Source organism: Shewanella holmiensis (genome assembly GCF_025370255.1).
GTDB classification, from domain to species: domain Bacteria; phylum Pseudomonadota; class Gammaproteobacteria; order Enterobacterales; family Shewanellaceae; genus Shewanella; species Shewanella holmiensis.
The window spans coordinates 1-115343 of the sequence record NZ_JAMTCD010000003.1; the positions used below are offsets into that span (position 1 = coordinate 1).

General features: G+C 41.2%; 88 protein-coding genes and 6 tRNA genes (1 of these 94 running past the window's edge). 24 read left to right on the forward strand and 70 right to left on the reverse strand.

The genetic code is table 11. The features are described 5' to 3' along the window. The 7 genes from NE535_RS03115 to NE535_RS03145 form a co-directional block, all read right to left on the reverse strand. On the reverse strand, positions 1–317 hold a 317-nt coding region (locus NE535_RS03115), incomplete at its 3' end, for a transposase domain-containing protein (RefSeq protein WP_261297241.1). A 140-nt stretch (positions 318–457) separates the two neighbouring features. Next, positions 458–3718: a S41 family peptidase gene (locus NE535_RS03120; protein ID WP_261297242.1), complete on the reverse strand. Its 3261-nt coding sequence runs from the start codon at positions 3716–3718 to the stop codon at positions 458–460. A 192-nt stretch (positions 3719–3910) separates the two neighbouring features. Beyond that, positions 3911–4711, reverse strand: a complete 801-nt coding sequence (locus NE535_RS03125; RefSeq protein ID WP_261297243.1) for a hypothetical protein — start codon at positions 4709–4711, stop codon at positions 3911–3913. A gap of 2 nt (positions 4712–4713) precedes the next feature. Further along, positions 4714–5256, reverse strand: a complete 543-nt coding sequence (locus NE535_RS03130; protein WP_261297424.1) for a sigma-70 family RNA polymerase sigma factor — start codon at positions 5254–5256, stop codon at positions 4714–4716. A 118-nt stretch (positions 5257–5374) separates the two neighbouring features. Continuing rightward, positions 5375–7228 (reverse strand): vWA domain-containing protein, encoded by a 1854-nt coding sequence (locus NE535_RS03135; protein WP_261297244.1) that lies wholly within the window; start codon positions 7226–7228, stop codon positions 5375–5377. A 74-nt stretch (positions 7229–7302) separates the two neighbouring features. After that, a complete protein-coding gene (locus NE535_RS03140; protein WP_261297245.1) occupies positions 7303–8196 on the reverse strand; it encodes a hypothetical protein in 894 nt (297 codons plus the stop codon). An 83-nt stretch (positions 8197–8279) separates the two neighbouring features. Beyond that, the gene (locus tag NE535_RS03145; RefSeq protein ID WP_261297246.1) at positions 8280–9113 is read right to left on the reverse strand and encodes a hypothetical protein; all 834 of its coding nucleotides are present in this window, start codon (positions 9111–9113) and stop codon (positions 8280–8282) included. A 402-nt stretch (positions 9114–9515) separates the two neighbouring features. On the opposite strand from NE535_RS03145, the gene purE reads away from it, so the two are divergent. After that, the gene (gene purE, locus NE535_RS03150; protein WP_261297247.1) at positions 9516–10007 is read left to right on the forward strand and encodes a 5-(carboxyamino)imidazole ribonucleotide mutase; all 492 of its coding nucleotides are present in this window, start codon (positions 9516–9518) and stop codon (positions 10005–10007) included. Further along, positions 10007–11089 (forward strand): 5-(carboxyamino)imidazole ribonucleotide synthase, encoded by a 1083-nt coding sequence (gene purK / locus NE535_RS03155; protein WP_261297248.1) that lies wholly within the window; start codon positions 10007–10009, stop codon positions 11087–11089. The genes purE and purK overlap by 1 nt, the downstream gene beginning before the upstream one ends. Positions 11090–11172: 83 nt before the next feature. Here purK and NE535_RS03160 read toward each other — a convergent pair whose 3' ends face one another. The 6 genes from NE535_RS03160 to NE535_RS03185 all read right to left on the reverse strand — a co-directional run bounded on the left by NE535_RS03160 (position 11173) and on the right by NE535_RS03185 (position 18817). Continuing rightward, complete coding sequence (locus tag NE535_RS03160) at positions 11173–12351, reverse strand: methyl-accepting chemotaxis protein (protein WP_261297249.1); 1179 nt, start codon at positions 12349–12351, stop codon at positions 11173–11175. Between the two features lie 180 nt (positions 12352–12531). Then, entirely contained in the window at positions 12532–13149 is a 618-nt protein-coding gene (locus NE535_RS03165; protein WP_261297250.1) for a transglycosylase SLT domain-containing protein, read from the reverse strand. A gap of 62 nt (positions 13150–13211) precedes the next feature. Then, positions 13212–13667, reverse strand: coding sequence for a hypothetical protein (locus NE535_RS03170; RefSeq protein WP_261297251.1), 456 nt, complete (start codon positions 13665–13667; stop codon positions 13212–13214). An 18-nt stretch (positions 13668–13685) separates the two neighbouring features. Next, entirely contained in the window at positions 13686–15311 is a 1626-nt protein-coding gene (gene gshA, locus NE535_RS03175) for a glutamate--cysteine ligase (RefSeq protein WP_261297252.1), read from the reverse strand. Between the two features lie 186 nt (positions 15312–15497). Further along, on the reverse strand, positions 15498–18356 hold the full coding sequence (locus tag NE535_RS03180) for a M16 family metallopeptidase (protein WP_261297253.1): 2859 nt from the start codon (positions 18354–18356) through the stop codon (positions 15498–15500). 38 nt (positions 18357–18394) lie between these two features. After that, on the reverse strand, positions 18395–18817 hold the full coding sequence (locus tag NE535_RS03185) for a YqaA family protein (RefSeq protein WP_261297254.1): 423 nt from the start codon (positions 18815–18817) through the stop codon (positions 18395–18397). A gap of 288 nt (positions 18818–19105) precedes the next feature. Between NE535_RS03185 and NE535_RS03190 the strand changes: the two genes are divergently transcribed. Next, on the forward strand, positions 19106–20356 hold the full coding sequence (locus NE535_RS03190) for a dicarboxylate/amino acid:cation symporter (protein WP_261297255.1): 1251 nt from the start codon (positions 19106–19108) through the stop codon (positions 20354–20356). 503 nt (positions 20357–20859) lie between these two features. Here NE535_RS03190 and NE535_RS03195 read toward each other — a convergent pair. The 12 genes from NE535_RS03195 to recA form a co-directional block, all read right to left on the reverse strand. Continuing rightward, positions 20860–21990 carry a sodium ion-translocating decarboxylase subunit beta gene (locus NE535_RS03195; RefSeq protein ID WP_188840635.1) on the reverse strand — a complete coding sequence of 377 codons (1131 nt, stop codon included), beginning with the start codon at positions 21988–21990 and terminating at the stop codon, positions 20860–20862. 8 nt (positions 21991–21998) lie between these two features. Beyond that, complete coding sequence (oadA, locus tag NE535_RS03200) at positions 21999–23777, reverse strand: sodium-extruding oxaloacetate decarboxylase subunit alpha (protein ID WP_261297256.1); 1779 nt, start codon at positions 23775–23777, stop codon at positions 21999–22001. A gap of 21 nt (positions 23778–23798) precedes the next feature. Beyond that, complete coding sequence (locus NE535_RS03205) at positions 23799–24035, reverse strand: OadG family protein (RefSeq protein ID WP_261297257.1); 237 nt, start codon at positions 24033–24035, stop codon at positions 23799–23801. A gap of 800 nt (positions 24036–24835) precedes the next feature. Further along, positions 24836–24912: transfer RNA gene (locus NE535_RS03210), tRNA-Arg, on the reverse strand. 64 nt (positions 24913–24976) lie between these two features. Continuing rightward, positions 24977–25068, reverse strand: a tRNA-Ser gene (locus NE535_RS03215). Between the two features lie 9 nt (positions 25069–25077). Continuing rightward, positions 25078–25154: transfer RNA gene (locus NE535_RS03220), tRNA-Arg, on the reverse strand. Positions 25155–25187: 33 nt separating this feature from the next. After that, positions 25188–25264 (reverse strand) — tRNA-Arg (locus tag NE535_RS03225). Between the two features lie 33 nt (positions 25265–25297). Further along, positions 25298–25374 (reverse strand) — tRNA-Arg (locus tag NE535_RS03230). A 19-nt stretch (positions 25375–25393) separates the two neighbouring features. After that, positions 25394–25485, reverse strand: a tRNA-Ser gene (locus NE535_RS03235). 233 nt (positions 25486–25718) lie between these two features. Further along, the gene (gene csrA / locus NE535_RS03240; protein WP_188840632.1) at positions 25719–25913 is read right to left on the reverse strand and encodes a carbon storage regulator CsrA; all 195 of its coding nucleotides are present in this window, start codon (positions 25911–25913) and stop codon (positions 25719–25721) included. A gap of 419 nt (positions 25914–26332) precedes the next feature. Next, positions 26333–28957, reverse strand: a complete 2625-nt coding sequence (alaS, locus tag NE535_RS03245; protein ID WP_261297258.1) for an alanine--tRNA ligase — start codon at positions 28955–28957, stop codon at positions 26333–26335. 415 nt (positions 28958–29372) lie between these two features. After that, a complete protein-coding gene (gene recA / locus NE535_RS03250) occupies positions 29373–30434 on the reverse strand; it encodes a recombinase RecA (RefSeq protein ID WP_261297259.1) in 1062 nt (353 codons plus the stop codon). Positions 30435–30763: 329 nt separating this feature from the next. On the opposite strand from recA, the gene mutS reads away from it, so the two are divergent. Next, positions 30764–33346, forward strand: coding sequence for a DNA mismatch repair protein MutS (gene mutS / locus NE535_RS03255; protein WP_261297260.1), 2583 nt, complete (start codon positions 30764–30766; stop codon positions 33344–33346). Positions 33347–33627: 281 nt separating this feature from the next. Here the strand turns inward: mutS and rpoS are convergent, their stop codons facing one another. The 13 genes from rpoS to rlmD all read right to left on the reverse strand — a co-directional run bounded on the left by rpoS (position 33628) and on the right by rlmD (position 47768). Continuing rightward, positions 33628–34590, reverse strand: a complete 963-nt coding sequence (gene rpoS / locus NE535_RS03260) for an RNA polymerase sigma factor RpoS (RefSeq protein WP_261297261.1) — start codon at positions 34588–34590, stop codon at positions 33628–33630. A 77-nt stretch (positions 34591–34667) separates the two neighbouring features. Further along, positions 34668–35591 (reverse strand): peptidoglycan DD-metalloendopeptidase family protein, encoded by a 924-nt coding sequence (locus NE535_RS03265; RefSeq protein WP_261297262.1) that lies wholly within the window; start codon positions 35589–35591, stop codon positions 34668–34670. Positions 35592–35624: 33 nt separating this feature from the next. Further along, complete coding sequence (locus tag NE535_RS03270) at positions 35625–36260, reverse strand: protein-L-isoaspartate(D-aspartate) O-methyltransferase (RefSeq protein WP_261297263.1); 636 nt, start codon at positions 36258–36260, stop codon at positions 35625–35627. After that, positions 36257–37006 carry a 5'/3'-nucleotidase SurE gene (gene surE / locus NE535_RS03275; protein WP_261297264.1) on the reverse strand — a complete coding sequence of 250 codons (750 nt, stop codon included), beginning with the start codon at positions 37004–37006 and terminating at the stop codon, positions 36257–36259. Before surE ends, NE535_RS03270 begins: the two co-directional genes overlap by 4 nt. 31 nt (positions 37007–37037) lie before the next feature. After that, on the reverse strand, positions 37038–38105 hold the full coding sequence (truD, locus tag NE535_RS03280; protein WP_261297425.1) for a tRNA pseudouridine(13) synthase TruD: 1068 nt from the start codon (positions 38103–38105) through the stop codon (positions 37038–37040). Positions 38106–38119: 14 nt separating this feature from the next. Continuing rightward, entirely contained in the window at positions 38120–38599 is a 480-nt protein-coding gene (gene ispF / locus NE535_RS03285; protein WP_261297265.1) for a 2-C-methyl-D-erythritol 2,4-cyclodiphosphate synthase, read from the reverse strand. Between the two features lie 13 nt (positions 38600–38612). Next, positions 38613–39314, reverse strand: coding sequence for a 2-C-methyl-D-erythritol 4-phosphate cytidylyltransferase (gene ispD / locus NE535_RS03290; protein WP_261297266.1), 702 nt, complete (start codon positions 39312–39314; stop codon positions 38613–38615). Positions 39315–39318: 4 nt separating this feature from the next. After that, on the reverse strand, positions 39319–39621 hold the full coding sequence (gene ftsB, locus NE535_RS03295) for a cell division protein FtsB (protein WP_261297267.1): 303 nt from the start codon (positions 39619–39621) through the stop codon (positions 39319–39321). 95 nt (positions 39622–39716) lie between these two features. Continuing rightward, positions 39717–41018, reverse strand: a complete 1302-nt coding sequence (eno, locus tag NE535_RS03300; protein ID WP_261297268.1) for a phosphopyruvate hydratase — start codon at positions 41016–41018, stop codon at positions 39717–39719. 274 nt (positions 41019–41292) lie between these two features. Beyond that, entirely contained in the window at positions 41293–42930 is a 1638-nt protein-coding gene (locus NE535_RS03305; protein ID WP_261297269.1) for a CTP synthase, read from the reverse strand. 149 nt (positions 42931–43079) lie between these two features. Then, positions 43080–43919 carry a nucleoside triphosphate pyrophosphohydrolase gene (mazG, locus tag NE535_RS03310; RefSeq protein WP_261297270.1) on the reverse strand — a complete coding sequence of 280 codons (840 nt, stop codon included), beginning with the start codon at positions 43917–43919 and terminating at the stop codon, positions 43080–43082. A gap of 41 nt (positions 43920–43960) precedes the next feature. Next, entirely contained in the window at positions 43961–46165 is a 2205-nt protein-coding gene (relA, locus tag NE535_RS03315; protein ID WP_261297271.1) for a GTP diphosphokinase, read from the reverse strand. A 214-nt stretch (positions 46166–46379) separates the two neighbouring features. Continuing rightward, the gene (gene rlmD / locus NE535_RS03320) at positions 46380–47768 is read right to left on the reverse strand and encodes a 23S rRNA (uracil(1939)-C(5))-methyltransferase RlmD (RefSeq protein ID WP_261297272.1); all 1389 of its coding nucleotides are present in this window, start codon (positions 47766–47768) and stop codon (positions 46380–46382) included. A gap of 101 nt (positions 47769–47869) precedes the next feature. On the opposite strand from rlmD, the gene barA reads away from it, so the two are divergent. The 5 genes from barA (at position 47870) to NE535_RS03350 (ending at position 56115) form a co-directional block, all read left to right on the forward strand. After that, positions 47870–50737 carry a two-component sensor histidine kinase BarA gene (gene barA, locus NE535_RS03325; protein WP_261297273.1) on the forward strand — a complete coding sequence of 956 codons (2868 nt, stop codon included), beginning with the start codon at positions 47870–47872 and terminating at the stop codon, positions 50735–50737. Then, positions 50730–51329, forward strand: coding sequence for a YjaG family protein (locus tag NE535_RS03330; RefSeq protein WP_261297274.1), 600 nt, complete (start codon positions 50730–50732; stop codon positions 51327–51329). Before barA ends, NE535_RS03330 begins: the two co-directional genes overlap by 8 nt. Positions 51330–52099: 770 nt before the next feature. After that, positions 52100–53068, forward strand: coding sequence for an AEC family transporter (locus NE535_RS03340; RefSeq protein WP_261297275.1), 969 nt, complete (start codon positions 52100–52102; stop codon positions 53066–53068). 128 nt (positions 53069–53196) lie between these two features. Next, on the forward strand, positions 53197–54855 hold the full coding sequence (recN, locus tag NE535_RS03345) for a DNA repair protein RecN (protein ID WP_261297276.1): 1659 nt from the start codon (positions 53197–53199) through the stop codon (positions 54853–54855). A 72-nt stretch (positions 54856–54927) separates the two neighbouring features. Further along, complete coding sequence (locus tag NE535_RS03350) at positions 54928–56115, forward strand: hypothetical protein (RefSeq protein ID WP_261297277.1); 1188 nt, start codon at positions 54928–54930, stop codon at positions 56113–56115. A 21-nt stretch (positions 56116–56136) separates the two neighbouring features. Here the strand turns inward: NE535_RS03350 and NE535_RS03355 are convergent, their stop codons facing one another. From NE535_RS03355 to glyA, 9 genes are all read right to left on the reverse strand, one after another. Further along, the gene (locus NE535_RS03355; RefSeq protein ID WP_261297278.1) at positions 56137–56631 is read right to left on the reverse strand and encodes a phosphatidylglycerophosphatase A family protein; all 495 of its coding nucleotides are present in this window, start codon (positions 56629–56631) and stop codon (positions 56137–56139) included. Next, complete coding sequence (gene thiL, locus NE535_RS03360) at positions 56631–57587, reverse strand: thiamine-phosphate kinase (protein ID WP_261297279.1); 957 nt, start codon at positions 57585–57587, stop codon at positions 56631–56633. The genes NE535_RS03355 and thiL overlap by 1 nt, the downstream gene beginning before the upstream one ends. Before the next feature lie 87 nt (positions 57588–57674). Next, on the reverse strand, positions 57675–58079 hold the full coding sequence (gene nusB / locus NE535_RS03365; RefSeq protein WP_261297280.1) for a transcription antitermination factor NusB: 405 nt from the start codon (positions 58077–58079) through the stop codon (positions 57675–57677). Positions 58080–58090: 11 nt separating this feature from the next. Next, positions 58091–58570, reverse strand: a complete 480-nt coding sequence (gene ribH, locus NE535_RS03370; protein ID WP_261297281.1) for a 6,7-dimethyl-8-ribityllumazine synthase — start codon at positions 58568–58570, stop codon at positions 58091–58093. 121 nt (positions 58571–58691) lie between these two features. After that, a complete protein-coding gene (gene ribBA / locus NE535_RS03375; protein WP_261297282.1) occupies positions 58692–59795 on the reverse strand; it encodes a bifunctional 3,4-dihydroxy-2-butanone-4-phosphate synthase/GTP cyclohydrolase II in 1104 nt (367 codons plus the stop codon). Between the two features lie 79 nt (positions 59796–59874). Next, positions 59875–60531 (reverse strand): riboflavin synthase, encoded by a 657-nt coding sequence (locus NE535_RS03380; RefSeq protein WP_261297283.1) that lies wholly within the window; start codon positions 60529–60531, stop codon positions 59875–59877. A gap of 57 nt (positions 60532–60588) precedes the next feature. Next, complete coding sequence (gene ribD, locus NE535_RS03385; RefSeq protein ID WP_261297284.1) at positions 60589–61725, reverse strand: bifunctional diaminohydroxyphosphoribosylaminopyrimidine deaminase/5-amino-6-(5-phosphoribosylamino)uracil reductase RibD; 1137 nt, start codon at positions 61723–61725, stop codon at positions 60589–60591. Between the two features lie 29 nt (positions 61726–61754). Further along, the gene (nrdR, locus tag NE535_RS03390) at positions 61755–62204 is read right to left on the reverse strand and encodes a transcriptional regulator NrdR (RefSeq protein WP_261297285.1); all 450 of its coding nucleotides are present in this window, start codon (positions 62202–62204) and stop codon (positions 61755–61757) included. 129 nt (positions 62205–62333) lie between these two features. Beyond that, the gene (glyA, locus tag NE535_RS03395) at positions 62334–63587 is read right to left on the reverse strand and encodes a serine hydroxymethyltransferase (RefSeq protein ID WP_261297286.1); all 1254 of its coding nucleotides are present in this window, start codon (positions 63585–63587) and stop codon (positions 62334–62336) included. 505 nt (positions 63588–64092) lie between these two features. Between glyA and ettA the strand changes: the two genes are divergently transcribed. The 4 genes from ettA (at position 64093) to NE535_RS03415 (ending at position 71074) form a co-directional block, all read left to right on the forward strand. Then, the gene (gene ettA / locus NE535_RS03400; protein ID WP_261297287.1) at positions 64093–65760 is read left to right on the forward strand and encodes an energy-dependent translational throttle protein EttA; all 1668 of its coding nucleotides are present in this window, start codon (positions 64093–64095) and stop codon (positions 65758–65760) included. A gap of 602 nt (positions 65761–66362) precedes the next feature. Next, complete coding sequence (locus NE535_RS03405) at positions 66363–67442, forward strand: efflux RND transporter periplasmic adaptor subunit (protein ID WP_261297288.1); 1080 nt, start codon at positions 66363–66365, stop codon at positions 67440–67442. After that, positions 67442–70564: a multidrug efflux RND transporter permease subunit gene (locus NE535_RS03410; RefSeq protein WP_261297289.1), complete on the forward strand. Its 3123-nt coding sequence runs from the start codon at positions 67442–67444 to the stop codon at positions 70562–70564. The genes NE535_RS03405 and NE535_RS03410 overlap by 1 nt, the downstream gene beginning before the upstream one ends. A 36-nt stretch (positions 70565–70600) precedes the next feature. Then, a complete protein-coding gene (locus NE535_RS03415; RefSeq protein WP_261297290.1) occupies positions 70601–71074 on the forward strand; it encodes a LabA-like NYN domain-containing protein in 474 nt (157 codons plus the stop codon). Positions 71075–71519: 445 nt separating this feature from the next. Here NE535_RS03415 and NE535_RS03420 read toward each other — a convergent pair whose 3' ends face one another. Then, entirely contained in the window at positions 71520–71945 is a 426-nt protein-coding gene (locus tag NE535_RS03420) for an OsmC family protein (protein WP_261297291.1), read from the reverse strand. 195 nt (positions 71946–72140) lie between these two features. On the opposite strand from NE535_RS03420, the gene NE535_RS03425 reads away from it, so the two are divergent. Continuing rightward, positions 72141–72584 carry a thioesterase family protein gene (locus NE535_RS03425; RefSeq protein ID WP_261297292.1) on the forward strand — a complete coding sequence of 148 codons (444 nt, stop codon included), beginning with the start codon at positions 72141–72143 and terminating at the stop codon, positions 72582–72584. A 33-nt stretch (positions 72585–72617) separates the two neighbouring features. Here NE535_RS03425 and NE535_RS03430 read toward each other — a convergent pair whose 3' ends face one another. Together NE535_RS03430 and NE535_RS03435 are read right to left on the reverse strand one after the other, a co-directional pair. After that, positions 72618–74108, reverse strand: coding sequence for a putative bifunctional diguanylate cyclase/phosphodiesterase (locus NE535_RS03430; protein ID WP_261297293.1), 1491 nt, complete (start codon positions 74106–74108; stop codon positions 72618–72620). Between the two features lie 65 nt (positions 74109–74173). Then, entirely contained in the window at positions 74174–75016 is an 843-nt protein-coding gene (locus NE535_RS03435) for an HDOD domain-containing protein (RefSeq protein WP_261297294.1), read from the reverse strand. A 288-nt stretch (positions 75017–75304) separates the two neighbouring features. On the opposite strand from NE535_RS03435, the gene trhP reads away from it, so the two are divergent. Both trhP and NE535_RS03445 read left to right on the forward strand, forming a co-directional pair. Then, complete coding sequence (gene trhP / locus NE535_RS03440; protein WP_261297295.1) at positions 75305–76672, forward strand: prephenate-dependent tRNA uridine(34) hydroxylase TrhP; 1368 nt, start codon at positions 75305–75307, stop codon at positions 76670–76672. 3 nt (positions 76673–76675) lie between these two features. Next, entirely contained in the window at positions 76676–76927 is a 252-nt protein-coding gene (locus tag NE535_RS03445; RefSeq protein WP_188840596.1) for a YfhL family 4Fe-4S dicluster ferredoxin, read from the forward strand. A 325-nt stretch (positions 76928–77252) separates the two neighbouring features. Here NE535_RS03445 and ubiT read toward each other — a convergent pair whose 3' ends face one another. Beyond that, the gene (ubiT, locus tag NE535_RS03450) at positions 77253–77747 is read right to left on the reverse strand and encodes a ubiquinone anaerobic biosynthesis accessory factor UbiT (RefSeq protein WP_261297296.1); all 495 of its coding nucleotides are present in this window, start codon (positions 77745–77747) and stop codon (positions 77253–77255) included. 140 nt (positions 77748–77887) lie between these two features. On the opposite strand from ubiT, the gene ubiU reads away from it, so the two are divergent. Next, positions 77888–78901, forward strand: a complete 1014-nt coding sequence (gene ubiU, locus NE535_RS03455; RefSeq protein ID WP_261297297.1) for a ubiquinone anaerobic biosynthesis protein UbiU — start codon at positions 77888–77890, stop codon at positions 78899–78901. Positions 78902–78910: 9 nt separating this feature from the next. Beyond that, the gene (locus NE535_RS03460) at positions 78911–79795 is read left to right on the forward strand and encodes a U32 family peptidase (protein WP_261297298.1); all 885 of its coding nucleotides are present in this window, start codon (positions 78911–78913) and stop codon (positions 79793–79795) included. Positions 79796–79993: 198 nt separating this feature from the next. Here NE535_RS03460 and NE535_RS03465 read toward each other — a convergent pair whose 3' ends face one another. Next, positions 79994–80680, reverse strand: a complete 687-nt coding sequence (locus NE535_RS03465) for a hypothetical protein (RefSeq protein WP_261297299.1) — start codon at positions 80678–80680, stop codon at positions 79994–79996. Between the two features lie 477 nt (positions 80681–81157). Between NE535_RS03465 and NE535_RS03470 the strand changes: the two genes are divergently transcribed. The 3 genes from NE535_RS03470 (at position 81158) to NE535_RS03480 (ending at position 86805) form a co-directional block, all read left to right on the forward strand. After that, on the forward strand, positions 81158–82516 hold the full coding sequence (locus NE535_RS03470) for a YjiH family protein (RefSeq protein WP_261297300.1): 1359 nt from the start codon (positions 81158–81160) through the stop codon (positions 82514–82516). Between the two features lie 151 nt (positions 82517–82667). Next, positions 82668–86363 (forward strand): two-component regulator propeller domain-containing protein, encoded by a 3696-nt coding sequence (locus tag NE535_RS03475; RefSeq protein WP_261297301.1) that lies wholly within the window; start codon positions 82668–82670, stop codon positions 86361–86363. Between the two features lie 76 nt (positions 86364–86439). Next, on the forward strand, positions 86440–86805 hold the full coding sequence (locus NE535_RS03480; RefSeq protein WP_261297302.1) for a PilZ domain-containing protein: 366 nt from the start codon (positions 86440–86442) through the stop codon (positions 86803–86805). Between the two features lie 19 nt (positions 86806–86824). Here the strand turns inward: NE535_RS03480 and radA are convergent, their stop codons facing one another. Then, a complete protein-coding gene (gene radA, locus NE535_RS03485) occupies positions 86825–88189 on the reverse strand; it encodes a DNA repair protein RadA (RefSeq protein ID WP_261297303.1) in 1365 nt (454 codons plus the stop codon). A 219-nt stretch (positions 88190–88408) separates the two neighbouring features. On the opposite strand from radA, the gene NE535_RS03490 reads away from it, so the two are divergent. After that, complete coding sequence (locus NE535_RS03490; protein WP_261297304.1) at positions 88409–90799, forward strand: PilZ domain-containing protein; 2391 nt, start codon at positions 88409–88411, stop codon at positions 90797–90799. An 18-nt stretch (positions 90800–90817) separates the two neighbouring features. Here NE535_RS03490 and NE535_RS03495 read toward each other — a convergent pair whose 3' ends face one another. Beyond that, positions 90818–91726, reverse strand: coding sequence for an alpha/beta hydrolase (locus tag NE535_RS03495; RefSeq protein WP_261297426.1), 909 nt, complete (start codon positions 91724–91726; stop codon positions 90818–90820). A 378-nt stretch (positions 91727–92104) separates the two neighbouring features. Further along, on the reverse strand, positions 92105–93142 hold the full coding sequence (gene serB / locus NE535_RS03500; RefSeq protein ID WP_261297305.1) for a phosphoserine phosphatase SerB: 1038 nt from the start codon (positions 93140–93142) through the stop codon (positions 92105–92107). Positions 93143–93281: 139 nt separating this feature from the next. On the opposite strand from serB, the gene NE535_RS03505 reads away from it, so the two are divergent. After that, positions 93282–93941, forward strand: coding sequence for an AhpA/YtjB family protein (locus tag NE535_RS03505; RefSeq protein WP_261297306.1), 660 nt, complete (start codon positions 93282–93284; stop codon positions 93939–93941). Positions 93942–93993: 52 nt separating this feature from the next. On the opposite strand, the gene deoD is transcribed toward NE535_RS03505, so the two are convergent. The 10 genes from deoD to pnp all read right to left on the reverse strand — a co-directional run bounded on the left by deoD (position 93994) and on the right by pnp (position 106899). Then, positions 93994–94704 (reverse strand): purine-nucleoside phosphorylase, encoded by a 711-nt coding sequence (gene deoD / locus NE535_RS03510; protein ID WP_261297307.1) that lies wholly within the window; start codon positions 94702–94704, stop codon positions 93994–93996. A 102-nt stretch (positions 94705–94806) separates the two neighbouring features. Then, positions 94807–96024, reverse strand: a complete 1218-nt coding sequence (locus NE535_RS03515) for a phosphopentomutase (RefSeq protein WP_261297308.1) — start codon at positions 96022–96024, stop codon at positions 94807–94809. Positions 96025–96033: 9 nt separating this feature from the next. Then, positions 96034–97365: a thymidine phosphorylase gene (gene deoA / locus NE535_RS03520; protein ID WP_261297309.1), complete on the reverse strand. Its 1332-nt coding sequence runs from the start codon at positions 97363–97365 to the stop codon at positions 96034–96036. Positions 97366–97484: 119 nt separating this feature from the next. Further along, complete coding sequence (gene deoC / locus NE535_RS03525) at positions 97485–98258, reverse strand: deoxyribose-phosphate aldolase (RefSeq protein ID WP_261297310.1); 774 nt, start codon at positions 98256–98258, stop codon at positions 97485–97487. Positions 98259–98583: 325 nt separating this feature from the next. Beyond that, positions 98584–99426: an outer membrane protein OmpK gene (locus NE535_RS03530; RefSeq protein WP_261297311.1), complete on the reverse strand. Its 843-nt coding sequence runs from the start codon at positions 99424–99426 to the stop codon at positions 98584–98586. 347 nt (positions 99427–99773) lie between these two features. Further along, entirely contained in the window at positions 99774–101048 is a 1275-nt protein-coding gene (locus NE535_RS03535) for a NupC/NupG family nucleoside CNT transporter (protein WP_261297312.1), read from the reverse strand. A 183-nt stretch (positions 101049–101231) separates the two neighbouring features. Continuing rightward, on the reverse strand, positions 101232–102005 hold the full coding sequence (locus NE535_RS03540; RefSeq protein ID WP_261297313.1) for a TatD family hydrolase: 774 nt from the start codon (positions 102003–102005) through the stop codon (positions 101232–101234). An 80-nt stretch (positions 102006–102085) separates the two neighbouring features. Then, entirely contained in the window at positions 102086–103669 is a 1584-nt protein-coding gene (prfC, locus tag NE535_RS03545) for a peptide chain release factor 3 (protein ID WP_261297314.1), read from the reverse strand. A 77-nt stretch (positions 103670–103746) separates the two neighbouring features. Beyond that, positions 103747–104646, reverse strand: a complete 900-nt coding sequence (gene nlpI / locus NE535_RS03550) for a lipoprotein NlpI (protein WP_261297315.1) — start codon at positions 104644–104646, stop codon at positions 103747–103749. A 156-nt stretch (positions 104647–104802) separates the two neighbouring features. Further along, a complete protein-coding gene (pnp, locus tag NE535_RS03555; RefSeq protein ID WP_261297316.1) occupies positions 104803–106899 on the reverse strand; it encodes a polyribonucleotide nucleotidyltransferase in 2097 nt (698 codons plus the stop codon). Between the two features lie 400 nt (positions 106900–107299). Here pnp and NE535_RS03560 point away from each other — a divergent pair, with 400 nt between their 5' ends. Then, positions 107300–109336 carry a putative bifunctional diguanylate cyclase/phosphodiesterase gene (locus tag NE535_RS03560; protein ID WP_261297317.1) on the forward strand — a complete coding sequence of 679 codons (2037 nt, stop codon included), beginning with the start codon at positions 107300–107302 and terminating at the stop codon, positions 109334–109336. A gap of 83 nt (positions 109337–109419) precedes the next feature. Here NE535_RS03560 and rpsO read toward each other — a convergent pair whose 3' ends face one another. From rpsO to nusA, 5 genes are all read right to left on the reverse strand, one after another. Next, a complete protein-coding gene (gene rpsO / locus NE535_RS03565; RefSeq protein WP_261297318.1) occupies positions 109420–109689 on the reverse strand; it encodes a 30S ribosomal protein S15 in 270 nt (89 codons plus the stop codon). A 130-nt stretch (positions 109690–109819) separates the two neighbouring features. Continuing rightward, positions 109820–110782 (reverse strand): tRNA pseudouridine(55) synthase TruB, encoded by a 963-nt coding sequence (gene truB / locus NE535_RS03570; protein WP_261297319.1) that lies wholly within the window; start codon positions 110780–110782, stop codon positions 109820–109822. Continuing rightward, entirely contained in the window at positions 110782–111204 is a 423-nt protein-coding gene (rbfA, locus tag NE535_RS03575; RefSeq protein WP_261297320.1) for a 30S ribosome-binding factor RbfA, read from the reverse strand. The genes truB and rbfA overlap by 1 nt, the downstream gene beginning before the upstream one ends. Positions 111205–111262: 58 nt before the next feature. After that, on the reverse strand, positions 111263–113911 hold the full coding sequence (infB, locus tag NE535_RS03580) for a translation initiation factor IF-2 (RefSeq protein WP_261297321.1): 2649 nt from the start codon (positions 113909–113911) through the stop codon (positions 111263–111265). Positions 113912–113937: 26 nt separating this feature from the next. Beyond that, positions 113938–115343 carry the 3' portion of a transcription termination factor NusA gene (gene nusA / locus NE535_RS03585; protein WP_261297322.1) on the reverse strand. 94 nt of this gene lie beyond the right edge of the window, so 1406 of the gene's 1500 nt are visible here — the last part of the coding sequence; its start codon lies off the right edge, out of view — the gene reads right to left on this strand; the stop codon is at positions 113938–113940.

A 115343-nucleotide genomic window follows, 5' to 3' on the forward strand; every position in this document is an offset into this window, starting at 1 on the left:
ATTGGAGCTTCACCTAAGCGTCGTCGGCAATCCGTCAATACACTCGGTGCTACGCGAGACCAGGTGGAATCTCCAGATTGAAGTGCTATATCCATAGAGCTACAGACTTCTTTGATGGACTGGTTACGTATTAATCCCATCCAAAGCACTAGCCAGACTGCCTGCTGCGCAGGCAGACGGCGATTACGGATACTCGCCTTGTTAGCTGAAAGGAGTGATTGTTCGATCCACTTTGAATCAATAGCCTCCATTACAGAACCATAAGACCCACTTTCTTCAACAGACTCATGAACTAATTCAAGCTCTTGCTCAAACATAAAAAATCCCCACCAGAATACTGGTAGGGATTATCATTCATCTTCAAGATCGGTCAAGTGCCCTTAAACGATCGGCATTGCATCTGTGATGGGGCTGTAAATGATAAAGTCGACGCTATCTAACCATATGTTTCGGCTGATTAATTAGCGTGAATATCATCTGCTTTACCGGTTTTAGGTAATGGTTGCGCTTTTAATGGTTGATAAGGACTTTGCACTAGCTGTTCTTTCAAATAGCTGATGGCTTTTTCTAATTGCGCATCGTCACCTTGATAAGTGGCATGGGGTAAGTTACTCACCTCAATATCAGGTTCAACACCATGGCCTTCAACCACCCAGCGGCCATCCATCGCATATTGTGGGAATTCTGCCACGCGTGCCATACCATTATCCGTCACACTGTTACGCCCCGATAACCACACACCTGCCCCAGCAGTTTGTTTACCTATTAATGGCGCAATACCTAGGGCTTTAATCCCTGCTGAAAAGGTTTCACCGTCTGAGTAAGTCATTTGATCGGCTAATACCACCAATTTTCCACGGAAGGTTTGCTGCATATTGGTATTGGCACTGCCATGGGTTGGTTGCCAAAATGCCCACGCTTTACGCAGCAGTTTCTCAATAATCCAGCTATCAATGTTGCCGCCGCGATTACGTCTTACGTCAATAATCAAGCCTGGCTTGTCATAGTTGGTGTAAAACTCACGGGCAAAGCTTTCAATATCGCCTGCGCCCATCGCATATAAATGTAAATACCCAAACTCCCCTTTTGACGCCTCACTCACTTTAGTTTGATTGTGATGTACCCAGTCTAAATAGCGTAACTTGGCATCGGTTGCGGTATTGGTGGGCAATACCACGGTTTGATGCTGATCACGACCACGTTCTAACGTAAGCAATACTTGCTTATTAGCTTGATTACGCAATAGCTGAGTCACATCGCCCAAGTGGCTTACGGGTTTACCATTTATCGCTTTGATTATGTCGCCCACTTTGGCATCAACATCAATACGCGCCAGTGGCGATGCTTGGCTAGGTAGCTCTGGGTCATTTTGATAAATATGTGCTATTTCAACGCCTTTGGTGGTCAGGTTTAAGCGCCCGCCTAATGAGGCTGATTTAGCGGCATCTTTGTCCTGCGGTATATCACCACCGCGCACTTGCGAATGCAGCGAGTCGAGCTCACCCATCATTTGCTCAAAGATGTCGTTAAGTTCATTTCTGTCGGTGAGTCGTTGCAATAACGGTTGATATTTAGCTTTGGTTGCTTGCCAATCAAGTCCACGCATTTGAGTATCAAAAAACTGTCCACGATGCATCAACCAGGCATCTTCAAAGATTTGTTGCCACTCTTGCATCGGTGATATCCGCAGTTGCCATTGCTCTGTTTTCACCCTAGCTTGACTCACATCAGCGGGTAATTTTTCTCCTGCAGCTACAATTAACAACTCTTTAGGATTACTTTGCTTACGCAGCATGATGGTCGCGTTATCATTGGCGAGGGTAAAGTCAGCAATATCGTCAGCAAACACCTCCGCTTTAGGGGCAATGTTATCAAACTTAATCCACTTCAATGCACTTTTATCATTAACGCTATCAACCACATACAAACCTGTGGAAGATTGTTGCAAGCGATTATAATTACCAGCCTCAACAGGTACTTGCCATAAGCGTTGCGCTAACCCCTGCCAATCAAGCTTAGTTTTAGCTTTTTCTACCTTGTCGTCTTGGTTTGCGGCGGTTAATTCTGTTGTTTTGGCAAACGGAAATTGTGCTTTGCTATTCAGTGCTAACGCAAAAATCTGCGTGCGTTTATCAAATACAGGCCCCATGTTTCTGTCGCCCCAAGGTGAGCTTGGAGTGGCTTTAAAGTCGCGGTTAGACAGAAAATATAACCAATCACCATCATGACTAAAGCTAGGCGAAAATGACTCATATTTATCAGAGGTCAAGGTTTGCGCTTTTGCCTGAGTAACTGAATACAAGACAATTTGAGGACGCTGTTTACCTATTTCGGCTTTCGTGAGAGCAATAAATTTACTGTCTGGAGACCAAACAATATCCTGATAAGGCCCTAAACCCTCGCCATCGGCGGCTATTTTTATGTTTTTATTATTCGCTAAATCAAGTAGCCACACATTGCCCATATAGTCATCATGGGCTAAATAACGGCCATTAGGTGACTGACTTAGACTGGTGCGCAGTGTTTTGCCGTCTTTTGTTAGCTGTTTAGCGCCGTCAGTGCCGTCGGCCGGAAATTGCCAAATTTCCTGCTCTCCCGATGCATCACTAATGCCGTATACCCACTGACCATCGGTGCTTAATATGGCATCCCGTACGCGTGTATCTGCTGCTGAAGCAATTTGAATCAGACGGCGATCATCTTTATTGGCAATAGCGACATGGCTACGAGCGGTGATAACCACTTGATCGCCTTTTGGGCTTAAACGGGTTGAGGTGGCAAACTCCATTGGGTCATTCACCCAATGTTCACGGCGATGTGGAAAGTCACTACTTAAATCAACATCAACAACTGATTCTTGATTGCTAGCAAGGTCGAAAAGCTTGATGTCAGCCCCTTGTTGAAACACGACTTTACCTTGATGTAATTTTGCATCCCTAATTTGCCAATCGGTATATTGACTGTGCTGCTTAATATCGTCGCCCGTTAATGAGATTGACCAGATATTGTCATTGCCCGAAGCATCACTGATAAAAAACACTCTTTGTTGCCATAACATTGGCTGACGAACTGACCCCGGGTGCTGTAAGGTTAACTGTTTGGCTTCTTTATCACTGCCTAATTGATAACGCCAAATCTCTCCTTTGGCACCACCACGATACACTTTGGCATTGTCGCCACTGGCTTGAAGACCAAATTGGGTAAAGTAAACATATTCGCCTTTGGCATCAATGGTGCCCTCTATCGCATCCGCAAGCGGTAAATCGGTCACCACTAACGTGTCTGGGTTAATGGTTTTCAGTACCCAGTAATTCGCCGGACCAAAAGCGTTATCGGTTGAATAAACAATATCCCCAGTTGCCGTCCAGCCTTGTAGGCGCACTCGGGAGTTTTCAAAACTGACTCTTTTTGCCACGCCGCCGGCCATAGGCATGACATAAACTTCTGTCGCACCTTCATAATTGGCGGTATAAGCTAAGCGCTGACCATCGTGTGAAATACTCGCCTCGGTTTCTTCTGCCGCTTGAGTCGTTAAACGGCTAGCAACTTTACTGTTGAGCTGGGTTTTCCATAAATCTCCCTCAGCGGTAAACACTAAGGTATTGTCATGTAATGCTGGGGCGCGGTAATAGCCATTATTGGCATAGGCCACCGTTGAAAATGCACTAACACAACCCAGTGCAACCATGTAGCTTAATACTGAACGACGAAGTTTCATCACGAGCCATTTTCCCTTTTATGTTGTTATTGGCAGTAAAGTTACCAGAATGTGATATTTTTGAAAGCGTCAAAGTGTAACCAATGACAACGGTTATGTTTGTCATCTTGATATCCTGACGGCACCGACAAGTTTAATGGCAAATAAAAAGACCAAGCCGAGGCTTGGTCTTTTTCAACTGAATATCCTAATTTAACGTGCGGTCAGTTGCTGTTTAATTAACTGATAATCACTATTTAACGGGTGTTTAGGATCATTAAGTTCAGGAAATCTTTGCTCCATGCTTAACAAATAACGCTCGGCTTGAGGCCATTGCTGCGAGGCTACTAACTGATTCAGTGTCTCCATCGCTTTTTCGGCCGTATCAAGCGTGATCAACTCTGCTTGTTTTGAAAATGACTGTTTCGACTCAAACGTCATGCTGTCACGGCTTGATGGCTTCAGATCTGACATCAACGATTTTGACGCTGAATTATCACTTTGTTGCTTTTGCTGCTCAGCCGCTAACTGGGTATTGTTTTGACTACTTTGTGCTGACATTACTGCGGGCTGCATTTCAGACGGATTAACCGCCTTGGCCGCGCGCAAGTTGCTATCCGCCTGAATGATGTCATCAGCACTGACATTGCTTGTAGCGGGTAATGGCGCTTGCATCAAAGACATCGGCGTGTGGGGTTCATCAGGTACCGCCATCTGAGCAGGATCAGAATGTTGTTGCATTGGCATCATCATAAACAAGCCGGCCACAATCGCAACCGATGCCGCTGTCGATAATTGCCAGCGATACTGCTGCCAACCTTTTAGCTCAACAACAGTGGTACTGCCAGCCTTAGCCTGGATATTTTCCGTTTTAGCACGCTGAAGTTCGGCTTGCGCCATTGCTAAAACAGCTTCATCTAATTGTGCCGATGGCTCTTCTTTTACACCATGATGGTATAGCGTTGAAATCTCATCCCGCAAGGCTAAGAAGGCTTCATCATTATCTTTAACCATCTTTATGCCTCCTGAGTTTTTTGGCTGACACATAACTTAATGCTTTGGTAAGCATATCGAATACGACTCTTTGTCGCTTCTAATGTCACTTTGGCAATATCGCTAATGGCTGCGGCGGTTAATCCTAACTCGACATTCAGCAAAAAAGCTTCTTTTTGCACCGCAGGTAATAAATCAATACATCCTTGCAGCATCTTGGCTTGCTGCTGTTGCTGCAATTGTTGGTCTGGCTCAACGTCACTGGCGGCATTAAAGCTGTCCATGGTTTGGTCTTCACCTAAAGCCTGAGTGTCATCTAATGGCTTTACTGCACGAATATGATCAATGATCAGGTTGTGAGCAATTTTGTATAACCAAGTGGTGAATTTTGCACTCACTTGATACGTTGCCACGGCTTTGATCACCTTGCCCCAAACCTCTTGGTATAAATCTTCGGCTAATGTGTTATCACGTAATTGACGAACAAAGTAACGATATAAAGGGCCTTTATGCTTTTTGTATAGCTGTTCAAAAGCACTGAGATCGCCCGCTTGATATGCCAGCATTAACTGCTCATCGGTTGTCGATACACCATTATCGATTTCGGTTGCAACGGCTGCACTTGTATCAGGTTGTAGTGTCATCCACTTTCTCTTTAAATCAATGTGTTGAATTAGGTGGCAATCATTGTCGCTCGCCTTTAATTATCGGTTCAGGCATAGGATAAGCTTCTGCTGCCGCTTTGTGGGGATATTGACGCTCGTCTGCATCATCATAAAAGCCACCACTTTGCGGGGTTCCTTGTGCAACTAATAACTGAGTAGAGCGCATTAATTGTAAAAACTCATGCCGATAACCAAAAGGGTCATCTGCCATTGCCCCTGCGGCTAAGCTAATTAACTTATCATAATCAATATTATGTACATAATGATTATGATTAATCAGTTGACCAAAACCGGCAACTGCAGCGGCAAACCGAAAATCATCACTCGCCTGCTGTAAATTTTTATACTCAATATTGGCTAAAATGGCCTGGCTAATAAGCTGGCTTTTCGATGCGGCTAATTGCCCACCATTGAAAGGCTTATATCGAAGCGATAAAAAAGCAATTTCATCGCTATCAAACGACTGACGATGAGATAAAGCCCCTGGGCGCTTGCCCATTTCAGTCGATTTATAACGTAATGGTGGTTGGGATAATTGTGAATTGTCGTTATACCGTAACTCATACAATGCAGTGACGCTTTGGCCTGCACCAATTTCAGCGGCATCAATTTTATCGTTATTAAAATCTTGACGCTGTAACTGGCGACTTTCATAACCAATTAAGCGATATTCCGCCACAATAGCAGGATTAAATTCGATTTGAATTTTTACATCAGCGGCAATGATATCCAACGTTTGCGATAATTGATCATAAAGCACTTTTCGAGCCTCATTCAGGGTATCAATATACGCATACTGGCCGTGGGCTTTTGCCGCCAGCTCTGCAAGAAGTCCATCATTAAATTGTGCAGTTGAAGCCCCCAGTCCAAAACCGAGTGTTGTTAACCCTATACCACTTAGCCTTTGTTGAGCTACATAGTTGACCAATTCAGTTTGATTGGTCATGCCAAGATTAAAATCACCATCGGTTGCCAACAAAACCTGATTAACCCCATGCTCAATAAAATGTTTTTGAGCTAACTCATATGCTAACGCAAGCCCTTTGCCCCCATTGGTTCCGCCACCAGCGTCGAGGCTATTTAATCCTTGCCTTATTTGCGATAAAGCATTGCCGTTCACACCATCTAATACTTGGCGAACGCCATCGGCATAAACCACTATCGATACTTTATCTTGGGCATTTAATCCTGAACTAAGCAACAATAGCGCTTGTTTTAATAATGGTAATTTGTCGGCCGATGACATAGAACCAGACACATCAATCAAAAACACCAGGTTTCGGGCCTTAATTTGATCTGGCATTAATTGGTAACCTTGCACACCAATGCGAAGCAGTTTTGTATCCTGATTATAGGGTGATGGGGCTAACTCAGTGTGAAGGCTAAAAGGGGCCTCATTGGCATTAGGGATCGGGTAATCGTAATCGAAGTAATTCACTAACTCTTCAACTCGAATGCTATTTTTTTGCGGCAAAAGACCCAGGTTTATTTGTTGCCTAAGCGTGGTATAACTTGCTGTATCCACATCAATGGAAAAAGTAGAAACGGGCGTTTCAGCCGTGACCATATTGCCATTTTGAACATAACGAATAAAACGTCCCTGGTTTTGCGTTGGCGCATCCGTTGTTATCATCGAGCGAGTTAAGCCATGCTTTGATAATGGCTCAGCGGATACCACTGCAGCATCGACTTCAAAACTGTCTTGGGTAAGTGTTTCCGTGGTTTCATTGGCAGATAAACGTGTTTTATGCGCGTCTTCGTTGGCGGTTTGATGCTTACAAGCTGTTAAAACCAGCGCCAAAATAATCAGTCCTAAACGACGATAAGCCGTGAGCAACACAGGTTGCTTCAAAGCATGAGAATGATGTTGCATAAATAACCCTTTATTGAAGACGTTTTAGCTTACAAACGATGTCAATTTAAAAAAGGGTTATAAAATGGCAATTATTATTCTGATTTAAATATTTTATCAAACGCGGGTTTAATTAAGGCTTTTTCATCCTCATCTAAATTACGATTATGCTCGTCGATAAAAGCCTGTATAAAGCTGGGCTTACTCATAACAGCATCAATACTGTCAATCAACTGTCTACCCGTTGGCGTTTTAGAACATGCCATATAACCATAGCTAGGTTGTAATACGCCTTTGATAGGAATGGCATAATGCTCAAATTCCAAACCGATTTTTTGTTTAATAAAACCCACTTCAGCTGAATATTCCAAAATTCCCACGACCCTATCTTTGGCTAACATCTCTAATAGTTTATTAGTTGAGTTCATACCACTACGAAAATAAAAGTACTCAGGATGTTCTGCAATAATCGGGTTAAGGTTATCACCATAGGAGCGGGCAGTAACCACACCAACATTACCTTTCATACTTGGCGGAAGATGTTTAAAGTCAATAATATTAGGGAATAAATGGAGATTCTTTTTTAATACGATAAATCTTAACGGTGGGTAAACAGTAATAGGTTTCTGACTAAAATATGACACCTGCTCACGTTCTGCAGATTTAAATTTATTATACATACAAGCATTGCCTAGCTTGTTTAAGTCACTCCACGAGCGGCTATAACTGGCTTGCTGCTGAGTAAAGTTAAATAAGTTATCTCTGTGGTCGAGTAGAACAGCAAACATACCTAGTGGTTGTGCTTTAGTTAAATCACTTTGGTTACTGTCGGTTTCAGCTAATAAAATGCCTTCTAATGGCGCGGCTTTTACTGGCATGCATAAGATAAAAGCACCGAGAAAGAGTGAGCACACTAAAGATGTCAATTGATTCGATTCGGCCATTTTCAAAACTGAAATAGTGGCTCTTTTCATCGCAGAATAGATCACATAATACTCCTACTAAAAACGGTAATGCTTATCCTTTTGTAAAAATTGCAGTCCTTTAACGAACAACGCCATTCAAACTTAACTTAGTTTGAATGCTCAAAAATCATTATTAACTCATCCCCTAATAATGATTTATCTTCCACTGATGCAAATTCCTGATGAATGCTAATCAACGCCTGCTGAAAAGAAGCCTGACTCATGGCTTTATCAATGGCATTTATCAATTGCAAACCATAGTCGGTTTTAGAGCAAACCATATAGCCTGGTGAAGGCTTACTCACGCCTTTAATTGGAATGCTCTTAATTTCATAGCCAACCCGATGTTCACTAATATAAGCATTCACGGTATCGGCATACTCTATGAAGCCGTCAATGCGATTAAGTGAAAGCATTTCAAGCAATTTTTCTACCGAATTGGGACCATCACGAAAAAACAGCAATTGCTTTTTATTGGCAATTTGTGCGTCGAGCACACCATAAGAGCGGTTTTTAGCGAGCGCATAACGCATTTGTTGTGACGCTTGAATGGATGAAATATCAAAATCGGTCGAATAATGCTTAGCATCTTCACTGCGTACAATTAATCTCAATGGCGGGTATAAGGTAATAGGATACTGGCTAAAATAGCCCATTTCTTCACGGGCTGGTGTTTTGACCTTGTTATACATACATGCATTTTCAAGCTTGGGCATTTCCATCCACCCGCGGGTCATACTCATTTCTTGAAAGGTAAAGGTTAAATCTTGCTGGCTATTTTGTGTCAATAAATCAAGCACGGCCATAGGCTTCATTTGCGTCACATCAATCGAATTGTTAGAAAACTCACCTAATAGAACAGCTTCAAGTTCTGCACTGTTTGCCACAAAAGGCAAAATAGAGATGACTCCTCCTATAATTAGACTGTTAAATGTCGTCATTTTCCGAAACCTTTATCAAGATATTTATTTTTTGATTATTCATGCTCTAAATAATAGTCGACTCATTCTAATCACACACATTATTGAACAAATAACTTAACCTTTCAGAATAACGTACCGTTTACAACGTAATAATGCACTAAATTTATATCTTATAACTAAATAAAATCTAAATTGGTGCACGTTAACTCTAAAAGCGGTTAATTATTATCCATCTCAGTATCCGAATATCTAAACTAAGTGTTAGCCTCACAAAACACTAAACCGCAGCGCAACCCCCTCCAACATGATATTATCTGTCACCTTTTTATCGCCTTATTATTGATGCGATTTCCCCTGTGCTATACAGCATAGAAAATACGCTAAATATACCAATTGAATAAGTACATTAAGGAGTAAACCATGCAAGCTCTTGTTGCTGTTGTTATGGGTTCTAAAAGTGATTGGCCAACAATGGAAGCCGCTGCAGAAATTATGGATAAACTGCAAGTGCCTTATCACGTTGAAGTGGTTTCAGCTCATCGCACTCCAGACAAACTAATGGACTTTGCCAGTACCGCTGCCGACAAAGGCTATAAAGTGATTATTGGTGGCGCAGGTGGCGCGGCTCATTTACCTGGCATGATTGCCTCTAAAACACGTTTACCGGTTTTAGGCGTTCCAGTGCAAAGTAAAGCGTTATCTGGCATGGATAGCTTGTTGTCGATTGTACAAATGCCTAAAGGTATTGCTGTAGGTACTTTGGCGATTGGTACTGCTGGGGCATTTAACGCCGGATTACTTGCAAGCCAAATTTTAGCAACATCAGATACTCAGTTAGCGGCCCGAATTGACGCTTTCCGTGACGAGCAAACTCGTTCAATTTTAGATAATCCAGATCCGAGAGAAGACTAATGAGCCAGCAACATACGGTTTGGGTATTAGGTAATGGCCAATTAGGTGCCATGCTGAGCCACGCAGGGCAACCTTTAGCGATTGACGTTCGTCCTGTCGATATTATGACCCCAAACGGTGATATTTTACCGATTGAAAGTTCACATGTGATCACCGCCGAACGTGAGCAATGGCCAGAATCAAGCACCAGTTTACAACTGAGCCAGCATCCTCACTTTATTAATGGTCCAGTGTTTGGCCGACTAGCCGATCGCTTTACCCAAAAAAGCCTACTGGATGAACTGTCAGTTGCGACAGCGCCTTGGCAATTGGTCAATGACTCAATCAGTGCTGATGAGCTGCACCAAGCATATGGTGATCGAGTATTGTTGAAGCGCCGCACCGGCGGTTATGACGGTAAAGGTCAGCATTGGCTAAAACAAGCGCAATCGACCAGTATCCCAAATGATTGGCGTAACCAAGCTATTGCTGAGCAAGCGATTAATTTTGACGAAGAAGTCTCATTGGTCGGTGTGCGAACTCAAGATGGCAGCTGCTTATTTTACCCGCTAACGCTTAACTTGCATCAAGATGGTATTTTAATGGCTTCTATTGCGCCATTAAGCAGATTAAATCACCTTCAAGCTGAAGCTGAAGCCATGCTTGCAACCATTATGAATGGTCTTGATTACGTTGGCGTGATGGCGATGGAATGTTTTCGCGTTGGCGAACACCTGTTGGTCAATGAATTAGCTCCGCGCGTTCATAACTCTGGCCATTGGACCCAAGCTGGATGTCATATTAATCAGTTTGAATTGCATTTACGCGCGTTATGTAATCTGCCAATCCACACACCACAAGTAAACTTTCAATGTGTCATGGTGAACTTAATTGGTGTCGAAAAAGATGACCGTTGGTTAAGCCTGCAAAATGCGGAATTATTTTGGTATAACAAAGAAGTCCGTCCTGGACGTAAAGTGGGCCATTTAAATCTATCGGTACACGATACCGACGCGTTAAATGCAACCATTAAACAATTAAAATCTTGGATGCCTAGCCAATATCAAGCGCCTCTCGATTGGGTTTTAGCTGAATTTGCTTAAACTTTTTCAGCAGATACATCATGTTTAAGCACTAATAAAAAAGGAGCCATCGGCTCCTTTTTTATTCGTGCTTAAACATGAAATTAAACACAAATTCGACCAAGCACGCGTTCTAGTTTATCTGAGGTTTTACTTTGCGCATTAGCACCTTGTGTCGCTACCCTCAAGCCATGGGAAACATCTTGGCTTAAACGAGAAATTTCATTCGCTCTTTGGTTAATGCTTTCGGTAGAAGATTGTTGCCCTTGAATGCTGTAAGTCATATTGCTAGCCACATTGTCGAGTAAACTGTACGCCTCTTCAATATCTTTAAATGCCTTTGTCACTCGCTGGCATTGTGCAACACTTTGCTGGCTAATTCGCTGACTTTCGCCGATGCCTGTTACCGCATTTTGGGCTTTATGTTGCAGTTGCTCAACAATGGTTTGGATTTCTACCGTTGATTCTTGAGTACGATGTGCCAAAGCTCTGACTTCATCTGCTACAACCGCAAAGCCTCTTCCTTGCTCTCCCGCTCTCGCCGCTTCAATTGCTGCGTTAAGTGCAAGTAAATTAGTTTGTTCGGCAATGCTTTTAATCACCTCTAACACATTACCAATTTTTAAGCTGTCATTGTTAAGCAAGCTTAAATCATTAACCATGCTCTCAATTCCGTTCGCAAAATCTGTCATCGCAGCTTGATTATCGATAGCGTCTTTATTGCCAATTTGCAGCAGTTGATGCACTTCTGCTGAGGTAGATTTTAATTCATCGGCATTACTGGATAACTCATTTGCTGTATGAGCAATCTCTTGTAGCGATAAAGTTATTTGGGCATTTTCTTGAACACTTTTATCAACTGAATTTTCAGCATGATGCATTTGTTCGGTTAGTACCTTGGCTTCTTGTTTAAAGGTTTTGGCATCGATACGAATTTCATCAAGGACCACTTTTAATCCTTCAATAAACTGACTTAATTCGTTAGTAATAGTGGCAAGCTCATCGGTTTGATGATCTTTAAGTGGCGCCTCTGGGGCTTTTTCAGTATTCACCACCAACTGCAAATATTGATGTAATCTAGCCAGGCGAGACTGTAAGTGATGCTGGATGCTCCACAGGCCCACCAGCCACTGACAAACCACTAGACCGATGATTAATCCAATAACCGTTGTTTTACTGATATTGCTATCCAACATACTGACTAACAGTAAAAAGGGAACAACAATAACTAAAATTGGGACTAACAATTTACGGTGAATCGATTTTTCGAAAGAAGTCTGCATTATAATATCCGATCGTATTGTTATTATTGTTGAATTCGACACCGTCTGTAAAAACAAGATTTTACAAATCGGTTACATTGTATCGACACATTAGCGGTAATTTAAAGTAATAAAATTCGATTCAAAAAAATACCACCTTATCTGGTGGTATTATGGCTTGTTGATCGCACTGAGGTGGCCCTAACCAAAAAATAAGCGCCACAACCAAGAAGAATCAAGGTCATCTTTACAGGTATTATATTGTTGAGCATAACGCTTAGCACGGTTATCGACTTTTTGAGCCACAGGCACTAACCACTTTTTGGCTTTATATGAGCCACGCTTATAGCCCCCCCAACCTTCGTGATAGTTCAAATACTGATTTTTCGCATCCCATTTAGACACGCCATTGACTTTATTGGTTTTATAAATAAACCACCCCATAAAATCCATTGCATCATCAAAATCACTGCGACTAGACCAGGAGTTACCCGTTTCTCTTACATAATCATCCCATGTTTGCGTTTTTGCCTGAGCATAACCATAGGCATCGCTTGCCCGTCCCGTGGGAATAAACCCTAAAAAGTATTCCATCGGTGGAGCGGCATTATGCTTAAAAGAACTTTCTTGATACATCATGGCTAAAGGCACATGAACAGGCACGCCCCATTTTTCTCGGGTATTTACCGCTGCTTTATACCAAGAGCGGTTTTCTTTGAAGATGGAGCAAAGGTTTTCGGGTTCAGCAGGTGGAGAGGTTGCACAACCGGACAATACAATGGTGCAGCATAAACTCATAATGTACAGAAACGGTTTCATAACACCTCAATAGCCAATAAAAACAAAAAGTAAGTGTCACATCAATAAACGCATAATGCAATTTAAGGTAGAGGATCTATTTCACATTGATGCGATTCTTGTTGAAATACCACTGGCTGCCAAAAGTCACTGTTACGCCCAACATAGATTTTGTCAGTAAACATTTGTGCACCAATATGGTAACGCTGATCGGCCTCGACATTGACTGTCAGTATTTTTGTGCCGCGCGCAGAAAGTGAGACTTTCAATTCTGGTGAATTAATAAGCTCAACCACTGTGAATTTATGTTCACCCACAGGCAATACATAATTAGGCCTAGAAATAACCGGAACACCATCAAGGTGAGTTACCACGATGCGATAAAGGTATTTTCCAGGATCAGGTTTAAGATAAGCTGATACTGTGCCACATTGATTAGCATTGTCCGATGATGCACAACCCGATATTAAGCCAATAATCACAATTAAGGTGAGTAACACCTTTGCAGAACAAGTATGACCTAAAGTTTTGTCATTCATTCAACAGACAACCATTAATTAGGCTTTGCAGCCGCTGTATAATTCAGGAGAAGCCACTTCGTTAAAGTATTCTTGTAAAAACACATCAAAGTTTGGCATTGATTCCATTTCAATCTGATGTTGCTTGTTAAGTGATAACTCAGCTTCATCTTTATACTGTTGTTCAGTTTCTGGACTTAAGGGGTATGTTGTTAAAAACTCATGGTAGTTATTAGCTAGCTGGCTTACCCATACTCCGTGATCAACGTCTTTGGTGATTATTTCATTCAACACACGGCCTGATAATGTCAGGCTTGGGTCATCAATAGCTGCAGCCCAATGGTTTAAAGCATTTTGATAACCATGTTCATGCTCACCATCTAACAATATCGCTAAACGTGATAAGTCAGCAAACATATGTTTAAGCCATGCCTGTAAACTAATGTCGTCGCCATTTTGCTTTAACATTAATCCCGGTCTACGTCCTTCAAGTACAACGGCTTTTAGATTAGCAGCAATTTCTTTTTCGCCGTGCTCATCGGTTAATGCCGAAGGTGATAACAAACAATAAAGTAAAAACAGATCCAAAAAGCGCACTTGAGTGGCATCAATGCCTACTGGGCTAAATGGATTAACATCTAAAGCACGCACTTCAATATATTCCACTCCGGCTCGCATCAACGCTTGTGAAGGTTTTTCACCGGCTTTAGTGACACGTTTGGCACGGATTGGTGAGTAAAACTCATTTTCAATCTGCAAAATATTGTTATTTAACTGGCGATATTCACCATCGACTTTAACGCCGATTTTTTCAAACTTTTTAGAGGGCATTCTAATTGCAGCTTGAACCCCATCAAGATACTCAGGTAAAGAGTTATAACTGATATTGAGCGTATCTTGCTCTTTATTGGTATAGCCCAAATCACTCATTCGTAGTGATGTGGCGTAAGGTAAATAAAGGGTTCCTTTGCCGGTTTTTTCAAAGTCAAAGTCAATCGTTTGATCTTTGACAAACGAAGAACATAACGCAGGTGATGAACCGAACAAATAAGGCAGCACCCAAACTAATCGGCGATAATTGCGGATCAATCCGAAGTAAGATTCTGAGATAAACTCACAACGGCTTAATGAATCTGAACGCATCTGAGGGTTGTTTGATAATTTGCTATCAAACAAACGCTGCCATAACTCAGCAGAGACAGAAAAATTAAAATGCACCCCTGAAATAATCTGCATTAACGCACCATAACGGTGAGTTAAGCCTTTTCGATAAAGGGTTTTCATCAGGCCATTGTTGGAGGTGCCATATTGTGCAAGCGGAATATTTTTCACATCGCCGACATAACAAGGCATGCTAACGGGCCAAAGTTTCTGGCCATTTAAATTACGAACGGTGTAAGCATGGGTTTGGGTTAACCCTTCCAGTAAAGTATCAATGTTGTTATTAACAGGCGTAATAAACTCAAGAAGTGCTTCGCTGTAATCGGTAGTGATCCTTGAATGTGTTAACGCAGAACCTAACGCTTGAGGATGCAAATCTTGCGCAAGCCGACCACTATCGTCAATACGCAATGCTTCACGTTCTATGCCACGTAACATACCAAGTAAGGCTGTTCGCCCTTCACTGTCGCCTAGTTGGTCGACGATTTCATTGAAAGATTTCAATATACTATTCTCTACTGATGGATTCGCATGATTAACAGCTAGACCCGATAATACCCGAGATTATTACCAAATTGGCAAAAAAACTGTAAACAAAAACGGCAACAGAGATTCTGCCACCGTTTTAACTGACTTCTTAATACTTATATTGGGTTAAATAGGTTCAATTCAACCCAATGATTTAATGAATTAATTTATTACTTGAATTGGGTAACCTAATGGAGCCAACTGCTCTTGGATAACGTCTTTATCACCCACAACCAATATCACCATAGTATTGATATCCAATAGCGATTTAGCAAGTGAGTTTAATTCAGTCGTCGTAATAGAATTAATTATCTCAGTTTGTTGCTGGGTAAATTGAGGATCTAATTGATATCGCTGAATCCGGCGAATAAACCCTGCTTTTTGATATGGCGTTTCAAAATCTAACGCTTGGCCTTGAGTGATAGAATTACGTAAAAAAGCTAACTCCTCATCATTCATTCCCGCTTGTTGATAGGCTTGAATTTCTTTAATAAATTCTGCAATTGCAGCACCAGTAACATCGGTTCTTACGCTTGCAGAGGCAATAAATTCACCCGTGTCTTCTTGGCCACTGAACTGAGTTCTTGCGCCATAGGTATAACCTTTATCTTCGCGTAAATTAAGGTTTATGCGGCTATTAAAAGCCCCCCCTAGAGGATAATTCATCAAGTTAGCCTTAAAATACTCACCCGTGCCATCATAGGACAAAGCACGTTTCCCGATATTAATTTCCGACTGCGCTGCATCCGGTTTATCAATAATGTAAATAGTCGCTGGTGCCGCATAAAGACGTTTGTTGATGGGGGATAACGCCGTTGCCTTTCCACCCCACTGACTTAATCCGCTTAGCATTGGCATCACACTATCTTTCGCTAAATCAGACACCATCACCATTTGTGCACTTCCAGCAGTATATTGTTGCTGATAAAAGGCTTTAACGTCTTCAAGGGTTATCGCTGAGAGTGATTCAACGGTTCCCAGCTGACTACTGCCCATCGCAGTGTTTTTACCGTACAACAAAGCAGAAAAACCATTACTCGCTAGATAACTCGGATTGGTCATAGCCTGCTGTAAGCTTTGTAATTGTTGCTGTTTTACCCTTTCAAAATCAGCGCTATTAAAGCCTGGGGTAAATAAACGCTCTTGTAAAATAGCCAATGTTGCAGCAAGGTTTTTAGACAAACTAGAGACTTGAACATAAGACTGTGAGCCTCCAGCACCAAAACTAATGCTAGAGCCTAACATCTCGAGTTTATGGGCTAACTCTTCTGTGCTGTGTTTCGTGCTAGATTCCCCCATCATGGCCGCGGTTAGCTGAGCTAAACCGGCTTTTTCCACTGGCACTGCACGGTGTCCACCTTCAAGGTAAATCACAAGTTCAGCGGTAGGCGTTTCTTTACTTTCTGTGCCCATTACCTCTATGCCATTACTCAATGATGACGTCCAAAGAGTGGGAACAGTTAATACAGGAGCTTTACCTGGCGGAGGCATTTTTGCCCGTTCAAAACTTGACACTACAGGCTTAATATCGGTCAAGCCTGTGACGGCCTCAGCAGCTACAGGTAAGAGTGCGGGTGAAAAGTTATCAGCCTTAGCGACAAGTTGTGATTGCCCTTCAGGCACCACACTCATCACCACTTTAGGTTTGTCTTTGATATACTGCTTAAACACTCGCATCACATCATCTTTAGTCACACTGTTATAGCGTGCTAAATCCTGTGCGACCATATTAGGGTTACCGTAAAACGTTTGATTAGCCGCTAGGGTAGACACCTTGCCTCTCACGCTTTGTAAACCAAAAATAGTGTCGGCCTCAAACTGAACTTTCACTTTTTCAAGATCCTCGTCAGTGACGCCGCGTTGTTCAAATTCAGCGATGGACTCGTCAATTTTGGCTTCAAGTAAATCTAACTTGCCGCCTGTTGCCGGGTTTGCCAGAGCATATAAAGTAAATTGACACGCCAATTCCTGACAGGGATGGCCAACTGAAGCCTGAACCGCATAGCCTTCTTTTACGAGGTTTTTATATAACAAAGACGTTGGCCCACCACCAATGATATTGGCCAGTAAATCGAGGGCTGCTTCATCAGGGTGACCGGCATAAACCGTTGGCATACCAATATATAGCAAAGGTAAATGCACTTTGTCTTCCATTGATAGATAGCGGGTTTTATCTAATGTTACTGGCGTTTTAGCGGCTGAATCAACTTGAGGACCAGATGGGATTTCCCCAAAGTACTTATTCACCCATGACAATGTTTGTGACTCATCAAAATCACCACCTATGGTTAAAGTGGCGTTATTCGGACCATACCATCGCTCGAAAAAGTGTTTCACATCATCTAACGTTGCACGATCAAGATCTTCAGGCCAACCAATCACCGGCCAAGAGTAAGGATGTCCTTCGGGATAAAGCGCCTGTGCAAAGCGTTCACCTAAACGGCCGTAAGGCCGGTTATCGATCCGTTGAGCACGTTCATTTTTAACCGTTTCACGTTGTACCTCAAATTTTTCAGACGTTAATGCAGGTAAAAAGAAGCCCATTCTGTCTGATTCTAACCACAACATTTTCTCTAACTGATTACTGGGTACAGTTTCAAAATAATTGGTTCTATCTGAGTTTGTTGTACCGTTTAATGTGCCACCAGCTTCGGTGACCACTTTAAAGTGTTGCTCATCACCAACATGTTGTGAGCCTTGAAACATCATGTGTTCAAATAAGTGAGCAAAGCCACTTCGTCCAGCGAGCTCACGAGCAGACCCTACATGATAAGTCACATCAACGTGCACTAATGGATCTGATCTATCTTGATGTAAAATGACGGTCAGCCCATTGGCTAAACGATATTTCTTATACGGAATGCCGATTTCGCTGTCACTAACTGAAACCGTTTCAATTAAACTCACACCCGCTGGCAAGCTTGCTTGTGCTGTGGTGACATCAATAGCATCATTTGCGCTTTCAATGGCGCACCCTGATATTGCCGCACTGACTGCGACAGCAAGTATCCACTTTTTCAAAACACTCTCCTTGAGTTTATAAATAAGATCATTAGGGATTAAATGGTAGCCATAAAAGCAAATACAATCAGACTATAGCGAACCGTTTTACCTAATAAAATAATCAATGTTGAAGGCACGACCGGTAATTTAAGCCAACCAGCAATTAAGCACAGAATATCGCCAACAAGGGGTAACCAAGATAATAATAATGCCCACACGCCAAATCGTTCAAACCAACGCAATGAACGTTGGTAATGTTGGTTATTAAAATCTTCAGGCGATTTAGCAAACCGTCCTATTCGACCTAAATAATAACTGGTTAAAGCGCCAAGAGTATTACCAATACTTGCTACGACCAACAAAGGTAGCCAAGGTTCACTGTTGTGTTGTAATAAACCAATAAGTAAAACTTCTGATCCACCTGGTAACAAGGTTGCAGCTAAAAAGGCTCCAGAAAACATAACCCACAATTCAGACAAAACCTATCCCCATGATTTAATTTTATTTTTATTGAATGCATCGCATTATGAACAAAGTAACTATTTAGTTAAATCTAGTTATTATATTAACATCGTTATATATAATTATAAGTTATATCAAATTAACGTTGTTTGTCTGTATTTGCCTATCTAGAATGCCATTAAATTTGCTTCATCTATCTAAATAAACTAGTTTGCACAAACCGCTGAAGACGGATAAGTTAACTGCTATTAGCATGTATATCACCCGCATACTGCTTAATCACATAATAACAATGAGATTTCCCGATGATTTTAGACACATTTAAACGTATTCCTTTCTGGCAGAAAGTATTAGCCGGCTTCATTTTAGGTACCCTTGTTGGTGTCGCGTTGGGCAGTTCTGCCGTGGTTTTGAAACCCTTAGGTGATTTATTCATCAGCGCAATAAAAATGCTGGTTGCCCCCTTAGTATTTTGTGCCATCGTCGTCAGTATTACCTCTTTAGGTGGCCAAACAAATTTAACTCGTTTAAGCATGAAAACCTTAGGTTTATTTATGTTTACCGGAACAGTAGCATCATTTATTGGGCTTGCTGTGGGCAGTTTAATCGACATGGGAGGCTCACTTGAATTAGCCACCAGCGAGGTTCGAGAACGTGATATTCCAGGCTTTACCCAAGTCTTACTGAATATGATCCCTGTTAACCCGTTTGCATCTTTGGCGGAAGGTAAAGTATTGCAAATTATTGTATTTGCAGCCTTGGTGGGAATTGCAATCAATGCCGTGGGCGAAAAAGCAGAACCACTGAAAAAAGTGATGGAGGCCAGCTCTGAAGTCATGTTCCAACTCACTCGCATGGTACTTAAACTGACCCCTATTGGTGTTTTCGGCTTAATGGCATGGGTTGTTGGCGAATATGGCTTAAGCACTTTGTTACCGCTAGGTAAATTTATCATTGCCATTTACATAGCCGCTTTAATCCATATCATTTTTGTTTATGGTGGTTTAGTGAAATTTGCCGCAGGCCTCAGTCCGATAAAATTTTTCCGTAAAGCGATGCCTGCACAACTGGTAGCATTTAGTACAGCCTCGAGTTTCGGCACCTTACCCGCCAGTACCCGTTGTAGTGAATCTATGGGAGTGTCAAAACGTTATAGTGCTTTTGTATTGCCATTAGGTGCGACAATGAATATGGATGGTTGTGGCGGAATTTACCCTGCGATTGCCGCTATCTTTATTGCACAAATCTACGGCATCCCCCTAGATATGACTGATTACATGCTGATTGCCGTAACCGCAACAGTTGCCTCAGTGGGTACAGCTGGCGTACCAGGCAGTGCCATGGTGATGTTAACCGTCACCTTAGGCGTGATTGGTTTACCATTAGAAGGAATTGCGTTTATTGCGGCAATCGATCGCATTATCGACATGATCCGCACCGCAACCAATGTTACGGGTGATATGATGACCGCGGTGGTGATAGGTAAAAGTGAAGGTCAATTAGATGTCGCCCAGTTTAATGCTGAAGACGGTATCGCTGAGCAACAGCCCAATTAAATAACAGCCAAATAATTAAGCGAGTAAGGAGCGCCTAACTCGCTTTTTTGTATCGATAAAAAATAAATGCTGATTAAAAGCTTGTAGTAACTCATTGTCAGACGTTATCGGCGTCGCAAGAGATATCATTATCTTGTTAGTCAGAAGATACTTAACATCTAATGGCTAGTGGCTAGTGGCTAGTGGCTAGTGGCTAGGTATATTGCACATCCGCTATATAATCGTAATCATTGACGATATTAACTAAGCTGAACGCTGGTTAATTATGATCTAATAACCAAGATCGTGAGACATATCTTCGTGGCAATAGAACTCATCGAAATGATAACCACCTACTGAAGTCGCTTGATTACGCGCTGAAAAAATAATACCCACAAAGATAAAGCCTTAAAATAAAGCAAGAAACAAACTTAAATTGAATAGGCAATAAAAAAGCCAATGCAATCGCATTGGCTTTTGTTGCCTGCCATATATCACTAAATGGCAGAGTGTTTATTTTAAAATTATCCTAATACCGCAAGTAATACGCCAGCGGCGACTGCACTGCCTAATACTCCTGCAACGTTAGGTCCCATTGCATGCATTAACAAGAAGTTTTGATGATTAGCTTCAAGGCCGACTTTATTGACTACTCGTGCCGCCATAGGCACTGCCGATACACCCGCCGCGCCAATAAGTGGGTTCACCTTACCACCAGATAACTTACACATTAACTTAGCCATTAATACCCCTGCTGCAGTACCAATTGAAAAGGCTACCGCACCCAGTACTAAAATCCCTAAGGTTTCGATACGTAAAAACTCGCCCGCAGACAATTTTGATCCAACGGCCAGACCTAAAAAGATGGTCACTATATTAATTAGCTCATTTTGGGCTGTTTTAGACAGGCGATCTACTACACCTGACTCACGCATTAAGTTACCTAAACAGAACATACCCACTAAAGGCGTTGCTGCAGGTAAAAACAAAATGGTTAATCCAACGACCATCAACGGGAAAATAATCTTCTCACGTTTACTCACTTCACGTAGCTGTTCCATTTTGATACTACGTTCAGCCGGTGTAGTTAACAGTTTCATAATCGGGGGCTGAATTAATGGCACTAATGCCATATATGAATATGCCGCTACCGCAATAGCACCTAAGAGATCAGGAGCTAGCTTTGAGGCTAAGAAAATAGCAGTGGGTCCATCGGCGCCACCAATAATCGCAATAGCCGCAGCATCTGTCATACTAAATTCAAAACCTGGCACCAAGTTAAGTGCAATTGCCCCTAATAACGTTGCAAAGATACCGAATTGAGCCGCTGCACCCAGTAATAAAGTTTTTGGATTTGCTATCAATGCACCAAAGTCAGTTAATGCGCCAACCCCCATGAAAATAAGCAGCGGAAAAATACCCGTTTCAATTCCCACGTGATACGCATACCAAAGTAAACCACCCTCTTCGGTAAAACCTGCATTAGGAATGTTGGCTAAAATTGCACCAAAACCGATTGGTAATAATAATAACGGCTCAAAACCACGTGCGATGGCGAGATATAACAATAAACAGCCAACCCCCATCATTAACAACTGGCCCGCTTCAAAATGTGCAATGCCTGTTTCAGCCCAAAAGGCCATTAATCCTTCCATAATGCCCTCTACGCCAAATCAAGTAATGTTGAACCTACGGTCACGCTGTCACCCTGCTTAACAGCAAGATTTGTTACAACGCCATCTTCATTGGCTCTCACTTCGGTTTCCATTTTCATCGCTTCAAGAATGATAACCACTTCACCAGCTTTAACTGCTTGGCCATTAGCAACTAACACTTTGAAAATATTGCCTGATAATGGTGCCGTCATCGTTGACTTGACCACACCAGAAGAGACTACAGCAGATTGAGTCGCTACGGGTGCTGACTGCGCAGTTGATGGAATGATTTGGGTAATATCGCCACCTTGACTGACTTCAACCACATAGCTTTTTCCTTCAACATTAACCGTGTAAGTTTCAGGACCTTTATCAGTAGCCTTGACCACTAAATCATCCGCTGAGGGTACTGGCTCAAATGCATCTGGATTACCACGGTTTTTCAAAAACTGTAGGCCAATTTGGTTGAACAAGGCGTAAGTCATAACGTCATCGTCAGTTTCGGCGGCAAGTGTAAAACCAAGCTCTTTCGCTTTATCGGCTAATTCGATTCGTAGCTTATCCAATTCTGGTTCGATGAGATCAGCAGGGCGGCAAGTAATCGCTTGTGCACCATTAAGCACTCTAGCTTGTAATTCTGCATTTACCGGCGCTGGTGTGGCACCATATTCGCCTTTTAACACCCCTTCGGTTTCTTTAGTCATCGACTTGTAACGCTCGCCCATCAGCACGTTAATTACCGATTGCGAACCAACAATTTGTGATGTGGGTGTCACTAAAGGTAAGAAACCTAAATCTTCACGAACGCGAGGGATCTCTTCAAGAACAGCATCCATCTTATCGGCAGCGCCTTGCTCTTTAAGTTGGTTTTCCATGTTAGTTAACATGCCGCCAGGTACCTGCGCACGTAGGATCCGTGAATCAATGCCTTTTAATGCTCCTTCAAAGCGAACATATTTTTTACGCACTTCACGGAAGTAGGCTGCAATTTCTTCTAACAACACCATATCGTAGTTTGTAGCACGTTCTGTGCCCTCTACCATAGCAACAAGCGTCTCTGTTGCGCTGTGACCGTAAGTTTGGCTCATGGATGAGATAGCGGTATCTAAAACATCAACACCGGCCTCAATCGCTTTTTGGTAGGTTGCTGTACTTAAACCGGTTGTCGCATGGCAATGCATTGAAATCATTAAATCGGTCTGCGATTTTAAGCGGCTGATAAGTTCAAACGCTTCCATTGGCTTGAGCAAACCCGCCATGTCTTTGATACATAATGAATCAGCACCCATATCTTCAAGGCGTTTGGCCATATCAACCCAGGTATCTAGGGTATGCACTGGGCTAGTCGTGTAAGAAATGGTCCCTTGAGCATGGCCACCGACATGCTTAACAGCCTTTACCGCAGTTTCTAGGTTGCGGACATCGTTCATTGCATCAAAAATTCGGAATACATCTACACCATTAGTGTGCGCTCGCTCAACAAAACGTGTAACGACATCATCGGCATAGTGACGGTAGCCTAATAAATTCTGGCCACGCAGCAGCATCTGTTGTGGTGTATTTGGCATGACCTTTTTAAGTTCACGGATACGATCCCATGGATCTTCACCTAAATAACGAATACATGAATCAAAAGTGGCGCCGCCCCATGACTCCAAAGACCAGTAACCGACTTTATCAAGTAATGGCGCTATGGGTAACATGTCATCAATACGTAAGCGTGTTGCAAGTAAAGATTGGTGGGCATCGCGCAGGGCGACATCGGTTAAGGCTAACGGCTTGCTCATAAAAACTCCCAAAAATAAAACTTACGCACGGTATTGGTGGATAGCTGAAGTAATAGCTGCAACTAACTTAGGATCTAATTGATTAGTGGCTATTGGACTTGGCGGTACATCAGGCTTAGCAACAACTTCTGGTGCTGGACAAAACTTTGCGACAATGGCAATTCCCACAATAAGTACACTCAAGAAAATGAATACTAAACCCATCCCCATTATCATTATGCCAAGAGCATCAACTAATTGTTCGCTGATCGATGTCATACTTCCTCACTGAAATTAAACGTTAAAAAGAGTCTCGTTATTAAAAATACTGAATGGGGTTATATCTAAAAAAGTACATTAAATCGCAGCTTCATTGAGCACCGGCCACTCAAAAGCATAAATATTCAATAAAAGTTATTTTTTATTTATGAATATTAAGACATCTAATTTAGAAGCAAAGCCGTTCAAGACTGATTTACGTTACAAAATATAAACAATGTATACCAAAAACACCATCCATTTGTAAAATGGTCTTACCAAAAATAGTTATCACAAATCAAAACAAATGATTAATTCTTACTTTTAACCCCAATAAATTATTAATTCATCACCTAATGACTCAAAAACTTAACCACAGCCAACTGTTTCGTAAATGTTAACCACACTAGAGCAGAAAATGCTTTAGTTTGATTCACGAAAAAGTTTGCTAGCAACAAGCCTGCATAAAAATTTACATTGATTCACAAAAACAGCACAAACTGGAAGTTTAAACACGCTAAAGCTCATCAGTCGCCAAGGCAATGACAAGTAAGCCACCGAATAAGACGCATTTATGAGGGAGATTGAAATGAAGTGGTTATATGGAACGACATACCACAAAGGTATTTGAATACCAGAAATAAGATATTTGAATACAAGAAATCACAAAGATATCTATATTGGCATAGTTATGTTGGCCATCAAAATCACGGTTCTGAATAACGCCTCTCATCCGCTGAGTTTAAATACACATTTTATTGGCACACATTAGATATTTAAAAAGCAAAAAAAAACCTGCATTGAATGCAGGTTTTTTAATATGGTGCGCGTGGGAGGATTCGAACCTCCGACCGCCTGGTTCGTAGCCAGGTACTCTATCCAGCTGAGCTACACGCGCAAAACTTTTTAATCCATTCAATCATAGTCTATTTATGCTAAAAAGCATGATGACATAGAATGAATGGCGGAGAAGGAGGGATTCGAACCCTCGATGGGAGTTAAAGCCCATACTCCCTTAGCAGGGGAGCGCCTTCGGCCACTCGGCCACCTCTCCACACAAATATGGTGCGCGTGGGAGGATTCGAACCTCCGACCGCCTGGTTCGTAGCCAGGTACTCTATCCAGCTGAGCTACACGCGCAAATTTGGGGGGTGTTGCAATATGAAGAGAAAATGGTGCGCGTGGGAGGATTCGAACCTCCGACCGCCTGGTTCGTAGCCAGGTACTCTATCCAGCTGAGCTACACGCGCATCTTATATTTTCATCTATCATTTTCTTAATAATGGTGCGCGTGGGAGGATTCGAACCTCCGACCGCCTGGTTCGTAGCCAGGTACTCTATCCAGCTGAGCTACACGCGCAATATTATCAAGTAAGAAATGGCGGAGAAGGAGGGATTCGAACCCTCGATGGGAGTTAAAGCCCATACTCCCTTAGCAGGGGAGCGCCTTCGGCCACTCGGCCACCTCTCCGTTTTCTTGGCGCACATATTACTGTCTGCCGGAAATAAGTCAAACCCTTTTTAGGAAACCGATTGTCATTTGAACTGTTTTTAATCACATTGTGGAGTTAAACGGCATATAAGGCTGAAAACTCTGTTCTAATAGGTGAATAAATATAGTGAATAAAACGACCTTGAAAGCTGAAAACAAAAAAGCCAGCAAAAGCTGGCTTAATCATTTTGATAAATTTAATCAACAATAGATTAGAAATTACCACCTTCAGACGAGTCTGATTTTTCAGATTGAATTCTTTGGTAGATCTCTTCACGGTGAACAGATACTTCCTTGGGTGCGTTAACACCAATACGTACTTGGTTGCCTTTAACACCTAATACAGTAACAGTGACTTCATCACCTATCATCAATGTTTCGCCGACACGGCGAGTCAAAATTAGCATTCGGTTGCTCCTTTAGTTCACACTGCATAACACGCTTTGTCCGTAATATGCGTTTATTATAAGGTCTGCTCAGTAAAAGTCATAGTACCTTCAATTCGAAGTTTGACGATTAAGCGCACACAATTCAAAAAGTAACAATTAGCTTAAAACCAAATAAAAGTCACCTAACAGCACCATTCAAAAATGATTTTGGTAACGAGTCGTTTATAAACTGGTTAAACACGATAATACTAAAAAGTAATTCGTCCAACATAAGCTAACGAAAAATGCGCTGTGAAACAGACCAGCAACAAAACTTTGTTTACTATGCCAAAAGTGCTTAACACACTCAAGCCCTAAAGCATAATAACCACTTTAAGGCCTGAATAACCAGCAACAAAAGTCAAACAGATGTAACGTTGCTCGATTATTATTTACAATTAGCTTAAACGTTGTTCTAACCAAGGTTGTACAAGCGCTAATGCCGCATCAAGATTTTCAGGTTGTGTACCGCCAGCTTGAGCCATATCTGGACGTCCACCGCCTTTACCACCAACCTGCTGAGCAACCATAGCCACTAACTCGCCGGCTTTAATTTGCTTAGTTAAATCATTGCTGACGCCAGCAATTAAATTAACTTTACCTTCACTGGCAATACCCAACACAATAACCGCAGATTTTAGCTTTTGTTTAAGCTCATCTTGCAACCCACGTAATGAGCCAGCATCAACGCCCTCAAGCTTTTTCACTAACACTTTAATGCCATTAATCTCAATAGCATCACCAGCGAGATCTGCACTGGCTGCGGCAGCCAGTTTATCTTTGATTTGCGATAAATCTTTCTCTAACTGCTTCACTTTATCCAACTGAGCTTTTAACTTTGTGATAACAGATGCACTATCAGATTTTAGCAATGAAGCCGCTTCTTCAATTTGAGCCTGTTGTTCTGCGATATAGGCCATTGCCGCAGCGCCAGTGACCGCTTCGATGCGACGAACACCTGCAGCAATACCACCTTCAGAAGTTACCTTGAACAAACCAATGTCACCTGTACGGCCAACATGTGTTCCACCACACAGCTCTATTGAGAAGTCGCCCATGGTTACAACACGTACCTGAGCGTCATACTTCTCACCAAATAACGCCATAGCGCCTTTTTCTTTGGCCTCATCAATCGCCATTTCAGCGGTTTTAAGCTCATGGTTACGACGAATTTGAACGTTTACTAATTCTTCAACTGCTTTTAACTCAGCAGGTTTAACCGCTTCAAAATGTGCGAAATCGAAACGCAGTCTTTCAGGGTTAACTAACGAGCCTTTTTGGCTAACGTGTTCACCTAGCACTTGACGCAAAGCGGCATGCAGTAGATGCGTTACAGAATGGTTTAGTTCGGTACGATGACGTAATTTTTTATCAACTTGAGCAGTAAGCACTTGGCCAACTTTAATGTCACCAGAAATAACTTCGCCTTCGTGTCCTGTGGCAGGACCAAACTTTTGCGTATCAGCCACTTTAAACACAACGCCTTCAGCAATTAATTGACCTTGGTCGCCGACTTGACCACCTGATTCGGCATAAAATGGCGTGTTGTCTAATACAACCACACCCGTTTGGCCTTGGGTTAATTGTTCAACGGCTTTACCGTCTAGGTACAGTGCTTTGACAGCTGCATTACCGACAAGCTCTGCATAACCACAGAAAGTCGTTTCGGTATCAATAATCAAGTTACTGTTATAGTCAGTGCCAAAATTACCTGCAGCTTGTGCACGCTTGCGCTGCTGAGCCATTGCCGCTTCAAAACCCGCCTCATCCACTTGAATATCACGCTCACGACAAACGTCTGCGGTTAAATCAACAGGGAAGCCATAAGTGTCGTATAGCTTAAAGGCGGTTTCTCCGTCTAATGTTTTAGCGGTTAACTCGTTTAAAGCTGAGTCTAAGATTTGTAGTCCGCGCTCAAGTGTACGAGCAAATTGCTCTTCTTCCGCTTTCAAGGCTTTTTCGACAATAGCTTGCATTTGACCAAGCTCTTTTGCTGCATCACCCATTACTGAAATCAGTGTAGGTACGAGTTTATAGAAGAAAGATTCGTTTGCTCCTAGCTTATTGCCATGACGTACAGCGCGGCGAATGATTCGACGTAAAACGTAACCTCGACCTTCATTCGATGGCATAACACCATCGGCAATAAGGAAAGCACATGAACGGATATGGTCAGCGATAACGCGTAAAGACTTATTCTCTAAATCGGTAACACCAATGATTTCTGCCGTTTTAGCTATTAGGGTTTTAAAAATATCAATTTCATAGTTTGAATGGACGCCTTGCATAATTGCGGCAATACGTTCAATACCCATACCGGTATCAACAGAAGGTTTTGGCAGAGGCTGCATTTCACCATCAGCTTGACGGTTATATTGCATAAAGACGATGTTCCAAATCTCAATGAAACGATCGCCATCTTCTTCAGGTGTGCCAGGACGACCACCCCAGATATGATCGCCGTGATCATAAAAAACCTCAGTACATGGACCGCAGGGACCGGTATCACCCATTTGCCAGAAATTATCAGAGGCAAAAGCTGCACCTTTATTATCCCCAATTCGGATAATGTTCTCTGCCGCTACACCTATTTTTTTATTCCAGATTTCAAATGCTTCATCATCTGTTTCATAAATAGTCACGCATAGACGTTCAGTAGGCAGTTTCAAGGTTACGGTTAAGAATTCCCATGCAAAACGAATGGCTTCTTCTTTAAAATAATCACCAAAGCTGAAGTTACCGAGCATTTCAAAAAAAGTATGGTGACGCGCGGTATAACCCACATTGTCTAAATCGTTATGTTTACCACCGGCACGAACACAGCGTTGTGAGGTAGTTGCACGAGTATAGCTACGTTTATCCATGCCCAAGAACACATCTTTGAACTGGTTCATACCCGCATTGGTAAATAACAGTGTTGGATCATTAGCTGGAACGAGCGAACTACTATCTTCTACCTGATGTCCGTTATCTTCAAAATACTTTAAAAAAGCACTTCTTAACTCTGCTGTGGTCTGAAACATGGAATTGTCCTGAAATAGAGTATACAAAAGTTGTCAGCCTGCAATACAGGCCACTAAATGTGGGTATTATATACTGAATTTACTTTAATATGCGAGATGAGAGAATGGATTAAGGTATCCATAAAAAGCGATAATATTTATCACTTGATTTGAGCTAATTTGACTTGAATTAGTATTGGTCAAATTATGTTTATACAGAGATTAGTCGAGTTTATGAGCCATAGTCTATGAGGCATAGTGTTCGCACTACGTATGATGACACTGGACGCCCTAAAGTTACAAGTGACTTTAAAATCAAATGAAGTGTTAATACTGAAGGGATGAGCCATATATTGTTGGCGTGTTAAGCGGACTTTATCAAGGGAATAGTCGCGGCGCGCAAGGTGCGCTACCGCGATAGATTTTACAAACCAGCTTAGAATACTTCGCCTGTTTCTAAATCGATATTTTCATCAACATCAGTGGCAGAACTTGCACCAGTGCCTGAACTTAACAACATAGTACGTAATGTTTGTTCAATTTCCTGCGCTACTGCTGGGTTTTCTTTAAGGTATTTACCGGCATTAGCACGGCCCTGACCTATTTTGTCACCCTTATAGCTATACCAAGCGCCCGCTTTATCAACTAACTTATGAGCAACGCCTAAATCAACAAGTTCACCTGTACGGTTAATACCCTGACCATACATAATTTGGAACTCAGCCTGTTTAAATGGTGCGGCAATTTTATTTTTAACCACTTTAACGCGAGTTTCGTTACCGACAACTTCATCACCATCTTTAATCGCACCAGTACGGCGAATATCAAGACGCACAGAAGCATAAAACTTAAGCGCGTTACCACCTGTAGTAGTTTCTGGGTTACCAAACATGACACCGATTTTCATACGGATTTGGTTAATAAAGATAAGTAAGGTGTTTGACTGCTTCAAGTTACCAGCAAGTTTACGCATCGCTTGGCTCATCATACGAGCCGCTAAGCCCATATGTGAATCACCAATTTCGCCTTCAATTTCGGCTTTTGGTGTTAATGCCGCTACCGAGTCAACAATGATCACATCAACTGCACCACTACGAGTTAATGCATCACAAATTTCTAATGCTTGTTCACCAGTATCAGGCTGTGAACATAATAAGTTATCAATATCAACACCAAGCTTTTTGGCATAAATTGGGTCCAATGCGTGCTCCGCATCGATAAAGGCACATGTTTTACCTTCACGTTGTGCAGCAGCAATGACCTCTAAGGTTAGTGTTGTTTTACCAGATGATTCTGGACCGTATATTTCAACGATACGCCCCATTGGTAATCCACCAGCACCTAACGCGATGTCTAATGAAAGTGAACCGGTAGAGATAGTTTCAACATCCATTGTGCGATCTTCGCCCAACTTCATGATCGAACCTTTACCGAATTGTTTTTCAATTTGACTTAACACTGCGGCAAGTGCTTTCTCTTTATTTGGATCAGCTTTCATTTTAAACCCCTTCCAGACAATAACTGCAAAATTGGCAATTAATGGATAATATGCTTTTGGTAAATGTGTTGTTAACCGACATTATTAACATCGGCCAGCTCAATATGTTGTCAAGTATACTGTATAGTCATACAGTATCAAGCCCTGAGGTTAAATTTTTTTATTAACAAATAAAATCAGTTAATTAGTAAATTAATGGCGATAATAGGTATTTGTATTTTTCTAATCTAGGCAAATTTTGGTAAGATTAGCCGCATTAAAGTAGCATGATAATTCACAGCTAGATTAGATGAATTACGACAAGTAAACATAAGAGTATGACATAACCAATGACCGCAATTGATAACCTTGATTTAGAAAAACATACCCCAATGATGCGTCAATACCTGACCATGAAAGCGGCTCATTCAGACATGTTGTTGTTCTATCGTATGGGCGACTTTTATGAGCTTTTTTATGAGGATGCAAAAAAAGCATCTGAAATGCTTGGCATTTCATTAACTGCACGTGGGAAAAGTGGTGGAGACCCAATCCCAATGGCAGGCATTCCGTACCATGCAGTTGAAGGTTATCTGGCTAAGTTAGTTCAAATTGGCCAATCGGTTGCGATTTGTGAGCAAATTGGCGATCCTGCAACCTCAAAAGGCCCGGTTGATCGTCAAGTTGTTCGAATTGTCACCCCAGGCACCCTGACCGATGAAGCTTTACTGCAAGAACGCCAAGACAATTTATTAGCTGCACTGTATCAAGGAAAAGTTGGCTATGGATTTGCCACATTAGATATCTCATCTGGTCGTTTCGTTATTTCTGAACTCGCATCAAGAGAAGCTTTAGAAGCAGAAATCCAACGTACCCGCCCTGCTGAGTTACTTTACAGTGAAGATTTCACTGATATGTTGTTAATCAATCAGTTAAAAGGTATTAGACGTCGACCTGAATGGGAGTTTGATTACGATACTTGCATTAACTTATTATTGAATCAATTCGGTACAAAAGATCTGCATGGTTTTGGTATTAGTGACGCTCGCTTAGCATTGCAAGCCGCTGGCTGCCTTATGCAGTACGTGAAAGATACTCAAAAAACTGCTTTACCTCATATCAATTCTATTGTTCGCTTCAATCAAACTGACTCTATTATTTTAGATGCTGCAACCAGAAGAAACTTAGAGTTAACTCAAAACCTTTCGGGTGGTCGCGAAAATACCCTTTCATGGGTATTAGATAACACAGCAACCCCTATGGGTAGCCGCATGCTTCAGCGTTGGATCCATCAGCCTCTAAGAGATCGCCTTCAAATAACGCAACGCCACAGTGCAGTTAATGAGTTAATTGAACAAGATATTTATCCACTACTGCATGATCAGCTAAAAGCATTAGGTGATATCGAAAGAATTATGGCTCGTCTTGCTTTAAGAAGTGCCCGTCCACGTGATTTTGCCCGCTTGAAACAAGCATTGGCATTACTGCCAGAGATTAAACAAACATTGCAAGTTTGCCAGCAACCACATTTGAGCAATTTAGCGATTCTATTAGGCGAGTTTCCAAACGAACATGAGTTACTTGAACGCGCAATCATCGATAACCCTCCGGTTTTGATCCGTGATGGCGGCGTAATTAGAGATGGATACAATAGTGAACTAGATGAATGGCGTAAGTTAAGTGAAGGTGCCAGTGACTATCTTGTAGAACTTGAAGCTCGCGAGAAGCAGGAAACCGGCATTAACACTCTTAAAGTCGGTTACAACCGAGTACATGGCTATTATATCGAAGTCAGCCGATTACAATCCGATCGAGTCCCCATCCATTATCAGCGTCGCCAAACGTTAAAAGGGACTGAGCGCTACATTACGCCAGAATTAAAAGAGTATGAAGAAAAGGTCTTATCAAGCCAAGGAAAAGCCCTGGCGTTAGAGAAGCGACTTTGGGAAGAGTTGTTTGATTTGCTGTTGCCAAAACTGCAAGATTTGCAGCAGTTTGCTAATGCAGCAGCAGAACTGGACGTGGTCAGCAACTTTGCTGAACGAGCCCAAACGCTTGGCTATCATTGCCCTACAATGACCAATGATATTGGTATTAACATAGAAGCTGGTCGCCACCCTGTTGTAGAAAGAGTCAGTCAAAGTCCATTTATTGCTAACCCCGTTTGTTTATCACCCGCTCGTAAAATGTTGATTGTCACGGGTCCTAACATGGGCGGTAAATCGACATATATGCGCCAAGTTGCATTAATCACGTTAATGGCGCACATTGGCTGTTTCGTTCCTGCTCAAAGTGCTTATATTGGCCATATTGATCGTATATTTACTCGAATAGGAGCTTCAGATGATCTTGCTTCAGGTCGTTCAACGTTCATGGTTGAGATGACCGAAACCGCTAATATTCTCCATAATGCGACTAAACAAAGTTTAGTGTTGATGGATGAAATTGGCCGCGGCACATCCACTTATGATGGACTATCATTGGCATGGTCTGCAGCTGAATACTTAGCTCAAAAAGTGAATGCATTAACCTTGTTTGCCACCCATTATTTTGAATTGACTCAATTACCTGAATTAATTAATGGGGTCATCAATGTGCACCTAGACGCCATCGAACATCAAGATACCATAGCCTTTATGCATGCAGTGCAAGAAGGGGCTGCTAGCAAGAGTTATGGTTTACAAGTCGCCGCCCTTGCTGGTGTACCACAAAATGTCATTAATGCCGCTAAACAGAAATTACGTCAATTAGAAAGCCGTGATGACCACCATGATAGCCATAATAGATTACCCTCTCAAATGACATTATCTATGCCTTCTATAGATTACTCACCAATTGCAGATAAATTAGCTCTGATGAATCCAGATGATTTAACGCCTAAGCAAGCATTAGAATATTTGTATCAATTAAAGCAAATGGTTAAGGTGATATAAGCCATCCACAAAACGTTTATAAGTAAAGTTAACGACTCGCCAGAGAAATGAATGCAAAACTTGATGGGGAAATGAATATACAAGTGACGATAAAGTCTTCATCTTGAATTTAATGTTAGAGTGTTTAGCTTTCGAGAGTCGGTTACAATAAAAATACCTATCTAAGATAGGTATTTTTTTATGCTTAATGATATCAATGGCTTTATGTTAATAAACTCCCACAAGATTTAGATTATGAAAATTAAAAAACTCAATACCAACAATGTTAAAGGCTGTTTGAATTAATCTCTAAATAGGGCTTCGACCGATAAACCTTGTTGTCCCAACAAATCTTTTAAACGCTTCAATGCTTCAACCTGAATTTGGCGCACTCTTTCACGAGTTAAGCCGATTTCGGCCCCAACATTTTCTAAAGTTGAAGGCTCATAGCCTAATAAACCAAATCGACGAGCTAAAACTTCACGTTGTTTGGTATTAAGTTCATTTAACCAACCTACGATTGAGTTTGATAAATCTTCATCTTGCACTTGGTGATCGGGACCAACGGAATCATCATCGGCAATGACATCAAGCAAGGCCTTTTCATTGTCGCCACCAAGAGGCATATCAACTGAAGTGATGCGTTCGTTTAATTTCAACATCCGACTAACATCACCCGTGGAGACATCGAGTTTTTCTGCGATTTCTTCCGCCGTAGGTTCGTGGTCAAGTTTTTGTGCCAGTTGTCTGGCTGTGCGAAGGTATACATTTAACTCTTTCACTACATGAATGGGTAAACGTATAGTACGGGTTTGATTCATGATGGCGCGCTCGATGGTCTGACGGATCCACCAAGTCGCATAAGTTGAAAATCGGAAACCTCTTTCGGGATCAAATTTCTCAACTGCACGGATTAATCCTAAATTACCTTCTTCGATAAGGTCGAGTAGCGCTAAACCACGGTTATTGTATCTTCTAGCAATTTTTACAACCAGGCGAAGATTACTTTCGATCATTCGGTTACGTGATTTTTCGCAACCTTTGAGGGCTTTACGTGAAAAAAAGACTTCTTCTTCTGCGGTTAGCAGCGGAGAAAAACCTATTTCACCTAAATATAATTGAGTGGCATCTAAATTTTTATGTAAGTCTTCTTGGACTTTTTCTTCTATGTCTAATTGTTGAACTAATAGAGTATCAACGTCTTGTGGTTTTTTAGCTTGATCAACAGATTTGTCTGCCATAGCAGCGTTTGTTTTCTGGCTCATAATTGCTCTCCCAAACCCTAATTGTGATGTTATAGATCTACACTTTCTTATCCTCCGTTATTAATGTTGCTAAACAATTACTGCTTAGGTAGATATCTTAATGGGTTAACAGACTTACCATGATAGCGAATTTCAAAATGCAACATCACTTGGTTTGCCCCTGTACTGCCCATTTTTGCAACTGTTTGGCCTGCGCTAACATATTGCTTTTCTTTAACCAGAATTCTGTCGGTGTGAGCATAAGCACTTAAATATTCATCATTATGTTTGATAATCACTAAGTTACCGTATCCACGTAACGCATCTCCTGCGTAAACGACTCTCCCATCTGCGGCAGCTTTGATAATGTCGCCGCGATTTCCCGCAATCTTTATCCCCTGATTGCCTTGCTCGCTAGAAGAAAAATATCCAATAATTTTTCCTTTAACGGGCCAGTACCACTTCTGCACTTTACTGGGTAAATCTGCTATCAGTGAACTTTCAGTTTGGTTAATTTTTTGTTGGGTAGTTGTTACAGAATACGCAGGCTTAGCCTTGTGATCAAGATCTTTTTTCGTTGTCGTTGATTTTACTGTTTGCCTTGGTTTTACAGTGCTTTGTGGTTGATTAACTTTAGAATTTTTACTCGAATCTGCACTGCTATACGGCGGGATAACTGTACCAACACTTACGCCTGAAGCACTATTTTTATTAACATTTGCCGTACTTTTTGATGACAACTGAGTTAAATTGAGCCTCTGACCTGGGTAAATGGTATAAGGTGCTTTGAGATTATTCAGTCTTGCGACTTCGGCAAAATGACGCCCTGCTCCCCAAGAAATAGAATAAAGGGTGTCACCTTTTTTAACAATATAGTCAGAATGGGATAAAGAACCACGGTGATATTTAGGTTGGTGAGCAGAAGATGAGAGGTTTTCAACAGGTGCAGGTCTATGTGCCTGAAAGCTGCAACCAGACAAAGCGATAATTACAATGAAGAGTCGCAGCCAAACCATATACATCAAATTAAATCCTATCACTGCAGTCAAAAAAGGTTATGCGAGATCGCCATTAATTAATGGAACAAATTTTACGGCTTCGATGACCTGAGATTCGTATTCATCACCATGACGCGTTATTTTTAACAGTTGTTGATGATCATCCCCTACAGGGATAATCAAAACACCATTGTCGCTTAATTGCTCTAATAAAGCTTGCGGTACAGTGACGGCTGCCGCTGTCACCATAATGCCATCAAATGGACCACGATTGCTCCACCCCTTCCATCCATCTCCATACTTGAAAGAGACATTATGTAAGTCGAGCTTTTTGAGCCGCTGCCTGGCTTGAATTTGCAATGACTTAATCCGCTCAATTGTGCACAGTTCTGGCACTAATTGCGCTAAAACCGCTGCTTGATAACCTGACCCCGTACCAATTTCGAGTACACGTTGTGGTTTGGTTTGCATCAAAAGTTCAGTCATTCTTGCCACAATATATGGCTGAGAAATGGTTTGTCCCTGCCCGATTGGTAACGCCGTATTTTCATAAGCTTTATGCGCCAAGGCACCATCAAGAAATAATTCTCGTGGTGTATTTGCTACCGCGTCTAATACGGTTTGATCCCTGATACCTACTTCAGTCAATTTTTTTGTTAAATTGACTGCTCGTGCAGATGAAACACCTGTCATATTTTAGTTACCCAATCCGCTAGCGTTGAAAGTTGATTATATGCTGTTAAATCAACTGTTAACGGTGTGATAGAGACAAAACCCGCAGCGATTGCGCCAAAGTCTGTACCTTCGCCCGCATCTTGTTCAACACCCACCGGCCCTAACCAATAAATATCTTTACCTGCAGGATCAGTTGTTTTAACCATTCCTTCAGCTTTATGACGCGCACCAAGACGAGTCACTTTAATACCTTTAATTTGATCAAGTGGCAGATCTGGCACATTGACATTTAAAATCTGGTTTGACTCTATAGGGTGCCTCAACAGGCTTTTCACTATTCTTACCGCATACTCTGCAGCACTGTCATAATGCTGCAGTTTTTTCCCAGCTAATGAAATTGCAATTGCCGGTAGCCCTAAAAATCGACCTTCCATAGCTGCGGCTATAGTGCCTGAATATAAAGTATCATCTCCCATATTGGCGCCAGCATTGATACCAGACACCACAATTTCAGGCTCAGCAACACAAAGCTGGCGAATGGCTAAATGCACACAATCTGTTGGTGTACCATTAACCGAAATATAGCCGTTATCTAAGCTATTAATTCTTAATGGATTAGTCAAGGTTAAAGAATTACTTGCTCCTGAACAATTACGATCTGGAGCAACGGTCAACACGTTCGCAAAGGCTTTTAATGCATCAGTTAATGCAATGATCCCTGGTGCATTAACACCATCATCATTACTCACAAGAATATTAATCATTTGAGTGGTTGATCCTTTGGGTAGTAAGTTATTACTCGGACGCTTGAGATTGTTGTTCAGCCACCATAGCTTTCCAATTCATTTCTTGTACATCCTGATAATCCACTAGCTCACGTAGCACTGATGTGGCATAGCTACCAGCGGGTAACATGAACTCTATAACGCAAACATCTTCGTTGACTTGCCATTTCATTGCTTGCGGCTTAAGTAACAATAAACGCCGCTCTTGGCTCAAACCTGCATTTTCAAGTCCGCTTAGGTCTTCTTTATATTCACTCAGTGCCAATGCTTCCATTTCTGCAGCATTGGTCAATGCCAATGGTAAGCCTCTTCCCCATAGAGGTGCAGAAAAACCAATATCTTCTTCGGCTAATCGGTTTAGTAATAACTCATCCCATTGCTCTGCAACAAAATAACTTTTACTGCCCGCGAGCATGACACAGTCGCCAGCTATTGGAGTTAATTGATGATGGGCAAGACGGTAAGACACGACCTGATTAAAGATATGCGAGCGAACCGCAGATAAATACATACTTTTCTTGGCTCGGTCATGAACTTTACGAGCACCTGAAAGCATCTGCCTGCCTTGCATCAAGTTTTTACCATTATGGCCAAAACGTTGCTCACCAAAATAATTGGGCACTCCAACACTAGCAATTTGATTAAATCGCTGCTGCAATGCTTCAATATTGGTCACATTACGCAATGTTAGCGTAAATCGATTACCTAAAAGTGCACCAATACGCAATTTTTTACCATGACGATGGCTGGATAAAATCGTTAATTTATCGCTATTAAGCTGCTGCCAATCTGGTGTTTCTTTACCTGGAATACGGATACCAAACCATTGCTCAGTTTGTGCATTTTTATCTTTTTGGCCTGCATATGTCACTTCTTTAGGATGTACTTTAGAAAATTTTGCTAAAGTTTCAGCAACATGGCCTGTATTTAAACCATCTTTTCGAATATGAAGCATATGATGCTCCCCCTCACCTGTCGGCGAAAAGGGTAATATTTCTTCAACAATGAAATCACTGTTATAAGTGCGTAAATCGGCGGTACTTGTTGGCTTTGAATGTAAATAATGTAATTCAGATATCATGGATAAGCGCTCTATTTTTGTAGCATTAACACGACAGACTCGACGGCGATACCTTCTTTTCGGCCGGTAAAGCCTAATTTTTCTGTGGTTGTCGCTTTAACATTAATGTCTTCAATTGAGGTGTTTAAGTCCACGGCAAGGCATTGGCGAATTGCGTCAATGTGCGGTGCCATTTTAGGTGCCTGAGCAATCACTGTGACATCTAAATTGCCGATGCAATAACCTTTCTGCAGCGCTAAATCATAACAGTGACGCAGTAAGACACGGCTATCGGCACCTGCAAATTGAGCATCAGTATCAGGAAAATGTTTACCTATGTCACCAAGTGACATCGCACCCAGTATCGCATCACTTATAGCATGCAGAACAACATCTCCATCAGAATGGGCAATGAGTCCAGTCTCATAGGGGACTGTCACTCCACCTAAAATAAGGGGTTTATCAGAGCCAAACTTATGCACATCGAAACCATGGCCTATTCGCATTTTCATTGGATAACCTTATTTATTTCAATATTGTTTGTTGGGTTAGGAACAGCTGAGCTAGCTCTAAATCGTCAGGATGAGTCACTTTTATATTATCAACACGTCCTGTTACTAATCCTGGACACATTCCTGCCCATTCCATTGCACTGGCTTCATCGGTAATGGTGGCTTTAGCTTGCAACGCTTGCTTAAGATTGTCCTTAAGCGCTGACGCTGGAAAAAGCTGAGGTGTTAATGCATGCCAAAGCTGGTTACGCTCAACAGTTTGTTCAATGGTGCCATTGGCATTACCACGTTTCATTGTATCTCTAACGGGTGCTGCTAATATCGCCCCTTGAGGAAACTCATTAAGTGCACAAATCAGTTTGTCGATATCGTTATGGGTCACACAGGGACGAGCAGCATCATGTACTAAGGCCCACGCATCATTATCTACAATTTGAAGCGCCGCCAGCACAGAATCTGCACGCTCAGAACCACCGATGACTTGTGTCAGTTTCGGATGCGCTGCCTGCGATAATTGCGTAAATAAATCATCTTCAGGGTGTAATGCCACAATCACTTGTGAAATGGCTGGATGAGTTAATAAACGATCTAGGGTATGAGACAAAATAGTCTTTTTTCCTATCGTTAAATATTGTTTGGGGATGGCTGCGCCCATTCGACTGCCAATACCCGCAGCAGGAACGATAGCGACAATGTTACGAATAGCTGCTGTCATTTGATTAATGGCCAAAACGATTTCGATCTCGTAATTCTGCTCCGACAACACGATAAAAAGTTTCCCCTTCTTTAACGAGGCCTAACTCGTTTCGGGCTCGCTCTTCTATCGCTTCGGTGCCACTTTTTAGATCGATGATTTCTTCTTTAAGAATTTGATTTCGGGCAATCAATTTGGCATTGCTTTCTTGCTGAGCTTGAATTTGAGTTTGCAGCAGAAAATATTCAGATAAATTATTTTCGCCCATCCACAATCTGTATTGGAGTAACGCTAACAGGAACGTTAAAGCGAATAAAAGTTTCTTCATAGTAGCTAAGCAAATTATCCGAAATGATGAATAAGCTTATGATACAACAAAAAAGGCCACCGAGTGGTGGCCTTTTTAATCAGCAAAGCAAAATATTATGCTTGCCCTTTAACTTCTTTAAGACCGTTGTAAGGTGCTTTTGAACCTAGCGCTTCTTCGATGCGTAATAACTGGTTGTACTTAGCAACACGGTCACTGCGGCTTAATGAGCCAGTCTTGATTTGGCCTGCAGCAGTACCTACCGCTAAATCAGCAATAGTTGAGTCTTCGGTTTCACCACTACGGTGAGAGATAACGGCTGTAAAACCTGCATCTTTAGCCATTTTAATTGCAGCCAAAGTTTCGGTTAACGAACCAATTTGGTTAAATTTAATCAGGATAGAGTTGGCAATACCGTTATCAATACCACGCTTAAGGATTTTTGTATTGGTTACAAATAAATCGTCACCCACTAATTGAATTCTATCACCAAGTAATTTGGTCTGGTGAGCAAAACCGTCCCAGTCAGATTCATCTAAACCATCTTCAATAGAAACAATTGGGTACTGGTTAACAAGATCTTCTAAGAAGTAGTTAAACTCTTCAGAAGTAAATTGCTTACCTTCACCTTTAAGATCGTAAATACCTTCTTCCTTGTTATAAAACTCAGATGCTGCACAATCTAAAGCTAGGGTGATGTCTTTACCTAATTCGTAGCCAGCGTTAGCAACAGCAATTTTAATTGCTGCAAGCGCTGCAGCATTTGATTCTAGGTTTGGCGCAAAACCACCTTCATCACCCACTGCTGTAGAGTGGCCTTGAGACTTAAGCACTTTGGCTAAACTATGGAATACTTCAGCCCCCATACGTAGACCTTCGCGGAAAGTCGCTGCGCCAACAGGTTGGATCATAAACTCTTGTATGTCTACTGAGTTATCAGCATGCTCGCCGCCATTAATGATGTTCATCATAGGTAAAGGCATTGAATACACACCAGGTGTGCCGTTTAAGTCAGCAATGTGTGCATATAAAGGGACTTTTTTAGATGCTGCTGCAGCTTTTGCCGCCGCTAAAGACACTGCAAGAATAGCGTTTGCACCAAAGTTAGCTTTGTTTTCTGTGCCATCTAAATCGATCATGATTTGATCAAGTTCAGCTTGCGCTAATGCATCTTTACCGATTAATGCTTTTGCAATAGGACCGTTGACTGCAGCAACGGCTTTTAATACGCCCTTACCTAAATAACGTGATTTATCACCATCACGTAATTCTAATGCTTCACGGCTACCGGTTGATGCACCTGATGGTGCAGCTGCCATACCAATAAATCCGCCTTCTAAGTGCACTTCGGCTTCAACTGTTGGGTTACCGCGTGAATCCATGATTTCGCGACCGATGACGTTAATAATGTTAGCCATAATTCCCTCGTAAATAATGTCAGTAATACTGAAAGTTTAAAATCAAATAAAAAATTAACACCAATAAAAACCCATTTATAAGCTTTTTCTAGACTTTTTATTGGTATTAACTTTCATTTTGGTAATTTAAATCCACAACAGCTAGGATAAATCGAATTGAACCTGACAGCAACTATCAATTTATCTACAAGTCGATCTAGCGCAAGTTGTGATTAAGTTTATTCAGACTCAGTAACAAAAAAGCCGCTGACATCATAGTCAGCGGCTTGATTAATTAGTTTAAATCTCTTTTCTGATAAGCTAAAGAAGCAGAAATAAAGCCTTCAAATAGTGGATGACCGTCGCGAGGTGTTGAAGTAAATTCTGGGTGGAATTGACCTGCAACAAACCAAGGATGATTTGGCAGTTCAATCATTTCAACCAATTTACGATCAGAAGATAAACCACTAAATACTAAACCCGCTTTTTCTAAACGTTCAACGTAGTTGTTGTTGACTTCATAACGGTGACGGTGACGTTCAATACACGTGGCACCTTTGTATGCAGTTGCCGCTTTAGAACCATCAAGTAAATGACAAAGCTGTGCACCTAAACGCATAGTACCGCCTAAATCTGACGCTTCATGACGTTGTTCAACATCACCATCTTCATTAATCCATTCAGTGATTAAACCGACTACTGGATATTGGGTATCTTTGTTGAATTCAGTTGAATGTGCGCCGTCAAGATTAGCCACGTTGCGGGCAAACTCAATAAGAGCAACCTGCATACCGAGACAAATACCAAAATATGGTAGGTTATTTTCACGAGCAAATTTTGCCGCTAAAATCTTACCCTCAACACCACGCTCACCAAAACCGCCTGGTACTAAAATACCATCAAGTCCCTGAAGCACTTCTTCGCCTTTAGCTTCAACCGTTTGTGAATCAATATATTTAATATTAACGTTAACACGGGTTTTCAAACCTGCATGTTTCAACGCTTCATTAACTGATTTATACGCATCAGGTAGTTCAATATATTTACCCACCATACCAATGGTGACTTCGCCATTTGGATTAGCTTCTTGATAAATTACATTTTCCCACTCAGATAAATCAGCATCCGCACAATCAATGTTGAAACGCTTGATAACTAAATCATCTAAACCTTGTGAACGTAATAGTGCTGGGATTTTATAAATACTGTCTACGTCTTTTAACGAGATAACCGCACGTTCTTCAACATTACAGAACAATGAAATTTTAGCTTTTTCATTCGCAGGAACCGCGCGATCACCACGACAAACTAACACATCTGGCGCAATACCAATTGAGCGTAGTTCTTTAACAGAATGCTGAGTCGGCTTGGTTTTAATCTCACCTGCAGCACCTAAGAATGGCACTAAAGTTAAATGAATAAATAGGGTACGTTCACGTCCTAGTTCAGCACCTAATTGACGGATAGACTCTAGGAATGGTAGTGATTCGATATCACCCACTGTGCCGCCAATCTCAACGATAGCAACATCGTGACCTTCGCCACCTGCAATCACTTTTTCTTTAATCGCATTGGTAATATGAGGAATAACCTGAATGGTTGCCCCTAAATAATCACCACGACGTTCTTTACGTAATACTTCTTCGTAAATAGAACCGGTAGTAAAGTTATTACGACGGTTCATTTTAGTACGAATAAAACGCTCGTAATGACCTAAGTCTAAGTCAGTCTCAGCACCATCTTCAGTCACGAACACTTCACCGTGCTGAGTTGGGCTCATGGTACCCGGATCAACGTTGATGTATGGGTCCAGTTTCATAATGGTTACATTGAGGCCACGAGCCTCTAAAATTGCTGCTAACGATGCTGCTGCAATGCCTTTACCTAGTGATGAAACAACGCCACCAGTAACGAAGATATACCTTGTAGTCATGCTGAACCTGAGAAAATGTGTTGGAAAATACGTGCTTGTAAGAAAGCACTAGGACGGGGCGATAGTATACCAAAGTGATGTCGATTCGACAAACCAAAACAGCGATAATTTCGCCTATATACGCTTTGCCAATTAATTAGGTCATGTATTTAGTCTGAAAGTGAGGCTTTCTCTTGGCGTTTTACTTGATCCCAATAGCAATCTAGTTGCTCAAGGTTATGGTCTTCAAATTGTTTACCGCTTTGCTGCACACAATTTTCAACGCCTCTAAAACGTCGTTCAAATTTATGATTCGCCTGACGTAATGCTTGCTCAGGATCCACATTTAAATGACGAGCGAGGTTAACAACCGCAAACAATAAATCACCCATTTCATCGACCACTTTAGGTTGGTAATGCTGAGGATCTGACTCGACTAATTTTGCTTCAACGAGTACTTCATCGACTTCCTCATAAATTTTGGCCACGACAGGCTCAAGCTCTGGCCAATCAAATCCAACTTTTGCCACTCTTTTTTGAATTTTAATTGCCCGCTTTAATGCTGGTAAAGCTTGAGGAATATCATCGAGTAAAGATAACTGCAGCTTATCAGCACGCTCTTGTGCCTTAATGGCTTCCCAACTCTGCTTTACCTGGTTGGCGGTATGCTCAGGTGACGCAATAAATTGCGAATTAAACACATGCGGATGTCGACGAATAAGCTTGGCGCAAATTCGCTCAACGACTGTTGCGAAATCAAACTTGCCCTGTTCATTGGCGAGCTGGCAATAAAATACCACTTGAAATAATAAGTCGCCAAGTTCATCTGGCAACTCATCCCATGCGGTTCGCTCAATTGCATCGGCAACCTCATAGGCTTCTTCGATGGTAAAAGGCACAATAGTTTGAAAATCTTGCGCTAAATCCCACGGACAACCATCAAGGGGATCACGTAATTTTTGCATGATATCTAGCAGAGGCTGAATCTGCGTATTGTGCTTTGTATCCATAATTGCCTAAGTCAATTTAGCTAAAAATGTAAAAGGGGGAATTACAAACGTCGCGATTCAATCACACCATCAACCTGTGACAGTTTAGATAACACCCGAGATAAATCATCAACATTATATAACTCAAGCTCTAACTCGACGGTTGCCGTTTGAGATTTAACATCTGACGTTGAACTCATAGCCATAACGTTTGATTTTTCAGCGGCGAGAACCGTGGTTAAATCGCGTAATAAACCACTGCGATCATGAGCAACCACTTTCACCCGGATACGATAACCGCCAGAGTAATTCTCGCCCCAAACCACCTCAACTGCACGTTCAGGGTGAGCGCGCATCAATTCTTTGACTTGCTCACAATCACTGCGATGTACTGAAATACCACGCCCCATTGTAATATAGCCAAAAATTTCATCGCCAGGGACGGGTTGGCAGCAACGAGCAATGTGGCTGAGTAAATTGCCGACACCATTGACTTCAACTTGCCCTTTACCTGGCTTTTTAGGACGATGAACGGCTTTCTTTAGAATGTCTTCAACCAAATCGTCTTCGGATGCAGGCGCAGCACGCAACTTACTTTCAATAAAGTTAACAACCTGATTTAAGCGTAAATCGCCCCCGCCAATAGCAGCAAGCATGTCATCCATACCGTTTAGATTAAAACGCTCTACCGCAATATTGGCATCTTTCAATTTTAAGCCCGCACGCTGCAATTCTGTTTCCAGCATTTCTTTACCTGCGATAATGTTCTTATCGCGGTCTTGCTGTTTAAACCAATGCTGAATTTTTGAACGGGAACGAGAAGACTTGATATAGCCTAAATTCGGGTTTAACCAATCACGTTTAGGATTAGCTATTTTTGAGGTGATTATTTCAATGCGCTCACCGGTTTCAACCTGGTAAGTAAATGGCACAATTCTGCCATCAACCTTGGCGCCAATACATCTATGCCCAACTTGAGAGTGAATATAGTACGCAAAATCTAATACCGTAGAGCCGAGCGGTAAATCGACCACCTCGCCGCTAGGGGTGAAGACATATACGCGGTCTTCGAACACCTGACTACGCACTTCATCAACCAAGTTACCGCTTTCGGCAACGTCTTCTTGCCATTGCAAAATTTTACGCAACCAATTGATTTTTTCTTCGTAGCCGCTTTGCTTAACGGTATTGGCGCCCTCTTTATACTTCCAGTGAGCGGCGACACCTAGTTCGGCATCCTGATGCATGGCCTCTGTACGAATTTGAATTTCAACGGTTTTACCTTCCGGCCCGACAACGACAGTGTGAATAGATTGATAACCGTTGGGTTTTGGATTGGCTACATAATCATCAAACTCACGCGGAATGTGATGCCATAAATCATGCACCACCCCCAAAGCGCCATAACAGTCCTGCAGCCTGTCGGTCACAATTCGCACTGCACGCACATCAAATAGCTCGTCAAACTTGAGGTCTTTACCTTTCATTTTGCGCCAAATACTGTAGATATGTTTAGGTCTACCGTAAACTTTGGCACGTATCTGATCATCATCTAAACGCTGTTGAAGTTGAGTGACAAATTTGTCGATATAGACTTCACGGTCCATCCGTTTGCCATCTAATTGTTTGGCAATATCTTTGTAAACGCTTGGATGAAGGTAGCGAAAAGAGATATCTTCTAGCTCCCATTTTAATTGACCTATCCCTAAACGGTTAGCCAATGGTGCATAAATATCTGCAATTTCCCTTGCCAGTAACACGCGGGTTTCTTCATCGGCATTTTTGACAGCGCGCAACGAGCACACTCGTTCGGCCAGCTTAATCACCACTGCCCGAACATCTTCAACCATGGCCAATAACATTTTACGAATATTATCAATTTGAGGCTCGGCGCTGCGGCTATCGGTGACTTTCAAGGCTCCAATGGCATTCATGGTTACGACACTGGCTACTAATTTGGCTAATGAATCTCCGTAAACCTCATCTATCTTATCTTCGCTAATCTGCCCTGTTTCTAAAATGACAAATAACAATGCCGCTTGCAGCGTTTCTAGATCCATATTTAATGGCGCTAAAATTTCAATCATTTCGCGGGCACGAGTCAGCAATTGCGTATGTGCAAACTTATCTTTAATAGGCAATGCTTCCATTTTCCTGAGCATATCTAGGAGCATTTGTGCATCATTTGCATCTTCGATGTACCTTGCTACCCAATCTTCAAGATTGAAATCATCTGTATTGAAATGCGCTTCGCGAACTGAAACCATGTTTTTTCCTTACCCATTGCCATTTACCAAAACAGCAATGTTATGAACTTTTTGCCAAACGGACCATTAAGTGAAAAGGCTTAATCTGCAAATAAAAATGGCAGCAACCCAAGGTAACATTCACTTTTAACGGTCAACAGCACCAAATGTTAGAGAGACTATATTGAGCGTAACGGTTTTATTTATCAATTCAATAAAATGTAAATGACTATGTTTAAGACACATTCAGTTCAAATAATGCCATTGCTTCAATATGATGCGTTTGTGGAAACATATCGACCATACCAATCTTACTTAATTGGTATCCTTGATCAATTAGCACTTTACTGTCACGAGCCAAACTGGCGGGATTACAAGAAACATAAACCACCTTTTTAGGGCGCATTTTTTTAAGCCATTGTAAGCTTTCAAAAGCACCTGCTCTCGCGGGGTCTAAAAGTAGCTTATCAATTTTGCCTAACCATTTTTCATGGGTAAGATCTGCGCTCAAATCGGCATGGTGAAATGATAAGTTGTCTAACTGATTTAACGCCGCATTGTTTTTTGCCTGCTGAACCATATCAGGTACACCTTCCACACCAATCACTTTTGCCGCACTTGACGCTAGCGGGAGTGAGAAATTACCTACGCCACAAAATAAATCAAGCACCCGCTCATCTGCCTGAGGGTCGAGCCAACTCACTGCCTGTGTGACCATATCATGATTAATAGGACCATTGACCTGAACAAAATTACTAGGAGTAAATTCACAGCGAACCGTTTGTTGCGGATGGTTTTCAGCGGCTAATGAATAAAAAGGGAGTGTCACCTTTTGCTTACCTGCCTCGGTTAACAATTGAGGATGCAATTGGGTCAGTTGATTGTCATTGTCTTGCAGCAATAAACAGATGTCATGGGTGGCAGCAAACTCTGTCAACCAACGGATATCTGAAGCGGGTAAGATTTTCGTCACACGCAATACAGCAAATAAGCCATTTTCAGCTTGGCTTAACTCTAAATGACCTAAATTTGATTTTGACTTCAATTGATTCAAATTCGCAGCAAAAGGCGTGATCAAATCCGATAATGGTTTTGCCAGCACATTACACTGGGTAATTGAGACAATTTTACTTGAAGCCGTTTGCCTAAAACCTAACTGCAAGTGGTTAGTGTTTTTATCAAAAACCGTCGCTAAACGGGCTCTGCGACGATAATGCCATGCTTCACCTGTAATGGCTGGTGCCACTATTTCATCAGCAACCAAATCTCGGCCTAGTTTGCTCATTAAATCAATTAATGCATTTTGTTTATGATCGCGTTGCGCCGCGACATCTAAATGTTGTAAATCACATCCCCCACATTCAACATAATGAGGACAGTTTGGTTCACGACGTTGCGCTGATGCTTGATCTATTTTAATCAACTTGGCCTTGGCATAATTTTTCTTTTGCTCGGTTAATTGCACAGTCACCTTTTCATCAGGTAATCCACCGGCAACAAACACCACTTTCCCTTGATATTGGGCCATACCTGCGCCTAAATGATCCAGTTGAGTGATTTCAAGACTAAGCTTTGAAGATAATTGCTTAGATTTGTTTGGTTTAGCTTTAAAAAATTGTGCCATTTCGGCCTCTAAAAATGAATAAAACACTAGTCAAGAGTGCGCAATTTCTGGCAGTCTAGACTGAATATCAACAATATTTTGTAGGAACGTAAGCCCAAAACATGAAAAGTACCGAAAATATGACTAAATACAGCCTACGTTCATGGGTACTGGTACTGGCATTGGCTCCTACCGTTGTGGTGGGTATTCTACTTGGAAGTTACTTCACCATAAACCGCTTTTATGAACTTGAAGAAACGCTTATGGAAAAAGGTAGCAGTATTATAGAACCTTTAGCATTAGCCAGCGAGTTTGGGATTGTCACTCAGGATCGCATTTCAACAAAAAAACTGCTCTCCGCTTCACAGATGAAAAACTCTTCTCTGGTATTGTCTTTAGCCATTTTTGATAGTCAAAATCAATTATTCGTCACCTCTCATTATCACAAAGACTTTGAGATAATGCGTACGCAGTTACCATTATCTGAATTAAATGCAACCGAGTTTAGTACCCTAGATGATATTTTAATTATCCGCAGCCCAATTATTGCAAATACAGATCTTGATCCGCTGGCATTTATCAAAAATGACTCGAGCAATTATTCCGTCGAAAGCGGCTTTCAACAAAACCACCTTGCAGGGCAAAGCATCGCTAAGCCTATTTATAATAGTAAGCAAGAACAAGTGCTGGGTTACATTGCCATTCTTGTCAATAAAGAAAATGCTCTACTTGAACAGCATCGTGCTGCGATTGCCGCTTTCATTATTGTATTGATTGGAGTTCAATTTAATTTATTTTTTACCTTTCGCTTAGTCAAACATGTTAACCATCCAATCACTGAAATGGTACGTGTGGTTGCCAAAATTCGAGAAGGCAAACTTGATACCCGCCTAGACGGCAATTTAATTGGTGAGCTGGATTTATTAAAACGCGGTATCAACGCGATGGCGGGCTCATTAAGTGAGTATCACGATGAAATGCAGCAAAATATTGATCAAGCGACATCTGATTTACGCGAAACCTTAGAACAAATTGAAATTCAAAACGTGGAATTGGACTTAGCCAAAAAACGAGCATTAGAAGCCAGTCGCATCAAGTCTGAGTTTTTGGCCAATATGTCTCACGAATTACGAACGCCACTTAATGGCGTTATCGGCTTTGCAAGACAACTCATCAAAACCCCACTGCATTCTAGCCAGCTAGATTACATCAAAACAATTGAACGAAGCGCCAGTAATTTATTGGGGATCATCAATGACATTCTGGACTTCTCCAAACTTGAAGCCGGTAAAATGGTCTTTGAGAAAATGCCTTTCGCATTGAGAGAGACCTTAGCTGACACATTAAATATTGTTTCGGGAAGTGCGCGTGAAAAAGGCTTAGAACTGGTAATAGATATTGACTCTAATGTTCCTGAGAGCGTTAGTGGTGATGCGATGCGAGTGAATCAAATTATCACCAATCTAGTTGGTAATGCGATTAAGTTTACTGATAAAGGTAGCGTGATTCTCAAGATTACCCTGGTGGGGTCAACAGATGATAATGTCACTTTAAGGTGTGAAGTTATCGACACAGGTATTGGTATTGACGAAAGCCAGCAAGAGTATTTGTTCCAGGCATTTGGTCAGGCAGACTCCTCCATTTCTCGCCGCTTTGGTGGTACGGGTCTTGGTTTAGTTATCACTAAACGTCTAATTAACCAAATGGGTGGACAAATAGGTTTCACATCAAGTCCTAATAAAGGGTCTAACTTCTGGTTTATTTTACCACTGAGTATCAGCCAGTTTGAAATTGGTGAAGTGCTGCCAATGGATGTGCTGTCGGGTAAATCAATACTATTGTTCGAGCCTCGCGAATTAACCCGTGATGTGTTGAATCAACGTTTAGAAGCATGGCATTTAAAACTGACTAGTGTCGGTCAATTAGATCATCTCAATACAACGTTTGAACAGCCCAACATCCATTTTGATTATATATTAATGAGTTGCCATGGCTTTAGCGATCCTGAGCAAATAACTGTCACGTTAAAACAAGCTAAACAACACACTAACTGCCTTATCTTATTACACGATTGTATTGATCAAGAGGTGATTGTGAATCACTTCAAGCCTAATACCGATTTATTGCTCACTGTGCCAATTAGTGATACTCAGTTGGCAAGACACCTAATTTATCCTCCGACACCTGAAACGTTACAGCAGCTAATGCCTTTAGCTGTAAAAGATAACAATGAACGACTAAATGTTTCAGTGTTAGCAGTAGATGATAATGTCGCAAATTTAAAGTTAATTGATTCTTTACTACAGGAGTTAGTATTTAGCGTCACCACTGCCAAAAGTGGTGAAGAAGCGATCAAATTAGCTAAGTCTAAAAGCTTCGAATTAATTTTCATGGACATTCAAATGCCTGGTATTGATGGCATTACTGCGTCTCAAAAAATTCGTCATGAATCGATGAATCGCCACACTCCGATTATTGCTGTAACCGCACATGCTATTGCTGAAGAGCGGGCAAATATTCTTGCATCGGGAATGGATGGTTTCTTACCAAAACCAATTGATGAATCATCATTAAAGAAAGTGATTAATCGCTGGGTAGCTAAACCCAAATTCACCCATTTTGATCTTCACACACTCAATTGGGACTTGTGCTTGCGACAAGCAAATCAAAAACCAAATCTGGCACTTGAGATGCTCAAAATGATGGTTGATTCCATTCCAGAGACCATAAACACCATAGAATCCGCTATGCAAAACCAAGATCAGCAGGCCATGCTTCAAGCGGTGCATAAATTACATGGTGCAAGTTGTTATTGTGGAGTGCCTACCACGCAAAAGCTTTGCCAAGAGATAGAATCTGCGTTGAAACATAAAACCCAAACCAGTGAACTAGAACCGGAAATACTTGAGTTACTTGATGAGCTAACTAAGGTAGAATCAGCAGCAACACAAGTATTAGAACAGTTATCAATGGACATCAAGCATGACTAACAAACCTGGATTTTTTAAACGTTTAAAGGCGTTATCTTTACCTCAAAAGCAATTATTTGCTGTAGCCTTATGCCAGCGTATGTTGCCAAATTATGAATTATTCTCTGAAGTATGTGAGTTTGGTCAACCCATGGTGTTATCAACAGCATTAGAGCTATTGTGGCAAAGCCAATATGATAAAAAAACCAAATACAATGTTGATGTGCACCTACAACGTATAGAGGAAAACACACCCGATCCTGCTGATTTTGAAGCATATGGAGTGTACCCCGCAATGGACGCCGCTGTAGCAATATCAACGCTTATGAGTGCCATTTCTGCTAAGATGGAAGATGATATTATTAATATCAGCAAACTGTCTTCAAGCACTGTCGCTAATTATATTGAAGCAATAAGCGACGAGAGCCTAATGGACGAAGCCTTAGATGACTTTGTTTTTGCTCACCCAGTGATGCAAGAAGAAAAAGAACTGCAAGATATGCTGTTAGATATTATTGAAGCGAATCCAGACATTAATCCAGAGTTAGTTAAAGGCTTAAGAAAAGACATTATTGAAGCTGGCGTATCTAATATTGGTATTAGTATGCAATAGTCGTTAACAAGACGATTATAGAAACAAATACCACTAAAAAACACATCAAAATTAACAGCCTGAAATTCCTTAGGCTGTTTTTTTATGCCCTTTACCGCCATTCAATCCAGCAAAAGAAAAACTATCATTCTGAGGCTTTAGCTTATTGAGTATCTACAGTGGAGTCCTTAGAAATATCGCTTACTCAAGATCTTCATACACAAACATCTAGGGGCTGTTGATCTTTGCTGGTGGAATTTTGTTCGAGATAAAAACGAATTAAGCGCGGCGAGTGGAGTGAAGCCTAGCAATCTAAGCAAAGTTCACTCAACAAAGCGTAATTCGTTTTTAGCCGAATCCTTCGGACAGCGTTTGTTGGCCATTTTTACTTCGTTATCGGCTTATTATGTAGAATAACTACACAGCAAAGCCTCTGCCTTATATAAATGGCCAACAATTCGCTGCAAAAACAACCTTGAAAGATCAACAGCCCCTAGTGACTCAGTTTGAAAACACTTCAGCATAAATTCGATAATACCTCTTCAGAAAATGACAGTTCATTTGATATGTTATTCAGCAAACTAAGTCAAAAATAACAATACAGCCTTAGCATTGTGTTAGGCATAAAAGCTTACAGTCTAGTGACTAAAGACTAAGTGATTAAAGACTAAGCGATAAAAATCTAACTGTATTAAGCCCAATTGATGACTTTTAGCCATAGTCTAATTGCATCACAACAATCAGAAGTAGTAATGTGGCAACACTATCATTTTGCTAAGGAATTTCTGAGGATGTCGAGTGTATTTACGCCCCTATTTGCGGTATTCGCCATCATGTTACTAGGTGGTTTAGTCCAAAAATTAAAAATATTGCCTGTCGATACGGATCTTATCCTTAATCAATTTGTCTACTATGTCGCTTTCCCCGCTATTTTATTGATTGTTTTAGCCGAAACTCGAATAGAAGATATTATTCAATGGGGATTTATAGCGGGTTTTAGCCTAGCAATGATTATTACCTATGTGATTGTCATTTTTGTGTCTTTATGGAAAACCCCAAAAAACCAAGCAATCTCTGCTATGCGAGCCCTAAACTCAACATTCGGCAATACTGCATTTATTGGCATTCCATTATTAAGCATTATGTTTCCAAATAACAAAATGGCACTAGTCGCTGCAGCGATTGCAAGTTTACTCTCTGTCATTATGTTTGCATTTGCACTGGTATCGATAGAGCTAGCCATTAAAAATAAGCAGACTTCTCAACCCGCAATTTTGATTATGGCATCAGCATTAGCTAAAAACCCGATTGTTGTAGGCAGCTTAATTGGCATTACTTTATCAGCTTGCCATATCGAACTGCCTGATAGTATTTCATTAATGTTTCATCAACTGGGTAACACCTCTAGCCCTTGTGCATTATTCGCTATCGGTATGGTGCTGGTAAAAGCCCTACGCCAGCAAAGTGGTAATAAGCCATTCTCGGCTAGCCTTGTTGCCGAGCTAAATGCAATCAACTTGCTAAAACTGATAGTTCAACCACTCATTGCATTCGGATTGCTCCATATCTTCGGTGTTGCAAAAGAGCTAATCGCCATGGGTGTAATTTTAGCAGCATTACCCACTGCAGCGAGCGTGTACTTACTTGCAGACCGTTATAAAGTGCACGCCAATGTCAGTGCCCAAGCTATTCTCTACGGTACCTTAGTGACGTTTTTCAGTTTGCCGATTATTGAAACGCTACTAAAATCCTATGGTTAAATATCACTCACTAACAGATTCACAAACAACCAAAGATAATTTTCCATCAACCACTTTACTGTATAAAAAATCAGTATATACTGTTTATCAATACAGTAGTTTGGTAGTTTCATTGACAGGAATTCATTATGCTTTGCCAACTCAGCATCAACAATTTTGCTATCGTGCGTTTTTTAGAATTAGATTTTAAAGCCGGTATGACCACCATCACGGGTGAAACAGGTGCCGGTAAATCTATTGCTATTGATGCACTTGGTTTGTGTTTAGGTAATCGCAGTGATGCCAATACGGTTCGACCTGGCGCCAATAAAACAGAAGTCAGTGCTAGATTCACCTTACACGATGTTCCTCAAGCTAAGCGTTGGTTGGAAGATAACGATTTGGATAACGAAGATGATTGTATTCTTCGTAGAACCATTAACAGTGATGGCCGCTCCCGTGCCTATATAAATGGCAATCCTGTGCCAATTACCCAGCTAAAAGCCATTGGCCAATTGCTCATCGGTATTCATGGCCAGCATGCCCACCATGCAATGCTCAAAAGTGAACATCAACTGACGTTGCTCGATAGCTATGCCAATCATAAATTATTAATCGATACTGTGCAGGCAAGTTACCAGCGAACAAAACAAGCTGAAAACGATTTAAAAATTTTAGAACTTGCACAACATGAGCGTATTTCTCGCAAGCAATTACTGCAATATCAAGTTGAAGAATTAGATGAATTTAACTTAGGCGAAGGAGAGTTTGACGAAATTGAGCAAGAACATAAACGTCTTGCAAATGGCACTGAGCTTATCGAGTCATGTCAGGCTAGTTTAGCGTTATTGTCTGAAGACGATGAAGTCAATATTGAGTCATTGCTAAACAAAGTCATTCATTTAGCCGATAACTTACAAACGGTAGACGATAAACTTGCTCCTGTAGCCAATATGCTCAATGAAGCATTAATCAGAATACAAGAAAGCTCGGGTGAAATTGAAGACTACTTAAGCCGTTTAGAGTTAGACCCAGAGCATTTTGCATATTTAGAAAAACGCTTATCAAGTGCTATGCAACTGGCGCGCAAACATCATGTTAGCCCAGAAGACTTATCGGCACATCACGCACAACTAAAAGCTGAATTACTCGAACTATCTGATGATGAAACAAAATTAGATGAAGTCAGACAAGCTTTAGTGACCCATCGCGAAGCCTATCTAGTGCATGCACAAAAACTCAGCCAAAGTCGGACTCGCTATGCAAAAGAGCTTGATAAACTCGTGACACAATCTATTCATGAACTCAATATGCCTAAGGGACAATTTAAGATTGCAGTCAACTTTAATCCCGAGATGAACAATAGCTTAGGCTGTGATCAAGTTGAATTTTTAGTGACCACTAACCCAGGCCAGCCTTTGCAACCCATTGCTAAAGTGGCATCTGGAGGTGAGCTGTCAAGAATAGGTTTAGGCGTTCAAGTTATTACCGCTAAAAAAGTATCAACTCCAACACTTATATTTGATGAGGTTGATGTCGGTATTTCTGGCCCAACCGCAGCAGTGGTAGGCAGAATGCTCAGAAGCTTAGGTGAATCAACCCAAGTATTTTGTGTTACCCATTTACCACAAGTCGCCGGTAACGGCCATCAACACATGTTTGTTAACAAGTTTAATAAAGCCGGGCAGACTGAAACCACAATGAAAAACCTTGATAAAGAACAACGAATTAATGAGCTAGCACGCTTATTAGGCGGAGATGCCATCACAGAAAACACCCTAGCAAATGCTAGGGAGTTATTGCAATAGCACAGTAATAGGGATACCTTTTAAAATCAGGATTATTTATAAAATAATCGTTAAATACATCAAGGAAGAACAATGCTAAAAAAAATGGCAAAAATAATCGGCTATAGTGTACTTTCGTTAACCTTTGTTTTTGTAGTTTTATTTGCAAGTGCACTTTACATTAATTCACAGGATCGTTTTTTGTCTGTGAATAGCCAACAGCTAGAAAAGTGGGCTCAATTAGCCGAAAAGGACGTTGAACACATCAGTGAGGCGGATAATGCGTTCAAATTTTCTCAGCAAATAGTTGGCACTCAGTTAGCTCCGATAACCCTACCTTTAACCGAGGATGACAATCTTGTATTAAGACAATACAAACAAGCTTGTTATCAATCTTCGATAGAGCAATGCCAAACTTTTATTGCTAAAAACCTTTCACAAATTCAATTAATGGTACAAAACCATGCTGAGTTAATTGCTCAATATCATCAATTGATGACTTTGCCAGTCTGGCATGAAAATATTGATGTTAGCGTTGAAAGGCCACAACTGAACTTTGCTGCATTATTTGAAATACAGCAAATTACAGAGATTAATGCGCTGCTTTCGTCTCGACCTGATAGCCCAAGTATCATTAATGACTTCCTCAATGATGACTATCGATTTTGGCATAATGTTTTTCACTCCTCTTCATACCTAATTACTTATAGCCTCGCGGGCAATAGGATGAAAAGTAATTTAGAGCGCGGTGTGAAATTGCTTTCACTCGAAGATGCAGACAAAGGAACTTATCCGATATCCTGGACACTCGATAATGAGTTATCAGTAGAAAGTATCCAACGAGTGTTTGCTGGTGAATACATTTTCGGCAAAAGAGTAATGAACACTTTACTTGAAAATTCATACCAGCTAACGGATTTTGAGTTTTATTCACAATGGATTTTGGGTCATTTTTTCAAAATTAATGACAGTTTGAATATCAATTCCGAAGTATTGTTAGCACAATATCAGAAAGTGATGTTAGAAAAACAAAGTTTGGATAATAAGATAAGTAACACAGATATTAACGCAAAATTTAAGACAATTGATGATGAGTTAATGCAAAAATTTTCTTATTGCCAAATGGATACAACGATTGAGCAACTGTGGGCGCTGCAATATAACCCGATTGGCAAAATGCTAAGCTGCTCTCCACCCTATATAGACAAATATTTTGATATTGTTCAGGACATTAAAAAGCTTCAACAGCAATCCACAAATCTACGAGTCAGTTTGAAGTAACACATTATAATAAAGGTGTTATTATCCGAAGGTATAAGCTGCTATTTGCAAACAGATAGCAGCAAAAATGCCCGCCAGAACATCGTCAATCATAATACCAAAACCACCGTGCACTTTGGCATCTAGCCAGCGAATTGGCCAAGGTTTGATGATGTCAAAAAATCTAAAAAAGATAAAACCGACAATCAACCATGTTAAACCAGCAGGAGCTGCAATCATGGTAATAAGTAAACCTGCCACTTCATCCCAAACAATCGCACCATGGTCATGCACTTGCATATCTTTGGCTGCTTTGTCACAAATATAGACGCCAATAATCACACTGAACACCGTTAACGCCAGATAGACAGGCAAACTCAGCTGACACATTAACAAATAAAGCGGAACGGCCGCGAGAGTACCAAATGTACCAGGCGCTTTAGCCGCTAAACCGCTACCAAAGCCTAATGCAAGAAAGTGGATCGGGTGAGAAAGGCGTAAACGCTTTACGGCGGGATCTTGTGATAGTAAATTCATTAGAAATGCTCAAAACCTTTGAATTCAGGAGTAAAAGGCTGACCATCTAAGGTAAATTTAATTTTATTACCTGAGCAAATTTGGCCAATTTTAACAAACTTTACACCCGCATGAAGTAATGCGGTATCAATTGCCCCACGTTGTGCTTCAGGAACAGTGAAAAGTAACTCGTAGTCTTCACCACCAGTAAGTGCATAGGCTAAAGCCTGCTCAGCACCGACACTCTCGGTGAGTGAACTGGATAATGGGATTGCATTGGCATCGATCACCGCACCGACATTAGAGGCCTTGAGGATATGAGAAAGATCGGAAACTAAACCATCAGATAAATCAATGGCACTTGAAGCTAATCCTCTTAAAGCCTGCCCTGCTAACACACGCGGTGTTGGGTAATAATGGCGGTTTAGTAAATACTCTTTGTGTTCGGGTTTTATAACCTGTTTGTTTCTGAGCATATCAAGACCTAAGGCCGAGTCACCTAAGCTGCCAGTCACAAATACCCAGTCACCAATTTTGGCTCCACTGCGCTTTAGCGCCTTACCTTTAGGGACTTGGCCATTAATGGTGACATTAATACAACGAGGACCGCGAGTCGTGTCGCCACCAACCAATGCCACACCGTAGTATTCCGCAGCTTCAAATAGTCCGCTACTGAAATCAGCAAGCCATTGTTGGTTAACATCCGGTAATGACAGCGCAAGAGTCATCCAAGCAGGCTCTGCTCCCATAGCTGCAAGGTCTGAAAGATTTACCGCAAGAGATTTATAACCCAGTGCATGCGCAGGCATATCTGCAAAGAAATGAACCCCTTCAACTAAAGTGTCACATGAAATGGCAATCACTTTACCTTCAGCAGGTTGAACCAAAGCACAATCATCGCCAATACCGAGCATGACATCGCGACGTTTTTGGCCTTTATTCTTAAAAAATTGTTCGATAAGTTGGAATTCTTTCACGCTAACTCCGGTGCGGATCCTCGCCCTGCTAACTTTGATGCATTTTGATACAAATAAAAACGGTATCCGAAGATACCGTTTCTAGCATTACTTGTTTTTAACGATCTTATCTAATAAACCGTTAACGAACTTATGACTATCATCAGCACCGAAGGCTTTCGCAAGTTCGATACCTTCATTAATGGCAACCTTAAAAGGGACATCTTTTTTGAAAGTCAGTTCAAATGTTGCTAAGCGTACGATGGCTTTTTCTACTGGTGACACTTCACTAAAATCACGATCTAAGTGTGGTTTTAATAACTCATCAATTTGAGCCACTTTAGCAGTTACACCTGCTAATAACTCACGAAAATAAGCAACATCGACACCGTCTAAACTTTGTTCTGTTAAGAATTCATGTTCAACATCAGCAACATTGTTGTCTGTCAGTTGCCATGAATAAATAGCTTGAACGGCTAAACGGCGTGCCTTACGGCGCTCTGAAGGCTTCATTAAATTTCCTACTATACCAACTGTTGTTCTAACTCTTGCAGTACGTTAACCATTTCTAACAGGCTTAATGCAGCTTCGCCGCCCTTATTGCCTGCTTTTGTACCCGAGCGCTCAATAGCTTGCTCAATGGTATCTGTTGTTAACACACCAAAAGAAACGGGGATGTCATACTCTAATGCTACTTGAGCAAGTCCCTTGTTACATTCACCGGCAACCATGTCAAAGTGAGGCGTACCACCACGAATAACTGCACCTAATGAAATAATACCGTCAAATTTACCACTTGCTGCAACACGACGGGCAGCTAATGGTAATTCCACTGCGCCAGGTACACGCACAACAGTAATGTTGTCATCTTGAACCTGACCAAAACGTTTTAAAGTATCAATTGCGCCACTGAGCAGGCTTTCAACAACAAAGCTATTGAAACGCGATACTACGATCGCCACTTTGGCATTTTTCGCTTCGATATTACCTTGAACTATGTTCATTTTTATCTTACCTAATTTAGCTAAAGCACCCAGCTTGGGCGAAAGAGGCGGTATGATAACACAGCCGACCACTCTGAGCGCAATGCAATTATTGAAATTGTTAAACTGAAAGGGTTAATTTTTACTCTGAAACATATTCAGTCACTTGCAGACCAAAGCCTGATAATGAGTGATATTGCTTAGGTGAACTCAACAAACGCATGGATGTCACGCCTAAACTAGACAAAATTTGCGAGCCTACACCCACGCGACGAGAAGTTCCCTGCCATTGCGCTGGAGCAGTTGCTTCACCATTATCTTGCGCTTCAAATGACTTCACTTTGGCTAAAATATGGCTCGTATGCTCTTGGTTGCCCAATAACACTAACACCCCACCTTCTTGCGCAATGCGCGCCATGGCTTTTTCTAATGGCCAACTACGCTTTTGATCGCGCTCTGAATGTAATAAATCATTGAAGGTATTTTGTAAGTGAACTCGCACCAAACTATTAGCAGTGACTTCACCTTTTATCAATGCATAGTGCAGTTGATTATCAATGGTGTCTCTGAATGTGACCATATCAAAATCACCAAAACGAGTCGGTAATTTACACTTAGCTTCCCGTACTACGGTCGTTTCTTTATTGTTACGATATTCGATTAAATCAGCAATTGTGCCGATTTTAATACCGTGCTTTTCACTGAAAACTTCTAAATCTGGACAGCGTGCCATAGTGCCATCTTCATTTAAAATTTCAACAATCACGCCCGATGGTTCAAAGCCTGCAAGACGAGCCAGATCGCAACCCGCTTCGGTATGCCCAGCACGAATTAACACGCCACCGTCCTGAGCCATTAATGGAAATATATGCCCTGGTTGCACTAAATCAGCTGCTTTGGCATTTTTTGCCACTGCGGCTTGCACGGTTACCGCTCTATCGTGGGCAGATATACCTGTGGTAACACCTTCTGCGGCTTCAATTGAAACGGTAAAATTCGTCGAAAACTGAGCGTTATTATTGGTGACCATTAAAGGGAGATTTAGTTGTTGGCAACGGGCTTTTGTCATGGTTTGACAAATTAATCCACGACCATAAGTTGCCATAAAATTAATCGCTTCTGGTGTGACACACTCAGCAGCCATGATCAAGTCACCTTCATTCTCTCTATCTTCATCATCCATTAAAATAACCATTTTACCTTGGCGGATATCTTCGATGATTTCTTCTATGCTATGTAAAGCCATGTGGGAACCTTTAATCGTTATTAATTATGATTGCTTGTGGGGTCGAACTTTAGGTTTACGTTTATCTGTTTTAACCTGTTTATTTCATAAATCCGGCATTAGCTAACATTGCCATTGTTACGCCAGATTTAGGATGATGCTCTGCTTGCGGCTGCATTAACCTTTCAAGGTATCGAGCGATCAAATCAACTTCAATATTAACGCTATCACCCGCTTTCAAATTGATCAGTGTAGTTTCGCTGGCGGTGTGCGGAACGATTGTTAATCTAAATGAGTTCGCTTTCACTTCGTTTACGGTCAAACTTACGCCATCTATAGTTATCGAACCTTTATGAGCTATGTATTTAGCTAACGTCGCGGGAGCTGTTAACCAAAACTCTATGGCCTGACCGCGATGCTCGCACACATCAACTTTGGCAATACCATCAACATGACCGCTGACCATATGACCACCTAAACGGGTCGTCGCGGTAACCGCTTTCTCTAAATTGACTTTTTGTCCAACCTTGTAATTTGCAAAACCGGTTAATGCCACGGTTTCTGCAGAGACATCGGCAACATAGCCGTCAGCCAAACATTGCACCACGGTTAAACAAACACCATTAGTAGCGATGCTGTCACCTAATTTAACATCAGATAAATCAAGTTTACCGCTAGCCACGGTCAAACGAATATCATTACCTTTACGTTCAATTTTTCGTAACGAGCCTAGGGCTTCAATAATGCCAGTAAACATAATGACTCACTTATATAGAAAATGCTCAACACTGCTGAACATGTATAATTAACTATTTTAGCCTAAACGGAATATCAATCGTGTGTCTTGGCCGACATTTCGCTTATCTTTTAAGACTATTTTAGGGATCATGTCCATCGTCTGATAATTGGGCAGCAACAACATATCTCGTCCTTCACTCCCCATTATTTTATCTGCTTGGTATAACACAAGCTCATCCGCTAAATTTTGTTCAATAAAACTACCTGAAAGCGTTGCACCCGCTTCAATCATAACACTATTACAACTAACGCCGAGATGCTGTAATAACTCAGTTAAGCAAACGCGCCCTTGCGAGTTAGCATTAACTCTTAGTAAGCTGACATGTTGAGCAAATGAGCATTTTACCTCATCAGAATAATCACGCGTGGAGACCAACAAAATCGGACTTTGAATGTTAAATAACTTAAACGATGAGGTTAGGCGGGCCTTTGAATCCAACACAACCCTTAATGGCTGATGTAGAGATGAGGGTAACAGTGAGCTTTTCAAGCTACCTAATTGCTCATAACGGACATTTAGGCTGGGATCATCGGCTAATATCGTTTCAACACCAGTAATAAGTGCACAATGACGGGCGCGCATTTTTTGCACATCATCACGGGCAGTCGCGCCCGTTATCCACTTGGATTCACCATTGTTAAGGGCTGTTTTGCCGTCTAAACTGGCTGCAACTTTTACAGTTACCCAGGGAAATCCGGTTCTCATGCGTTTCATGAAGCCGAGGTTCAACTCAAATGCTTCAGATTCTAATAAACCTACGTCAACTTGAATGCCAGCATCTCGCAACATGTTAATACCGTTACCCGCCACTTGGGGATTTGCATCTTTAACAGCAATAACAACCCGAGCAACTTTAGCATTAATCAACCCTAATGCGCAGGGCGGCGTACGGCCATAATGACTGCAAGGTTCCAAGGTAACATAAGCCGTTGCACCTTCGGTTTTGTGACCATTAGCAGCAGCATGGGCTAACGCGTTAACTTCAGCATGACCTTGACCAGCCACTTGATGATAACCTTCACCAATAATCTGACCGTTTTGCACCAAAACACAACCTACACAAGGATTGGGGCGGGTGGTGTACAGTCCTTTGCGAGCCAATTGAATAGCTCGACTCATCATTTGGGTATCAAAAACACTCACGTAAGCCATACACAAAATACTCAGTGGATTTTACACATTTACTTTTGTAACTTAGCGATAGCCTCGCCAAATTGAGAGACATCTTCAAAAGCACGATAAACCGATGCAAAACGAATATAAGCCACTTTATCTAGGCTCATTAATTGTTCCATCATCAAGTTACCAATCATTTCAGAATCAATTTCACGCTCACCTGTCGCGCGTAAAGTGGATTTAATTTTGGTAATCGCCTGTTCTATCTCATCCATCGACACGGGGCGTTTTTCAACCGCTCGGAGCATGCCACCACGTAATTTTTCTTCGTCAAATGGCTGACGACTGCCATCACGTTTTATCACTCTGGGCATAACCAGTTCAGCCCCTTCAAACGTGGTGAAACGCTCATGGCATTCAGTGCATTCGCGACGACGGCGAACTTGGTGACCATCGGCCACCAAACGCGAATCGATAACTTTAGTGTCTGTCGCGCTACAAAAAGGACAATGCATTGAACCTCCACAAAATAAAATGGCCGCTAAAATTAGCGGCCATTAAAGTTTATCCTATTTGTTCATCAAGGTTAAGCTAACCTTTGGCTCAGCTTACACTCTGAACATAGAATCAAGTCTAAAACAGAATTACCCGTAAACTGGGAATTTGGCACATAAAGCCAATACTTGGCCTTTAACGCGCTCAATGACAGCTTGATTTTGGGCATCATCTAAAATGTCACAAATCCAACCCGTTAACTCTTTCGCTTCAGCTTCTTTGAAACCACGACGCGTGATTGCAGGTGAACCGATACGGATACCTGAAGTCACAAAAGGTGAACGTGGATCATTTGGCACTGAGTTTTTGTTCACGGTAATGTTAGCGCTACCTAATGCGGCATCAGCTTCTTTACCGGTCAATTCACGACCGATTAAATCAACTAGCATCAAGTGGTTTTCTGTACCGCCAGACACAATTTTGTATCCGCGAGCTAAAAACACTTCAACCATCGCTTTAGCATTTTTAACAACTTGCTGCTGGTACACTTTAAACTCAGGCTCTAATGCTTCTTTAAAGGCTACCGCTTTACCGGCGATAACATGCATTAATGGACCACCCTGGCCGCCAGGAAATACCGCTGAGTTTAATTTTTTATATAAATCTTCATCATCAGCAGCAGAGATAATGATACCACCACGTGGGCCTGCTAATGTTTTATGTGTTGTTGACGTCACTACGTGCGCATGTGGCACTGGGTTTGGATAAACGCCAGCAGCGATTAAGCCTGCAACGTGAGCCATATCAACAAAGAAGTATGCGCCAATTTTATCAGCAATTTCACGCATTCTAGCCCAATCAACAACACCAGAATAAGCCGAGAAACCACCGATCATCATTTTAGGTTTATGCTCAACAGCCAAACGTTCCATTTCGTCGTAGTCAATTTGACCAGACTCATCAATACCGTAAGGAATGATGTTATATAACTTACCAGAAAAGTTTACTGGTGAACCGTGTGTTAAGTGACCACCATGAGCCAGATTCATCCCTAATACTGTATCACCAGGCTTCAACAATGCCATAAATACAGCGCTGTTTGCTTGGGAACCTGAATGAGGCTGAACGTTGGCGTAAGTTGCGCCAAATAATTCTTTAGCACGCTCAATGGCTAACGTTTCAACTACGTCAACATACTCACACCCACCGTAGTAACGCTTACCAGGATAACCTTCAGCATACTTATTGGTTAACTGAGAACCTTGCGCTTCCATTACACGTGGACTGGTGTAGTTTTCAGATGCAATTAATTCGATGTGCTCTTCTTGGCGACAAGTTTCATCTTCAATGGCTTTAAATAATTCTGGATCGTAATCCGCAATATTCATCGCTTTCTTAAGCATGGTGACTCCAACGATAGGTTTTATAGTAGTAGGGTTGCGCGGTATTCTACTCTGCAAATGCAAACAATCCCAGCCTTACAGCATGAATTTAGTTACTTATGAGCAATAGAAAATCTCATGCGAAAATGAAATAGATGATTTTATTCATAAACTTAATGTTTTTATTGTAAAAAACTTTTGATGATTAGATTCATAGATAGCTTAAAACAGTCACTAAAAACACTGTTCTACTTTTGATACCTAAAAGGGCTAATTCTTAAAAGAAGCCTATACAGAGTAGCTGCATAAAATTCTGTATTTATGCATTATCTAACATATTCTTGCTCATCACTATCACCGCCTATTACTTAATTCCCCCTGAAACCTTGATACATAGACTTAGTGCTCAAGGTTTCATAATGATAAAAAACACCCATTTACATCGAAGCGATAAAATCCGATTTAAGTTAGATTCAGATTCCATTAGAATCACACCTATTCAGTGTTCATCAAATAATGGGATCCCATGGCTCAATTTGTATACAGCATGCTTAGAGTGGGCAAAATTGTTCCGCCTAAAAAGCAAATTTTAAAAGACATTTCGTTAAGTTTTTTCCCTGGTGCAAAAATTGGAGTATTAGGCTTAAACGGTTCAGGTAAATCAACATTACTGCGCATTATGGCCGGTATTGATACTGAAATTGAGGGTGAAGCTCGCCCTATGCCGGGCCTTAAAATTGGTTACCTACCTCAAGAGCCAAAACTCAATCCAAATCAAACCGTGCGTGAAGCCATAGAAGAAGCGGTAAGTGATGCTAAAAACGCTTTGACCCGTTTAGATGCCGTATATGCCGCTTATGCTGAGCCAGATGCCGACTTTGACGCATTAGCTAAAGAGCAAGGTGAATTAGAAGCCATCATTCAAGCGCAGGATGCCCATAATTTAGAACACATTCTTGAGCGTGCGGCCAATGCATTACGTTTACCAGACTGGGATGAAAAAATCGAAGTTTTATCCGGTGGTGAACGTCGCCGTGTTGCTATTTGTCGCCTATTACTTGAAAAGCCAGAAATGCTATTGCTCGATGAACCAACCAACCATTTAGATGCTGAATCTGTGGCCTGGCTTGAGCATTTTTTACAGGAATATAATGGCACAGTTGTGGCGATTACCCATGACCGTTACTTCCTAGACAATGCCGCGGGTTGGATTTTAGAACTTGACCGTGGCGAGGGTATTCCATGGGAAGGTAACTACTCTTCTTGGTTAGAGCAAAAAGATGCGCGTTTACAACAAGAATCGGCAACTGAAAGCGCACGCCAGAAGACCATAGCGAAAGAACTAGAATGGGTTCGTCAAGGGGCAAAAGGTCGTCAATCTAAAGGTAAAGCCCGTATGGCTCGCTTTGAAGAGTTGAACACCAATGACTATCAAAAGCGTAATGAAACCAATGAATTATTTATTCCACCAGGACCACGATTGGGCGACAAAGTTATCGAAGTCAATAACTTAACCAAATCCTATGGCGATAGAGTGTTAATTGATAATTTATCATTTACAGTGCCTAAAGGGGCGATTGTTGGCATTATTGGCGCTAACGGCGCCGGTAAATCAACCTTATTCAGAATGATTTCAGGCACTGAGCAACCAGATAGCGGCAGTATTTCGATTGGTGAATCGGTACAAATTGCCTCTGTTGAGCAGTTCCGTGACTCAATGAATGATAAAAATACCGTTTGGCAGGAAATCTCTGGCGGCCAAGACATTATGAAAGTCGGCAATATGGAAATACCTAGCCGTGCTTATGTTGGCCGCTTTAACTTCCGTGGTGGCGATCAACAAAAAATTATTGGTACGCTGTCAGGTGGTGAACGTAACCGAGTTCACCTTTCTAAGCTGCTTCAAGCTGGCGGTAACGTATTACTCCTCGATGAACCCACTAACGATTTAGATGTAGAAACCCTACGCGCTCTCGAAGAAGCTCTGCTTGAGTTCCCTGGGTGTGCCATGGTGATTTCGCATGACCGTTGGTTCTTAGACCGTATCGCGACTCACATCTTAGATTACCGTGACGAAGGTAAAGTTAACTTCTATGAAGGCAACTTTACAGAATATTCAACCTGGTTAAAAAATACTTATGGTGCGGATATCGTCGAACCTCATCGTTTAAAATACAAGCGAATGGCTAAGTAATTATACTGCTAATAAAACAGGAGCTTCGGCTCCTGTTTTTATTTGTCTTGCCACAAACTGATTGCACGCTCAAAATATCATTAAATTTATATTCAAAAGCTTCAATTTTATTATCAATAGCGTGTTTTTAACACGAATGACCTTAATACCATGGTTTAAAAACGTTATTCCCCCTGACATGCCATTGGTTATTGATAAGTGGTTAGCGGTTAGCGGTTAGCGGTTAGCGGTTAGCGGTTAGCGGTTAAGTTTGGTAAAAATATGACATGTTAACCAGCCCTTATATCTTTGCTAATTGAAATCGGCATTTTTAGCTGCAGCAAAGCGGTTGCAACGACCATTGCAATTAAGCTCACACCATTTCCTCCCACCTCCTCCACAGTGTAACGAATAAATAACCGTACAATTAAACCAATAAAAATCAACAACACATTAAAGCACAAGTAAAACCATTCACATATTTGCATCATCATTATGTTTAGAAACAAAAAAAGCGCAGAGTTTTACACACCTTTACGCTCCAATGATAAAAAATGAATACAATAGCCCCACTAAACTCCCACTCGTGTTTTGGCTAATACTCTTATTGAGATCGCTTTTTTATGAAAAAAATTATCATCCTTATTATTTTACTGACCGCTGCAATTACCGGGATGGTGCTTAGCAAAGATAAGCCACAACCTAAAGAAAAACCGGCTTCAAGAACGATCCCTGTGATCACTGCCAAAGTGGATAATCATCCATTAGCTCAATCCATTACACTTGTCGGTAAATTAAAAGCCAAACAATCGGTGTTTCTTGCTCCGCAAATCAGTGGAAAAATAGATCAAATTAACGTCAAATCGAATCAATATGTCAGCCAAGGACAAGTACTAATCACCATAGAAAATGCCAAAGCCACTGCCAATATGGCAGAGGCCAAAGCATACTACGCCGATGAATTACGCATCCAAGATGAATTCGGACGACTCATCGACGTCAACGCCATAACGCAAACAGAAATTGAAGCACAAAAAGCCAAAGTAGATATCGCTTCAGCAAGATTAGCGGCTGCCAGTGCTGATTTACATTATCACAGCCTAATAGCACCGTTTTCAGGAAACGTTGGCTTAATAAACTTTAGTAAAGGCAAAACGGTTAATACTGGTGAGTCGTTACTGACATTGGATGATTTAAGCCAGCTATACCTAGATCTGAATATTCCTGAACATTATCTGTCGTTATTGACTACGGGAATGACAATCAATGCGACCAGTCGAGCTTGGGCTGATAAGACATTTTCAGGCAAGGTGACCGCGATTGATCCAAGAGTGAATGAAGACACATTAAACTTAACCGTGCGCGCCTCTTTTGCAAATGCAAACAACCAACTAAAACCCGGCATGATGATGTCTGCAACGCTGGTTTTCCCTAGCGTGTCATCGCCAATGGTGCCTGTTCAAGCTTTGGAGTATTCAGGTACTAAGCGATACGTTTACGTAGTCGACCAAGACAATATCGCTAGAAAAACCGAAGTTGAACTTGGCGCAAGAATAGACAATGAAGTACTTATCAATGCAGGTTTAAATATCGGCGATAATATTGTGGTGCAAGGTTTAGTCAATATGCGAGATGGCATAACAGTGAATGACTTATCCGACGCCGCTAATCTCTCATCACCTCAACCTCAGGAGCAACGCTAATGTGGTTAAGTGATACCGCGGTAAAACGCCCTGTTGTTGCCATTGTGCTGAGTATTTTATTGTGTGTATTTGGCCTAGTGTCATTCTCTAAATTATCCGTCCGAGAAATGCCCGACGTAGAAAACCCTGTAGTCACTGTGATGACGACCTATAGCGGTGCGTCGGCAACGATTATGGAAAGCCAAGTTACCAAAGCTATTGAGGATGAATTAACCGGGATCAGCGGCATTGACGAGCTGACATCTACTACCCGTAACGGTATGTCGCGAATTTCTATCGCATTTAAATTAGGCTGGAATTTAACCGAAGGTATCAGCGATGTGCGAGATGCGGTAGCCAAAGCCCAACGAAGGTTACCCGACGAAGTTGATGACCCCATAGTATCTAAAGATAATGGCACTGGTGAGCCATCTATTTATGTCAATCTTAGCTCAAGCAAAATGGATCGTACTCAGTTAACCGATTACGCCCAGCGTGTACTCGAAGATAAATTCAGCTTAATCACGGGCGTGAGTTCTGTCAGCATTTCAGGCGGCTTATACAAAGTGATGTATGTTCAATTACAACCGCAATTAATGGCCGGTCGTAATGTTACCACCAGCGATATTATCAATGCCCTAAGAGCGGAAAATGTTGAAACACCCGGCGGTGAAGTGCGTAATGACACCACAGTTATGACCGTCAGAACCAAGCGCCTTTACAATACTGCTGCCGATTTTGATTATTTAGTGGTAAGAAATAGCAATGATGGTACGCCAATTTACCTTAAAGATGTGGCACAAGTTTTTGTTGGCGCAGAAAATGAAAACTCGACCTTTAAAAGTGACGGCGTGGTTAACCTTAGCTTAGGGATAATTCCGCAATCCGATGCTAACCCATTGGATGTGGCTAAAAATGTTCACCAACAGGTTAAAAGTGTTCAGCAATTTTTACCTGAGGGTACCCAATTAGTTGTCGATTATGATGCGAACGTATTCATTGAACGATCGATTAATGAAGTTTACAACACACTATTTATCACCGGCGTTTTAGTTGTGTTGGTGCTGTATATCTTTATCGGTCAAGTCAGGGCGACATTAATTCCTGCTGTGACGGTACCTGTATCACTTATTGCCGCATTTATGGCGGCCTACAGTTTAGGTTACTCAATTAATTTATTAACCTTAATGGCACTTATTCTAGCGATTGGCTTAGTCGTTGATGATGCCATTGTGGTAGTAGAAAACATATTCCATCATTTAGAAAAAGGTGAACCCCCGTTACTCGCCGCCTACAAGGGCACTCAAGAAGTGAGTTTTGCCGTAGTGTCAACCACACTAGTACTGGTGATGGTGTTTTTACCCATTTCATTTATGGATGGCATGGTAGGACTCTTATTTACCGAGTTTTCAGTCATGCTGGCAATGTCAGTGATCTTCTCTTCGTTAATTGCACTAACGCTTACCCCTGTACTCAGCAGCAAACTGTTAAAAGCCAATGTAAAACCTAACGCCTTTAACCAATGGGTGGATACCCGCTTTCATCGCTTAGAGCAGCTTTATCGAAAAGGGGTAACATGGGCGATAAACTGGCGAGTTGCCGCACCTTTCGTCATTATCGCCTGTTTGGGTGGAAGTTACTTATTAATGCAACAGGTTCCCTCACAACTGGCACCACAAGAAGACCGTGGCGTACTGTTTGCCTTTATTAAAGGGGCTGAAGGAACAAGTTACAACCGCATGATCGCCAATATGGATATTGTTGAACAAAGGCTAATGCCATTGCTAGGACAAGGCACCATTAAATCATTCAGCGTACAGGCTCCCGCATTTGGCGGTCGAGCTGGCGACCAAACCGGTTTTGTCATCATTCAATTAGAAGATTGGGAACACAGAGACACTAATGTTAAACAGGCATTAGCACTTATTTCATCATCACTGAAAGATATCCCTGATGTAATGGTACGTCCTATGATGCCAGGCTTTAGAGGCCAATCGAGTGAGCCGGTTCAATTTGTGTTAGGAGGCTCTGACTATCAAGAATTATTTAAGTGGGCACAGATTCTTCAACAGGAAGCTGACGATAGCCCCATCTTAGAAGGCGCTGATTTAGACTATGCTGAAACCACCCCTGAGTTAGTGGTTACTATCGATAAACAAATCGCCGCTCAGCTGGGTTTAAGTGTAGCAAGCATTTCAGATACCCTTGAAGTCATGTTAGGCGGACGCAGTGCAACCACCTTTATTGACCGAGGTGAAGAGTACGATGTCTACCTTAGAGGTGATGAAAACAGTTTTAACAGTGTGTCCGACCTAAGTAAGATTTATTTACGTTCAAATAAAGGCGAGCTCATCACCTTAGATACTGTCACCAATATCGAGGAGGTCGCCTCACCACAAAAGCTAAGCCATACCAATAAGCAAAAATCGATTACGTTAAAAGCGAACTTAGGTGAAGGGTACACTTTAGGTGAAGGATTAGCTTTTCTTGATCAACGAGCCATCTCACTATTACCCGATGATATTTCCATTGCTTACACGGGTGAGTCTAAAGACTTCAAAGAAAACCAAAGCGGCGTCATGATTGTTTTTGGCCTGGCTTTATTGGTCGCTTACTTAGTATTAGCCGGACAATTTGAAAGCTTTATCAATCCTTTAGTTGTCATGCTAACGGTGCCGATGGGCATATTGGGTGGCTTTATTGGTTTAGCACTCACCAGCCAAGGGATCAATATTTACAGCCAAATAGGGATGATCATGCTAATCGGTATGGTGACCAAAAATGGTATTTTGATTGTAGAATTTGCTAATCAGCTCCGAGATAGAGGGCTGAGTTTAAATCAAGCGATTATTGATGCATCAGCACGCCGATTACGCCCTATTTTGATGACAGCGTTTACAACCTTAATAGGCGCTTTGCCACTCATCCTATCAACAGGTGCAGGCAGTGAAAGCAGAATTGCCGTAGGCACCGTGATATTTTTTGGTATGGCCTTCGCAACGTTAGTCACTCTATTTGTTATTCCTGCAATGTATCGACTGATTTCGGCTTCAACCAAATCACCAGGATACGTTGCCGCTCAATTAGATGAAGCGATAGTAAAACAGCAAAAGTCCAACAACGAGTGTGTTAACATGCCCTAACCCAGCGACCTTTACTCACACCTTGTAGGTTAATAAATGTATAAAATTGCCGTATTTGTCGATGTTCAAAATATTTATTACACCTGTAAGCAGGCTTTTAATCGTAGCTTTAATTACCGTGAATTGTATAAGCAATTAGAAGAGCGTGGTGAAATTGTCCACGCTATCGCCTATGCCATAGCCCCTAATGATGATGGTCAGGTTAAATTTCAGGATGCGTTAAAGCATATTGGTTTTACCGTAAAAACCAAGCCGTATATTCAACGCAGCGATGGTTCAGCTAAAGGCGACTGGGACGTTGGAATTACCATCGATATGTTAGAACTTTCCGCAGACATCAATGAAGTGATTTTACTCTCTGGTGATGGGGATTTTGATTTACTGATACAAGCCATAAATCGTAAATATGATTGTTTAACCCATGTGATTAGTGTGGCGCGATTAACCGCAAAATCATTAACCGATCAATGTCAGTTGCACACGCCTATTGATAATAATTTGCTGCGTTAACACGTGTATTAGCAATGGTTTTATATAGCGTTTTTGTTAACTAGCGCAACTGATTATGTATTATTTGCATCACTCGTCATTGCTAACGATACTCTGGTTAACGCTAATTTTTACGCCAATTGTGAAGCTAATGGTGACCTACGTTAGTCGACATATTGGCTACGGTTATAATCTATCGTTAAGGTATTTCCCCCTTTACTTTCACCTTAAATCACCAAACAGATTTATGTTTAAAAATAACGTAGTTTGAGCTCTAGCGACTGAAACTTAATCTTCATTTATCCCTAGATGAATTAAACCTAACTTGATCATATGACATAAAAAATGGCCTTGTAACGTCAGTAATCAGGCCATTGTCATATTAGTATTTATCGTTAAACTCAACGCTGGATAGCTCACAATACAAACGACGTTTTAATCACGGCTTAAATATCGCTAGAAGCAATTAGTTTGCACTATGAGTCACTAACGTTGGTTTTAATAAGTTATCGTGTACTGGACAGCGATGACAGACAGCATCAAGAAAATCTTGTTTTTGCTGCTCATCTAAATCAGCATCAATGGTGGCAATTAAATCGATTTGTTTAAATCCAACAGGATCATCCGTTTGCAGCCCTGAAAGCCCTGCGGTATTGAGTACTGCTTTCACTTGCACATCAAATTGACGAATATGGATTTTTTTGTCACGAGCCACCATTTTAGCTATGGCAGAAATGCACCCCGCTAACGAGAACAAAAAAGTTTCCAACGGATTTGCGCCTTCATTGCCAGCCGTTGGCTGATCAATAATTAACGTATGCTCGCGAATTTGCGCAGTCACTTTCCAACTTTCACCCATGGTTGTGTTAACTTCAACAATTTTATCAGCCATTATTGCTCCATTTATAACAACATTCATTAGAAAAATCTTATGAACAAATTATACCGCTGAAATGCTTTTATTTGCAATGCTAACTTAAACTTGCAAAATCAACTGGGATAAATTCACTGAAATAAATCTCAAAATCCTCTACACTGCCCATCGCTTATTTTAAATCGTATTTAAACACTGACAGTTAGGAACATCATGCAAAAGCCAAGTAATAGTAACGCATTTATATGGAGTGAATCAGCCCACTTTGCGGTGCAAATTTACTATGAAGATACTGATTTTTCAGGCGTGGTATACCACCCTAATTTTCTGAAATATTTTGAACGAGCGCGCGAACACGTTATTGGTGCAGATGTTTTACAAACACTATGGAATCAACAAGGGTTAGGGTTTGCGGTCTATAAGAGTGACATGATTTGCCATGATGGTGTGGAATTCGCTGATATCATCGACGTGAGAACGCAATTTTGTTTCGAAAGTAAATATCGCACTATTTGGAAACAAGAAATTTGGCGGCCCAATGCCACGAAAGCCGCTGTAACCGCACACATTGAAATGGTGTGTATGAACAACAAAAGACAACTAACGGCAATGCCAGCACAATTAATAGCCTTACTGAATAAAACCATGCCCAAATAACGCGCATAATCATCACAGCAACAATGACACCGTTTATCCCTGAGATAATTTGGGGTAGACCTGAGCGAACTCAGTTGCATCGCAGGGTTTTGAAAAATACTCCCCTTGAATTCTGTCAGCACCAAATTCAGCGAGGATTTGTAACGTACTGAGGGTTTCTACCCCCTCTACTGTCACATCAAAGCCTAACTCTTTGGCTAAAACAATGGTCATTTTCACAATACTTTGTGCTTGTTTTTCTTGCTGGAATCCCTGTAAAAAGGCTTTATCAATCTTCACTTCGTTTACTGGTAAGTGACGCAAATAAGCAAGTGAAGAGTGCCCGGTACCAAAGTCATCAATGGCCACTTTTACCCCAAGCATTTGTAATTGCTCTATAGTATTGATGACCTGTTCATAGGAGGCCATTAATGCACTTTCAGTAATTTCAATCATTAAACATTCAGCGGGAACTAAATAGCGTGTTAATAGATTAGAAATATCGGCGACTATGGGCTTACCATGCAGATCATCACTTGAAAGATTAACTGCAACCTTGACATAAATACCTTGTTCACGCCATTTTGCCTGCTGAGAAATGACTTTTTCTAACACCCAACCACTGATTAAACTGATCATACCGGTATGTTCAGCCAAAGGGATAAATTCATCCGGAGATATTTCGCCTAACCCCTCATGATGCCAACGGATCAATGCTTCCACTTCAACACACTTTCCGCTTTTTATATCCAACTTGGGCTGATATACCATAAACAATTGATCTTGTTTTAAACCTTTAGGCAGGCTGTTAATAATAAGCAGTTCGCGATATTGCTTTTTATCATCATCTTTGTCGTAGTAAGCGATACCTTTTTGATCTGATTTCGCTTTTTTCAATGCTAAATCTAATCTGCGCAGCATAATACTCACGTCTGCATGATGCTCAGTTAACGTTAATGCACCTAATTGTACCGTCACACTGATAGGTTGTTGTTCTATTTCGAACGGTTGCTGTAATTCATCCTTTATTACAAGCAGCTGCTCATGATCGATTACTTCAGGAAAAAATAACAAAAACTCATTACCATTCATTCTGGCAACAAACTGAGCTTTTCTCGATAACGAATTAACCCGCTGTGAAAACGCTTTTAATAACGCGTCACCAAATACGAAGCCGAAAAGATCATTTACAAAACGAAACTGCTTAATATCAATTAATAAAATCATCCCATGTTGGATAGGCATTCGACTTAATATTTTACGTTTAAAACCAACCCGATTGGATAATCCAGTTAACTTATCGCGTTCAACATTAAAGGGAATGGATTTTTGTAAATTGATTAAAGCGGTGATTAAAGGGGTAAATACTTGGGGGATAGAACCAAAGTCGACGGGTGATATTGTTTGTATTTGACGCTCTAAGATATGTGTTAGCTGCTGTAAATAGCGTTTTTGGCGCCAGCAATAAACCCCAGCGGCAATCAACATGACACCGAGGAATATGGCTAAAATCGTCACACAAAACAAATACATTGTCTGCGTCATTAAAAGTGCCTATTCACAGTTTGGCCTTTCGGAAAAATAAGTATCACTATCAAGCTTAATAACACTTATTGGTAGCTTTCCTTAATCGAATGATATAAATCAGTAAATACATCACTGCCTAAATCTTCTGGTGTTACAGGTAATCCGCGTCCAACAAAAACATCAAGGCGCTGTGCTAATTCTTCACCTGCACGTAACTCACCAGTGTAAAACGCCGCTGCACGGATAAAATCTAAATAGGTAACCTGTTCTGGTAAATAATGGAAATCAGCCCAACGCTCAACAACTTCGGTTACTTCTGCAGCAAAATCCCAACTTTTTAATACCGCACGACCAATCGGACCTTGCATTTTTCGCACTAAACCGCGAAGTTGATCTATGCTGGTGAACAGTTCCGGATGCACCTCAGCTTCAGATAATACTGGTAGCGCGCCAATGTTATGCACTAAACCCGCTAACGTTAAAGTTTCGCGATCTAATTTTTTACTTGGGTTTCGCTTGTTGTAAATTTCTAACATGGCACAAGCAGACGCCGTTACTTCAATGGATGTTTGCCATACTTCATCCATCACTTCCCACACCATTTCATTGGTAGAAATAAATAACTGCTCCATTGCTACAGAGGTCGTAATACTTTTAATTTGCACTAAACCAATACGATTAACTGCCGCTGAAATATTCTCGGCTTTATTGCCTCTTGAGTATAGTGCGCTATTGGCGACTTTAATAATTCGCGCAGAAATTGCCGCATCTTGGCCAATAATGTCACCCACTTGTTTCAAACTAGAGTCAGGGCGCGAAACCACTTCTTGTACTCGCATCGCCACTTCAGGCAATGTCGGTAATACAAGGGCATCGGCCTTTAGTTTTTTTAATAAGCTGACCAATAGTTGATGTTCTGCAGACATGCTGTCTCCATCAAAAGTGAAAAACATAATGATAGAATTGTATACTGAATAAAGCACGTTATGCGAGCTAAGCAGAAGAAAATCTGCATAATTTCAAAACATATTTCAAAATCACAGGTTAATGACTCCGGATCTCCCCTATAAATAGACAGCAATACCAAGTTAAAAAATCAAAAAGAGATTCACCTCACAAAAAGAAAGGTCTTACTTGCTCTGCTATTATAACTTCAGTACGATCGCGCCCCCGCAACCTGCGCGCTTTATTTTATCGTTAGATTGAGAGTAATTATGTTTAAACCAGAGCTATTGTCTCCTGCTGGAACCCTAAAAAACATGCGTTATGCCTTTGCTTATGGTGCTGACGCTGTATATGCAGGCCAACCTCGCTACAGTTTGCGAGTCAGAAATAATGACTTCAAAATGGAAAACTTAGCCAGCGGCATTCAAGAAGCGCATGATTTAGGCAAAAAGCTCTATGTAGTCAGCAATATTGCGCCTCATAACGCCAAATTAAAAACCTACTTAAAAGACATGGAGCCCGTGGTTGCAATGCAGCCTGATGCATTGATCATGTCTGATCCGGGTTTAATTATGATGGTGCGTGAAGCATTCCCCGATCAAGTGGTACATCTTTCCGTTCAAGCCAATGCCATTAACTGGGCATCTGTAAAATTTTGGCAACAACAGGGCATTAAACGCGTGATCCTATCACGCGAGTTATCCTTAGATGAAATTGAAGAAATTCGTCAACGTTGCCCTGATATTGAGCTAGAAGTGTTTGTTCATGGTGCATTGTGTATGGCTTATTCTGGCCGCTGCTTATTATCAGGTTACATGAACAAACGCGATCCAAACCAGGGGACTTGCACCAATGCTTGTCGTTGGAAATACGATGTTCATGAAGCAAAACAAACTGAAACAGGCGACATTATTGCTGTCAATCCTGCCGTTCAAATTGAAACACCACCCACTTTAGGTGCTGGCGCACCATCAAGTGAAATTGTGCTGTTACAAGAGCCTGGCCGACCTGGCGAATACATGCCAGCATTTGAAGATGAGCATGGCACCTACATTATGAACTCAAAAGATTTACGTGCGATTCAGCATGTTGATCGTTTGACTAAAATGGGCATTGATTCATTAAAAATTGAAGGCCGTACTAAATCGTTTTACTACGTAGCACGTACTGCGCAACTTTATCGCCAAGCCATTGAAGATGCTGCTGCAGGTAAAGATTTTAATCGCACATTAATGCACAATTTAGAAGGGTTAGCTCATCGCGGCTACACTGAAGGTTTTTTACGTCGTCATGTACATGATGAATATCAAAACTACGATTATGGTTATTCGATTAGTGACACTCAGCAATTTGTTGGTGAATTTACCGGTAAACGAAATGCTACTGGTTTGGCTGAAATTGACGTTAAGAATAAGTTTATTGTTGGCGACAGTGTGGAAGTCATGACGCCACAGGGCAATTTTAACCTAACAATTAAACAGTTAATTAACCGCAAAGGTGAAAGTGTTGAGGCCGGATTAGGGTCAGGACATTTTGTGTTCCTAGAACTGCCAGCTGAAGTCAACACAGATAAAGCAATTTTGATGCGTAATCTTCCACAAGGTCAGGATACGCGTAATCCTCATCAGGCAATTTAAACCATGGCTTTACTCATTGATGATAGCTGTATTAACTGTGATATGTGTGAACCTGAGTGTCCTAACTCAGCTATCACTATGGGTGAAGAGATCTATGAAATCGATCCCGATTTGTGTACTGAATGTGTAGGACATTATGACAAACCCACCTGTGTATCCGTATGCCCAATTGACTGTATCGACCCCGATCCTGCTCATGTGGAATCACAGGATGCATTAATGGTGAAATACGGCATCATTACTGGAAAAATTTAGCATAAAATAATGATACAAAAACGGCGCTTAGAAAGCGCCATTTTTATATGCGGTTAATGGATATCAATCTTCAGCGCTAAGTACAATTAACTAAATTCAGTTTATGCAGCCAAAAAAGTATCAAACAGCTGCGTTCCAGTAAACCATAACTATTCCACTCGTAATCAGGTCATGGGAGTGAGAATTGCGCGCTTTCTAAGAAACAGTTATGAAAGGGTAATGGCTCACGATATCAGCGTCTTTGGTGATAGACATCCTGCAACCAGCAGTCGTAAGCCAGCTGGCTATTCAGTAACATAGGGGGGCTAAAAGAGATAACCTGTGCTTATTGGTATTGTTGCAATGTCTGCAGAGTCACCGCTAGCTTCTCTATCGCTAACTTAGCCCCCTTAGGTAATGAGTCAAGCTCAATCCCCAAAAGTAAATTTTTAACTTCCAGCCCTAACTCTGTGTCGCCATCAATCAATAACTTTCGCTGAAAAAACAATGTATCAGGATCCTCTTTACCTGCGGCGACCAAAAGCAATTCGGGGACATTCGCGGTAAAAGTCACATCGGCTTGTTGTTGATGACATAAAATTAATTGGCCATCAAAACTCAATTGAAATTGTAATCCAATATCTGCCACAGAAATGGCAGCCCATTTGCCCTTCAAAAAATCAAGTTCAGCCTGCTCAATTTGCGGCTTCAACATTAAATTCAGAAGCTTGGATAATAGATCTAACTTTAGTTTGTCAGGTACTAAAGCTAATGACTTTTTACTCACCCGGGGGGCTAAATCTAAAACACGCGATGCAAGTTGTTGAGAAATTCCACTCACTTAATTTGTCCTTGAACAGTTGATTCATTTAATTGCGCAAGTTTAGCGATCTTTTATCAACATAAACCTGTCCTAAATCAAATCATGGCGATTGAATCACTTTTACACTCTCCTACTCTAAAAAACACTAGGATAATCCAATGGAGTTGTTGTGCCCTGCGGGCAATTTAGCCTCCCTCAAAGCGGCATTCAATGCCGGAGCCGATGCGGTATATTTGGGACTAAAAGATGACACTAATGCCCGATCTTTTGCTGGTCTTAATTTTTCTGCGGCTCAAATAAAACAAGCGAGCCAATTAGCTAAACAGCAAAACCGTAAACTCTTTCTAACGCTAAATACCTTTGCAAAACCTGGTCATGAAAGTCGTTGGCAGCAAGCTATCGATTTAGCTGCTGAGTTGCATCTAGATGCTGTGATTTGTGCAGATATATCGCTTTTAGATTACGCCAGCCGAACCTATCCGGGATTAGCATTGCATTTATCGGTTCAAGCAAGTGCGACCAACGTGGCAGCATTATCCTTTTATAAGCAGCAGTTTAATATTGAACGAGCGGTATTACCCAGAGTGCTTTCGGTTAAACAGGTAAAAGATTTAGCTAAAGTCAGTCCAGTTGATTTAGAGGTTTTTGCCTTTGGTAGTTTGTGTATTATGGCTGAGGGGCGTTGTCAATTATCGAGTTACGTTACCGGACAATCACCCAATACCGGAGGTTCATGCTCGCCCGCTAATCATGTTCGTTGGCAAGATGTTGGCACGGATAAATTAACCCGATTAAATGAAGTGCTAATTGATAAATCTAGCCAAAGTGAGCAATTAGGCTATCCCGTTGTATGCAAGGGTCGTTATCAAACCCACGATGAAATGGCACCAGAATACATGCTCGAATCACCGACCAGTTTAAATACTATGAGCCTAATTCCTGAACTGGCTCAGGCAGGTATTCGTTCGCTCAAAATTGAAGGGCGCCAGCGAAGTCCAGCTTATGTAACTCAGGTCACTCAGGTATGGCGACAAGCCATAGATTGCTATCTGCAGTCTCCTGAAACGTTCGCCGATACGCTGCAAAAAAAACCTCAATGGCATTCAGCTTTAGATAAAGTATCTGAAGGCCAAGTCACGACTTTAGGTGCTTACGAACGCCAATGGCAATAGGTATTTGATATGAATTTATCCCTCGGACCACTCACATACTGCTGGAATAAAACAGTAACGTTTGAATACTATGAAGCCGTGGCAGACACGGCAATAGATACGGTGTACTTAGGTGAAGTGATTTGCAGTCGCCGCCGCGAATTAAAATATAAAGATTATCTTGAATTAGCGAGCTTATTAAACAACAAAGGTAAAAAGGTGATTCTGTCGACTTTAACCTTAATTGAGTCGGCATCAGAATTAGTTGAGCTAAAACGTATCATTGATAATGCTGAATTTGCGATTGAAGCTAATGATATGGCTGCGGTGAACCTCGCTCAGGAAGCTGCAATTCCATTCGTAGCCGGCCCCACCTTGAATCTCTACAATCGTGCCAGTCTTGATATCATGCAAAAAATTGGCATGACCAGATTTATAATGCCTTATGAATTATCAAAATATTGGTTGCAGCAAGTGTTGGCTGAAAGCTCAAACACGTTTGAAACTGAAGTGCTCGGTTATGGTTATATCCCTTTGGCACACTCAGCCCGATGTTTTACAGCCAAACACCATCAAAAGCCGAAGTTAGATTGTCAAATTATTTGCCAACAATATCCCAAGGGCATACTAACCCAAACTCAAGAATCGCAACCATTACTGAGGCTCAACGGAATACAAACTCAGTCGGCAGCCAAAGTGAATTTGATTAACCAAATGACCGATATGTCAGCTATAGGAATCAATTATTTTAGAATATCACCATCAGGATTTGAAGATATAGCACTAATCAAACAACTATCTAACCTTGATGAAATAAACTTAACAGGTATCAATATTGAACGCCCAGCCAATGATTGTAATGGCTATTGGTATGGTGAACCAGGAATGAACCTGCAAGACAATGTGACTGTTTAATTTTACCTAAACTTAGGTTAATAGATAAAAATAAAGAGTATTGAAAAGTTTACCGTCAAATTGATATTTTGCGCGGTTAACGAGGCGAATTTAAGCGTAAATGGCCAACTACTTGCTTTTATTTAGTAAAAAATAAAAATAACGGTGAAAACGACTATTTAACATTCATTTTCACCTAAGTTGGCACTATTTATAGCGTTATGATTTTTTTAACCAAGACAGCAAGGATAATACCCATAACACCAAAGTGATGTCGCTACCCCATTGTGTCAATGCCTGCCACCATAAATCGGGTTTAGGGGATAATGTTGCCGAAGAAGCAATAATGTCCATGTACGTAGCAGTTAACAATGGCGCAGAAATGAATCCTGCATAAGGTAAAATAAACACACTTAAATTAAGGCATAAACAAATAGTAGCAAGCAATAATGGCAGCTTAACCTCCCGCCACCCTATCTGAATAGCGTAAGCCATAAAAGCAATGCTGGAAAAACACACTAAAATGAATAAGTAGCTTAAACCATGGAGGTGTAAATGATATACGTTTAAAGGGAATAGACCAGTTACAGCCAAAGCAAGAAAGCTTGCTGAAAAACTGAACCAAAAAGGATATTTAAGCCACCCTTTGGTCACTTGCAAGGCAAATAAATTAGCCAAAGCGATACATAAACTCCCAAAAAATAATCCACCGTTTAGCAGGAGTGCTGACTGTGAATGACCATAATACCCCAATTCACTGATACTTTTTTTAAACAGCAAAAAACCATCAACACTAGCATTTGTTGATTCAATGACTATCGAAATGGCTAACCCCAAGAAAAGGCCAAAACACCCCAGTAAGCCAAAACGTATCGACAGTTGTTTAATTTTATCTTTGTTTGTCATAACACCAATTTATTATTAGTTACTCAAAGCTAGTTTATGCCACATATAAATTAAAAACTGCGCTATCTACGACAGAATGTTGATCTACATCGGTACCATATGGATGTAAATGGCATATTTATTAACTATTTTAACCTCATTACTACTGTAAAAATGACAAAAAAATGCATAGACATTCAACGATGGCACCTCCAAAGGTAAACACAGTGCTATAACAACTACGAACGATCGCAAAAACATAAGCTTAACACATTGATTACATATTAATTTATCATTACAAATGCCACTTTTTGCTTTACAATATAGTTAATCAAAAATAAGTGATAACTATGCATTTATGTGATTCGTTTTACTTAGACTGAAATTGGCGGTAACCTTGCCGCACAAAAATCATGACGAACTTTCAGCAAGCGCCTCATGGACGGATTAGATAATTTATTTGCTGCCAAAATGGGTAGATTTTAAGGTACAGAAACCGTGAACCAAAAAAAACCAATACATAACTTAAAAACGATACTGACTTTTATTATACCGTCTTTAATTGGTCTTTTACTTTTCATCACACCGGTAACGACTGATAAAGGATTAACCATTCCTATTGCTATCGTTTCTAAAGCATTGCAATCGGCAATGGGTGGCTCAATCCAACTTATTGTTACGGGCATTGTCATTTTTATGGCAATCATTTCAGTATTAGCCGCCATCATCCGCCCCGCCTTTATTCGTAAAAGCCACTTTCTAACAGCGTTACTGAATGTTTCTGGTTTTTGGTTATTAATGCGCGTCATCGGAGCCATATTTATCACCCTGACTTGCTTTAATATTGGCCCTGAAATGATTATTTCAGAGAATACTGGCAGCTTGGTCTATAACGACTTGCTTCCAGTATTATTTTCAGTATTTATCTTTGCCGGTATGCTATTACCACTATTATTGAATTTCGGTTTGCTTGAGTTTTTTGGCACCATGCTAACTAAAATCATGCGCCCTATCTTTAATTTACCGGGTCGTAGTGCAATTGATTGTATCGCATCGTGGCTAGGTGATGGCAGTGTTGGCATTTTGATGACCAGCCAACAATATGAGACTCGTTTTTACACCCAACGTGAAGCCGCGGTTATTGGCACCACGTTTTCAGCTGTATCAATCACCTTTAGTTTGGTCGTCATTTCACAGGTAAGATTAGAGCACCTATTTGTGCCTTTTTATCTAACAGTCTGTTTTGCTGGTATCATGGCTGCGATAATTGTCCCCAAATTACCACCATTATCGTGGAAAAAAGACAACTATATTGATAACACACCGCGCCACCCAGATGATGAAATGATCCCTCAAGGACATGGTGTGTTTTCATGGGGATACCATCAAGCGCTAAGCCGTGCATCACAAGCCACCAGCGTTAAGAAAGTTTTTATCGATGGTTTAAAAAATGTCATTGATATGATATTCGGTATTATTCCTGTGGTGATGGCGATTGGCACAATGGCGCTAATTCTCGCTGAATATACGCCAATATTTAACTACTTGGGCATGCCCTTCATTCCGTTACTAGAACTATTACAAATTCCAGAAGCCACTGCTGCGTCGAAAACGATTGTTGTTGGTTTTGCTGATATGTTTATTCCTTCAATTTTAGCTAGCTCAATTGAGTCAGATCTCACACGCTTTGTGATTGCAGCGCTATCTGTCACACAGCTCATTTATATGAGCGAAGTGGGTGCATTGCTAATTGGCAGTAAAATTCCAGTTAACTTTTTAGAGTTATTTGTGATTTTCATTCTACGTACCGTAGTGACGTTGCCTATTATTGCCTTAATGGGTCATCTCATTTTGTAAAATTTTAATATTAAAAACGAAAAAGGAACCTAAATGGTTCCTTTTATGTATTTAGAATCAGCACTGATTAGCATTTCATCAATTTAGATCTACACTTAAACTTAACACTCAGAAAGACAATTAAAAGAGTAAAAGTGTAAGGATCATTTGTGTGATAAAAGCTAGTTTGTCAGTCTGTTCTTATGGCTTAATTTTGTTTATTTTCGGATTCACTACAGCCGTACAAGCTATGGTGAAATTTGACACGATTGAAGCTGAACATGGCTTATCAATGAATACGGTCAATGATGTTGTTACCGATAAAGATGGTTACCTGTGGATAGCCACACAAGCAGGATTAAACCGATACAATGGCAAAGACATCAAAATCTACCTTAAAGAAGATGATAATGGCCCATCAGGAAATCACATAAGCCATTTATTTTATAGCAAAAAAGGTGAGTTATGGTTAGCAACCATTAATGATGGCCTTAACAAATTCGAACCAAAAACCAAGCATTTTCAATATTACAATTCACCTGAACTCGGTTTACCCACAAGTGGTATTAACGACATAAATGAAGACAACCAAGGTAATCTTTGGCTCGCCACCAATAATGGCGTGTATATCTTCTCTCCATCCGAAAATGTACTTATAGAGCATATCAAAGCGGGAACTAAAGGCTTACTTGATGACAACGTCTCGGGATTATTTCTTGATAAGTATTCAAGACTTTGGCTATATCACGAACGAGGACTGCAACTGTATTTACCCGAAGAACAAAGTTTTAGTGCGTTTACAACTTCCTTTTTATTCGACAAAAAAATACTCAGCATTGCGAATGGCGATAACAATAGTATTTGGCTAGCAACGGATGAGGCGGAATTGCTCCATCTTGATCTATCTGTTGGATTACAGAGCCCTGTCATTACCTCACATCAATCCTTTTTTGCTGACAACTTACAGCATAATAGTATTAGTGATTTATTGTTAGATATTGACGGAAAACTTTGGATTGGCTTTAAACAAGCAGGTCTTGCATCTTACTCTCCATCATCACACCAATTTGAGCATTTTTATCACTCACCAAATAACATTCACAGTGTCAGTAGCGAGTTAATCACTCGGCTATGGATGGATGATGAACGTCAATTATGGATCGGCACACACGGCGCTGGACTCAGTAAAGCCGATCTCAATAGCCAAGCATTCCATACCATCAATGAACATTCATTTATGACCAGTAATTTGACTGACACAGATATACGAACTATTTATCGAGATAAACAGGACACCCTTTGGATTGGTACCGCACAGGGATTATTTATTGCCGCTGAAGATGAAAACCAAAACATAACCGGATTTACACTTTTTACTCATCCACAATTTGATTCTAAAAGCTTTATCAGTTTTATTAAACAAGACAATAAACGACAACTATGGATTGGTACTCGCGGTAATGGTTTATACATATTGCATCTCGACACACAAAATATAACCCAATATTTGGCAGACAATCATAATCAGCAAGCTATCTCAAGTAATGTTCTTTATAGCCTTTTTTTTGATCAGCAACAACAGGCTTGGATTGCGACCAAGGATGCGGGTGTGAATCTGTTTTTATCAGAACAACAGGGCTTTACCTCTTGGACGCATGATCCTGACAATCCAAACAGCCTACAAAGTAAAGAAATCAGTAATGTTTTGTCTGCCCCACAGGGTGGTTATTGGATATTAACCTACGGCGCCGGCCTAATTCATATGTCCGTTGAAGGTAAGTTTACCCAACTATCACCTAGCACGATTAAACATTTTCCTAGCAAGCATTTATTCAATGCGTATTGGATTGATGAACAATTATGGATTTCTTCTAGCGATGGCGTTTTTTCATTTAACCCTAAAACCCAAGCGGTTAAATTATTTGATAAACAGCATGGTCTTATCGATAACATTGCCTACCTCATGGTTAAAGATAGCTTAGATCAACTTTGGATTGGTACTTCTGAAGGCCTCAGCGTTATTAATACTCAAGACAATAGCATCCGTAATTACACCCTTATAGATGGGCTTCAAGACAATGAATTTAACTTTAATGCTGGTTTTGTTGATGACGACAACCGCGTTTACTTAGGCGGGATTAATGGATTTAATATGATTTATCCATTTGACTTACCTGTGACACCTGTACCTAAAACACCAATAATTGATGAGTTTTACTTGTTAAATAAGTTGCAGCGAATACAAGATGATCATCGCTTTAACCAACCCTTTGATATTAGCTACGCCAAATTCATTCAACTTAACTATCAAGATGCATTATTTTCTTTTCGATTTCACAGTAATAACTTACATCAAGCACAACAAATGAGTTATGAATATCGCATGCAAGGGTTGCATCAACAATGGTTTGAAGATTTAGGTAGCCATGTTGCGCACTTTTCTGGATTAGCCCCAGGAACCTATCAGTTTCAAGTAAGAGCTAAAAATCATAATAATCAATATAGCCCTATAAAAAAATTAGATATTTCCATCGCACCTGCACCATGGCAAACCTGGTGGGCTTATCTAATTTACGGGCTATTTTTTATCACTATTGTCGCTCTATTTAGCTGGCTTCAAACACGAAAATATCGCTTAAAAGTAGCCATGATGGAGCAAATTTCTAAAAGTGAACAACGCTTACAGTTAGCATTATGGGGTAGTGGCGATGAGTTTTGGGACTGGGACATTCGCAATAAAAGCGCCCATAGAAGTAATACGTTTTTACAATATCCTCAACCAGAAATAGGCCTTATGGATACCCTGGAAAAATGTGTTCATCCAGAAGATTTACAAAGCGTCATAGATAATATGGCCCCTTGCTTTAAACAGCAGGTCAATAAGTTCGAGTTAACATATCGTGCAAAAACAGCAAACGACCTATGGGTTTGGGTGCTAAATAGGGGCCAAGTGATCGACCGAGATAATCAAGGCCGCGCCAACCGAATAACAGGCACAATTAAGAATATTCAATCGCTAAAAGAAACAGAGCAAGCACTCACACGGCTTAATGCTGAACTTGAAGATAGCGTAAAAGCGCGAACAGAAGAGCTAAAACTGACACAAAATGAGCTTATAGATAAAGAGAAAATGGCCACCTTAGGTGGACTGGTTGCCAGTATCACCCACGAAGTGAATACACCGATAGGGATCAGCGTGACAGCCACCTCACATCTAGCAGATAGGGTAGTTGAGTTTAATGAGCGCTATCAAGCTGGAGATGTCTCACATGAAGATTTTGAACTATATCAGACTGAAGTCGCTGATTGCACTAAGCTGGTATTATCAAATCTTAATAGGGCGGCAAAATTAATAAAAAGCTTTAAAGAAGTGTCTGTTGATCAATCTAACGAAGATGTCAGAGACTTCAATTTAAAACAGTACTTGGATGAAATATTTATCGCCCTTAACCCGTTACTGTCTCGTACCAAACACCATTATCGATATGATTGTCCAGATGATATTTTTCTCCATAGCCAACCTGGTGTATTTTACCAAATCATCAGTAATCTATTTAATAATTCGATTATTCATGCTTACCCAGATGGTAAAGTGGGTGAACTTTTTTTAAGCGTAACCCGTGAAAGTGAAGGCTTAAAAATTATTTATTCAGATGATGGTTGCGGTATGTCCGCCGATATAAAAGCACAAATATTCACCCCATTTTTTACCACAAAGCGTGGCCAAGGTGGCAGTGGTTTGGGAATGAACATTCTCTATAATTTAGTAACTCAAGTACTTAAAGGTAAAGTGACTTTAAACACCGAACCTAACCAAGGAGCAAGATTTTGTATCGAACTCCCAGAAGAAATAATCACCCATTCGTAAAAATGATTACTGTTTTATCGACAAAGGTAACGTATGCTAATAGTTAGTAATGCGTTAAATTATTAAGGACTGACCGATGGACGAAAGACGCAAGTTTTCTCGAATTTTATTTGATGCTAATGCTTATCTTGCTCAAGATGATTCGACTTGGCGTACCACAATTCTTGATTTAAGCCTCAATGGCGCACTGGTTGAAATACCAGAACTTTTCACTGGCGCGCAAAATAGCCATATCATATTAGAATTTGTGTTACCCGATTCAGACGTGCAACTAGTCATGCATACTGAAGTGGTCCATAAAACCAGCGAACATTTAGGCTTGCGTTGTTTGCATATTGATGTCGAAAGTATCAGTCATTTACGCCGAATTATTGAGCTTAACCTTGGTGATGCAGAATTACTGAACCGTGAACTGGAAATGCTTATTCAACCGGAAGAATAAGCATCATCATAAACGCACTTTATAGTGCGTTTAATGCTTCAGATAATTTACTCACCCCAATGACTTCCATGCCTAATGGCGGCTTTTTAGGGGCATTAGCTTTAGGCACTATCGCGCGTTTAAAGCCATGTTTAGCCGCTTCGATTAATCGTTCTTGACCATTAGGTACGGGCCTAATTTCACCCGACAAGCCTACTTCACCAAAAACGACGAGGTCGCTAGGTAATACTTCACCTCGAAAACTCGACACCATTGCCAGCAATAAGGTTAAGTCAGCACTGGTTTCAGTTACTTTAACTCCGCCAACCACATTGACAAAAACATCTTGATCAGACATCAACAAGCCACCATGACGGTGCATGACGGCCAATAACATGGCTAAACGGTTCGCATCCATGCCAACTGCAACTCTTCGTGGGTTAGACATTGCAGAGCTATCAACCAATACTTGTAACTCAACAAGTAATGGACGCGTACCCTCCCACACCACCATGACTAAAGACCCCGAAGCAGCTTCATCGCCTCGAGATAAAAATATCGCAGAAGGGTTAGCCACTTCTTTTAATCCTCGTTCGGTCATCGCAAAAACACCCAGTTCATTAATCGCACCAAAACGATTTTTATGGGACCGCAGTGTTCGATAACGACTGTCGCTATCCCCCTCGAACATCACCGAACAATCAATACAGTGCTCTAATACTTTAGGTCCCGCCAAACTGCCATCTTTTGTAACATGACCAACCATAATTACCGCGATGCCATGCTGCTTTGCAAATCGAGTCAGATAGGAAGCTGACTCTCGTACCTGCGAGACACTGCCTGGCGAAGATTGAATGTCACTCATGTGCATCACCTGAATCGAGTCGACAACAATCACTTTCGGCTTTTCCTGTAACGCCACATCGCAAATCGCCTCTACACTCGTCTCCGACAACATTCGTAAATTCTGTGTCGGTAACCCCAATCTATGGGCACGCATAGCAACTTGCTGTAAAGACTCTTCACCTGTCACATATAACGCTGGCATGGTTTGCGCAAGTTGACATAAGGTTTGTAGTAAAAGTGTACTTTTACCCGCACCAGGATGACCACCAATTAAAATCGCACTGCCAGGAACAATGCCGCCGCCTAAGACTCTGTCGAGCTCACCAAATGTGCTGGCAATACGCGGCAATTCATTTAAATCAATTTGATCAAGTGTTTGCACTTTTTTACTGGTCTCGCCAGCATAACCACTAAATTGATGAGTTCGAGTGGCGCTACTCGCCCCTAAACGCACCTCTGTGATTGTGTTCCATTCCTGACAAGCATTACATTGACCTTGCCAGCGAGGGAAATCTTGACCACATTCGTTACATACATATGCTGTTTTATTCTTTGCCATAATGCTCATCAGTAAATATGATTAAAAAAGGTCACAAATGAACGTTATTCCGATCACTGTAAATAAACGCCCACACCATAATTGTTTGCTAAACTTTATCATTGATTGTAAATCAGTATAGAATCCAAATCTGACCAAACAATTGATAAAGCAATATCTTTTCATGCCGATAAGATTAACAGCCAGACTCACTAGAAGCATTAAAAACGATAATAGAAGATGAGCCTAGATAATCACAGCGCGCTAATAGAACAACTCAAACCTTTGCTAATGGAACCTGACTTTCAGGAACTGTTCGAAAGCTTCACGGCGGATGAGTCGAATTCTACCCGTTTTTTACTGAAAATGGAGCTTAATCGTATTTCAGCTCCCTGTACGCGTATTATTGATTTACGTGATAAAACCGAGCTGCCCTGCGAAGAAGTTGTGATTGGCAAACAAAGGCATTTTTTAGATGCGCCATCAAAAGAAGCACTTGAACAAGCCTTACCTATTTATCGTAATAAATACACTTTAGGCGTTTACGAAAATGTGATTAAACAGCACAAAATGCGTAAGCAACAAAGACAAGACTCTCCAACTCAAGATAGCGTCACCAGCATTTCTCCTTTTATCGTACCAGGTGTGGTATTAGGCAGTTATTTTAATCGTAGTGAAGAACGAATGAACTACAGTATTAAAATCTCAGCATCACAACCTGGCAGCGCAGAAGTATTAGGTGCAAGCCTTGATTTATCCATCGGTGGCGCAAGAGTAAAATTGCCTGTAAAGCATAACTTTCAACCAGAAAAGCCATTGCGCGTAAAATTACTTGATTTGAATGAAGAGTTTTATTTTGAAGATCTACAACAAGGTGTTGATTACCAAATTGTTGATATACAGAATAAAGATGACAACGCAATATTCAGATTAAAACGAGTGGGTGGCGGCGAAGAACTCGACAAGGTCATTACTCAGCTAATTCAGGGATACAAGTTTCGCTATAAAGTGGATGTTAACGATGTCATTGTTAACGCGACAGGTTTAGGGTTTGAGCGTCATTATTTACCTTTGCAGCCCCATTTACCTTTGTATATTTCTATCAAAGAAGGTAAACCACACATTACCCATGCGTTACTCGGTCGCGGAAACCATCCTTTGATGCATTTCTTTCAAGATGAAAGGGATGTCAGCCAACTTCCGGGAATGCTGACTAATAATCGTTTAGTGCACCTGATTAAATCGCCCGACATCGTAGAGCATCAAATTATTTTTTGTTTTACTCACGTAGCAAACGGTAAAGTACACTTCTATTCAGCCAGTCAATTTGAGTTAATCCAAAATGGTCACCTAGGACTTTTTTTAGGATTCGGGGCCAAAAAACCAAGCTGGCGTATATTTAAATTAACCAGTCAACGAATTGATCATCAAAAAAATTATAAAACCTCCACCTTACCAGGTGATGATGCTCGCTACGGTGCATTAACAGAGCAACAATTAGCGAGTTTCATCCATATCATTCAAGTCTGTGATTTAACCAACATCGAGGTTAATTCACAGTACCAATCTTGGTTTAATAACCAAGATGTTAACCAACTGAAAGTTTTCGCCCAGCGAAAAATAAATGCCAATAGCATCAAAAAAATATCTATGCCATTTACCGAGCGGCGTCACGAATCTCGTTTTGCTTTCAAAACGTTGGTCACAATTAAGCAAGGTAATAAAACCGCCTCAGGCATTACCCATGACATTTCAAGTCGTGGGTTACAAGTCACCCTAGATGAACCTATGGACTTTACCGCTCCTGCATCGGTCAGTATCAGTTTTCCACGCTTACAGGCTAAAGCGGGTAAAACAAACTTAAATGGCTTGTCATATCAGCTAATACGCACTCGTTCATATAGCAAAGTCCTTCATTTAAGCGCTTTGATTGGCCATGATCCCCACATGGGAGTAGAGTTTTTAAGTAAACTTATCAGCCATAATCAAGACAAACTTGCAAAATTATCAGACAAAGACGGTGAACAAAAAGAACTGGCCGATGGCATGAAAAATCTCATGATGCGAGAGATAGCGAGCGTGCCTTATTTTATCGAGAAGCGCAGTAAATCATTTAGTATTTCAGCTATTGGCATTGGGACTAAAGTAGATGAAATCAGTCATCTATTCTCGCAAGATACTGAACAAATCATGCAGTATAACCTCGCACCAATCATGGAGAATGGGGTTTTCAAAGACCGGATCCTTGAGCCCATTAAAGCCATGAAAACGATCTCTGAACTGCAGTTTTTTGAAGTGTTTATCCAAATTACTCGCCATGCTCGCGGCACTATCAATCTTAATTGTAAAGTCGTCTCAGATTTAAGCACTGAAGAGCAACTTGCCTTTATTGATCAAAGCCAACGATTAGGCCGATTTATGGCATTAAGAGTTTATTTTGGTATGGCCGACAAACCTGATATGACCTATATAAGACGAGAATTGGCTTACATCCAAATTCATGCCAACCACAAAGCCAAACAACTTGAAGAACAACTATGGCAAGTTATAGGTTTAGGTGAGTTTGTCGATATCAGTCAAGAAGTGATATTGCGTTTCCCGCAATTAACCCAACTAAAAGAACCAAGTTAATGTGAAAGATGCGAACAACTACTGGGCTTGTGCTAAGTACCAGTTTTTCACTTTAATAAAGTGATCATCACTTGCCTGCTTATGGGTCAACATATCTGCATGGCCATAATCGTATAAATTGCCATGTTCTTTGGCTAGCAAAGTATATTCAGCCTGCTGAAAACCACACTCGGACATCATATCTTGTACATCGGAAGGATTACCCAGTACCGAGTCATTTTTACCGGCAATAAACCATGTTATAGGCCAGATTGTATTTTTAGCGGCTATGGCATAATTAAAATGATCATCATGATCTATCCATTCACCTCTTACCCAGTCAATTGATTGAGAAAGAGATTGGTGACTTTCATTATCCATACCAAATCGATAGCGATATGCATCAAAAAAGCCCTGTTTAGTGGCAACTAATGGTGCTAACCGATTCCAAAAAACATCAACCATCAGCCACTTGCGTAGGGATTTGATTTTAATGGTACGTTTGGTGCCAAAGGTTAAAAATGATGCCACATTAGCTTGTAAATCAGTAAAGCGGATCAAACTACTTGCCATCAATACACCGCCCCAAGAATGGGCACACCAATGTACTTTGGCAGCTAAAGGATGACATTGTAAAATAAATGACTGTACTAAGGGTAACTGCTCTCTGATCACCTCACCCTGACCAAGGTCATAATACTTGTCGATTAAAGGTGTGCTCTTGCCCCTTCCGGCGGTATCTAGAACATAAACATCAAAACCTTGTTCTGCAAGATAACAACCTAAACCACGACCTGAATCGCTATAAAAAACCCGTCCATTCGACATCGCACCATGTAACATTAAGATGGGAGTAAATTGCTTATTCATCCCTTTCGCTGGAATAAAGCGCACATGTAATTGCCCTTGTCGATAAGGGATAAACAAAGACTGTTGGGTAGGTGATATCAATGTGGCAACTATTCTTATTTAAGGCGTTGATCTAAAACTTAATCATAACTGTCATTAATATCAACCATAATAGAGCAAATATCCTAAATAAAGTTTCAATTTGCTCAAGGAAGGCCAATTTGTCAAAAATGAAGGTAAGCTGTAAGGATAAATAAACCTGCTTTACATTACTGCCTCATTCACAGTGGTTTTCCTGTTGATAGGGCACTTATTATTTGTTAGCAGCTGACGTTGAAAACAGCATTCATAGGCTGTAAAAAGAAAGGCAGAATTATAATCCTCCCAAAAAAAGAGACTTTTGGGGGAGGATTATTTGAATATATTTGACGTAAAAACATTATCTGAGGGATTAATCAGCAATCAGTATGCTTAGCTCTACCCTTGCAAGCAAAATACTAACGCACGTAAATCTAGTTGACTTACCGCTAAGTTTGCCGCAGCAATGAGTTTCGGTTTAGCATGAAAAGCCACACCTAAATCAGCAGCCTGGATCATAGGGATATCATTCGCACCATCACCGATAGCCACAATTTGTCCTGGTGCTATTTGCCACTTTTGAGCGCACTTACTTATGACATTCGCTTTGTATTGCGCGTCAACCACCGCCCCAGTGACTTGCCCTGTGAGTTTGCCCTCCTCAATGACTAACTCATTAGCAAATGCCGCATCTAGCTTTAATAGATGCATAAGGTGATTCACAAATGGCGTAAAACCACCTGAAGCAACAACGACACGCCATTGGTTTGTTTGCAACTCTTCTAAAGCTGCGGTCAAACCGGGCATCAAGGGTAATGTTTTACATAGAGTATCAATAATAGCCGCATCTGCATTAGCAAGCTTACTCACTCTTAAGCGCAAGCTTTGTTCAAAATCCAGCTCACCACGCATAGCACTGGCCGTCACAGCTGCCACTTCTTCGCCTACGCCCGCCAATGCGGCCAACTCATCAATACACTCAATTTGAATTGCAGTGGAGTCCATATCCATCACCAATAAGCCCTTTTGATACAGCAATGGTAATGGCTCTCCAATAACTAATAACTCGGCTGCTAACCCTTTTTGTGTAATAGTGTGCGCGAATGCTGTTATCAGCTCATCAAGCGGCTGCTGAGTCGCTATCTCAATGCCAATCAAATCATTGCTGCGCGAAAGTAATGAAAATCCAGCGGTAACAGATAATGATGCTAACCAGATATCGATGTGTTGTTGAACAGATTGCTCAAACACCACTCGAACACGCTTAGAAAATGATGGCGCAATCTGATTAAGATAGTCGGACTCGTTATAACGCTGGCATAATAGGCCGTTATGCTGATATTCGTTTACAGAGGATGACAACAACCACGTTAGAATAGTATCTCCATTCTTATTGACTGCGCTTGCCGTAGGCGATGCTGTGCGAAGATTGTGCATGGGTCTAACCTCTTTGATTACAACTATCTACTGATGAGTTTTTAGATTAATATAATTTCCACACCACAAACCATTGAAAAATGGCAGTCAGGCGCTATTGAAAGCGTTTCATTAAATAGAAAAATGACTAAGGATTAAAGTGATTTTTGTTAAAGGTCTCAAGAAAAGACAAAAAATTAGCAGGATCATTCAAGTCATTCTTGCCATAGGCTTAGTCTTTGGACTAATCAATCTGTGGCAAAACAGCTTGAAAAACGGTCAAAAACTGCTGAGTTCACAAACACAGCTAATGGCTAGAACCCTTGCCCAACAGGCGGCTAATGGTGCAGCGCCAGCAATGTTTTTACAAAATGATGAGCAGTTGCAATGGCTAGCGTCCACTTTAGCTGCGGATCCTAAAGTAATGTCGGTTAATATCTACAATTCTCAGGGGGTCAGATTGGCTTTTGCCCAGTCAGTCACAACTGATGATTTAGGTCCTGATTCCGAGGCATTACGTCAATTACTGGCAAGCTATCCGCCGTTAATTGAAAATGTGATGCAGCAAGATAATAATTTGGGCTATGTTGAGGTGCGTTTAGATCTCAGTATATTTTTTGATGAAATAAAATATTTACATCAAAAAAATATGGAGTTATTAAAGTGGATGCTAATAACAGCTTGCTTTATCGGCTTTCTCCTGTCGCGAGCATTATCATTCAAACGTGCTGACTTTGATCGTCGTAAAACGCGGATCAAACAGTTTAAGAAGCATTTTGCCGCGCAAGAAACCACTGACCAAGATGAACCTCAAAAATAACCTACAAAAATGGGCGCTATTAGCGCCCATTTTTATTGAAGCTATAACAATACTAAAGCGTTAATGCTGCATCTAAAGTCATAATGATCATGTCATTAAAGGTCGTTTGACGCTCTTCAGAAGTGGTTTTTTCACCCGTACGAATATGGTCAGACACTGTGACAACACATAATGCTTTGGCACCGAGCTCGTGCGCAACACCGTATAAACCTGCCGCTTCCATTTCGACGCCTAACACACCCATTCTTTCCATAACGTCAAACATTTCTGGATCTGGTGTATAGAACAAGTCAGCAGAGAAAACGTTACCAACTTGAATTTTAGTGCCATGTGCTTTAGCTGAATCAACAACTGCACTTAATAGGCTATAGTCGGCAATTGCTGCGAAGTCTTGGTTTTTAAAGCGTAAACGGTTAGCTTGAGAGTCAGTACATGCACCCATACCGATAATCACGTCACGAACTTTTACATCTGTGCTAATTGCGCCACATGTACCAACACGGATTAAGTTTTTAACGCCGTATTCTTTAATTAACTCGTGAGCGTAGATAGAACAAGATGGAATACCCATTCCTGAACCCATAACAGAAATACGCTTACCTTTATAAGTACCGGTAAAACCAAGCATGTTACGCACATCAGTCACTTGCTCAACATTTTCTAAAAATGTTTCTGCAATATACTTTGCACGTAATGGATCACCTGGAAAAAGAACTGTTTCTGCAAACGCGCCTTCAACTGCATTAATATGTGGTGTAGCCATGTTATAACCCCTATGTTTCTATTTTATTTGGTACCGCTTAATAATGTTGATAGTTTAACAAACACATTAAACTTTTTATAGAACCGTCGTTCGAAAATGTGACTAATTTAAGAAAGATTCACCATATTCCATCGGTTCTAACTTAAAATAGCTTGCAATTGACTGTCCCATATCGGCGAATGACTTACGACGACCTAATGAACCGGCTTTTAATCCTGCGCCATACGCTAAAACTGGCACGTGTTCGCGAGTATGTTCGGTTCCTTTCCAGGTTGGATCACAACCGTGATCAGCTGTCAGTAAAAGGAAATCGTCTTCAGATAAAATAGCTAGCAACTCAGGTAAACGTGAGTCGAAATATTCTAGTGCTTTGGCATACCCAGCGATATCGCGGCGATGGCCATAGTGAGAATCAAAATCAACAAAGTTGGTGAACACAATGGTATTGTCACCTGCACGTTTAACCTGCTCTAACGTCGCATCAAACAGTTGTTCAAGACCGGTCGCTTTATATTGTTGCGTAATACCGCAATTAGCATAAATATCAGCAATTTTACCGATACTCACCACTTCACCACCGGCAGCTTTTAACTTGTCGAGTACTGTTGGCGCAGGCGGCTGAACAGCGTAATCATGACGATTACCCGTACGAGCAAAATCAGCTGGACCAGTACCAATAAATGGGCGTGCAATAACACGGCCAATGTTATATGGCTCAAGTTCTTCACGGGCGATTTCGCACAAACGATACAAATTCTCTAACCCGAAAGTTTCTTCATGACAGGCAATTTGGAACACTGAATCAGCAGAGGTATAGAAAATTGGCTTCCCTGAACTCATGTGCTCTAAGCCTATCTCTTCTAAAATCGTCGTACCAGAAGCATGACAATTACCTAGAAACCCATCCAAACCAGCACGGGCTAGAATTTTATCGGTTAGCTCTTTTGGAAATGAGTTTTTCAAATCACTGAAATATCCCCACTCATAAAGTACAGGAACGCCAGCCATTTCCCAGTGACCACTTGGAGTGTCTTTACCAGAACTTAATTCTTCGGCATGACCGTAAGCCCCAATAACATCTACATTGTCACCAAAACCTGCGGCAAATTGCCCGGTAGACTCAAAGCCTGCGTGCCCTAAACCTAAGCGCGCTAAATTAGGTAATTTTAATGGTCCCTGGCGACCAACATCAGCTAAACCTTCTGCACAGGCTTTTGCAATATGCCCGAACGTGTCTGAACCTACATCGCCAAACTTATCTGCATCGCCTGCTGCACCAAGACCGAATGAATCTAACATTAATATAATTGAACGTTTCATACCTAACTCCTATAAATCTTCAGCACGAATATAGCGATATATTTCAGGTGTTTTCTCAGGTTGCGTATCACCAATATGGATAGCCGCTCTAACAGCTGCAGCCGCTTCTTCAAATGCTTGCTCAGATTGAGCATGGATCATGGCAAGTGGCTTATCGGAACTAATGGCATCGCCTAGGGCACAGACTTCTGTTAATCCAACGCTATAATCTAATGCGTCACCTGGCTTACGGCGTCCGCCGCCCAAAGTCACAACGGCCAAACCTAATTCTCGGGTATCCATACTGTGCGCAAAACCAACTTGGTTCGCATAAACTGGACGAATAATTTGAGCATGGGGTAAATACTTGTCGTATGCTTCAACAAAATCGCTTGGACCACCAAGGCCACTGACCATTCTACCAAAGATTTCCGCCGCTTTACCGTTATCTAATACAGCATTTAGTTTAGTACGAGCCTGGGCATCATTTTGTGCAATACCGCCCAAAATAAGCATTTCTGAGCATAAGCCCATAGTGACTTCATACAATCTTGGATTGCGATATTGACCCGTTAAAAAGTTAATCGCTTCGCGTACTTCTACCGCATTACCAGCACAAGATGCCAGTACTTGGTTCATGTCAGTTAACAAGGCTGTGGTTTTAGTTCCAGCACCATTTGCGACAGCAGTAATACTTCGTGCAAGTTCTTCAGATGCTTCATAGGTTGGCATGAATGCGCCACTGCCTACTTTGACATCCATCGCTAAAGCATCTAACCCTGCGGCAAGTTTCTTAGACAAAATTGACGCTGTGATTAATGAGATTGACTCAACGGTTGCTGTGTTATCGCGAATGGAATAAAAACGTTTATCTGCAGGAACAAGATCACCTGTCTGACCGATAATAGCCACACCAGCTTCTTTAACGACTTTACGAAAAAGTTCACTAGATGGCTCAGTTTGATAACCAGGGATCGCGTCAAACTTATCTAATGTACCACCAGTGTGACCTAAACCCCGACCTGAGATCATTGGAACATAACCGCCACATGCAGCGGCCATAGGGCCCAACATCAAGCTAATAACATCGCCTACACCACCAGTACTGTGTTTATCAATAACAGGGCCATTTAGCGATAAACCACTCCAATCAAGTACCGTACCTGAATCACGCATTGCTAATGTCAGTGCAATCCGCTCATCCATGTTCATATCATTGAAATACACAGCCATACCAAGAGCCGCTATTTGGCCTTCAGAGACAGTATTATGAGTGATGCCGTTTACGAAGAATTGAATTTCTGCAGTGGAGAGTGCTTCACCGTTACGCTTTTTACGGATAATTTCTTGTGCGAGGAACATAATATAACCTCCATCTAGGCAATCCATTATGAGCTAGAGTGGGATCGCCGAAAATATCTGTAGCGATGAGGCTTATTGCCTAAAAGACAATAAACCTCAGCTACAACATTGAATAGGAACTAGTAGCCTTGAGTAGGCTTAGGCGCTTCAGCTAATTCTAATGTATGTAATAAACTATTTAACAGGCTAGAGGCACCAAAACGGAATGTATCTGGCGTTATCCATTCTTCACCTAAAATGCCCGCTGCAACCGCTAAGAACTCAGCTGTTTTCGCTGCATCTTTTACGCCGCCGGCTGGTTTAAAGCCTACTTTTCGGTTCTTTTCACTGATCACAGTTAACATGATCTCTGCAGCTTCTAGCGTGGCATTAACAGGTACTTTACCTGTCGATGTTTTAATGAAATCAGCACCTGCATCAATCGATAATTCAGAAGCCTTACGAATTAATGCTGGATCTTTTAATTCACCAGATTCAATAATCACTTTAAGAATGGCTTCATCACCACAAGCTTCTTTACAGGCTTTAACGAGTTCAAAACCCACGGTTTCATCACCCGCTATTAATGCACGATATGGGAAAACCACATCAACTTCATCTGCACCATAAGCAACCGCTGCACGAGTCTCTAATACTGCAATGGCAATATCGTCATTACCGTGTGGGAAGTTAGTCACGGTCGCGATTTTGATGTCTTCACAATCAAGATCATTCAAGGTTTTACGTGCAATAGGAATAAAGCGAGGGTAAATACAAATTGCCGCGGTATTACCGGCTGGCGTTTTGGCTTTGTGGCACAAGTCGATGACTTTTTGATCGGTATCATCATCGTTCAAAGTGGTTAAATCCATTAAAGAAATACCCATTTGTGCCGCTTTTTTTAAATCAGTCATTTTTGCTCTCCATAAATAAAATCAGTAGATAATTTTTGTCAGGGCAACAAAGTGAAGTGGCATATGATTATAGTTATGGCCGAGTCTTCATATATTGCCAGTAAATTGAAATGATTTACTAACCTAAGTATTCAATCTGATAACGAGTACCACGACTTGAATCCTTGAAGACCGGAAAAGGCAAAATAAACAATTTATTTTATCAATTCCGCGAAAAATCCATTTTAGCGCGTTTTGCTTATGCTTAATAAAAGACATTAAAACTCACATAATGCCCTTTAGTAAAGATAAAGTGGAGCCATGCTAGCATGGCTCCAAAGCACAATTAGAAGTTGTACTTCGCAGAGAAAATAGCTGCGTTTTGATAAGCTGCTGTACCTAGCTTGTTATCAGCATAACGGTATTGAACGCCTAATGTAAACTCAGAAGATACGTTCCACCACAATGCTACAGCACCGTTTAAGCCAGTGCTTTTACCATTGGTGTTTTGGAAACCTGCATCGCCAGGGCCTGTACAGGTATCAGTTGTACAGAAACCACGATATTCATCTTCACGAGCAAATTCAATTTCGTTCCAGTTGGTAACCATAAAGTCTTGGCCAGCCATCTTGAAGTTGTAGCCAAGTACCCAGCCACCCATGCCACCGTTGAAACCAGCACCAATTGCGCTGTTGTGAGCAAAGTGAGCACCTAAGAAAGGCTTAACCCATAAACCGAAATCAGTGTTGATGTCATAGCTAACACCTAACACGATGTTTTGCTCATAGAAACCTGAAGAATCAGAAAGGCTGTAAATGTGGCCGTAGTAATTCCAGTTCGTTTCACCCATGTTTACTGCAACAGAACCTTTAGCTGCGATACGGAAAGCTTTGCTACCGTCATCTTGGTCTTTTTGCCAATCCATTTTAGTTGGATTTTCAAAATCGATGAAGCCATAGACATCACCCCAGTTATAACCCGCGCCACCTTCAACTTCGATATAAACGAAGTCAGATTTAGCACCGAAACCATTTTGGATATCACGTGAACGATCTTCTGTACCATCAGACCAATCTAAATAGTTTACTGATACGTTAGCAAAACCGTAGTACTGTTCAGCTTGTACTGTACCAGTTGTCATTGCAGCTACTGCTGCAGCAATTAAAGTTAAAGTTTTAACGTTTTTCATCATCAACCCCATTTTTCATTGTTTGGCTATCTTCAAGGACAGCTTTTGTTTTTAAGCAAGCGCATTTTACCGTTATTGTTGTAAATCACAATATTAAACCAGCAAAAAAACGAATACTAAATTCTACTTTGTGAACAATGTCGCGACTTTCTTGCAACATGCTACTAACAATCTTTGTGTGTCACGGTTAAATGTAATAATTAAAAGCCATCACACTAGACTTAATCATTACTATTTATACTTTGGAAACTGGTGGATTAACGCCAATCATTATGACAACGTAATCTTAAATGTTGGGCTTTACGGCATAGAGCCAGTAAAGCCCGCTTCCTTTGAATATTCAGCGATTAAAGCGCTAAGAATAAACCAGCAAGTGTAGCACTCATTAAGTTAGCTAATGATGCAGCGATAACCGCACGAACACCTAACTTAGCTAAGTCATGGCGACGGCTAGGAGCCATTGCACCTAAACCACCTAATAGAATTGCAATTGAAGATAAGTTAGCAAAACCACACAGTGCAAACGAGATAATCGCTTTAGTACGATCCGTCATTGCTTGACCTGTTGCTTCAACCAAGATGCCGCCATCAGCAACGTCTTTTAGGTAAGGAGCAAAGTTTAAGTAAGCCACAAATTCGTTAACTACAATCTTTTGACCGATGAAAGAGCCAGCAACCATAGCTTCGCTCCAAGGTACACCGATTAGGAATGCTAAAGGCATAAAGATGTAACCAAGAATTAACTCAAGTGATAGACCTTCGAAACCAAACCAGCCACCGATACCACCTAGCATACCGTTAACCATGGCAATCAAACCAACGAAAGCAAGTAACATAGCGCCAACGTTCAACGCTAAGTGCATACCAGAAGCAGCACCTGATGCAGCAGCATCAATCACGTTTGCAGGCTTATCAGTATCTTCTGGTAAGTCTGTCATGTCGTTGTTTGTTTCTTCAGTTTCTGGGTGCATTAGCTTAGCCATCATTAAGCCACCTGGTGCAGCCATAAATGATGCAGCAACCAAATACTCAATTTTAACGCCCATACCTGCATAACCAGCTAATACCGCACCAGCGATTGAAGCTAAGCCACCAACCATGATTGCAAATAACTCAGAGTTAGTCATTGTAGGAATGAAAGGACGAACAACTAAAGGCGCTTCAGTTTGACCTACGAAGATGTTTGCAGTTGCAGACATAGACTCTGTACGGCTTGTACCAAGTGCTTTTTGTAATCCACCACCGATGAACTTAATTACCATCTGCATGATGCCTAGGTAATAAAGAACCGCGATTAATGAAGAGAAGAAAATAATGACAGGTAAAACGCGAACCGCAAATACGAAGCCAACGCCATTACCAAACATTGCGTCAGTACCTAAACCGCCAAATAGGAAGTTGATACCCGCTTGAGAATAACCAATCACATCAGCAACAGCAGTTGAAACACTGCCTAATACTTGTTGACCAACTGGCACATACAATACGAAACCAGCAAAGAACGCTTGAATTGCTAAAGCGCCACCGACCGTACGTAAGTTAATAGCTTTTTTATTTGTCGATAGTAAGAAACCTATCGCAAGTAGGGTGACCACCCCTACTAAACTCATAATTATATCCATTAAACATCACCCTTATTTAATTGTTAACAGTTTTTATTAATGTTGTTAACTCACCTTATTTCCGAGACAGATTATAACCGAGCATTTGAGGAAAAGCGTCGTTTTGATCAAACTTTTAAAGTTTAGTTTCAGATATTTACGCAAGATAACCTCACAAAACAGAGTTCGTTTTAAAAAAAACAATTAAAGCTCATATAGTTGCAAAGTGTTTTTATTAACCTGTTCTAATATAGGAACAGTTGATTTTTTACGCAAAAAAGCAATTTTTTCGATTATCGAAGGCAAAATAAGCGGTGAATTGCGTTTTTCAGGTGAATTTAATGGCGTCATACTTGGCGAATCTGTCTCAATGACAAACGTTTCTAAAGGAAGCTCTGACACCACGTGATGTAGCTTTTTTGCCATAGGATTAAGCAACAAGCCACCTATACCCAGTTTAAACCCTAAAAGTTGATAATGTTTTGCAACCTCGACGCTGCCATAAAAACCATGAATGACTCCGCCATGGGTTAATTTTGATTTGGTCAATAATGCAATTAATTCGGTATGGCATTTCACTGCATGCAATATCACTGGCAAGTGATATTTTTTAGCTAATAAAACCTGTTTAAGGCATAGCTCAACTTGTGCGGGAAAGTTTGGACGAAGCTTATCTAAACCGCACTCTCCAATAGCCACAAATAAGGGGTTTATCAGGTTATGATTAATTTGTTGTTCAAGCTTAGTTATCGCCTCATCTATACTTGACGGTATAAACCAAGGATGGATCCCCAACCCAAAATAACATTGATATTGATTGGCAATTTCTAACTGGCGTGACCATCGCTCAGGACTCACCCCTGGAATTAACACTTTATCAATGCCTCGGGCATTCATCTCAATGAATAATGCATCCCGGTCATGATCAAACTCTGCAAAATCGAGGTGTGCATGGGCATCGAAAAAGGTTTGCTTCATACCGGTCACTCAAAAAAGGGGATAAAAAAAGGCAGTATGCACTGCCTTTAAAAGTTCCACTAAGCCTAGCTCAAAAAGTATTAATTTTCGCGGGTTTTAGCAAACTCAACGTCTGGATAACGCTCTTTTGACAGATTAAGGTTAACCATTGTTGGCGCAATATAAGTTAAATTATTGCCACCATCTAGTGCTAAGTTCGGGCTACACTTGCGGCGGAACTCTTCTAGCTTCCGCTCATCCTTACAGTAGACCCAACGAGCTGTTGACACACTGATGCCTTCATAGATAGCTTCAACGTTGTACTCACTCTTTAAACGGCCAACGACCACTTCAAACTGCAGTACACCAACAGCCCCCACAATAAGGTCGTTAGAGTCTAACGGTCTAAATACCTGCACCGCACCTTCTTCAGCAAGCTGTACTAAGCCTTTTAGTAATTGTTTTTGCTTTAATGGATCTTTTAAGCGAATACGGCGGAACATTTCTGGCGCAAAGTTTGGAATGCCAGTAAATTTAAGTGATTCACCTTGGGTGAATGTATCACCAATTTGGATGGTACCGTGGTTATGCAAACCTATGATATCACCAGGGTATGCCTCTTCAACCTGCTCGCGATCACCTGCGACAAAAGTCAACGCATCAGAAATACGCACATCTTTACCAATACGCACATGATGCATTTTCATGCCTTTCTCGTATTTTCCAGACACCACACGCATAAATGCAACACGGTCACGATGCTTTGGATCCATGTTTGCTTGAATTTTAAAGATAAAACCAGAAAAATTAGCATCTTTAGCAGTAACTTCACGCACTTCAGTATTTCGAGGTTGTGGTTTAGGAGCCCATTGGACAAGACCATCTAGCATATGGTCGACACCAAAGTTACCTAATGCAGTACCAAAATACACTGGTGATAACTCACCTTTTAAAAAGGCATCAAGATCAAATTCATGTGAAGCGCCAACAACCAACTCGAGCTCTTCACGCAATTGTTCAGCTAACTCGCTGCCAATCGCTTTATCAAGTTCTGGATTATCGATGCCCTTAACAATTCGAACTTCCTGAATGGTATGACCTTGACCACTTTGATACAAAATCGCTTCTTCACGGTGAATATGATAAACACCTTTAAATGATTTACCGCAACCAATTGGCCAAGTGATCGGCGCACAGGCGATTTGAAGTTCATTTTCAACTTCATCCATAACATCCATAGGATCACGAATATCACGGTCACATTTGTTCATAAAGGTGATAATAGGAGTATCGCGTAAACGTGTCACTTCCATTAATTTACGCGTCCGGTCTTCAACACCTTTAGCGGCATCAATAACCATTAAACATGAGTCGACAGCCGTCAGTGTACGGTAGGTATCTTCAGAGAAGTCTTCATGGCCAGGAGTATCAAGTAGATTAACCAGACATTCGCGGTAAGGGAACTGCATCACAGATGTCGTAATAGAAATACCACGATCTTTTTCCATTTCCATCCAGTCAGATTTAGCGTGCTGTTTTGAGCCGCGACCTTTGACCGTACCCGCAACTTGAATTGCTTGACCGAATAACAAAACCTTTTCAGTAATTGTTGTCTTACCCGCATCCGGGTGGGAAATGATGGCGAAGGTTCGACGTTTATCGACCTCAACATTTATGCCTGACATGGTAACCTTTGCACTTGATGCTAAAAAAGGCGCAAATTATAGCGCCTATCGGTTAACTTGGCTAGGCAAACTGCCTTTTAGGATTTTGGCAATTGCTCAATGATCTGTTTTACTTTTGCCAGCTCTATACGAGCGTATCTATGCTCAACAAAATCATAAATATTGGTAGCTAACGTTAAACGATAATAATTGGCTGCATCCTGATACTGTCCAAGCTGTTCAGCGCGCTTACCTAAGTAGAAATAGGCTTCACATAGACGTTCTGCATATTCTTTCGCATCACGTAATTCCACTTTAGCAGCTGAAAAAACTTGTTGTTTAGATACATTACCAAGATAGTAATCAACCAGCACACTCGGCCAAGGTTGATCTGCGAGTTTCGGACGTTGGCTACCTAATGTCGTTAAAGCCGATTCAGCATTCATTTTTGATGACATCAAATACAGCCATAACGCACGATAACCGTCTGATGGATCGCGATCATAGAAGTCTTGCATGTCCTTAACAGCTAATTCATAGCGCTCACCGTAGTACAAAGCAATACCGCGGTTTAAAAAGGCATAATCGTATTCTGGAGCAAGTTCTAATACACCATCAAATGCTTCATATGCACTTTCAAATTCACCTTCTTGAGTGTAATAAATCCCAAGGAAATTATAAGCATCAGCAAGATTAGGCTGTAATTTTAACGCTTGATGAAAGTCGATTCGACCTAATAAACGCAAACCAACACTATCGTAAATGACACCTCGATCGTAATGAAATCGCGCTCGTTGCTCATCGGTTAGCTCCATCGTAGCCAAAATTTCATTTAACTTGGCCAATGTCACTTCAAGTTTATAATCTGGCATAATTGGGGCAACAACCATTTGCCCAGAAGCAGCATCATTTGAACCCGATGTTGCCGCACAGCCTGAAAGCAACAAGCTAGCACCAGCCATAATGGCTACAAACGTGGTGCGTAATTTAAATTCCATCCACTTTACTCTAATCAGGTTCAACATTAATCAGCATCATAGCAACCTCGCAGAATTAGTGCTATTTGCTATTAGCTAAATTTGAAAAAAAAATAAAAAAAGGAGACCCAATGGTCTCCTTATTCATCATTCAATACAAAAGCCTAAAATGACAACTTATTCAGCAGCTTCTTTAGTTTGTGCTTCTTTAATTGATAAACGCACGCGACCTTGACGATCCACTTCCATGACTTTAACAGCAACTTCTTGGTTCATTTCTAAATGGTCAGAAACGTTAGCTACGCGCTCATCACTAATTTGTGAAATATGCACTAAGCCGTCTTTACCTGGAAGAATGTTAACAAATGCGCCGAAATCAACGATACGGATAACTTTACCGTTGTAAATACGACCCACTTCAACTTCAGCAGTGATTTCTTCGATACGACGGATAGCTTCTTTAGTTGCTTCGCCATTGTTAGAAGCAATCTTAACGGTACCGTTATCGTCTAACTCGATAGTTGTGCCCGTTTCTTCAGTAAGCGCACGAATCGTTGCACCACCTTTACCAATCACATCACGGATCTTCTCTGGGTTGATCTTGATAGTCGTAATACGTGGAGCATGGTCAGAGATATCATCACGGTGTGAACCAATGGCTTGGTCCATAACGTTAAGAATATGAACACGAGCGCCGTATGCTTGTTGCAAAGCAATGTCCATGATTTCTTTGGTGATACCTTCGATTTTGATATCCATCTGCAATGCAGTAATACCATCACGAGTACCGGCTACTTTAAAGTCCATGTCACCTAAGTGATCTTCGTCACCAAGAATGTCAGAAAGGACAACGAAATCGTCACCTTCTTTCACTAGACCCATCGCGATACCAGCAACAGAAGACTTAATGGGTACACCCGCATCCATAAGTGCTAGTGAAGTACCACAAACAGAAGCCATTGAGCTTGAGCCGTTTGATTCAGTAATTTCTGAAACCACACGGATGCTGTACGGGAATTCTTCAGCAGAAGGCATTACTGCATTCATACCGCGCCACGCTAATTTGCCGTGACCAATTTCGCGACGCTTAGGCGAACCCACCATGCCAGTTTCACCAACTGAGTATGGAGGGAAGTTGTAATGAAGCATAAAGCGATTAGTACGCTCGCCCATGATGCTATCAATTTTCTGTGCATCACGCTCAGTACCTAAAGTACAGGTAACCAATGCTTGAGTTTCGCCACGAGTAAATAGCGAACTACCGTGAGTACGTGGAAGTACACCGGCTAATACGCTTAATGCGCGTATCATATCTGGTTCACGACCATCGATACGTGGCTTACCACTAATAATACGGCCACGAACAACATTTTTCTCTAAGCTACCCAGTAAGTTATCCACTTCACGTTGATCAACTTCTGGATTTTCAGCAATTAGTGCCGCTTTTGCTGCTGCTTTTACAACACCAACTTGGGCATAACGATCTTGCTTCACTTCAATTTGGTAAGCATCAGTCATGCCGACTTCAGCTAAATCTTTAATTTTAGCGACTAAGTCTTGATCTTGAACTGGTGCAGTCCAGTCCCAAGTAGGTTTGCCAGCTTCTGCTTTGAATTCAGCAATTGCATTAACAACCACTTGTTGTTGATCATGACCGTAAGTTACCGCACCTAGCATAATTTCTTCAGCTAGTGATTTTGCTTCTGACTCAACCATTAGTACTGCACTTTCAGTACCTGCAACAACTAAATTCAAGTCGCTGTCAGCAAGTTGGTCAACTGTTGGATTTAATAGATATTCACCATTGATGTAACCTACACGAGCAGCACCTAATGGACCATTGAATGGAATACCAGAAATCGCTAGCGCTGCAGAAGTACCGATCATTGATATGATGTCCGGCTCAATTTGTGGATCAACCGAAACGACAGTAATGATAACTTGAACTTCGTTTTTAAAACCGTTAGGAAATAAAGGGCGAATAGGACGGTCAATTAGACGTGCGATCAGAGTTTCATCTTCTGAAGGACGACCTTCACGCTTAAAGAAACCACCAGGGATTTTACCCGCTGCATAGGTTTTTTCTTGATAGTTAACTGTTAACGGGAAGAAGTCGCGGCTTAAGTCAGCAACTTTTTTTCCTACTACAGTGACTAATACTGTTGTATCACCCATGCTTGCTAAAACAGCAGCATCAGCTTGACGTGCAATAACACCAGTTTCTAAGGTGACAGTATGTTGACCATACTCAAAACTCTTTACAATTGGATTCACGTGACCCATTCCTTAATTAATGACCTTTAAATTACGCGCACAAGTATACTGCAAATAGATTCAATAGTTAAATAGACACTTATCACTTGTTGAAAAAATTAATTTTTTTCATTTAAAACAAGCTCTAAATTGATCTATTTCTGAATAATTAAAATCATTTATCTCGCAAATGATACCTTATCTCTATTGATGATTAACCAAAATACAACCAATCAGGGTTAATCTGATAAATAGGGGTGACAAGCTAAGCTAATTTGACTAAAGTAAGATTGGCGTATTAACGTTTTCTTACCTATGATTCAACTTGTTACGCAAAATTAGAAACACGAGTTTATTTGTCTTAAAACACTCATAAAAAGCAGGCAAATAACCATAAGTCATCAAAGACATGGAATAAACAATGACACCAAGATTTAAATCCTTAACTTGGAAGCAAACTAATCTGGTCGTATTCACAGCACTTTTTTTCGCCATCGCGATTTTTGTTGTGGAAATAGCATTAGTAGTGGTGACAACCAAACAACAATTGACTAGCTCTCAACAAGAGCTCCTTAACTCTGTCGAACAAACGACCACCAATGCGGTTTGGGCCTTGGACGATAAACTCGCCCAGCAAACGTTAGAAGGTATTATTAAAGTCGATAACATTGGGTCCGCGACATTAGAGCTCGATGATGGCTCTCTTTTTGTTAGTGTGGTTAATGAAGGAGAAGATTTTTCTGAAAACTACGTCATATTAAGCAATCGACTTTTTGGTGATTTGAAAGAGATATCACGCCCGCTTTATAGACCTTTTTATTTCGAAGGCAGTAAGAAACAACAATTAATTGGTAGCCTGACGATATTTTATGATACTCAAAAATTAACAACCCATCTTTTTGATCAATTACAACTGAGCTTTATTGCCACATTAGCCCGCGCATTGCTATTAACCTTAGTATTAACAGTGGTTTTTCATCGTTTCTTAACCCAGCCCATCGCACGGATCAGCGAAGCGATTGATAAAATTGACCCCGATTCACCAGATGAAAACTTACTGCCAATCTCTAAAGCCCATAAAGACGATGAATTAGGTTTAGTAGCCAGTAAGTTTAATCAAATCCTTCTTCAGTTTAGCCAAACACAAAATAAACTTCGGAAAATGGCAACCCGTGATCCGCTCACAGGCTTACCTAACCGTACTTTGTTACTCGAAACCCTTAACGTTACGATTCAGCGCTCAAGGGTGCACAAACGTAATTTTGCACTACTGTTTATCGATTTAGACCGATTCAAAAACGTCAACGACTCTTTAGGTCATGCATTAGGTGATCAGTTTTTAGCAAGAATCGCGCGGATCCTTGAGCGTGTGGTTGGCGACAAAGGTAGCGTTGCGCGTTTAGGTGGTGATGAGTTTGTTGTATTAGCTGATGACATTCAAAGCCCTGATCAGGCTGCTGATTTTGTCGATAAGTTATTGATGCAACTAAATACACCACTGCAATTAAATGAACATACTATACATCCGGCGGCATCTATAGGGATCTCGATTTACCCGGATGATGGTAATAGTGCTGAAGACTTAATCCGTCATGCTGATATTGCAATGTACAGTGCAAAAGCGGCTGGCTCTAATCAATGGGCATTCTTTAAAGAGCAAATGACAGAGCGTGCAGCTGTTAGACTTAGAACTGAAGCCTCATTACATGACGCTTTGAAAAACAATGAATTTGTATTATTTTTCCAGCCTAAACTCGACATCAACACCAACAAAGTGATTGGTTGCGAGGCTTTAATACGCTGGCAAAAAGATGGACGCATTATCAGCCCGATGTCATTCATTCCAGTGGCTGAAGAAACAGGTATTATCATTCCTATTGGTCGTTGGGTAATAGAACAAACCTGTAAAACCCTTAGAGATTGGCAAAAAAAATATAACTATGTCATACCGATTGCCGTTAACGTGGCATCACAACAATTTGCTGATGCCAGTTTAGTGCCCGATATAAAACAGTTAGCTTTACGCTATCAAATTAGACCTGAGTTGTTAGAAATCGAAATAACAGAAACATCTTTAATGAATGATATTGAACAAGCCATTGCCAAACTTGAACAATTAAAATCTGCTGGATTTGGTATTGCTGTGGATGATTTCGGTACAGGTTATTCGTCATTATCGTATCTACGACACTTACCTATCACTACCATGAAAATTGATCGGGCTTTTGTGAGCGACTTACCCCATGACAGCGCCATAGCATCGACTATTTTAATGTTGGGTAGACAATTAAACTTAACAATTGTCGCCGAAGGGATTGAAAATGAAGAGCAACTGAACTGGCTTCGAGAAAATGATTGTCCAATCGGACAAGGGTTCTTTTACAGTAAACCTTTGCCGTTAGATGAGTTTGAAAGTAAGTATATTGCCACACAAAGCGCGCAGATAATTCAACTGTAAACCACTTTATTACAGATAACAAAAAAGGAGGCTAAGCCTCCTTTTTTAACGTTCTCAACTTGCGTTAGCAAGCCAAAATCGTATTAACGACGTAAACCTAACTTCTGGATCAACGCAGTATAACGTGCCACGTCAGTACGCTTTAAATAAGCAGTAAGCTTACGACGAGCGCTAACCATACGTAACAAACCACGACGTGAGTGGTGGTCGTGAATGTGCGTTTTAAAGTGACCTTGAAGGTGGTTGATTTGAGCAGTTAATAAAGCAACTTGAACTTCAGTTGAACCAGTGTCGTTTTCACAACGACCGAATTCTGCTAGAATTTTTGCTTTAGTTTCAGCACTTAGTGACATGTGTATCTCCAAAATATATATAAATAATCTTCAGCCGATCACTAACTCAGCTAAAGGAAGCGCGACATTCTAACTAGAATTTTCCATTAGAGCAATACAAATTAACTTCGTATCACGCAAAGGATCCAAATTAATCAGCCGATGTAGCGCTATTTTCATCGCGAATAACAATTAAGCGTTTCGGCGCAAGTTGTCCATCATCGTTCATACTACCGATACCGACAAATTTGCGATCTTCACCAATGGTGATCCGAACTAACTCATCGGGTTTTAATCCAGAGGCTTGTACTGCTTGCCCTTGCATTACGTAATACAACATCGTTTCTGGCAAATTTATCTCAGTAAAGTTAGCCACAGCGGTGTCCATTGGTAATAATAGTGGATCTAACAACTCACTAGCTGGAACACCTTGCTCTATTGCCGACTCTATCAATGCTTCAAGTTGTGCTAACGTTACCATTTTCTCGTATGGATACTCAGCAACCTGAGTACGACGCAGCATAATAACATGGGCTCCACAGCCTAGCATTTCACCAAGATCATCAATGATGGTGCGGATATAAGTGCCTTTTGAGCAGTGAATATCCAGAGTTAATTCATCACCTTCTAAACCCAAGAAATTCAATTCAAAGACGGTTATAGGCCTTGCTTCTCTAGGGACTTCGATCCCTTCTCGCGCGTACTTATATAACGGCTGACCTTGATGCTTTAAGGCTGAAAACATCGATGGTACTTGCATAGTATCACCACGGAAGTGATTTAATGCCTGAAGCAATTGTTCTTGGGTAAAGTTAATCTCGCGCTCTTGAACTATTTCGCCATCTGAATCGCTGGTGTCAGTACGTTGACCAAGTTTAGCAATAACCGTATAACGTTTATCCGCATCAAGCAGATGCTGAGAAAACTTAGTTGCTTCGCCTAAACAGACAGGCAACATACCTGTCGCTAAGGGATCTAGCGCACCGGTATGTCCAGCTTTGTTGGCATTAAAAAAGCGTTTAACCCGCTGTAAAGCATGGTTAGAGCTGATGCCCGTGCCTTTATCTAGTAGAACAATACCATCAATAAAACGACCTTTTTGACGACGAGCCATTAATCTTTCTCCTGGGTTTCGTCTTGGTCGATTTCATCAGCACGACCACTGTCTTGCTGTTTCTGTTTGTCTTTAGTAATTACCTGGCTAACAAGGTTAGACATGCGCATACCTTCAACTAATGAGCTGTCGTACATAAAACGCAGTTCTGGCATCACACGTAACTTCATCCGCCCAGCGATTAACGTGCGAATGTAAGGAGCTGCAGCCGTTAATGCGGCAATTTTCTCTTCAACTAGCGTAATGTCTTCTTCGAAGAAAGTAACGAAAACTCGCGCATAACTTAAATCACGAGATACTTCTACATCATTAACAGTCACAAAACCAATACGAGGATCTTTCATATCACGTTGAAGGACCATCGCGAGCTCTTGCTGCAGTTGTTGTCCAATTCGACGTGTGCGACTAAATTCTTTTGCCATAATTAACCCACCTGAGTCATTGAATCAAAAAGGGCGGCTAATGCCGCCCTTTCACATATTATAGCGTTCTCGCTACTTCGATGGTTTCGAACACTTCAATTTGGTCGCCTACGCGCACATCGTTGTAATTCTTAACCCCGATACCACATTCCATGCCATTACGCACTTCTTGTGCATCATCTTTAAAGCGGCGTAGTGACTCTAGCTCGCCTTCGTAGATAACAACGTTTTCACGTAGTACGCGAATTGGCGCGCTACGCTTAACGATACCTTCAGTAACCATACAACCAGCAATGGCACCAAGTTTCGGTGACTTAAACACGTCACGAACTTCAGCAAGACCAATGATCTCTTGCTTGAATTCTGGGGCTAACATACCTGTCATTGCGGCACGTACTTCATCAATTAAGTTATAAATGATGCTGTAGTAACGTAAATCAACGCTTTCTGCTTCGATAGTCTTACGCGCTTGTGCATCGGCACGAACGTTAAAACCAACCATGATAGCATTTGATGCGGCAGCTAAAGTTGCATCAGTTTCTGTTAATGCACCAACGCCACGAGCAATAATGTTCACTTTAACTTCTTCAGTAGATAAGCCTTGTAATGAATCACAAATCGCTTCTAAAGATCCTTGAACGTCTGCTTTAAGGACGATGTTCAACTCTTGAACTTCGCCGTCGGTCATATTAGCGAACATGTTCTCTAACTTAGACTTCTGCTGACGAGCAAGTTTAACGTCACGGAATTTACCTTGACGATAAAGTGCAACTTCACGAGCTTTACGCTCATCACGTACAACTGTGGCTTCATCACCTGCTGATGGCACACCTGATAGACCTAAGATCTCAACAGGAATCGATGGGCCAGCTTCAGTAATTGGCTTACCATTTTCATCTTTCATTGCACGGATTTTACCGTATTCTAATCCACAAAGAACGATATCGCCTTGGCGTAAAGTACCTTCTTGAACAAGAATGGTGGCAACTGGACCACGGCCTTTATCAAGCTGTGATTCAATAACAACACCGGCAGCCATAGTATCGCGAACCGCTTTAAGCTCTAATACTTCTGATTGAAGTAAGATGCCTTCTAACAGTTCATCAACGCCTTCACCCGTTTTAGCTGAAAGGTGGACAAACATGTTGTCTCCGCCCCAATCTTCAGACATAACGCCGTGTTGTGATAATTCACTCTTAACACGGTCTGGGTCGGCTTCTGGCTTATCCATTTTGTTAACCGCAACGATTAAAGGCACGTTACCGGCTTTAGCATGCTGAATAGCTTCAATAGTCTGTGGCATTACACCATCATCAGCAGCAACAACTAAGATAACAATATCTGTTGCTTTAGCACCACGGGCACGCATAGAAGTAAACGCGGCGTGACCAGGTGTATCTAGGAAGGTGATCATACCGTTTTCAGTTTCAACGTGATAAGCACCAATATGCTGAGTAATACCACCGGCTTCGCCTGCAGCAACTTTTGCACGACGAATATAGTCAAGTAACGACGTTTTACCGTGGTCAACGTGACCCATAATAGTCACTACTGGCGCACGAGTTTCTAACTTAACGTTATCATCGCGGTCTTGAAGCACTTGGTGCTCAAGTTCGTTTTCACGAAGCAAAACAACTTTATGACCCATTTCTTCAGCAACCATTTGTGCCGTTTCTTGGTCAAGTACTTGGTTAATAGTAACCATTGAACCCATTTTCATCATTTGCTTGATGATTTCAGTGGCTTTAACGGCCATCAAATGGGCAAGTTCAGAAACAGTAACCGTTTCACCTAAACGAACGTCACGATTCACTGCGGCAACTGGCTTGTTGAAGCCATGAGCCATAGATTGAGGCGCAGTGTTACGGCGCATATGTCTTTCACGTCCGTCACGAGCATCTTTTCCACCACGTTTTTTATTGGTGTTTTTGTTGCGTGCACGACGTCCACGTTTTTCATCATCCATATCTGAACTATCTTCAGCAGCACGAGCTACTTTCGATGTGGTCACATGGTGATCGCCATTTTTTTCGGCTTCAATACGTTGACGTTCTTCTTCAGCCCAGCGCTTAGAGTTTTCTTCAGCCAATTTACGCGCTTTTTCTGCGGCTTTGTCTGCTTCTTCTTTTTGCTTTTGGGTTAATACTTTTTCTTGAGTCGCTTTGATACGCTCAGCTTCTTCTTTTGCAGCTTGAGCAGCTGGATCTAAAGGTTTATCTGCTTTAGGTTCAGCTTTTGGTGCTTTGGCAGCTTTTGCTTTTGCTTCAGCTTCTTTAGCCGCTTTAGCTTTTGCGTCAGCATCGGCTTTTGCCTTAGCATCTGCTTTTGCTTTTTCTTCAGCAGCCGCTTTTAACTTAGCTTCTTCTTCAGCTTTTGCTTTTGCTTCAGCTTCTTGTTTTGCGATGTCGGTATCTTCGCGCTTAACAAAAGTACGTTTTTTACGCACCTCTACTTTCACATCTTTTGACTGCCCGCCAGAACCAGACACGCTTAACGTAGAAACCGTTTTACGCTGTAATGTCATTTTGGTTGGTGCGGAGTCGCCACCGTGTTGTTTTTTCAAAAAGTCTAACAGCTGCTGTTTCTCTTTTTCTGAAACGGTATCAGCTTTGGTTTTTTTAATACCGGCTTCGTTGAACTGTTCAACTAAACGATCAACACTTTTGCCCACTTCTTGAGCTAATTTATCTAAACTTGTATCTGCCATCAATTAAATCCCCTCTGTTGATCGACTTATGCTTCTTCGCCAAACCAACAGATATTGCGGGCTGCCATGATGAGCTCACCTGCTTTTTCTTCTGTCAATTCTTCTATCTCGATTAAATCATCGATACCTTGCTCTGCAAGGTCTTCCAATGTCACTACACCTTTACTTGCTAAAACAAATGCAAGGTGAGTTTCTAAACCTTCAAGCGCTAATAAGTCTTCACTTGGATGTGCACCATCTAATGCTTCTTCAGAAGCCAGTGCACGAGTAGAAATCGCCGCTTTCGCACGTTCACGTAACGAGGCAACAATATCTTCATCAAATCCGTCAATTGCTAATAACTCTGCTTCAGGTACGTAAGCGATCTCTTCTAATGAAGTAAATCCTTCTTCCGCTAATACTGATGCAAAATCTTCATCTACATCGAGTGAAGATACGAATAAATCGATTACCTTGGCACTTTCTGCCTGGTGTTTCTTATTCATATCTTCAACTGTCATTACGTTTAATTCCCAACCAGTAAGTTGAGTGGCTAAACGTACGTTTTGGCCATTACGACCAATTGCTTGCGCTAGGCTGTCAGCTTCAACGGCGATATCCATCGAATGGTTATCTTCATCAACGATGATAGAAGCGACATCTGCTGGAGCCATCGCGTTAATCACATATTGTGCTGGATTATCATCCCACAACACGATATCAACACGCTCACCACCAAGTTCATTTGAAACCGCTTGAACACGTGCACCACGCATACCAACACACGCACCGATTGGATCAATACGACGGTCATTAGACTTTACTGCGATTTTGGCGCGAGCACCTGGATCACGAGCAGCGCCCATAACCTCAATCAATTCGTCATAAATTTCTGGTACTTCAACACGGAAAAGCTCAATCAACATCTCAGGCTTGCTGCGAGTTAAGAATATTTGCGCACCGCGAGCTTCTGGACGTACGGCATAAAGTAATGCACGCACTCTATCGCCTGGGCGGAAAGATTCGCGGCTTATTAAGTCTTCTTTGAATAACACACCATCAGCGTTGTTACCTAAATCAACAACCACGTTTTCACGGGTGCTTTTTTTAACAACACCGGTAACAATTTCGCCTTCACGCTCAATAAATTGTTCAACAATTTGAGCACGTTCAGCTTCACGTACTTTCTGTACGATCACTTGTTTAGCTGTTTGGGTAGTAATACGGTCAAATACGACTGATTCGATCTCGTCTTCTACATAATCGCCAGGTTGAAGTTCAGGGTTTTCGTAACGGGCAGCTTCAAGGGTGATTTCGCTATATGGATTTTCCAAAGCTTCACCTTGATCATCAACCACCATCCAACGACGGAAAGTGTCGTAGTGGCCAGTTTTACGATCAATTGCAACACGAACTTCAATATCGCCTTCGTATTTTTTCTTGGTTGCTGTAG

Bases quoted from the DNA above. Each gene is read 5' to 3' on its own strand.
- NE535_RS03120 (WP_261297242.1), bottom strand. From the start codon at position 3,718: ATGAAACTTCGTCGTTCAGTATTAAGCTACATGGTTGCACTGGGTTGT.
- NE535_RS03125 (WP_261297243.1), bottom strand. From the start codon at position 4,711: ATGGTTAAAGATAATGATGAAGCCTTCTTAGCCTTGCGGGATGAGATT.
- NE535_RS03130 (WP_261297424.1), bottom strand. From the start codon at position 5,256: ATGCTGGCATATCAAGCGGGCGATCTCAGTGCTTTTGAACAGCTATAC.
- NE535_RS03135 (WP_261297244.1), bottom strand. From the start codon at position 7,228: ATGCAACATCATTCTCATGCTTTGAAGCAACCTGTGTTGCTCACGGCT.
- NE535_RS03145 (WP_261297246.1), bottom strand. From the start codon at position 9,113: ATGACGACATTTAACAGTCTAATTATAGGAGGAGTCATCTCTATTTTG.
- purE (WP_261297247.1), top strand. From the start codon at position 9,516: ATGCAAGCTCTTGTTGCTGTTGTTATGGGTTCTAAAAGTGATTGGCCA.
- purK (WP_261297248.1), top strand. From the start codon at position 10,007: ATGAGCCAGCAACATACGGTTTGGGTATTAGGTAATGGCCAATTAGGT.
- NE535_RS03160 (WP_261297249.1), bottom strand. From the start codon at position 12,351: ATGCAGACTTCTTTCGAAAAATCGATTCACCGTAAATTGTTAGTCCCA.
- NE535_RS03165 (WP_261297250.1), bottom strand. From the start codon at position 13,149: ATGAAACCGTTTCTGTACATTATGAGTTTATGCTGCACCATTGTATTG.
- NE535_RS03170 (WP_261297251.1), bottom strand. From the start codon at position 13,667: ATGAATGACAAAACTTTAGGTCATACTTGTTCTGCAAAGGTGTTACTC.
- NE535_RS03190 (WP_261297255.1), top strand. From the start codon at position 19,106: ATGATTTTAGACACATTTAAACGTATTCCTTTCTGGCAGAAAGTATTA.
- NE535_RS03195 (WP_188840635.1), bottom strand. From the start codon at position 21,990: ATGGAAGGATTAATGGCCTTTTGGGCTGAAACAGGCATTGCACATTTT.
- oadA (WP_261297256.1), bottom strand. From the start codon at position 23,777: ATGAGCAAGCCGTTAGCCTTAACCGATGTCGCCCTGCGCGATGCCCAC.
- NE535_RS03205 (WP_261297257.1), bottom strand. From the start codon at position 24,035: ATGACATCGATCAGCGAACAATTAGTTGATGCTCTTGGCATAATGATA.
- csrA (WP_188840632.1), bottom strand. From the start codon at position 25,913: ATGCTAATTTTGACTCGCCGTGTCGGCGAAACATTGATGATAGGTGAT.
- alaS (WP_261297258.1), bottom strand. From the start codon at position 28,957: ATGTTTCAGACCACAGCAGAGTTAAGAAGTGCTTTTTTAAAGTATTTT.
- recA (WP_261297259.1), bottom strand. From the start codon at position 30,434: ATGAAAGCTGATCCAAATAAAGAGAAAGCACTTGCCGCAGTGTTAAGT.
- mutS (WP_261297260.1), top strand. From the start codon at position 30,764: ATGACCGCAATTGATAACCTTGATTTAGAAAAACATACCCCAATGATG.
- rpoS (WP_261297261.1), bottom strand. From the start codon at position 34,590: ATGAGCCAGAAAACAAACGCTGCTATGGCAGACAAATCTGTTGATCAA.
- NE535_RS03265 (WP_261297262.1), bottom strand. From the start codon at position 35,591: ATGTATATGGTTTGGCTGCGACTCTTCATTGTAATTATCGCTTTGTCT.
- NE535_RS03270 (WP_261297263.1), bottom strand. From the start codon at position 36,260: ATGACAGGTGTTTCATCTGCACGAGCAGTCAATTTAACAAAAAAATTG.
- surE (WP_261297264.1), bottom strand. From the start codon at position 37,006: ATGATTAATATTCTTGTGAGTAATGATGATGGTGTTAATGCACCAGGG.
- ispF (WP_261297265.1), bottom strand. From the start codon at position 38,599: ATGAAAATGCGAATAGGCCATGGTTTCGATGTGCATAAGTTTGGCTCT.
- ispD (WP_261297266.1), bottom strand. From the start codon at position 39,314: ATGACAGCAGCTATTCGTAACATTGTCGCTATCGTTCCTGCTGCGGGT.
- ftsB (WP_261297267.1), bottom strand. From the start codon at position 39,621: ATGAAGAAACTTTTATTCGCTTTAACGTTCCTGTTAGCGTTACTCCAA.
- eno (WP_261297268.1), bottom strand. From the start codon at position 41,018: ATGGCTAACATTATTAACGTCATCGGTCGCGAAATCATGGATTCACGC.
- NE535_RS03305 (WP_261297269.1), bottom strand. From the start codon at position 42,930: ATGACTACAAGGTATATCTTCGTTACTGGTGGCGTTGTTTCATCACTA.
- mazG (WP_261297270.1), bottom strand. From the start codon at position 43,919: ATGGATACAAAGCACAATACGCAGATTCAGCCTCTGCTAGATATCATG.
- relA (WP_261297271.1), bottom strand. From the start codon at position 46,165: ATGGTTTCAGTTCGCGAAGCGCATTTCAATACAGATGATTTCAATCTT.
- rlmD (WP_261297272.1), bottom strand. From the start codon at position 47,768: ATGGCACAATTTTTTAAAGCTAAACCAAACAAATCTAAGCAATTATCT.
- barA (WP_261297273.1), top strand. From the start codon at position 47,870: ATGAAAAGTACCGAAAATATGACTAAATACAGCCTACGTTCATGGGTA.
- NE535_RS03330 (WP_261297274.1), top strand. From the start codon at position 50,730: ATGACTAACAAACCTGGATTTTTTAAACGTTTAAAGGCGTTATCTTTA.
- NE535_RS03340 (WP_261297275.1), top strand. From the start codon at position 52,100: ATGTCGAGTGTATTTACGCCCCTATTTGCGGTATTCGCCATCATGTTA.
- recN (WP_261297276.1), top strand. From the start codon at position 53,197: ATGCTTTGCCAACTCAGCATCAACAATTTTGCTATCGTGCGTTTTTTA.
- NE535_RS03350 (WP_261297277.1), top strand. From the start codon at position 54,928: ATGCTAAAAAAAATGGCAAAAATAATCGGCTATAGTGTACTTTCGTTA.
- NE535_RS03355 (WP_261297278.1), bottom strand. From the start codon at position 56,631: ATGAATTTACTATCACAAGATCCCGCCGTAAAGCGTTTACGCCTTTCT.
- nusB (WP_261297280.1), bottom strand. From the start codon at position 58,079: ATGAAGCCTTCAGAGCGCCGTAAGGCACGCCGTTTAGCCGTTCAAGCT.
- ribH (WP_261297281.1), bottom strand. From the start codon at position 58,570: ATGAACATAGTTCAAGGTAATATCGAAGCGAAAAATGCCAAAGTGGCG.
- ribBA (WP_261297282.1), bottom strand. From the start codon at position 59,795: ATGGCTTTACATAGCATAGAAGAAATCATCGAAGATATCCGCCAAGGT.
- NE535_RS03380 (WP_261297283.1), bottom strand. From the start codon at position 60,531: ATGTTTACTGGCATTATTGAAGCCCTAGGCTCGTTACGAAAAATTGAA.
- ribD (WP_261297284.1), bottom strand. From the start codon at position 61,725: ATGGCTTACGTGAGTGTTTTTGATACCCAAATGATGAGTCGAGCTATT.
- nrdR (WP_261297285.1), bottom strand. From the start codon at position 62,204: ATGCATTGTCCTTTTTGTAGCGCGACAGACACTAAAGTTATCGATTCG.
- glyA (WP_261297286.1), bottom strand. From the start codon at position 63,587: ATGCTTAAGAAAGCGATGAATATTGCGGATTACGATCCAGAATTATTT.
- ettA (WP_261297287.1), top strand. From the start codon at position 64,093: ATGGCTCAATTTGTATACAGCATGCTTAGAGTGGGCAAAATTGTTCCG.
- NE535_RS03405 (WP_261297288.1), top strand. From the start codon at position 66,363: ATGAAAAAAATTATCATCCTTATTATTTTACTGACCGCTGCAATTACC.
- NE535_RS03410 (WP_261297289.1), top strand. From the start codon at position 67,442: ATGTGGTTAAGTGATACCGCGGTAAAACGCCCTGTTGTTGCCATTGTG.
- NE535_RS03415 (WP_261297290.1), top strand. From the start codon at position 70,601: ATGTATAAAATTGCCGTATTTGTCGATGTTCAAAATATTTATTACACC.
- NE535_RS03420 (WP_261297291.1), bottom strand. From the start codon at position 71,945: ATGGCTGATAAAATTGTTGAAGTTAACACAACCATGGGTGAAAGTTGG.
- NE535_RS03425 (WP_261297292.1), top strand. From the start codon at position 72,141: ATGCAAAAGCCAAGTAATAGTAACGCATTTATATGGAGTGAATCAGCC.
- NE535_RS03430 (WP_261297293.1), bottom strand. From the start codon at position 74,108: ATGACGCAGACAATGTATTTGTTTTGTGTGACGATTTTAGCCATATTC.
- NE535_RS03435 (WP_261297294.1), bottom strand. From the start codon at position 75,016: ATGTCTGCAGAACATCAACTATTGGTCAGCTTATTAAAAAAACTAAAG.
- trhP (WP_261297295.1), top strand. From the start codon at position 75,305: ATGTTTAAACCAGAGCTATTGTCTCCTGCTGGAACCCTAAAAAACATG.
- NE535_RS03445 (WP_188840596.1), top strand. From the start codon at position 76,676: ATGGCTTTACTCATTGATGATAGCTGTATTAACTGTGATATGTGTGAA.
- ubiU (WP_261297297.1), top strand. From the start codon at position 77,888: ATGGAGTTGTTGTGCCCTGCGGGCAATTTAGCCTCCCTCAAAGCGGCA.
- NE535_RS03460 (WP_261297298.1), top strand. From the start codon at position 78,911: ATGAATTTATCCCTCGGACCACTCACATACTGCTGGAATAAAACAGTA.
- NE535_RS03465 (WP_261297299.1), bottom strand. From the start codon at position 80,680: ATGACAAACAAAGATAAAATTAAACAACTGTCGATACGTTTTGGCTTA.
- NE535_RS03480 (WP_261297302.1), top strand. From the start codon at position 86,440: ATGGACGAAAGACGCAAGTTTTCTCGAATTTTATTTGATGCTAATGCT.
- radA (WP_261297303.1), bottom strand. From the start codon at position 88,189: ATGGCAAAGAATAAAACAGCATATGTATGTAACGAATGTGGTCAAGAT.
- NE535_RS03490 (WP_261297304.1), top strand. From the start codon at position 88,409: ATGAGCCTAGATAATCACAGCGCGCTAATAGAACAACTCAAACCTTTG.
- serB (WP_261297305.1), bottom strand. From the start codon at position 93,142: ATGCACAATCTTCGCACAGCATCGCCTACGGCAAGCGCAGTCAATAAG.
- deoD (WP_261297307.1), bottom strand. From the start codon at position 94,704: ATGGCTACACCACATATTAATGCAGTTGAAGGCGCGTTTGCAGAAACA.
- NE535_RS03515 (WP_261297308.1), bottom strand. From the start codon at position 96,024: ATGAAACGTTCAATTATATTAATGTTAGATTCATTCGGTCTTGGTGCA.
- deoA (WP_261297309.1), bottom strand. From the start codon at position 97,365: ATGTTCCTCGCACAAGAAATTATCCGTAAAAAGCGTAACGGTGAAGCA.
- deoC (WP_261297310.1), bottom strand. From the start codon at position 98,258: ATGACTGATTTAAAAAAAGCGGCACAAATGGGTATTTCTTTAATGGAT.
- NE535_RS03530 (WP_261297311.1), bottom strand. From the start codon at position 99,426: ATGAAAAACGTTAAAACTTTAACTTTAATTGCTGCAGCAGTAGCTGCA.
- NE535_RS03535 (WP_261297312.1), bottom strand. From the start codon at position 101,048: ATGGATATAATTATGAGTTTAGTAGGGGTGGTCACCCTACTTGCGATA.
- NE535_RS03540 (WP_261297313.1), bottom strand. From the start codon at position 102,005: ATGAAGCAAACCTTTTTCGATGCCCATGCACACCTCGATTTTGCAGAG.
- prfC (WP_261297314.1), bottom strand. From the start codon at position 103,669: ATGTCAGGCATAAATGTTGAGGTCGATAAACGTCGAACCTTCGCCATC.
- nlpI (WP_261297315.1), bottom strand. From the start codon at position 104,646: ATGGAATTTAAATTACGCACCACGTTTGTAGCCATTATGGCTGGTGCT.
- NE535_RS03560 (WP_261297317.1), top strand. From the start codon at position 107,300: ATGACACCAAGATTTAAATCCTTAACTTGGAAGCAAACTAATCTGGTC.
- rpsO (WP_261297318.1), bottom strand. From the start codon at position 109,689: ATGTCACTAAGTGCTGAAACTAAAGCAAAAATTCTAGCAGAATTCGGT.
- truB (WP_261297319.1), bottom strand. From the start codon at position 110,782: ATGGCTCGTCGTCAAAAAGGTCGTTTTATTGATGGTATTGTTCTACTA.
- rbfA (WP_261297320.1), bottom strand. From the start codon at position 111,204: ATGGCAAAAGAATTTAGTCGCACACGTCGAATTGGACAACAACTGCAG.
- infB (WP_261297321.1), bottom strand. From the start codon at position 113,911: ATGGCAGATACAAGTTTAGATAAATTAGCTCAAGAAGTGGGCAAAAGT.